This is a genomic window from Nocardia arthritidis (assembly GCF_011801145.1).
Classification (GTDB): Bacteria; Actinomycetota; Actinomycetes; order Mycobacteriales; family Mycobacteriaceae; genus Nocardia; species Nocardia arthritidis_A.
On the sequence record NZ_CP046172.1, the window covers coordinates 1492655 to 1607997 of the forward strand.

Here is a 115343-nt window from a genome sequence, read left to right on the forward strand (position 1 = left end):
CGGTGTTTGCGGTCCCGATATCCATAGCCCGCCGTGGAGTGATGTGCGGGTATCGAACTGACCGATGAGTAGCACGTCAGGCGAATGCGGGGCACATCACACAAGTACGGTTAGCACTGCACCGGAGATCCCGGTTCATCTGCTCGGAGCGGAGGTATCAATGACCCGCATTGCGATCATCGGTGGCGGACCGGCCGGTTACGAGGCGGCGCTGGTGGCATCCCAGCACGGCGCCTCGGTGACATTGATCGACTGCGACGGCATCGGCGGCGCGTGCGTGTTGTGGGACTGCGTCCCGTCCAAGACGTTCATCGCCTCGACCGGCGTGCGCACCGATCTGCGCCGCGCCCGCGGCCTGGGCATCAACCTCGATCCGAGCAATGCCGAGATCCAGCTGGGCGAGGTGAATGCCCGCGTCAAGGAGCTGGCGCTGGCGCAGTCCTCCGATATCCGCTCCAAACTGCAGGCGGCCGGGGTGCAGATCCTGCAGGGCCGCGGCGAATTGATCGATCCGGCCATGGGTTTGGCGGCGCATCGGGTGCTGGCCAAGCTGGCCACCGGCGTCGAGCAGACGCTGGAGGCCGAGGTGGTGCTGATCGCGACCGGTGCGAGCCCGCGGGTGCTGCCCGGCGCGGAACCGGATGGCGAGCGCATTCTGAACTGGCGCCAGCTCTACGACCTGAAGGAGCTGCCGGAGACGCTCGTGGTGGTCGGTTCCGGTGTCACCGGCGCCGAATTCGTCTCCGCGTACACCGAAATGGGTGTGCAGGTGAAGTTGGTGGCCAGCCGTGATCGCGTGCTGCCCGGCGAGGACGCCGACGCCGCCCTGGTGCTGGAGGACGCGCTCGCCGAACGCGGTGTCGAACTGGTGAAGCACGGTCGGGCCGACGCGGTGGAGCGCACCGCCGATGGCATCGTCGTGAAGCTGGCCGACGGCCGCACGGTGACCGGTTCGCACGCGCTGATGACGGTCGGTTCCACCCCGAATACCGAGAACCTCGGCCTGGAGCGCGTCGGCATCGAGCTCGACCGCGGGGGTTACCTGCGGGTGGACCGGGTTTCGCGCACCTCGGTGCCCGGCATCTACGCGGCGGGCGACTGTACCGGCCTGCTGCCGCTGGCGTCGGTCGGCGCGATGCAGGGCCGGATCGCGATGTATCACGCGCTGGGCGAGGGCGTGAGCCCGATCCGGTTGAAGACGGTGGCCTCCGCGGTGTTCACCCGTCCGGAGATCGCGACGGTCGGTGTCAGCCAGACCGCGATCGATAACGGCGAGGTGCCCGCGCGCACGGTGATGCTGCCGCTGAACACCAACCCGCGCGCCAAGATGTCGGGGCTGCGAAGGGGTTTCGTCAAGATCTTCTGCCGCCCGGCGACGGGTGTGGTGATCGGCGGTGTCGTGGTGGCCCCGATCGCCTCGGAATTGATCTTGCCGATCGCGATGGCGGTACAGAACAACCTGACCGTGAACGATCTCGCGCAGACCTTCTCGGTGTACCCGTCGCTGACCGGTTCGGTGACCGAAGCCGCACGTCAGCTCATGCGTCACGACGACCTCGACTGAGATCGCGTGGACCGCTGTGTTCGATTTGCCGCTTCGCGGCTGTTCGCGGCCCCGGGGAGTCTCGCGTCTCAGCGGTCGAGACTCGCGCCTGCGGCGCATGCGCTTCGACCGCTGAGACACGAGACGGGCCGCGAACGTCGCTCGTAAGACTCGCTCCCGGCGACTTGGCCAATCATCGGACTGTGGCCTTGTTTTCGAGGGCTTGCGATCGAGTCCGATTGTAATTGAGTACGTTTCGTTCACATTGCCTATAAGACGTACTTGTGGTTCACTTCCCGCAGAGATGCGATCGGCGGGCGGTCGCGTAGTTGTCGTTTTGGGGGAGTCGTTCTTTTCCAACAACGGGAGCGCGGCGGCCCATGGGTCGCCCTGCGACCGTGCGTCTCGACAGGGACGACTGAGCGCGGCCGGTTCGGTCGCCGCTCGGGAAAGGGATAGCGAAAAGTGAAACATCGTAAGCCAACTCGGGTGGAGCGAGCGATGGCGAGCACATCGTTGCCACTGGCCACCGCGGCCGCCGTGGCCACCCTGTTCGCGGCACCGGCGGGGGCGGCGCCGCAGGATACGCCGACCGTACCCCCGACCGTTCCGCCGACGCCCGCACCGCAGCAGCCGGGTAGCGATGTGCCGACCTCGGAGACGCCGGCGCCCAAGGCGGACAACACGCCGACGCCCGCACCGAGCCAGACGCCGAATCCGAGCCCGAGCCAGCCGGGCGTCACCACGCCGGATCCGAATCAGGCTCCGCCGAAGCCGCAGTCGCCGACTCAGCCGGGTGTGACAACGCCGCGCATCGCGCCGCTGCCGGTGCCGGGTCAGCAGGGCGGCGATATGCCCGCGGTGATGCCGGATCAGCCGGGCGTCCAGCAGCCGAAGCAGCCGGGCACCCAGCCGCAGCAGCCGGGCGGCACCCAGCCGCAGCAGCCGGGTCAAGCCAAGCCGCAGCAGCCGTCGGGCGACGCCAACAACGCCCAGCCCAAGCCGCCGGCCGATACCTTGGTGCAGCCTCCGCAGCAGCCGCGCTGGCAGTCGCCGCACCTGGAGGCCGCCCCGCAGGCCCCGGTCGTGGAGATGACCGGCCCGCACCTCGAGATCGGCGCGAACGTCGACGGCGGCGCGGTGCTGCCCGGTTTCGTGGCGAACACCCACCACTTCAGCAACAAGGACGGTTACGTCGGCACCGTCGGCTACCACACCCCGACCGGTCAGGGTGAGGCCGGCATCTCGGTGGAGTTCGTCGACATCAACACCGTCAAGGTCACCAGCTACACCGGTGGCGAGGGCCTGGCCGACAGCAAGAACACCACGGTCATCGACACCACGCAGGCGAATATCGCCAAGGCGGCGGTCGAGCACTGGATCGAATCCCAGCCGGGCGGCGCGGCGGCGTTGGAGGCGGCGCGGCATGCGGTCCCGCCGGTGCTGCCGCCGGGCGACATCGCACCGCAGACGGCCGATGTGGGTGGCGTCACCACCCAGTGGGGTGGTTCACTCCAGTACTGACACGTGCTGGTTCCATGGGTGGGGCGGTCGTTCGCGACCGCCCCACCCGTGTGTCCCGGGGAGAAAGGATGTGGGCTTGGCCACCGAGGGTGACGCGAAGGGTGACGAGCCGGATCGGCCCGCGTCGGCATTCGGTCCGCCCGTCTCCGACTCCACCGGTTCGGCTCCCGAATCGACCGGTCCGGAGGGCGAATTCGGTCCGCCCGTAGGCGAATTCGGTCCGCCGGTTGGTGAATTCGGTCCGCCGATGGGTGAATTCGGTCCACCGGTTGGCGAGTTCGGTCCGCCAGTTGGCGAGTACGGTCCGCCGATGGGTGAATTCGGTCGGCCCATGGCTGAATCCGGCCCCTCCGCAGCCGAATTCGGTCCGCCGGTCGGTGAGTTCGGCCCGCCCGCAACCGAATCCGGCCCTTCCGCAGCCGAATTGCGGCACTCGACAACGGAACCCGGCCAGCCCGGAGCCGAGTTCGGGCCGCCCACAGCGGAATTCGGCGCCCCGGTGTCCGAATCCGGTGCCGCCGAACATCCCGAGCTCATCTGGCGGCCCGCCGACGATACGCCCGCGCCGCCGCCGCAGTATCGCGCGCCGGATTCGTCCGGGTATCCGACGCCGTCGCAGGACCAACCCGACGAGACCGAGCGGGAGCGGTGGTGGCAGCAATCGACCGATTCGGGTGGTGTGCCGGTGCCGCCGCCTCCCGCTTCGCCGCAGTCGAGGCTGTCCTGGTCCGAGGATCCGATCGCGCAGCGGCTCGCGCCCGGTTTCCAGAAGCCGCCCCCGGGTCAGCCGGGGTCGAAGAAGCGCACCTGGTTGATCGTGCTCGGCACCGCCGCCGCGCTGGCGGTGATCGTCGGCCTCGCCTTCACCATCGTCGCGGTGACCCGCAGCGGCGGCGGCACCGAGACGACCGCCGCCCTCGTGCCGACCAGCACCAAGGCCGAGCTGAGCTGTCCGCCGATCAAGGACGGCAAGGTGACGCAGAGCAACGGTCCCGGCGACACCGCCTCCGGCCCCGGCGCCATCCTCGGCTTCCAGTACGCGTTCTACGTGCAGCGCAGCGGGGAGCAGGCCAGGAAGTTCGTCGCATCGGACACTGTGAACGTTTCGACGGCCGACATCATCCAGAAGGCCATCGACGAGCAGATCCCGGTCGGCACCACGCACTGCCTGCGGATCGTGGAGACCGCGCCGGAGACATACGACGTCGACCTCACCGAGCATCGGCCGGACGGTGCGACCCGGGTATATCTGCAGACGGTGAATACGGCGAACCGGGACGGCAAGGAGCTGGTCTACTCGATCAAGAACCGGGGCGAGTGACCGTTCCCAATATTTGGGAAATTAATTTCATATCCTGGTAGCGGTGTGCCAAAGTGGAGTATTCGCGTCTCCCTCGGAGGTACCCATGTCGCCGACCATCCCATCGCTCGCGGGCAAGCTCGGCGGACTACAGAGCTCGGCGATTCGTGACCTGCTGAAGCTCACCGTCCGCCCCGACATCATCGGGCTGGCCGGTGGCCTGCCGGATGCGGAACTGATGCCGAGGGAACGGATCGCCGTCGCGGCGGATGCGGCGCTGCGCGACAGCGCCTGCCTGCAGTACACCGAATCGCCGGGGTGGGCGCCGCTGCGCGCGGTGCTCGCGGAGCGGGAGTCGGCGCGGCTCGGGCGCACCGTCGGGCTGTCCGAGGTGTTCGTGACACACGGTTCACAACAGGCGCTTTCGCTGCTCGCCGAGGTGCTGCTCGATCCGGGGGCGCTGGTGATCGTCGAGGATCCGGCGTATGTCGGTGCGCTGCAAGTGTTCCGGGCCGCCGGGGCGCGGATCGTCGCGGTGCCGCTGGACCGTGAAGGCATGCGGATCGACGCGCTCACCGAGCTGCTCGAGCGCGGGGAACGCCCGGCGTTGGTGCATACGGTCAGCAATTTCCACAACCCCGGTGGGGTGACGATGGCCGAGCACCGCAGGCGTGAACTCGCCGAACTCGCACAGCGGTACGGCTTTTGGGTGATCGAGGACGATCCGTACGGCGAGCTGTGGTTCGACCGGCCCGCGCCGGCGCCGATCGCGTCCTACTCGCACAACGTGATTCGACTATCCAGCGCGTCCAAGATCCTCTCGCCCGCGCTGCGCGTCGGCTGGCTGGTCGCGCCGGACGCGGTGTGCCGCGGCGTCGAGTTGCTGAAACAGGGCGCCGATCTTTGTGGTTCGGCGCTCACCCACCAGATCACCGCCGATCTGCTTGCCGACGAGAGCTGGCTGGCCGGACACGTCGACTCGGTGCGCACCGCCTACGGCGCCCGCGCCAAGGCGCTGGTGCACGCGTTCCGCGCGACCTTCGGCGATCGCGCGAGCTGTACCGACGCCGCGGGCGGGATGTTCGTCTGGGCCGATTTCACCGACGGCACCGATACGGCCGACCTACTGCCGCGCGCCCTGGAGCACGGCGTCGCATATGTGCCCGGTTCGGCCTTCGCCGTCGATGGGGGCTACCGGAATTCGCTGCGCATGTGCTTCACCACCTCCGATGAGGCGACGCTCACCGAGGCGATCGACCGGATGGCTCGCGCCGTCGGCTGAGATGAGTGCCGCGCGCGGGAACTCGGCTCGGCGCGGGCGGAGGTCGGCTGCACCCAAGCGCGGCCATGGTGAGTGCCGGGCGACCGAGCTCGACCTGGCGCAAGTCGCGGGCGGCAGCGCCTAGGTGTGGAAGTCTTTGTCGTGCAACAGGTTTGCTCAGTCGACCCAGTTGTAGGTGCGTTCGACGGCCTTGTTCCATGCGACCAGGTAGTTGTACCGGTCGGCCTCGGACATGGTCGGCTCCCATGTTTTGTCGGCGGTCCAGTTGGCGCGGATGTCGTCGGTGCCGGACCAGTAGCCCACCGCGAGCCCGGCGGCGTAGGCGGCGCCGAGCGCGGTGGTCTCGTTGACCACCGGGCGCACCACCGGCACGTCGAGGATGTCGGACTGGAACTGCATGAGCAGTTCGTTGCCGACCATGCCGCCGTCCACCTTCAGCGTGGTCAATTCCAGTCCGAGGTGCTGGGATTCGGCGTCGGCGCGCATCGCGTCGACCACCTCGCGGGTCTGGAACGCGGTGGATTCCAGCACCGCCCGCGCCAGGTGCGCCTTGTTCACGAACCGGGTGAGCCCGGCGATCACGCCGCGCGCGTCCGGCCGCCAGCGCGGCGCGAACAGGCCGGAGAACGCGGGCACGATGTATGCGCCGCCATTGTCGGCGACACTGCTTGCCAGCGGCTCGATTTCGTCCGCGGACCCGATGATGCCGAGGTTGTCCCGGAACCACTGCACCAGCGATCCGGTGACCGCGATGGAACCCTCCAGCGCGTAGACGGCCGGTTCCTGGCCGAGCCGGTAGCACACGGTGGTGAGCAGTCCGTGATTGCTGGGCACGGGCGTGGTGCCCGTGTTCAACAGCATGAAATTGCCTGTGCCGTAAGTATTCTTGGCCTCGCCGGGGGTGAGGCAGGCCTGGCCGAAGGTGGCCGCCTGCTGGTCGCCGAGTATGCCCGCGACCGGAATACCGGCCAGCGGCCCCGAGTTGATCTCCGCGTACACCTCGGACGAACTGCGAATCTGCGGAAGTATCGAGGACGGCACCCCGAATTCCGCGCACAGCTCCGAATCCCATTGCAGCGTGCGCAGATTCATCAACATGGTGCGTGAGGCATTGGTGACGTCGGTGATGTGCTGCCCGGTGAGATTCCACAGCACCCAGCTGTCCATGGTGCCGAAGCACAGCTCGCCCGCCTCGGCGCGCTCCTTGGCGCCGTCGACGTGGTCCAGGATCCAGCGCAGCTTCGGCCCGGCGAAGTAGGTGGACAGCGGCAGCCCGGTGCGCTCCTGGTAGCGGTTCGGGCCGTATTCGCCGCCGAGTTCGATGGCCAGCCGGTCGGTGCGGGTGTCCTGCCAGACGATGGCGTTGTGAATCGGCTTGCCGGACTTGCGATCCCACACCACGGTGGTCTCGCGCTGATTGGTCACGCCGACCGCGGCGATCTCGTCGGCCCGCACGCCCGCGCGCTCCAGGACCTCGCCGAGCACCGATTCGGTGTTGCGCCAGATGCTTTCGGGATCGTGCTCGACCCAACCCGGGCGCGGGAAGATCTGCTCGTGCTCCCGCTGGGCGACGCCGACGACGTGTCCACGCCGGTCGAAGACGATGCACCGGCTCGAAGTCGTGCCCTGATCGATGGCGGCCACATAGCGACGCATTCGTGCAGGTTACTAAACCGGACGCGCCGAAGACGGCATATCGGGCCGCCCCGCGCCGGGCGACACGGCCCGGGCGCGGTCGGGGCGAAACGCGGCGTTTCGCATAACCTGTACCAGAAAGCTCGATCGCACACCCGGCTGGAGGAGTCGAGCATGACCAAGAAACCGGAATCGCAGGCGCTCGGTCCGGAGCAGCGGCGGGCGGCGTGGGAACGGTTCGGTAAGGATCACTTCGATGTGGTCGTCATCGGGGGCGGCGTGGTCGGCGCTGGTATCGCCCTGGACGCGGCCACCCGCGGCTTGCAGGTGGCCCTGGTCGAGGCCCGCGATCTGGCCTCCGGGACATCCAGCCGGTCGTCGAAGATGTTCCACGGCGGCCTGCGGTATCTGGAACAGCTGGAGTTCGGGCTGGTGCGCGAGGCGCTGCGGGAGCGCGAACTCGCGCTGTCGATGCTTGCCCCGCATCTGGTGAAGCCGCTGCGTTTCCTCTACCCGCTCACCCACCGGGTGTGGGAGCGGCCGTACGTCGCCTCCGGGCTGGTGCTCTACGACACCATGGGCGGCGCGAAATCCGTTCCCGGACAACATCATCTGAGTAGGCACGGGGCGCTCCGGCTGGCCCCCGGGCTCAAGCGGAGCGCGCTGATCGGCGGCGTCACCTACTACGACACCGTCGTCGACGATGCCAGGCACACCATGACCGTCGCCCGCACCGCGGCACACTACGGCGCGGTGATCCGCACCTCCACCCAGGTGGTCGGCTTCCTGCGCGAGGCGGACCGGGTGGTCGGGGTGAAGATCCGCGACAGCGAGGACGGCCGCACCGGCGAGGTGCGCGCGCACGTGGTGATCAACGCGACCGGCGTGTGGACCGACGAGGTGCAGGCGCTGTCGAACAACCGGGGCCGGTTCCACGTGCGCGCCTCCAAGGGCGTGCACATCGTGGTGCCGCGCGACCGCATCGTCAGCGATGCCGCGATCATCCTGCGCACCCCCACCTCGGTGCTGTTCGTCATCCCGTGGGGCGCGCACTGGATCATCGGCACCACCGACACCGACTGGAATCTGGACCTCGCGCATCCGGCGGCGACCAAGGCCGATATCGACTACCTGCTGGACCGGGTGAACCAGGTGCTGGTCACCCCGCTCACCCACGACGATATCGACGGCGTCTACGCGGGCCTGCGCCCACTGTTGGCCGGTGAGAGCGACGAGACCTCGAAACTGTCCCGCGAGCACGCGGTGGCCAGGGTCGCGCCCGGACTGGTCGGCATCGCGGGCGGTAAGTACACCACCTATCGGGTGATGGCCTACGATGCGATGGACGAAGCGGCACAGGACATTCCGGCCCGAGTCTCGCCATCGATCACCGAGAAGGTGCCGCTGCTCGGCGCCGACGGCTATTTCGCGCTGGTCAACCAGACCGTGCAGCTGGCCGAGGCGTACGGCGTGCATCCCTACCGGATCAAGCATCTGCTCGACCGCTACGGCTCGCTGATCGACGAGGTGATGGCCATGGCGGCGGGCAAACCCGAACTGCTGCAACCGATTACCGACGCCCCGTCGTACCTTCAGGTGGAGGTGGTGTACGCGGCGGCGGCCGAGGGCGCGCTGCACCTGGACGACATCCTGGCCCGCCGCACCCGCATCTCGATCGAATACTCGCACCGCGGCTCGCACTGCGCCGAACAGGTCGCGCAGTTGGTCGCGCCGGTGCTCGGCTGGGACGAGGATGAAATCGACCGCGAGGTAAGGACTTATCAGGCGCGGGTGGACGCCGAGGTGCGCTCGCAGACCCAACCCGACGACGCCTCGGCCGACGCGCTGCGCATCGCCGCGCCGGAACCGCGCCCGGAGATCCTGGAGCCGGTGCGGGCCGAGGGCTGAAATTCAGCCGCCGAGCCCGGGCGGCGGAAGGGTGATGGTCGCGATGGTGCCGCCGCCCGGCGCCGGCTCCATTGTCGCTGTGCCGCCGTGCAATTCGGCGATCCAGGCGACCAACGACAGCCCGATGCCGCTGCCGCGTCCGCTGGTGACGCCGCGCTGGAACGGATTGCTGGACAGCTGCGGGTTCAGCCCGGCGCCGTGGTCGCGCACGCTGACCCGGCCCTCGGCCACGTAAACCTCCACCGGCGCATGCGGATTCACCGCGCCGTGGGTGATGGCGTTCTCGATCAGATTGCGAATGGCCAGGCTCAACAGCGCCGGATCGCCGACGATCACCGATGGATTGGCTTGCACCACAACGTTTTTGCCGGTGAATTCGTCGGCGACCGATTCGGTGAGCTGGTCGAGCAGCAGCTGCACCCGCTCCATGGTGGTGACGCCCGCCTGCATCCTGGCCCTGGCCAGCAGCCCGGCCACGATCCGCTCCATCCGGTCACCGAGTGCGCGGGCATCGGCCAGCGCCCGCTCCAATTCGTGCGGGTTGCGCCGCCGCGGCTCGCTGACCAGCCGCAGCGTCGCCAGCGGCGTGCGCAGCTCGTGCGCGGCGTCGCCGAGGAAGCGTTCCTGCTCGTCCACCATTACGACGGCCTGTCGGATGCTGCGCCCGGAAAGCAGGTGCGCGGCGATCGCGGCCAGCGTGACCAGTACCAGCCCGCCGACGATCAGACCCCACAGCAGCAGCGCCCGATCACGGTCGTGCGCACCGGGATTGGTGCCGACGATGATCGCCGCCTGCACCTGCGAATCGGGCCAGCTGACCGGTGAGACCGCCAGCCGCACCGGTCTGCCGACGCTGTCGGTGCTGCTCTTGAAATGGGTGCCCGCGGTGCCGGGTACGGAGATATCGTCGGCGAGCGCCTTGATGCCGTCCTTCTTCGGCAGCCAGGAGTTCAGGTGCTCGTACACCGTTTTCCATTTGCCGTCGCTGGTGTCGGTGAGCACCATGACGGCCATCTCGCCGTTGGCCAGGTCGTCGCCCTGCAGCGCGCTGGCATCGATGGTGTCGTCCTGCAGCACCAGGGCGCGCTGCACCCCGGCCACCACCCGGTCCAGCGCGTCGTCCACGGCTTGGTCGCGGGAGCGCGCGTCGATGGTCGCCGCGACGGCGCCGAGGATGATCAGGCTCAGCGCGGCGATCGTTGTGATGAGCGCGGTCAGTTGCCAGCGGGTGCGCCGGAGCCGGGCCACCGCGGGACGCGCGTCGGATGAGGACAGTGTGGTGGAAATCTTCAGGTTCCGATCATGAATCCGGTGCCGCGAATGGTTTCGATCACCGGGGGAGCTCCGAGCTTGCGGCGCAGCTGCGCGATCACGGCGTCGACAACGTTGGATGCCGGTTCGGCCATTTCGTCCCAGCAGCATTCGATGAGTTCGGTGCGGGAGACGACGCTGCCCGCGCGGGCGGCGAGCAGTTCGAGCACGGCGAATTCCTTCGGGGTCAGCGACCGCAGGATTCCGGCGCGCATGACGCGGCGGCGGGGTAGATCGATATCGATATCGCCGAGTACGAGCCGCGACGGCGCGGGCTGTTCCCGGCGGCGGCACAGCGCGCGCACCCTGGCCGCGAGTTCGGCCAGGGCGAACGGTTTGACCAGGTAGTCGTCGGCGCCGTGCTCGAAGCCGGCGATCCGGTCGGCCAGGCCGTCGCGGGCGGTGAGCATTAGCACCGGAACACGCTGTCCGGCCTGACGTTTGGCCGCGACCAGCTGCAGGCCGTCGCCGTCGGGCAGGCCGCGGTCGACGACGAGGCAGTCGTAGGTGTTGACGGAGATCTTCAGATCGGCATCGGCGAGATGATGGGCGAGGTCCACCGCGAACCCGGCCGAACGCAATCCCGCCGCTACCTCATTGCCAAGGCCTTCGTCGTCCTCAACTACCAGAACTCGCACGAGGTCAGAGAATAGGGTATTTCACTGTTGGTGCGCAGTTCGGCAACCGGTGAGTGGCCCCGACAGGCGCGGCCACTCGATGCGCGGACTCGAATCAGTAGGTGTACAGGTCGAAGCTCACGCCGTCCTGGGCGTACCGGCACTCCCACTGGGTGCCGCCGGTCTTCGGCGAGTTGCCGTCGGCCTGGCAAGCCTCGAGCGTCGCGTAGTTGCCGATGTAATCGGCGTGCGCGATCCCGGTGCCCGCGGCGAGGGCGGCGACGGCGAGCGCGGAGGCGGCGATGGCGGACTTGAGCTGCATGGTGTTCTCTCCCTTTCGTTGGGCGCCTCGAGCGGCGCGGGACAAGAAAACCAATGCCTCCGTGAGAATTTCGTGATGCACTCCGAAAGTGCTGGTCAGCGCGGCCTGCGGGCCTCGGCGCCCGCCGCCCAGCCCACCAGCTCGCGGATGTAGTGCAGCACCACCTCGTCGGGATAGCGTTGCGGGTTGTCCAGGTGCAGCCGGGCCAGTTCCTCCAGGGCCGCCAGCAGGATTCGCTCGGTGGGTCCGTTCGGATCCACTTCGACACCGGCGAACCGGGACAGGTGCCTGGCCCCGACCGCGCGCGCATAGGAGCGCCCGAGTTCCAGCCGGGCACGCAGATTCGGCGGTCCACCGTCCGGCGGGCTGAGCATGATCTGCCAGCTGGTCGGCGCGGCGTGCAGATAGGCGAGGATGCCCTCGGCCACCTGATCGATGGTGTCGGCGGCCCAGTCGACGCTGCTGACACCGGATAGCGCGATACTCGTTTCGCGGTCGAGCAGCGCGGTCATCAGCCCGTTCAGATCGGTGAACTGCTGATACACCAGTGCCCGCGCCACGTCGGCCTCGCGGGCGACGCGCTCGATGGTCACCGCGCCGAAACCATCGGCGCCGACGATATCCCTTGCCACGTCCAGTAATTGGGCCCGTCGATCGGTCGCCGACATGCGGCGCTTCGGTGCTGTCGACTCCGGGCCGGTCCGCCCCGCAGTGTTCACGAATGAGACGGTAGCGCAAGCAGTAGCTCCACCGCCCTGGCGGCGCTCTGCACCGCGCTCTCCATGGTGGCCGACCAGTCGGTCGCGGTCCAGTCGCCCGCCAGCACCAGCGTCGGCACCGAGGTGCGCTGGTCCGGGCGCAGCCCGTGCGTGCCGACCACTTGGGAGAAGGTGGCGCGCGGCATTTTGACCACCTGTGCCGCAACGACTTTCGCGTCGTGGGCGGCCGGGTAGTAGCGGCGCAGCAGCTCGACCTGTTCGGTGACGATCTCCTCGTTGGACTTGTGGATCTGCTCGTACGCACCGCTGGTGGTCAGGCAGTAGAGCCAGGCCCGCTCGGTATCGCGGCCGGTCATCCGCTGCCGGTCGAAGACCTCGTCGATCACGCCCGTGCCGCCGATCAGCGCCTCGAATTCGGATTTGGTGCCCAGCGGCCGGTCCAGATACAGGTTGGTGCTCACGATCGGGGTGTAGCCGAGTTTGTCGGCGGCCGCGTACAACTCGGCGTGTTCGGGCAGGTCGTCGAGCAGCCCGCCGACGGCCGAATTGGGCACCGCGCAGACCACCGCGTCGGCGGGCAGCACCGAGCCGTCGGCGAGCACGACGCCGGTGACCCGCCCGTCGGCGATCTGAATGCGCCGGGCCACCGCGCGATAGCGCACCTCGACGCCGTGCTTTTCGAAGTAGCGCAGTGCGCCGGTGATGTAGAGGGTGTCCAGATCGGTGGTCGGATAGCCGATGGTCGCGGGTCGGCGGTGTTTGACGCCGAGCCGGATGCCGGTGGCCATCACATCGGCGAGCACCTTCGCCGACTCCTGCCGCACCGGCTCCGCCGCGACCCCGAGCGCGAGCCAATCCCAAAGTGCTTCACGGGCTTTCGCTGGCATGCCGATCCGCTGGAACCACTGCTCGGTGGTCAGGTCGGCGAGGTCGGCCGGTTGACGCAGGCACTGCCAGCCCAGGCGCAGCGTGGCCAGCAGCGCGCGGGCCCGCTCGACCGGGCTCGCGTCCGGATGCGCGCCGGATAGTGTGCGCAGCGCGCCGAGGCCCTTTGTATGCATGATGACGGCGCGGCCGCCGGGCCAGCGCAGCGTGCCCTGGTGCGGGAACTTGACGTACTGCCTGGTGCCGATGGTGCTCAGATAGCGGAACAGGTGGTCGTAGCCGCTGGCGATCACGTGCTGGCCGTTGTCGGGCGGATCGTCGACGGCGTCGACCGTCATGGCGTGGGTGCGTCCGCCGAGCCTGCCGCGGCGCTCCAACAGCGTCACCCGCTTACCCGCCTCGGCCAGCCAGACCGCGGCCGCGAGACCGGCCAGACCGCCGCCGATGACGACGTATTGTCGGGAATCGTTCATCGCCGCACTCCCTTTGGTGCTCGCGCGCGGTCGCCTTCGGACTGGTGGCTGGTCACCGAGCTACGGTGCGCGGCTATTCCGGTGTGGATGGGGACAGCGCTTAACTTACAATTCGTAAGTTAAGCGCGATTCCGGCGGCGGGTCAAGGGTGAACCGACAGCGACGGCGGCGTGGTATTCCGGTGCTCCGGCGAATCCTGATGCAGCAGAAGATAACCGAAGACCGCCGTGATGGCGGCGGCGAACGCGGCGGCGAGCAGCCGCGCCGCGATCGCGAGCAGCATGCGCCTGCCCTTCCGCGATGTAGCCACCATTTCTCACTCCCGCATCGTGTGCCCGTTGTGTGCCGCAAGGGGTGTCGGCCGCGGGCCGCCCAGTGTTAGCAACTGTGCGGCAACTTGCATTGTGTGCGATGTTCGACGTGAGATGTCGCAGGCGCGGCGGTAGCCCTTGTTTGCTATGCTCTGTTCGACGGATTGTCGGTACGCTGCCGCCATGCGCACCCTGATCAGCACCGCCTTCATCTCCCTCGACGGCGTCATGGAGGCTCCGGGTGGCGAACCCGGCTACCGCAATTCCGGATGGACCTTCAAGAACATCGAATTCGTGCCCGAGGCATACGAGATCAAGCAGCGCGAGCAGGACGAATCCACCGCGATCCTGCTGGGCCGGGTCAGCTACCAGGCCTTCAGTCCGGTGTGGCCGAAGATGGCGGAGTTCAGCGGCTACAAGGCCATGCCGAAATACGTCGTCTCGACCACCCTGACCGACCAGGACCTGGTCGCCGACTGGGGGCAGACCACGATCCTGCGCACACTCGACGAGGTCGCCGCGCTCAAACAGACCGAAGGCGGCCCGATCATCGTCCACGGCAGCGCCGCCCTGAACCACGGCCTCGCCGACGCGGGCCTCATCGACCGCTACCACCTGCTCGTCTTCCCGCTGCTGCTTGGTGCGGGCAAGCGACTGTTCCCCGCGACGGACAAAGACGCCCAGAAGCTGAAGCTGGTCGAATCCGAGGTCTACTCGAATGGGTTGCAGAAGAACGTCTTCGACGTCGTTCACTGAACGCGACCCTTGGAATCCGCGTAGCGATCGGCGTCGCGCGTATGGGAAGCCGGAATCTATGCGGTAGCAGCGTCATTCGGCATGCGCGCCCGGGCCGAGTGTGAGTTCCCGCATGGTGGTTGGTTTCTCGGGTATGCGATAGCTGGCGCGGGAAGCTGATGGTTATGCGGGAACGAATTACCTACGGACGCAATGCGGGTGGGTCAGGCGGGGGCGGGTTGGCAGCGCGGGCAGAAGTAGATGCCGCGCTCGCGTTGGATGATTCGGTCGTTGTCGGGGAAGGTTTCGCCTAGCAGCCGAACCACTAGCGCGGTGCCGCAACGTTGGCATGGTCGGCGCTGGCGGCCGTAGGCGATTGGGCGCCAGGGTGGTTCGTGTGCGGCCTTGGTCAGTATCCGGTGTGCCTCGTGCACCAGTGCGGGCAGATCGGGCACGGCCGCCACCGGCGTCGCCGGATGGATCCGGCGCAGATAGCAGACCTCGCTCCGGTAGATATTGCCGATACCCGCCAGATTCCGCTGATCCAGCAGCGCCAGCCCGATCGGCTGATCCGGATGCTCCGTCAGCCGCCGAACCGCCTCGGCCGCATCCCAGTTCGGCCCGAGCAGATCCGGGCCCAGATGGTCGGTGGCGGTATGTTCCTCATCCACCCGCAGCACCTCGACGAGGCCGAGCGAAAACCCGACCGCCTCTATCTCGTCCGTGCCGAGCACCACCCGCGCCTGCACGCGCGGCCTGGTCCACCGCTGCCCGCAGTGGAACACCCGCCACTCACCCTCCATCTTCAGATGGGTATGCACACTCACCGTCGGCGTCCGGATGAACAGGTGTTTCCCATAACTGCCAACGCTTTCCACCGCCTGCCCGACCAGATCCACGGTCGCATACCGAGGCACCCGAAAATCACTGCGCGCCAACACTTTCCCCGCTAGCTCCGCGCGCAGCCGAGCAGCAGTGCGAAACACCGTGTCACCCTCAGGCATCACACCCCAAATCTCGCCACCCAACCGCCGGACTGGACCGGTTGATTGCGCGGCCGGGACCTATTGGGCCGGGCTGGCTGGTGGTGCTGCCTGAGCCTGGTGGGTTGGATTGGCTGGTGGTGCTGGCCGAGCCTGCCAGGCTGGACTGGCTGATGGTACTGCCTGGGCCTGCCGGGTTGGACTGGCTGATGGTGCTGCCTGAGTCTGCTGGGCCGGATTGGCTGATGGTGCTGTCCGGGCGCGCTGGGCCGGATCTGCTGGGGGCTTTGATTCCGCTGTGCGCGTTCATATTTGACGCCTGAGGCGGAGGCCGCGGGGGGTGGTGGCGAATCCGGCCTCGGTGAGGAAGGCGGCGAAGGTGTTGCCGTGTACGGAATCTCCGTCGACCTTGTCGATGACGATGGAGTCGACCCGGCGGCTGTGCACGAGATCGGCGAGTGCGGTGGCGGCGGCGTTGCGGATATCCGGGTCCTCGGTGAAGGTGAGCAGGGTTTTGCCGCCGCGTTCCAGGTAGAGGACGAGTTCGCCGCCGACCAACACCACCAGTGCCCCCGCCTTGCGGCCGGGGCGGTGGCCGCTGTCCGCGTCGCCCTTCGGCCACGGCAGCGCAGCGCCGTATGGATTGGCCGGATCGCAGGCGGCAAGGGCCATCGCCTTGGTTGCGGCATCCTTCTGCTCGGTGCCGGGGCGGGCGCGTTCGGTGTCGAAGGAACGCAGGCGATCCACCACATCGGTGGTGGAGAACTGGGCACCGCCGAGGGAATCGACGAAATAGCCGCGGCGGCAGCGGCCCCGGTCCTCGAATTCGGTGAGCACCCGGTACATCAGGGCGAATCCGCCGGGCACGCCCTCGTTCTGCACCGAGCCCCTGGTCAGCACGCCGTACCGCTCCAGCAGCATGTCGGCCGTCGCATGTGCGCGAACAGTGTTGTCCGCCACCCGATCCGGCAGCAGCGACCAGCGCCCCGCCACCGCGGGCGGCCCGGTCCGGCTCGGCATATTCGGTCTGGGCAGGTAGGCCCGGCCGCGTGGTGTTCGGCGCGGCGTGCGATGCGCCGTCGTGGTCCTCGACGTGCCGGACAGCAGCGCCCGCACCGGCGCGAAGGTGTCGCCGGCCACCAACCCGGCCCACACCAGATCCCACAGCGCCGCAGCCACTTTCGCGTCATCGAGCAAACCGCTGGCGTCGGATAGCTGGCGGAAGAAGTAAGCCCCGCCGCCGTGCAATATAGGCGGTGGCAGCGGCGTCGACGCGCGTGTGATCGACTTCCCCTCTGCCGCAACACTGCTCGGCTGCTTATCCCGCGCGGTAGTGCCGCCCGAGCGCACACCATCGCTCGAATCGACCTCCGGTGCGTCCACGGTCCGCGACGCACGACCGGACTGTGTTTCCCGATCCGTCTGATCGGTCCAATCCGGCTGATTCGGGTCTGCCGCAGGACTGTCCTGCGCGGCCGAGGCGGCCCCTCGCTGCCCCCGGCGTCGAGCAGCGCTGCGCGAGCGCGCCTCGCCGCTGGATTCGATGTCCGATGCATCCGGCGGATCGATCGAATCCGGCTGATTCGGTAGGGCGTCTGCCGCAGGACTGCCCGGAGCGCCTCGCTGTCCGCGGCGTCGAGCAGCGCTGTGCGCGCCGCTGGATTCGATGTCCGATATATCCAGCGCATCGTCGGTCCATGGCGCGCCGCCGCGTTGTCCGGACCGGCGGCCTAACGTCGAATCCGGCTGCGCCTCAACGTCACCCGGCAGATCGTCGAGTGAAACCGGCGGTCGGATCGCGGGCAGACCGTCGGATTCCGGCACCGGGGTCCATGCGGCGATCGACGCGCCGAGCGCGGTGAGCAGGCGCAGGTGCAGCTCGGTCAGCTCGATCTCGTCCGGCGGCGGCAAGGTGAAGGGGGCCTGGTCGGCCAGGTGCAGTGCGATCCAGCCGTCCTTGGCGGTGATCGAGCCGTGCCCGGACCAGATGACCTCGCCGGTGGCCATGAGCTCGTCCAGCATGGCGGGGGAGTAGTCGCGGACCCGGGCGGGCAGGATCAGCGATTCCCAGGCGGAGGCCGGAATCGGCACGCCGGCAAGCTGTTCCACCACCGCGGCGACACCGTCGACGCCGCGCAGCTCACCGGTGCCGACATGCTGCCAGGCCGGAAGGAAGCGACCGAAAGCGGCGGTGGCCACCGGTTCCACCTCGTGCCGGGCCGCGGCCAGCGAGCGGCGGCGCAGCCTGCGCAGCACCTGTGCGTCGCACCATTCGCTGCCACCGGCCGACGGCGTGAATTCGCCCTCCACCACCCGTTTCTCGGCCACCAGCTGATGCAGTGCCGCGGCGGCGACGGCGGTGCCGAGCCCGAACCGTTCGGCCACCGCCTCGGTGGCGAACGGGCCGTGCGTGCGGGCGTAGCGGCCGACGAGGTCGCCGAGCGGATCGGCGACCGGCTCGATGAACGCGGCCGGTGTGCCGATCGGCAGCGGCACCCCCAGCGCATCACGCAGCCGGGCGGCGTCCTCCACCGCGGCCCACCAGCTCCGTCCGGCGAACGAAACCTCCAGTGCCCGACGCGATTTCAGCAGCTCGGCGAACCAGGGCGCCGGATCGTCCACGCAGCGGTCGCGCGCTTCGGCGGCGGTGAGCGGGCCGAGCAACCGCAGCAGATCCGCCAGCCCCTCCAGATCGCGCGCCTGCCGATCGGGTGTCAGCCGCTGCAGTTCCCGCTCGGTGAGTTCCAGCACCGACGCGTCGAGCAGTTCGCGCAATTCGACCCGGCCGAGCAGTTCGGCGAGCAGCCCGGAATCCAAGGACAAGGCCGCGGCGCGGCGTTCGGCGAGCGGGCTGTCCCCGTCGTACATGAACTGGCCGATGTAGGAGAACAGCAGTGAGTTCGCGAACGGTGACGGTGTCGCGGTCTCCACCTCGACCAGACGCAGCTGCCTGCGCGCCACCCGGCCGAGCAGATCCCGCAGCGCGGGCAGATCGTAGACGTCGCGCAGACATTCCCGCACCGTCTCCAACAGAATCGGGAATTCGGGGAATTTGCGCGCGACATCGAGCAGCTGGGCCGAGCGCTGCCGCTGCTGCCACAGCGGTGCGCGCTTACCCGGATCCCGGCGCGGCAGCAGCAACGCCCGCGCCGCGCATTCGCGGAACCGGGACGCGAAAAGCGCTGAGCCGCCGACCTGTTCGGTGACGATATCGTCGATTTCGTCCGGCTCGAAGACGAAGAGCTCCGCGCCGGGCGGATCGTCGGTGGTGTCGGGCAGCCGCACCACGATGCCGTCGTCGGAGGCGTTGGGCGCGGCGTCGACCCCGAACCGCTCACGCAGCCGCGCGCCGACGGCCAGCGCCCACGCCGCGTGCACCGGTAACCCGTACGGCGAGTGCAGCACCAGCCGCCAGTCGCCGAGTTCGTCGCGGAACCGCTCGACCACCAGGGTCCGGTCGGTGGGGAGGTGTCCGGTGGCGGTGCGCTGCTCGTCCAGCAGCGCGATCAGATTCGATCGGGCGAAATCGTCCAATCCGGCCGCGGCGGTGAGCTTTTCCAGAGTTTCCTGGCTGCCGCCCGCCTTGCGCACGAATTCGCCCAGCGCGGCGCCGAGTTCGGCGGGACGGCCGAGCCCGTCGCCATGCCAGAACGGCAACCGGCCGGGCTGGCCGAACGCGGGTGTCACCAGCACCCGGTCGAAGGTGATCTCCTCGATCCGCCAGCTGGTGGCGCCGAGCGCGAACACATCGCCGACCCGCGACTCGTAGACCATCTCCTCGTCGAGTTCGCCCACCCGCGAAGCCTTTTCGCCGACCATGAACACCGCGAACATGCCGCGGTCCGGGATCGCGCCGCCCGAGGTGACCGCCAGTCGCTGCGCGCCGGGTCGTCCGGTGAGTGTGCCGGCGTCCCGGTCCCACACCAGTCGCGGTCGTAGCTCGGCGAATTCGTCGGAGGGGTAGCGCCCTGCGAGCAGATCGAGCACCGACTCGTAGGCGGAACGCGGCAGCGCCGCGTAACTGCCGGTGCCCCTTACCGTTTCGAACCAGGCGTCGACGTCGATCGGCTCCAGCGCGCAGGCCGCGACGGTCTGCTGGGCCAGGATGTCCAGCGGATGCGCGGGCAGCCGCAACTCCTCGATCCGGCCCTCGGTCATCCGCTGGGCGGTGACAGCGCAATGAATCACATCGGTGCGGTGTTTGGGGAACAGCACGCCGCGTGAGATCTCGCCGACCTGATGTCCGGCGCGGCCGATGCGTTGCAGCCCGCTCGCCACCGACGGCGGCGCCTCGACCTGGACCACGAGATCGACCGCACCCATATCGATGCCGAGTTCGAGGCTGCTGGTGGCGACGACGCAGCGCAACCGCCCGCTCTTCAGATCGTCCTCGATCAGCGCCCGCTGCTCCTTGCTCACCGACCCGTGGTGCGCGCGGGCCAACAGCTCACCCGCGCCGTGGATCACCTCGGTGGACGGGCCGAGTTGCGCGGGCGGCGGATGTGCGGTGTCCACCGGATCGCCGATGCGCGCCGCGTATGCCTCGTTGAGCCGCGCGGTGAGTCGTTCGGCCAGCCTGCGCGAGTTGGCGAATACGATCGATGACCGGTGTCGCAGAACGAGATCCACGATGGCCTCGTCGACGTGCGGCCAGATCGAGCCCGGCTGGTCGGATTCCTCACCCGGTTCGGTCATATCCGGGATCGGCACCCGGACCGACAGGTCGAAGGTTTTGGGCGCGGGCGGCGCGACGACGGTGATCGGCGCATTGCCGACCAGGAACCGGCCCACCTCCTCAGGCGGCCGCACGGTCGCCGACAGGCCGATACGCTGAGCCGGGCGTACCTGCTCACCCTCCGACGCCGTTACCAACTGATCCAGCCGGGCCAGCGAAAGCGCAAGGTGTGCACCGCGTTTGGAGCCCGCGATGGCGTGCACCTCATCGACGATCACGGTTCGCACCGTGCGCAAGGTCTCCCTGGCGGCCGAGGTCAGCATCAGGAACAGCGACTCGGGCGTGGTGATGAGGATGTCGGGCGGGGTGCGCTGCATGGCCCGGCGCTCGGCCGCGCCGGTATCGCCGGAGCGGACCCCGACGGTGATGTCGGGTGGTTCGAGTCCGAGCCGTTTCGCGGTCTGGGTGATGCCGACCAACGGTGCGCGCAGGTTGCGTTCCACGTCCACGGCCAGCGCCTTCAGCGGCGAAACGTACAGCACGGTCGTCCCGACAGGGGACTTGACAGTCGGTTTGTCCCGTATGGCCAATTGATCTATCGCCCACAGGAATGCCGACAGCGTTTTGCCCGATCCGGTCGGCGCGATGACCAGCGTGTGCTCACCCGCCGCGATCGCGCGCCACGCGCCCAACTGAGCGGCCGTCGGCGCCGGAAAAGCGCCGTCGAACCACTCTCGGGTCGCGGTGGAGAACGGGGTCATGGCATCAGTGTGCCTCGCGGCACCGACAAGATCGCCCGCCGTCCGCGCGCAGCGAAGCGGGAGCAATCGGATTACGGCTGGCATTCGCGCGCCGTAGGCTTCCATCCGTGCACAAGGTGCTGAGACTCGACCTGGTCAGCCATGGCATGACCGAGGCGATGCGAAAGGCACGTTTTCCAGTAGATGAATCGCTGACCGAGGCCGGTCGCCGTTCGATCGCCGCCGCGGGTCCGCTCACCGCGGCACGGGTGCTCACCGGGCCCGAGCGCCGGACCGTCGAAACCGCCGCGCTGATGGGCTTACCCGGTGAAGAGGACACCCGGCTACGCGATCTGGACGCGGGTGCGTGGCGCGGCGGTGAGCTGATGTCCGTCCCGCAGGACGAGCTCTACGCGTGGCTCACCGATCCGAAGTTCCGCGGGCACGGCGGCGAATCCGTCATGGACGTGATCGAGCGGACCCGCTACTGGATGGCCGAGATCGCCTCCGACGGCATGTCGACGGTGGCGGTGACCCATCCGGCGGTGATCAGGTCGGCGTTGCTGGTGACGCTGGACGCACCGCCGAAATCGTTCTGGCGGATAGATATTCCGCCGGGCAGCGTCACCCGGCTGCACTATCGCGGCGAGTGGTCGCTGCACTTCACCTCATGATGCGCCCTCGGTCGACAGCGCGGCGGCATACGCGCGCAACGGTCCGTCACCCGTCGTCAACAGCAGTCGCAGCGCATCGGTGACCAGTCGGGCGGGCAGCGCCGGGTCGATGGCGCGCTGCATGCCGAGCCCTATGCCCATGCTGAGGACCGCGGTCGCGGCGTCTTCCACGGATACCGGCAGGTCGACGCCCCGGTCGTCGGCGAGGCGCTGTACCTGGGCGGCGACGGCGCCGCGCACCATCGCGAGGCTGGACCGCAGCGCGGCCTGCAACTCCGGATCGTCGCGGGCGACCGTGGCGAATTCGAATTCCAGCAGGGTCCATCCGACATCGCCGATCGTGTGTTCGGCCCATGCCTGGAAGCGCTCGAGTTGATCGTCGAGCGTGCCACCGTCCTCGATCAGGGCGGTGATCTCCTCGAATTTGGTCGTGTGAATCAGCTGCAGCACCTCGAGGCCGAGCTCTTTCTTGGTGCGGAAATTCGAGTAGACGGCGCCCTTGGAGTATCCGGTCTCCTCGGCCACCCGCTCCAGGCTGGTCTTCGCGTAGCCCTCGGCAAGGAATAGATCGCGGGCGGTGGCGATCAGCTCGGCCCTGGTGCGGGCCTGACTCTCGGACCGGGTCAGTCGTGCCATCTCACGATTCTACGAACCGGAAGATTTCGGATACCGTTGGTATCTGAAGGCTGTTACTGTGTGAAACCATGGGTAACAACAACGGGTCTCGACGGCGCGGCCTGGCCATCGGATGCGGTGGCACGTTGGGCGCCGCCTGGACCGTCGCGGCGCTCGCCGCGGTCCGCGACGTGTTGAACTGGGATCCGCGCGAGGCCGACGTGCTGATCGGCACCTCGGCGGGCGCTGAGCTGGTGACCATGCTCGGCAGCGGCGTCGCGGTCGATGAACTGGTCGCGATGCAGCGCGGCGAATCGACCAATCCTGTTCTGGCCGAGCACATTCGCATCGATCCGGGACGTTTCCCGCCGCTGCCGAGGCCGCGGCTCGGCGCACCCCGGCTGACCGTGCGCGGCCTCGGCTCGGGGCAGGCCGCGCTCACCGCGGGCGCGGGCCTGCTGCCGCGTGGCGGTGGCGACGCGTCCTGGCTGCAGCGGCTGGCCGACAGATTGAATCCCGGACGCACCTGGGTGCCGCACCCGGCCACCTGGTTGGTCTCCGTCGACACCACCACCGGACAGCGGATCCCGTTCGGCGCGCCGGACGCGCCGAGCGCACCGCTAGGTGCGGCGCTGCGGGCATCGTGGGCGGTGCCCGGCTGGTTCCCGCCGGTCGAGATCGGCACGCGGACATACGTGGACGGCGGTGCGGCGTCCACGGCATCGGTGGATTTGCTTGCGGCGCAACGGCTCGACGAACTCGTCGTACTCGCGCCGATGGCCTCCGCCGAACGGATCCCGGCGCGCTCGGTCGGCCACCTCCTCGAACGGCAGCTGCGAAATCGCATGAGCGCCAGGCTTTCCACCGAAATCGGTCAGTTGCGCGCTGCGGGCACCCGGGTGCTCTTCCTCGGCGCGACCGCGGCCGATCTCGCGGTGACGGGGCCCAACTTCATGGACGGCCGCCGCCGTCGCGACACCTTCGAACACAGCCTGCGCAGCACCCGCTCGGTGCTCGAACAAGGAGCCTTCGCATGAGAATTCTCGGTCACGGTTATCCGGAAATCGACCTGACGGGCGCGCGGGTGCTGATCACCGGCGCCGGGCGCGGTATCGGCGCCGCGACCGCGGAGTTGTTCGCGGCCAAGGGATCCGAGGTGGTCATCGCCGACGTCGATGGTGCGGCGGCCGAGGCGTGCGCCGCCGCACTCGGTGCGAAAGCCGTTGAGCTGGACGTGCGTTCGCGCGGGCAGTGGGACGATGCGGTCGCCGGAATCGGTTCGGTCGACATTCTGGTCAACAATGCGGGCGTCATGCCCGCCGGCGCCTTCCTCGACGAGCCGGATGTGGTGGGGCAGGCCACGATCGATATCAATGTCTGGGGCCTCATCCACGGTATGCGCGCCGTCGCGCCCGGCATGATCGAGCGCGGGCGCGGCCACATCGTCAATGTCGCCTCGCTGGCGGGCAAGATTCCGATCCCGGGGCTCGCGGTATACAACGCGAGCAAGTTCGCGGCCGTAGGACTCAGCGCCGCAACGCGTTTGGAGTTCGCGGGGCGCGGCGTCAGCGTCAGCTGCGTCATGCCGTCGGCGGTGCGCACCCGCCTCTCCGCCGGATTGACCCTCGGTCACGGCATGCCGACCGTCGATCCGGAGGATGTGGCCGCCGCCATCGTCCGCACCTGCGCCACCCGCAAGGCGGAGGTCGCCGTGCCCAACTACCTCGGCGTCATCGACGTAGCCATCGCCGCGACCCCCGAACGCGCGATTCGCCTGTTCCGCAAGCTCATCGACGGCGACCGCGCCCTCCACCCCGCCGACGCCACCGTCCGCGCGAAGTACGAGAAGCAGGTCCGCGAGATCAGCTGAACGCATCAGGGGGGCGAAAACCGGCTTCGGAGAAGGTCTTCCGGAGCCGGTTTTATTGTTCAGGCGTCCCACCAGGCGTCATTGCCGCAAAGAACCTCGTACACCCCCGCCAGCCGTCCGTCACGCCTCGTTCCAGCAGCGCCTTGATCGCCGCGAAATCCGATTCGCCGTAGATCGAGCGCGGCGAATGGAGGTTCGCGATGCCTCAGGTCGATCGACGGCTCGCACCGCGATTGGAGCGCGGTCACGGTGGTCGAACTTGCCGGGAAGTTGCCGGTAATTCCCATGCGGATGACGTGGCCGATGTGATCGGCGTCGCGTGGCCGGGGTCACATTCGGGCTAGCATCTTGCGAAGCGGGTGCCCATTACAGACCGGCTGGATTGAGCAGATTGCGCAAGTTTGTGAACCACGGTTGTTCACTTCGCGCAGAGAATGCAGGATGGCGGCACCAAGTGCTCAACGATGCGAGGCGCCGGACCGGCGCCGAGCGGACGGGTGGATCTGTATGACCGAGCTCGCTGACCGCGAACTGGCCCCAGCGCCCTATGACCTCGCCGATCGCTACCGGGTCGGCGCCGGAACCGTTGTGCTCACCGGCGTGCAGGCGATCGCCCGGCAGCTGGTCGAGCAGCATGTCCGCGATCTGCGGGCCGGCCGCCGGGTCGGTACGTTCGTGTCCGGATATCAGGGCAGTCCACTCGGCGGCGTCGACAGAATGCTCGCCGGTATGCCGAATGTGCTTGCCGAGCACGATATTTCGTTCGTCCCCGGGCTGAACGAGGAACTCGCCGCCACCTCGGTGTGGGGCAGCCAGGGCGAATTGCCCGCCGGCACCGCGACACACGACGGTGTCGTCGGCGTTTGGTACGGCAAGGGCCCCGGCCTCGACCGCGCCACCGACGCCCTGCGCCACGCGAACATGTACGGCGCGAACCCGAACGGCGGGGTGCTGCTGCTGGTCGGCGACGATCCGGCCTCGAAATCCTCCACCGTCCCCGCGGTGAGCGAACGGTCGCTGGCGGCGATGGGCATTCCGGTGTTGTTCCCGCGCAACGCCCGCGAGATCATCACGATGGGCCTGCACGGGGTCGCGCTCTCCCGGGCCTCCGGTTGCCTCGTCGCGCTGAAGATCGTCGCCGACGTGGCCGACGGTGCGTGGACGGTCGACGGCAATGTCGGCGACATCGATATCACCGTCCCCGAAATCGAGTGGGAGGGTAGGCCGTTCACCTATCTGCAGCGGCCGATGGCGGCTCCGGCGGACAGCGTGATCGCCGAGGCCGATCTCTACGGCCCGCGCTGGGAGACGGTCAAGGCGTACAGCACGCTCAACGAGCTGGATGTCATCGAGGTGAATCCGGTCCAGGCCACCGTCGGAATCGCGGCCACCGGAACCACATTCGACGCGGTGCGGCAGGCGCTGATCGATCTCGGCGCCGACGATGCGGCGCTCGCGCGCGCCGGTATCCGGCTGCTGCGCATCGGCATGCCATATCCGATAGCGCCGCAACGCATCCGGCAATTCGCCGACGGCCTGGCCGAGCTGATCGTGGTGGAGGACAAGACCGCCTTCATCGAGACCCAGATCCGCGAAATCCTGTACGGCGCCCCGGGTGCGCCGCGCATCATCGGCAAGCGCGACGCCGCCGACCGTCCGCTGTTCGCCCAGGACGGCGAGCTCACCACCGGACGCATCATCGGGCCGCTGCGCCGGGCCCTGGACGGCCGTCTGGAGCTGAAACGCCCACTGCCGCAGCCGCTCTCACTTTCCGTGCTGCCCGCCAAGCGGGCCGCCTACTTCTGCAGCGGCTGTCCGCACAACCGCTCGACCGCCGTGCCCGACGGTTCGCTGGCCGGCGGCGGTATCGGCTGCCACACCATGGTCACCTTGTCCGGCCGCGAAGACAGCAAGGTGCTGGGGCTGACCCAGATGGGCGGTGAGGGCGCGCAGTGGATCGGTATGGCCCCGTTCACCCAGGTGCCGCACCTTTTCCAGAACATCGGCGACGGAACATATTTCCACTCAGGGCAATTGGCGGTGCAGGCCTGTGTCGCGGCCGGGGTGAACATCACCTTCAAACTGCTCTACAACGACGTCGTCGCGATGACCGGCGCACAGGATGCCGAAGGCGCCCTCGCGGTTCCGATGCTGACGCGCAAGCTCGCCGTCGAGGGCGTGCGGCAGATCATCATCTGCGCCGACGACATGAAGAAGTACCGCAGGCGCGATCTGGCCGCCGGAACCCTGCTGTGGCACCGGGACCGGCTCGACGAGGCGCAACGCACCCTGCGCGAAATCCCCGGCGTCACAGTGCTGATCTACGACCAGCACTGCGCCGCCGACGCGCGCCGTCAGCGCAAGCGCGGCACGCTGCCCGCGCGGCGCACCCGCGTCGTCATCAACGAGGCGGTGTGCGAGGGCTGCGGTGACTGCGGCGTGAAGAGCAACTGCCTCTCGGTGCAGCCGGTGGACACCGAATTCGGTCGTAAGACCCGCATCGACCAGACTTCGTGCAATACCGATTACAGCTGCATGGACGGCGATTGCCCGTCGTTCGTCACGGTCGAGCTGCCGGATCCGGCGAAGGCGAAGAAGCGCAAGGCGACTCGGCGTCCGGAACCGCCTCGGCTGCCCGAATTGCCTTATGTGCCGGTGACTTCCACGCAGAACATCTTCCTGGCCGGTATCGGCGGCACCGGCATCGTCACCGTCAACCAGGTGCTCGCGACCGCCGCGCTGCGGGCCGGATACGAGGTGGCGAGCCTGGACCAGATCGGTCTCAGCCAGAAGGCGGGCCCGGTGGTTTCCCACTTGCGCTTCGCCGCAGGCGAATTGGAGCCGGCGAACCGGCTGACGCCCGGATCGGCCGACTGCATCGTCGCCTTCGATCTGCTCGCCGCCGCCGACAACAAGAATCTGGCGTACGGCTCCAAGGAGACCACCATCGCGGTGGCCTCGACCAGCAAGACCCCGACCGGCGACATGGTCTACGACAAGTCGGTGTCGTACCCGGAGACCGAGCTGCTGCTGTCCCGGCTGGATCGGGTATCGCGGTCGATCCACTCGTTCGACGCGCTCGCCGCCGCGGAGCTGCTGTTCGGCAACACCGCAGCCGCGAACTTCCTGCTGGTGGGCGCCGCGTACCAGTTGGGTGGGCTGCGGTTGCCCGCCGCGTCGATCGAGGAGGCCATCGAGATCAACGGTGTCGCCGTCGCGGCGAATATCGCGGCCTTCCGCTGGGGCCGGGTCGCGATCGCCCGGCCGGACGACTTCGCCGCCGTCACCACCCGAGAGCAGGCCAAGGCGGCCGAAATCGCCGTTCCGGCAGACCTTTTCGCGGGTTTGACGGCCACCGGCGAGACCCGTCGTCTGGTCGAGCTGCGGGCCAAGGAGCTGATCGGCTTCCAGGACGTGCGGACCGCTCGCGAGTATGTGCGCACCATGCAGGACATCTGGGACGCCCAGTGCCGGGTGACCGGCCGCACCGAGTTCAGCGAGCAGGTCGCCCGCGGCCTGTACAAGTTCACCGCGTACAAGGACGAATACGAGGTGGCTCGTCAGCTGACGAATCCCGCCTTCCTCGACGAGGTTTCGGCGCAGCTGCCGGACGGCGCGAACCTCACCTACAAGCTGCATCCGCCGGTACTGCGCGCGATGGGCCGCAAGAAGAAGATCGGCTTCGGGCCGCGCACCCACCTCGTGCTGAAGGTGCTGGCCAAGGGTAAGCGATTGCGCGGCACCAAACTCGATCCCTTCGGCTACGCGCATGTGCGCCGCGTCGAGCGAGAGCTGTTGGCGCACTACACCGACATGGTGACCACGCTGGCGAACCATCTCGACCCGGAGAACTACGACCGCGCCGTCGAGGCCGCCGCACTGGCCGATATGGTTCGCGGCTACGAGGGCGTCAAACTCGCCAACGTCGAGGAATACCGGAACCGCCTGCGCGAGTTGGGCATCGAACCGCCGCGCGGCTGAGAAGCGTGGCTCGGGCCGTGACGCTCCCGAGCCACACCGAAAAATGGCCCGGAGCCGTGTGATCCGGGCCATTTTCGGATAAATCCCGTGAAATCCGGGTTTCCCGCCGTGCATAGCATGATCGAGGTGGACATCGTTCGGCTTTCCGCGGATGCTCGGCAACGGCGTCGAGACGAGATCCGGCAGTTCCTGCGCTCCAGACGGTCTCGCCTGACGCCCGCCGATGTCGGTATGGCACCCGGCTCCGGGCGGCGGACGGCCGGGCTGCGCCGCGAGGAGGTCGCGGTGCTCGCCGGTGTCGGCGCGTCCTGGTACACCTGGCTCGAGCAAGGGCGCGAGATCAACGTCTCCGCCGAGGTGCTGGATGCGATCGCCAGGGTGCTGCGGCTCGATGCCGCGGAACGCGAACACCTCTATCTGCTTTCCGGTCTCAATCCACCGCAGACGCCACCCGCCGAGCGCGAGGTCCCGGAATCGCTGCGGCGGGTGATCGATGGCTGGCTGCCGGGTCCGGCCTACATCATCGACCGGCACTGGAATTTCGCGGCGGTGAACCGGGCGGCGCGGGCGGTGTTCGGTTATACGGCCGGTGATCACAACTGCCTGGTAAGTTTCTTCACCAATGCCCGGCTGGCCTCGGCGTTGCGGAACCGCGAAGACGCCGCCCGCGCCATCGTCGGACAGTTCCGCGCCGACGCCGCGCGGTATCCGGACGATTCGTGGTTTGCCGAGTTGGCCGCCGATATGTGCGCGGCCAGTTCGGAATTCGCGCGGCTGTGGGCCGAACACCGCGTCGGCAGCGCGGCACAGGGCATCAAGGCGTTGGCCCATCCCGAGACCGGTGAGCTGGTGTTCGAATACACCACGTTGCCGCTCCCCGATCTCCCCGGACACCGCTTGCTGCTCTACACGCCGCAACCGGGCACCGAGGCCGGATTGGCGGCGCTGCTGGAGGTGCGCAAGGCCGCCGGCTGAGGGTGGTGGTGGCAGACCCAGGCTTATCCGACACTCCTACCGTGGCCGCGGCGGCGACACGATCGTCGCATGTCGCGATATTCCGAAAGCACGGCCACCCGCCCGGTCCTCGGCGCGGCCGCGATTCTGCTGACTCTGGTGATTCTGCCGACATCGGTGACCGGATCGGGCGTCGCGCTGCCGCGGATCGGGCGGGACACCGGCGCGGCGCTGGATCTGCTCCAGTGGGTGGTGCACGCCTACAACCTGACCTTCGCCTGCTTCATGCTGGCCTGCGGGGCGATGGCGGATCTGCTCGGCAGGCGGCGGGTGTTCGCGGCGGGTGCGGCATTGTTCGTCGCGGCATCGCTGGTGAGCGCGATCGCGCCGGGCGTGCTGCTGCTCGATGCGGCCCGTGCGCTGGCCGGTATCGGCGCCGCGGCCCTGCTGACCAGTGGAAGTTCCATTCTGGCAACGACTTTCGACGGTCCGGCCCGGGTCCGGGTCTTTGCCGCCGTCGGCATTGCCACCGGCAGTGGGCTCGCGCTCGGTGCCATGGCGGCGGGCACCGTCGTCGATCTGTTGGGCTGGCGCTGGTTCTTCGGCGCGCATGCGGTGCTGATGGCGATTGTGCTTGTCGCGGTTCCGTTCCTCGGCGAGTCGCGGCGAGCGGATGGCGCCGCTGTCGATCTGCCGGGGACGCTGACCTTCGTCGGTGCGCTACTGCTGCTGATGCTCGGCCTGGTCGAAGGGCCGCAGTGGGGTTGGGCCAGCGGTTCGGTACTCGGGATGTTCGCCGGATCCGGCGTGCTGGCAATCTGTTTCGCGGTAATCGAACGACGCCGGGCACAGCCGATGCTGGACCTCGCACTGCTGCGGAATCGGCGATTCGTCGCCCTTTCGCTGATCCCGGTCGTTGTCTCGTTCGCATACGTGATCCTGTTGCCGCTATTGCCGAATTACCTGATGGTGGCGAAGGATTTGACAAGCCGGGCGGCAGGCGGCGTGCTATTGCTGATGAGCGCGCCCATTCTGGTCGCGCCCGCACTGGCCGGAGCATTGTTGCGCCGCGGCATGACCAATCGGGCGGTGTTCACCATCAGCCTGGTCTGTCTCACTGTCGGAATCGGTTGGCTCGCAATAGTTCTGCGGCCGGGCGGCGGTATCGGGTCGTTGATCGCTCCGCTGGTCGTCCTCGGCGTCGGGCTCGGACTCAACTTCGGATCGGTGGACGCCGCGGTGCTGACCGTCGTCGGCTCCGATGAAACCGGCACGGCCGCAGGCTTTCTCAACACCCTGCGGCTGGGCAGCGAGGCGGTGGTGATCGCCGCCGCGGGCTCGGCGCTGGTCAACCTGACCCAGCACGGATACCAGCGTGGCCTGCACGCGTTCCCGGCTTACCAGCCGGGTGCCGGGCCGCTGGCGAATCAGGTGAACGCGGGTGATCTCGACAGTCCGCTGGCTGCGGTCGGACCCGAGATTCGGCCGGATTTCGGTGTTTTCATCGTCGACGGATTCACCCAGGCCTGGCAAATCGTGCTCGGCGCATGCGCGGTGATCTGCGCGCTGCTTTCGGTTGTCATCTATGTGCTGCTGGCCGAGCGCGGTGCGCCGGTTCCGGTCGTGGCCGAGGTGGCCGAGTCGCGTGTCTGATGGGCACTGCCGGAATACTCGGTTGGCTGCAAAACGGCCCGGAACCAATGGGTTCCGGGCCGTGCCCGAGCGCGCGTGGCGCCGCGCGGCTCAGTTCGCGGGCAGCTGCGTCGTCGTCGGCTTGCCCTTGTCCGTGACGGTCAGGGCGATCGACTTGCCGCCGCCGTCCCAGCCGTCGAAATCGAATGCGGCGGCGCCGGATGCGGCGACCGCGACACCGTCCTTCTTGAAGGTGCGCTTGCCGTGGTCGTCGATCCGCTGCATGGTGACGCCGTAGGAGCCCGGCGCCGCGGATTTGGCCGCATCGATGGTGAAGACGTTGCGGTCCAACGGAAGCGAGACGCTCACCGTGCCATTGGGCCCGACCGCCGCCTTGCTGACCGCGAAGGCGTAATCGGAATGTTCGTAGCTTTCGCCGATTTCGATATCCGGTGCCTGGGCGTCGGTGGAGCCGTAGGTGACCCGGTCGCCATCGGCGCTCATGTCGATGGTCGATTTCGCGTTGGGCGCCAAGTTGATTCCACTCACCGAAACGTCGAAGGCGTCGCCGAGGATCACCACGTCGGTCTTGTCCGGCTTGGTGAGTCCGGTGCCGTCGACGGTGATGGTGAAGTGGGTGTCGGCGGGAATCTGGTATTCGGGTTCGTACCGGTGGGTGGAGTTGTTCGACTTGATGTCGACGAACCGCGCACCGGGAATCTCGTTGACCCGCTTGCCGTTCAGATAGCCGATGCGCTTGCCCTTGTCATCGGTGATGAGCAGATGCCCGTGCTGGACCGGATCGCCGTCCAGGTAGATCGTCAGGGCCGGACCGCCCTTCGGGCCACCGGTTTTGCTGCCCTTGGTGTCGTGTGCGGTGTAAGGGAACTGCTGTTGCTGTTGCGCGGGCATCGTCGGATCCAGTTGCAGCGTCGCGGTTGTCGCGTCGCCCTCGTACGGTTCGCTCGGGTTCGCCGGGTTGGCCGCGGTCTCGTAGCGCCAGGTGTCGGTATTGCGGTCGACGTCGATGTGCCTGGTTACGCCGGGATAGTTGTTGTCGTAGATGAGGATCGCGACCTTGCCGTCGCCCTTGTCCTCCACCGCGTACGGCGTCACCTCGTGGCCGCCGGTCCGGTCCCGTTTGTAGAAGCCGACCGAATAGGTCTCGGGCGCACCGGGTTTGAGCACCTGAACGAGTTTGTCGACGATCTGCTTCGGGGTCCCGTTGATTTGCCCGGCCAGCACGCCCGGAAAAGTCTGCCCGATGAACTGCCGCGCGATCATCGATTGCAATTCGACATTGCCCGCCAGGTCGAGCTTGTCGGCGCCCGCGGCGCCGTACTTGGCCGGATCCAGTTTGTGCGCGGCCAGCAGCAGGCTGGTCACCGACATGCCGTAGCAGTGCCCGCCCGCCATGGCCTTGTTGGCCTCTTCCAGGTAGGCCTGGGCCTGCGGAATGAGTTCACAGCCGCCGACGGTGCTCGCGCACACCGAATCGCCGAACAGGGCGTGCATGGTGTCCGGCGTCAGATTCGTCGGGTTGTCGTCGTTACCGTAGTTCTGGAAGCGGAAACCGTTGGCCGCGGGCCGGAATCCGGAGTCGGCCAGCAGTTTGCCGGTCGGTGTGTAATCCGGCTCGCTGCCGCCTTCCGTCGACCCTTTCGTCGCGTTTTTGTTCGCCGCTGGCGGATTCGAGCCGCAGCCTGCCAAGGCCGCCACGACCAGCAGGATCGCGGCGCAGGCACGGAGTCCGGATTTGTCACGCATCTGCCGAGCATCGCAGAGTGACGATCACCGACCGATCATCGAAATATCAGCACTACCAGCACGTTCGATAACTACCGAACGGAAATGTGAACTGGGCGACACGGTAGGTCATACATTGATCCGGTCAGCGGAAACCCACCCGTGCCAGATGTAGCACGAAATGCGCTTCGGTGGTGCGTATTTCACGCCTGCCACCGGCGATTCCGCCGTCGTTATCCATGCTTGCCCGATGATTGCGACTGCCCGCCGGTAACGCCATCCGCGAATTCCGGCAAGTGATGAGTGTGACCGATTTGATGAGGGATCGCGGCTCCCCGCCCGACACCGACTACCGCCCCGATGGACCGGTTGCGGAGTTCGAACAGCTGTACCGCGCCAATTTCGGCCTGGTGCTGGCCTACTTCGCTCGCAGGACAACCGATCCGCAAATCGCCGCGGATCTGACCGCCGACACCTTCGTCGCGGCGATCACCTCGTTCGGGACGTTCGACCCGCGCCGGGGCAGCCCGCGCGGCTGGTTGCTCGGCATCGCCAAGAACGTGTACGCGCGGCACTGCGAGAACACCAGCCGGGCCCGGGATGCCATGGCCAGATTGGGCGGCAGGCGGGCGCTGGATATCGACGAGGCGTCGGAACTGCTCGTCCGCATCGATGACGAACGCTCGGGACGCGAACTGCTCGCCTCGCTGGCCGAGCTGGCGCCGGTGGACCGCGGCGCGGTCGAACTCGTCGATGTCGCGGGCCTGACGCCGAAGGAAGCGGCTGCGGCGCTGGGTATTTCGGCGGGCGCCCTGCGGGTTCGGCTGTTCCGTGCCCGCGCGAAGTTACGAAATCTGTTCGATCACAATCGGAAAGGAGCGAAGTGATGAACAAATTCGAGAATCGGCTGCTCGGTGAGCTGATGATCGAGCACGGCGCGGCACTGGCCACGGCCGACCGTACCGAACACCGGCGGCGTTCCCCGGTCCGGATGGCTGGAATCGCGGTGGGGGCTTTGGCTTTGGCCGGTGTGGCGACGGTCGTCGTCACCACCGTCGGCAACGATCCCCAGGCCTTCGCGGTGGTGCGCAACCCGGACGGCTCGGTCACCGTATCGGTGTCCGATCTGCGCGCCATCGACGACACGAATGCGAAACTGGCCGAAATGGGCGTGCCCGCAAGGGTTCTGCCCATGCGCAAGGACTGCCCCGATCTGGACGAGAGCACGGTCGTGCCGCTGGGGCAGCATTACACCCTGCCCCAGCAGAATGCGGACGGCTCGGTAACGCTGCGTCCGGAGGCCGCACCGCCGGGCTACGTCATGCTGCTGGGGCTGGCCGGTATGCCGGGAGGTCACCGCGTGGGCCTGTCGTTCACTGCCCCGGTGCGGCAGCCGGGACCCGCCTGCCTGTTCCTACCTGGCACCCTCGAACAGCCGCGCTGATCGAGCCGGTGCCCGACGCGCCGAAAACCGTCCGGGAGCGCTTCTCCGCCTGACCCCTCGAAAACGATCCGCAAACTTTATGGAACCGATCGCGCTGTTGTCCCGTCCAAACATTCAGCAGGACAACAGAAGACACGGACCGCTGGACAGTGGTGGTCCGTGTGGACGATCGGGGGTAGTAGGTGGTCACGACGCATGCGAGCCGGCCGACGCGGGTTCGGGGTAGTCGCAACCAGGCCGGATCGGCTCCGGACCTCGACGGGCCCCTGGTATTGGCGCATCCCAGCCTGCGTGAGTATCTCTGCTCGCGGAATCCGTTGTGGGGCAACCCTCTCGCCACCGGCATCAAGGTCGAGTTCGTCGATTACGAGGGCCTGAACACCCGCGACGATCTGGACGGCGCATCAATCATGCTGCCGGTCAATACCGAATATCAGGCCCAGAACCTGCAGACCGTGCGAGCCCGGCACGCGATGGAGCTGATCGTCGCGGTCACCAACGACGTCACCGGCCACTCGACATACTTCGCCATCCGCGCAGGCGCCAACTTCGTCATCAATATCGCGATCTCCGGCGAGCAGCAGGCCGAGATCTTCCGGGCGCGGCTGCGCGAGCACGCCCGTTCGGCCCGGCCCGCCTCGGTGGACGCGGTACCGCGCGGTGGCGGGTTCGAGGTCCGGCACGCGAGCGTCCGGCGCGGTGCCGGGGAGCATCCAGCACCGCTGGACGAATCCGACCAGCGCCTGCTGCATATGCTGCGTTCATCGATGACCGTCGCCGAAATCGCCCGCCAGAACTACATGTCCGAGCGATCCATGTACCGGCGTATTCGCAATCTCTATGACGCGCTCGGTGTGGTCGGCCGCGCCGAGTTGGTCGAATGTACCGGTCAGGGCGCGGGCCGGTCGCCCGTCGCGCTGTACGCCTGATCGAAATCATGAATGACGCAAAAGGATTCGAAATGCAAGCCGACTTCATCGACTACCTGACCTGGGATGTGCGCAACGACGTCGCCTACCTCGCGCTGCGGCAGAATCGCCCCGGTGACCGGCACTCCGCACGCACCATGCAGGTCACCGACGACACCGGCGCGGTGGTCGCGGTGCTCGACTTCGGTCCGGACGGTGAGCTCATCGGCATCGAATTCTTGGCTGCGCAAGTGCAATTGGGCAACGCGTTGAAGGCAGCCGCGCGAGTGGCGAACGACTGACCGCGCACCGCTGCACCGACCTATTCGAGGAGAACCATGGCCACCGACGTACACCGGGGCGACGTCCGCACCCGCCGCGCTCAGCCGACGCCGTTGGACGGGCCAGGATGCGGCGGCGCTGAATGATGCCCGTGGCTACTCCTAACAGCTTGTGGCGCTTGGCCATTCGCGATATTCAGAGGTAAGTTCGCCCGCCCGAGTGCCGAGGCTCGTCGGCTTCGGTATTCGATGCGCCCGACCGCATCGAGCGGGAATCTCCATGGCAGAGGGGACGAAATGCAGGTAGATCCGGTGGAATTGCGCGCGCTGGCAACATCGATGGACAGTATCGGCGCGGAGATCAAAGCGCTGAAGGTGCAGTCGGTGGCCGAGGACGCCTCCAGCGCGCTGCCTGGTTCGGCGCTGGCGCAGATGTGTGCGTCCGCCGGTGCGCTGGTGGAGGACGCCTGGGCGCGAATGGCCGCGCGGTGCGCGCAGGTCTCGGTCATCGCCAAGGGTGGCGCCGAAAATTACGTCGTCACCGATGACGAGTTCCGCGACAAGATCAACGCGTTGGGCATCAGGCAATGAAAAGCAATTCTGGAGACCAACCGACGCTGAGCCAGGTCCGCTCCTGGCAACCCTGGAAGCTGCGCGAGGTCGGCGAGGAGATGAACAAGCGCAGCGCTGATTTCAGCAGCCTGCTCGAAAGTATGGTCACGCAGATCAGGGATGCCGGTAAGCACTGGCAGGGCGATGCCTACTACTCCGCATACGATCGGATCGCGGGTGACCGCGACACCGGCTCCAAAATCGCCCAGGAAACCGGCGAACTCGCGCAAACCCTGATCGACGGCGGCAACAGCCTCACCGGATACCGGCAGGCGTTGCTGGACAAGGTCGACGAGGCCGAGCGCGCCGGATTCCAGATATCCGAAGACTGGCAGGTGACGGCCGGAACCGCCACCGACACCTCCGATCTGCACACCTATCAGAGCGCCATCACCACGTCACTGAACGAAATGATCGGCGTCCAAACCGATTTCACCACCAAAGCGGAGGCGGCCGACACCGGTCTGCGCACCCAGACCGATCAGCTGGGTTTGACCGACCAACCCTCCGACAAGTCGACCCCCCAATCCGATGACAAGTCGACGCTGACCGGCTCGCCCAAGGCCGACCCGAGCGCCGCCGCCCCCACGGACGATTCGACCAAGACCGCGCCGACCACGACGAGCCCGCAGAACGTCGATACCACCAAGCAGACGCCGGTCGAAACGCAGCCGCAAACGCAGAACCCGTCGAACGGGAATCCATCGCAGACACAGGATCCCTCGCTGACGCAGAATCCGTCGCCGACGCAGAGCCCGACCAAGAAAGACCAGGGCAATCCCTCGAATGGCAATCCCTCCAACGGGAATCCGTCCGATGGGAATCCGTCGAACGGTAATCCCTCGAACGGGAACCCCTCCAATGGGAATCCGTCCAGCGGCAATCCTTCGAACGGGAATCCGTCGAATGGCAACCCGTCGAACGCGAACCCCTCGAACGGCAATCCCTCGAACGGCAATCCCTCGAACGGGAATCCGTCGAACGCCAATCCTTCCAACGGAAACCCGTCGAACGCGAACCCCTCGAACGCCAATCCTTCCAACGGAAATCCGTCGAATGCGAATCCGTCCGATGGGAATCCGTCGAACGGTAATCCCTCGAACGGGAATCCATCCAACGGCAACCCATCCGACGAAAACCCCTCGAACGGCAACCCGTCCGACCCCAACACCCCGGCGACGACAACCGACAAGGGCAAGGCGGGCGAGTGGCGCCCAGGCGACATCTCCGAACTCGTCAGCTCGGTCAGCAAGATTACCGGCAGCGTCCCGGACCTCATCAAGGCCGGCGGCGAATTCCTCAAGGACGCAGGCGAATTCGGCAGTGAAATCATCAAGGACGGCGCCAGCGCGATCTCGACGGTCACCGATTCGGTGACGAAGGTGGTTTCGGCGATCGATACCGCGATAAACCACACCGGAACCCCGGACGGCACACCGATCAGCGATCCGAACACCCCCGCCCCGACCAACGACGGCTCAGGCGTCCCAACCGATCCCAGCAGAACCGGCGCCCCAACCGACACCGGCTCCGGTTCCCCCGCCCCCAAGTCCGACACCGGCGCCCCAACCGATCACAGGAACGGCTCCGACACCCCACCGGACAAGTCCGGCGCACCAAACGACCACAACTCCGGCACCCAACACGACAAGGGCACCCCACCTCCACCGCAGGCCCAGGCCCCAACCAAACCCACAACCCTGACCGCCCCGACTCCACCGCAACACCCACCCAACCCACCTCCACCCAATCCGCGACCCAGCCCACCTTCATGAGCGGTCTGATGGGCGCCGCCTCCCGCGGCGACACCGACCACGAACACACCCCGCGCCGTTTCGACCCCGAACCGGCCCCGACCCCCGAAGAGGACGACTTCGACGAGGAATACAAACCCTCCTGAAATCCCCGCTCACCCGCGCCCGATTCGGTCGGCGCGGGGCGGTCGCCCGCGCAAGACGGCAGAAGGTTCCGATCCGATCATCGTGACCGGTGAGGTAAGGCGCGACAGCGATTCGACCCCCCTGTCGAGAGTGCACGCTTACCAGCGACACCGCTGCGAAACCACCAGCCTATGTAGCCGGTGTGGATATGGCCGGGGCGATACCGCCGCGGGTGCGGCGGCGATAGTAGGAGATGGTTACTGCGGCCAGCAGCGGTCCCCACGCGGCCAGGGGTACGTAGCAGAGTGTGAAGATCACCCGCTGGGCTGGGCCGCCCATCTCGTTGGAGGATGGGTCAGCGAGCATCGCGTAGCAGTCGTAGGCGAAGGTGAGACCACCGGCGGTGGCCAGCACCGCGCCGACCAGAGCCGGTATGACGACGGCCAGTGGGCGGACCTGTCGGCCACCCAGCGCCGGAACCCAGTGCGGCACAACCTCACCCCATGGACTCACCAGGCCGATGGTCAGGAACGCCAATGCCTCGAGCACGATCATGATCGCGATCACGTATCCCCGTGCCCACCAGGGCAGATTCGTCGTGTCGCCAAGGGGAAGCCCCAATACCGCGCCGAACCGCCACAATGTGGACGGCAACGCGGCCACCGGCACGAGACGGGCAGCGATGACTGCCCAGCGCGGCGTGCCTGGGGACACACGGAACAACGGGTGGTCTGCCGATTTGTAAAGCACCAGCCGAATGCTGCCCACTGACGCAGAAAACCACATCCGCATCAAGGCCTACTTTTCGTACACCTCGAGGCGGAAGCGGATCCTCCGGCGAGAGTCCATGAAGATCACCGGATACACGCTGTCGAGGGGACGGTTCTGCCACTCGGCCATCCCGTCGATCACCTTGTCGGTGATCGTGGAGATCGTCTGCTTGGACACCTCGGCGCCATAGACCTCCCGCAGGTGCGCGGAGATCTCCCCGTGCGTGAGCCCTTTGGCCGACAGCGACAGCACCATGGTCTCCACACCGTTCAACCGGCGCTGCCGCTTACGCACGATCTGCGGCTCGAAGCTCGAGTCCCGGTCCTGCGGAACATCGATCTCGACCGGACCGACGTCGGTGACCACGGTCTTCGAGCGGGTTCCGTTGCGGGAGTTGGGAGTTCCCCGCCCAGCCGGATCACCGTGGTCATAGCCGAGATGGTCGGTGATCTCACCGTCGAGAGCGGATTCGACCACCATCTTGGTCAGCTGCGCCAGCAACCCACCCTCACCGGTCAACTGCAATCCGTTGGCCCGGGCCGAAGCCACCAGCTGACCCACCAGCTCAGCATCCACCGCCGAGGCCTTCGACTCCCTACGCTTCGCCACCGGGCCAGTATCGGCCACATCCGCCGTCATCACATCAGACATCAAGTGCCACTCCTAGATTGGGAGTTACACCGTTGTATTTACAGTCCCGTCGCGCGCGGGCCGGTCGTCCGCGCGCAAGACGGCAGAAGGGTCCGAGCCGATCATCGCGGTCCCGGGCGATGGCTCCTCTGTTTCAGGGATGAGTGAGCCAGTGCTGTAGCGCCCACCAGTGGTGGGTGGTTTCGGCGACAGTGGTGTGGTCTGGGTCGGTCAGGCTGTGGCCGGTGAGTTCACTGAAACGCCGCAGGCGGTATTTGACGGTGTTGGTGTGGATGTGCAGCGTGGTGGCGGTGGGTTCGATCCGGCCGCGGTGATCGAGGTAGGCCAGGGCGGTCCGGGCGAGGTCGCGATGGAACGGGTCGGTGGGGTCGAGGTCGGTGAGTAGTTGTGCGGCAAGGATTTTGCCCAGTTCCGGCTGAGTGTGGGTGGCGATGAGCAGTGCCAGGTCGGTGAGCCTGCGCAGCCCGGCCAGGCCTGCCGTCCGGCCTGCCCGCAGCGCCCGGCGGGCGAGATCGTAGAGCGGGGCCACCTGTGTGGGCCGGGCCGCGGGCGTGGTAACCAGCAACGGACAGTCGTCGTCGAATCGGGGTAGCCGGGCCACCAATGCCACAAGCCGCCCGTCGACCAGCCCGCTCAGTCCCGGCCCGCCGGCCGTCAGCGCGGTCGCCAAACGCGCGGCGAGGGTCGGATCGCTGATGTCGCTGACCACACAGTGGTAGGCGGCCGATGCCGACAATGGTGCACACGAGGCGGTCTGCTCACCGTGCAAAAGCTGTCGCAGCGTTTGGGTTTCGCGCTCGGTTCGGGTGCGTGCCAGGTTCAGTTCGGTCTCACGGTGAGTGTGCACGACGCGGTGCACCACCTCGGTGGCGATCTGATCGAGGTGGACCACGGCGTCCAGCAATGCCCGCGGCGGGACCGACAGCGTGTCCCCCTGCTCGATGAGCATCCGCTTCACGCAGGACAGGCTGGCTTGGACCCCGTCCAGTAGCGCCTCTATCGATACGCCCTGCTGGGCTCGCTGCGCGCCCAGGCGTTCGGCCGCGGCCAGGACTTCCTCGCCCGGTGTGCTGTCGCTGGTCACGATGCCGTGCAACAGGATCCGGGCGTGGCGGCGGATCTCCTCCTCCGGCAGGGCCGCGATCGGGGGTGACGCTTCGCGCGAGGCCCGCACCATGGCGGCGACCATGGTGCGGGCCACGGCCCGATCGCGGGCGTGTTCGATGAGCCGAGCCCGGGCTCGGTCGATGGTCACCTGTTTCACGATCACTCCGTCTCAACTGTCGGTTTCGGACAACCGGCAGGGCAAGCGCTGTATTGAACAGCCTAGAAGGGGGTGGAAGACACGTGTTGTAGTTGGTCATCGATAAGCAGCACAGTCGCTCGACAAGGAGGTTTCCCGTGTCGGACACCGAGAAGATTTTGGAGAAGGCACTTTCGGGCGTGCCGATGCCACCGTCGTTCGACAATGTGGAGGACGAGCGTCAGCACCGCAAGCAGCGGCTGGCCGCCGCGTTCCGGTTGTTCGGCAAGTTCGGGTTCGAAGAGGGTGTGGCCGGGCACATCACGGTACGTGACCCGGAATTGACCGACCACTTCTGGGTCAACCCATTCGGCATGTCCTTCAAGCACATTCGGGTGCGCGATCTGATCCTGGTCAACCATCGGGGCGAGGTGGTCGAAGGCGGTCTGCCGGTCAACGACGCCGCCTTCGCCATCCACTCCCAGGTGCACCAGGCTCGCCCGGACGTAATCGCCGCATGCCACAGCCACTCCACCTACGGGCGCGCGCTGTCGACGCTCGGCGACATGCTGGAGCCGATCAGCCAGGACGCGTGTGCGTTCTACCGGGACCACGGTCTGTTCGACGACTACACCGGAGTGGTCACCGATCTCGAGGAGGGCAAGCGCATCGCCGCGGCCCTCGGCGGTCACAAGGCCGTGATCCTGCGCAACCACGGCCTGCTGACCGTCGGCGACACCGTGGATGCCGCCGCCTGGTGGTTCATCACCATGGAACGCTCCTGCCAGGTTCAACTGCTGGCCAAAGCCGCCGGCCAACCTGTGCCGATCGACCCCGACAGTGCGGCTCTCACGTACCGGCAGGTCGGCAGCGGCCTGGCGGGGTGGATCCAATTCCAACCGCTGTATCGGCAGATCACCCGCGAGCAACCCGACCTGTTCGACTGACGGCACCGAAAACGTATGACGGACAACGAGATCGTGGCCGCCGGGGTATCCCGGCAGTACACCGCGCTGACATCCGGCGAGCTGACCGCGATGGAACTGACCGAAGCCACCCTGGACGCCATCGACCGGGCCTCCGCGTTGAACGCGTTCACCACGGTGCTGCGGGACGCTGCCCGGCGCGACGCTGCCGAACGAGATCGCGCCCGGGCGGCGGGCGAGCCGCTCGGACCGCTGCACGGCATCCCGGTCGCGATCAAGGACGAGATCGACGTCGCCGGTGTGACAACAACATTCGGTACCCGCGCCAATCGCACGCCGGCGCGTGCCGACGCTGAGGTGGTGCGGCGGCTGCGCGCCGCCGGGGCGGTGATCGTGGGCAAGACCGCAATGAGCGAGTTCGGGCAGTGGCCGTTCACCGAGTCGAGCACCTATGGAATCACGCGGAATCCGTGGGATCCCACACGAACTCCCGGAGGTTCGAGTGGCGGCTCGGCGGCCGCGGTGGCCGCCGGGTTGGTGCCGGTGGCACTGGGCGGAGACGGCGGCGGATCGATCCGTATCCCCGCCGCGTGCTGTGGGCTTTTCGGGTTGAAGCCGCAGCGGGGCCGGGTGACTTCCGCACCGATGACGGCGCTGTGGGGGGCGTTGGGGACATGCGGACCGCTCACCCGCACCGTGCTCGACAGCGCCATCGTCTACGACGTCATCCGTGGCAACCTGCCCGGCGACCGGTTCCGTGCTCGGGAGCCCGAGACGTCGTTCACCGACGCCGCACGAAAGCCGCCGCGCCCGTTGCGCGTCGGATTCTCTGCGAAGACCACGACTGCGCTGGTGAAACCACATCCGGAGCAGGTGCGCGCGCTGGAGGCGACCGCCGGGCTGCTGGCCGGCCTCGGACATCGGGTGGACGAGATCGACCCGCACTATCCCGACACCACACCGGCACTGCTGACCCAGTTCTACGGGGGAGTGCGCGCCGAGGCGCAGATCGTGGAGTATCCGGAACTGCTGGAACGACGCACCCGGCACACACTTCGATTGGGTGTATGGGCACGCCGGCCGGTGCTGGAGTGGGCGATCCGCGCCGGAGAGTCGTTGGGCCGCAAGCTCAATCGAATTTTCGACGCATACGATCTGCTCCTGACGCCGACCACCGCGATCCGGCCACCACGAGTCGGTGTGCTGGATGGCAAGGGCAGCCTCGCCGCGACGGTCGCCTGCTTCCCGATGGTCACCTACACCGCGATCTGGAACGTCGCGGGCAATCCGGCCGCTTCGCTGCCGGTGGGCGTCGGTGAGGACGGCCTGCCGCTGGCCGTGCAGCTGGTCGGGCCACCTGGCGGAGAGACCACGATCCTGCCGGTCGCCACGCAACTCGAACAGGCCCGCCCACAACCACGCCCGCATCCCGACCGAGGGCCCGCCGAATCCGCATGACAACGGTTCGCGGCCTGCTCCGCCTCGGTGCCGACGAACGGTTCCGGCGCACGCGGGGTCGACGACCGAGCCCGCAGCGCTGGTGATCTCGCTCAGAGCCTCGTCGAGGGCGGGGTCTTCGGCGGTCCGCCGGCCGCCGCGCCTCAGGCATACCTGGCCACCTCGCCACTGACCTACGTCCGGCCGGGTTTGCCCCCGACCCTGCAACTGCAGGGCACCAGCGATCATGTTGTGCCCCATGCCCAGGCCACCATGCTCGACGAAAAGCTCACCGCCGCAGGCGTACCGCACCACACGGTCCTGCTGCCCTTCGCGGACCACGGTTACAACCTGATCTGGGGCAGCTGGCCCAGCCAGATCAGCTACGGCGTCCTCGACCAGTTCCTCACCACCCACACCCGCTGAAACCACCATGCCGACGGTCGACACTTCGGGTGAGCCGTACCGCGCCCCGCTGTGCGTGTCGCCGAGGGAATCGACGTCCGATCATTACCATCTTCCTGGTGCGCGGGCTTTCGACCCGGGCCTCCGGCCCGGAGCGGCTGTGGGCATTCTCCGATGGCGTGTACGCCATCGCGATCACGCTGCTGGTGCTGAACATCGATATGCATCCGGATTTGAACGACGCGGAATTCCTCGACGCGCTGCGCCGGACGGTGCCGCAGATTTTGGCGTACGCGCTCAGTTTCGTGGTCATCGCAGCCTTCTGGCGCGATCAGCGCCGGATCCTCGCGGGCGTCCGGCATGCCGACGACATCATGACCCGGACGACCCTGCTGGGACTGGGCCTGGTGGCACTCATGCCATTTCCCACCGCGCTGCTGTCCGAATACGGCCACCGTCCCCAAGCAGTGGCCATCTACTCCGGCACCATCGCCGCCGTGGCAGCGGTCCACTCGGCGCTCGTGCTGTATCAGCGGAGGCATCCGGCGTTGCTTGCCGAACCGATGACAACGGACGACTACCGTTTCTCGTTGCTCGATCTGGGCACGACGGTGCTGGTCATGCTGGTATCGGTGGGCATCGCCCTCGTCCTCGGCTCGGCAACCGTCGCCAAATGGATCTGGGTCGTACTCCTGCCCGCCAAACAGATCCTCACCCTGATGCAGAAGCGGCAACTGGCGCGACATGAGCAGACGCCGAATTCATCGACGGAGCAAGCGGCAACCGAGGAGTAGCGGCGTACTCGATGTGCAACGCGAAAACGGCCCGGAACCAGTAGGTTCCGGGCCGTCTCTTTTGTAGCGGGGACAGGATTTGAACCTGCGACCTCTGGGTTATGAGCCCAGCGAGCTACCGAGCTGCTCCACCCCGCGTCGGTATTTACAACACTACACGTGCGGGGTGGAGGTACCAAAACGCCCGGTCAGGGGTGGTTCAGCCGAACTGAATACCTTGGGCGAGGGGGAGTTCGGCGGAGTAGTTGACGGTGTTGGTGGCGCGGCGCATATAGGCCTTCCACGAGTCGGAACCGGATTCGCGGCCGCCGCCGGTCTGCTTCTCGCCGCCGAACGCGCCGCCGATCTCGGCGCCGGAGGTGCCGATGTTGACGTTGGCGATACCGCAGTCGGAGCCGTCGGCGGCCAGGAAGCGTTCGGCCTCACGCTGGTCGCCGGTGAAGATGGCGGACGAAAGTCCTTGCGGCACAGCGTTGTGCAGTTCGATGGCGGCGTCGAGATCGTGGTAGTCGAGCACGTAGAGGATGGGTGCGAAGGTTTCCTCGCGCACCACGGCGGTCTGCGCGGGCATCCGCACGATGGCCGGGCGCACATAGAAGGCGTCGGCGCCGAATCCGTCGACTCGCTCACCGCCGCATACCAATTCGCCGCCGTCGGCGATGGCCCGCTGCAGTGCGTCACGCATCGCCGTGTAGCCGCGCTCGTTGATCAGCGGGCCGACCAGCACTCCGTCGTCGAGCGGATTGCCAACGCGCAGTTGGCTGTACGCCTTCTCCACCTGTTCGATCAGCGGGCCGACCACGTCGGCGTGCACGATCAGCCGCCGCAGTGTGGTGCAGCGCTGTCCGGCGGTGCCCGCCGCGGCGAAGACGATGCCCCGCGCCGCCAGCGCCAAATCCGCTGTGGGCGTGACGATCGCGGCATTGTTGCCGCCGAGTTCGAGCAGGCAGCGGCCGAAGCGCGCGGCCACCCGCGGCGCGACCTGCTGTCCCATCCGCACCGAACCGGTGGCGCTCACCAGCGCGACGCGCGCATCGTCGACCAGCTTTTCACCGACCGTCGAATCGCCCTGAATCAGTTGGTGCACTTCGGGATCCGCGCCGACATCGGTCGCGGCCCTGCGCAGCAGCGAGTGGCAGGCGAGCGCGGTCAGCGGCGTCGTCTCCGACGGTTTCCACACCACGGTGTCCCCGCAAACCAGTGCGACGGCGGTATTCCACGCCCACACCGCGACCGGGAAGTTGAATGCCGAGATGACGCCGACCACGCCCAGCGGATGCCAGGTCTCCATCAATCGGTGCCCCGGCCGCTCCGAAGGCATCGTCCGCCCGTACAGCTGCCGGGAAAGACCGATGGCGAATTCGCAGATATCGATCATCTCCTGCACTTCACCGAGCGCCTCCGGGCCGATCTTGCCCGCCTCCAGCGTCACCAGCTCCGCCAGTTCCGCCTTGTGCGTGACGAGCAGTTCGGCCAGCCTGCGCACGAGGGCCGCCCGCACCGGCGCGGGCACCGTGCGCCAGGACCGGAAAGCCGTTGCCGCGCGGCCGATCGCCGCGTCGACCTCGTCGAGTGAACTGGGCGCCATGCTCATGAGCCGCTCGCCGGTGATGGGCGTGCGGGCGAGCAGCGCCCCCGGTTCCGGCTGCCGGGCGCCGAGCGCGCGCAGCAATCGCGCCGCACGCCGGGCCAGTTCGGTGGTCTGATCGCCGAGTACATCCGTCATGTGTTGGTCCGCCATACCTTTCGACCGATGGGTGGTGTATCGAGGTTTCCGCACCGAGGTGGGCTTGCTGAGTTATCTTTCGCTGATGGCGGATACACCGGCACGACCTGTGCTCGACGACATTGATCGGCTACTGATTCGGGAACTGATGGCCGATGGTCGCGCCACCCTGTCCAACTTGGCCGAGAAGGCGAGTCTGTCGGTATCCGCGGTGCAGTCGCGGGTGCGCAGGTTAGAGGCGCGCGGGGTGATCCGGGGCTATACGGCGCATGTCGACCCCGAGGCGCTCGGGCAGTTGCTGTCGGCATTCGTCGCGATCACTCCTCTCGACCCCTCGCAGCCCGACGACGCGCCCGCACTCCTGCAGCACATCCCGGGCATCGAGGCATGCCATTCGGTGGCGGGCGACGAAAGTTACATGCTTTTGGTCCGGGTGGCCTCACCGCGGCATCTCGAGCAGCTGCTGCAGGAGATCAGGGCGACGGCCAACGTCCGGACGCGGAGCACGATCATTCTGCAGACATTCTATGACAGGTAGTCGTTACGTGGAGTAATTACCGCGGATCTGTAGAGATTTCGTAAATCTTTCCGTACCCTCGCTGGTGTGACCCTCGAACTGGAGCGCACCCGCGCGGGTGGTGACATCACCTCGGTCACCCCCGCCGACCGGGTGCATGAGATCTTGTCCGCGAACATCCTCGCCGACGGGTTCGACCTTGTGCTGGATCTACGGCAATCCCGTGGCTGCCGGCTGGTCGATGAACGCGACGGCACGTCCTATCTGGACATGTTCGGCTTCTTCGCGTCCAACGCGCTGGGTATGAACCACCCGGCGCTGGCCGACGACGAGGAGTTCCGCGCCGAACTGGCCACCGCCGCACTCAACAAACCGAGTAACTCCGATATCTACACCGTCGAGATGGCGAGGTTCGTGGAAACCTTCGCCCGGGTACTCGGCGATCCGCGCCTGCCGCACCTGTTCTTCATCGACGGCGGCGCGCTCGCCGTGGAGAACGCGCTCAAGGTCGCCTTCGACTGGAAGAGCAGGCATAACGAAATCCACGGCCGCCCAGCCGAACTCGGCACCAAGGTGCTGCACCTCACCGGCGCGTTCCACGGCCGCACCGGTTACACCCTCTCGCTCACCAACACCGATCCGACGAAGACGGCGCGCTTCCCCAAATTCGACTGGCCGCGCATCGACGCGCCGGTACTCGGCGACGGCGTCGACATCGAGGCGGCCGAGGCGAAAGCGCTCGACCAGGCGCGTCGCGCCTTCGCCGAAAACCCGCACGACATAGCGTGTTTCATCGCCGAACCGATTCAGGGCGAGGGCGGCGACCGGCATATGCGGCCGGAATTCTTACGGTCCATCCAACGGCTGTGCCATGAGAACGACGCGCTGTTCATCCTCGACGAGGTGCAGACCGGCGTCGGCATGACCGGAACCACCTGGGCCTACCAGCAACTGGGCCTCGAGCCCGACGTGGTGGCCTTCGGGAAGAAGACCCAGGTGTGCGGCATCATGGCCGGCGGGCGCGTCGACGAGGTGCCGGACAACGTGTTCCGGGTCAGCTCGCGGATCAACTCCACCTGGGGCGGCAACCTCACCGATATGGTGCGTACCCGGCGCATCCTCGAGGTTTTGGAGGCCGACGGGTTGGTCGAGCGGTCCCGTGCGCTCGGCGCGCACCTGCTGGACCGGTTGGGTGTGCTCGCCGACGAGCATTCGAGCGTCAGCGAGCCGCGCGGGCGCGGGCTGATGTGCGCGATCACGCTGGCCACGCCGGAACTGCGCGACCGGGTGCTCACCGCGCTGCGCGAACAGGAGCATGTGCTGATCCTCGGCACCGGTGAGCGCGGTATCCGGTTCCGGCCGCCGCTCACCGTCACCGCGGCCGAAATCGACGCCGCGGTGGACGCCTTGGCGCGCGTGCTCGAGACGCTCGGTTAGGCCCGGCCGAGGCCAACCGCCGAACGCCGCGCAATTGTCAAATTGCGCGGCGTTTGCCATATTTCTGGACTATGCCAACAGATCCGAGATGACCTGGTAATTCGGATGATTCGGGCGGGTGGCGCGGATTAACCAATAATCAGCTGACCACCGCATAGGCTTCGCAGCCATGTCCTCTCGTCCTCACCACTTCCCGGCACGGTGCAGCGCGTGAACCGACGTCTGGCACCAATTGTCGTGACGATCGTCCTGGCGGCCGCGGGCTGCGCCTCGACCAGCGAGGCGGGTTCGGTGGTCGGCCGATCGACGACCTCGGCGGCGCCCGCACCGCCGCCACATCTGACGAACCTGCTACCCGGCATGCCGCCGCCGCTATCGCCCACCGATGTCTACGCGGCGGATCGGGAGCTCAGCCCGGCCGTCGCCGAGCATCGGCCGCTGGTCTACGTGCCCAACAGCGAATCGCATTCGGTATCGGTGATCGACCCGAACACCTTCGAGGTGGTCGACACCTTCCCGGCGGGTGGGCGGGAACCGCAGCATGTGGTCCCCGCCTACGACCTGCAGACCCTCTACGTCACCAACGATCTGCCGATCGGCAGCGGCAGCCTGCTCCCGATCGACCCACGCACCGGCAAACCCGGCGACCCGCTGCCGGTCCGCGACCCGTACAACATGTACTTCACCCCGGACGGCAAATTCGCGTTGGTCGTCGCCGAGGCGGACAAATCGCTCGACTTCTACGATCCGCACACCTGGCAGCGGGTCGACGCCATGGCGGTGCCCGACTGCGCGGGCATCGACCACATGGACTTCACCGCCGACGGCCGATTCGCCGTCGCCAGCTGTGAATTCTCCGGGCGCATGCTGGTTTTCGACGTCGCCGAGCACAAACAGGTCAAGCTGATCGACCTTCCGAGCGGCAGCGCCGGCATGCCGCAGGACGTGAAGCTCGCACCCGACGGACGCACCTTCTACGTCGCCGACATGATGGCCGACGGCGTCTACGCCATCGACGCGCTGACCTTCGAGAACACCGGATTCATCGCGACAGGCAAAGGGGCGCACGGACTTTACGTCACCCGCGATTCGAAGCAGATGATCATCACCAACCGCGGTGAGGGCACCATCTCGGTCTGGGATTTCGCGACCAACCAACTGGTGCGCAAATGGGAAATCCCCGGCGGCGGCAGCCCCGACATGGGAAACATCTCCGCCGACGGCCGCACCTTCTGGGTATCCGGACGCCACCACGGCGAGGTCTACGCGATCGACATCGTCAACTGGAACCTGTTGGCCCGCATACCCGTCGGCCGCGGAGCACACGGTCTGACGGTCTGGCCCCAGCCGGGCCGCTACTCGACCGGACATACCGGCGTCATGCGCTGACCCAACCGGCCGCGCCCGAATCCCATTGTGCGGGATAGTAACTGGGCGCGGCCGGTCAGTGGTCGAGGTAGGCGGTGGGCATGGCCTCAGGTTATTCGAAGTGCCAGTGCGCCTTCGACGAAACGGCGGACCGCGGCTTCCCCGCTCTTCAGGGCGGGTTCGTGGCCGGGGCGTGCCCAGCCGGTGAGTTGGGCTGTTTCGCCGGTAGGTGTCACGACGATCTCGGCGACCAGTTCTGCGGTGGTGGGTTCGCAGACGGCCCAGGAGAAGTGGGTTTCGTCGGTCCATTGGGCGGTGCGGGTGGCGACGTAGTCCGGGTCGGTGATGCCGCCCGCGGCGAGGGTCGGGCGGTCGTCGATGCGGTCGTCGGCGCGTAGGGCGCGTAGGTACCAGGTGCCCGCGTTGATCTCCACCGGCTCCATCAGGCGCGGTCCTCGTCGTCGCGGCGGCCCTCGAGGCGGTCCCGGCGGCCTTCGAGGCGGTCGCGGCGGCGGTCGAGCAGGTCTTGATGGCGGTCGAGATGTTCGCGGCGGCGCTCGTCCCGGCGGGGGTTGTGGCGTCCGCCGTAGAGCAGGGCGCCGGCCAGCGGGATCGCCAGGAAAAACCACCAGTGGCCGGTGGCGAGGAACAGGATGAGCGCCAGGATCGGGATGACCGCCATGATCCGGTCCGGCCAGTCGGACAGGAATTTGTGCTCCGATTTCGCGGGCGCGGGTTTCTCGGCCACCGGCTGCGGCAGATCGGTGAACACCTGTTCCAGATCGCCGCGGGTCAGCGCCGCCGCCACGATCGCACTGCGCTCGTCGAACTCCGCGACGCTAAGCCTGCCTGCCGCGAAATGATCGGAAAGCCGCTGCAGCGCCTCTTCTCGTTCGGCGGTGCCGATGCGGATTTCCGGGACCTCACTCATAGGAGAAAGGGTAATAGGCGCGGGTCGCGCGGGGTCCGCGAGATGGCGGCTGTCGCTGGTCGGAGAGGTCACACTGTCGCCCGGTCTGCTCCGGGACTACCCTTCAAGGTAAGCTCGGCGCTTGACATCTGGACCGTGAGCTGCGCTTTCGGTATTCGCGGCGAGATGTCAACGGCGACACGGAGGTTTGCGGATGGGGGAGGAGCGGTTCGGGAGATATCGGCTGGAGCGGTTGCTCGGCAAGGGTGGGATGGGCCAGGTCTGGCTGGCCTACGACACCGTCGTCGAGCGCAGGGTCGCGCTCAAGCTGTTGCCCGCCGAACTCGCCACCGACGCGAAGTATCGCAAGCGCTTCGAGCGCGAGGCCGAAGTCATTGCGGCGCTGCGCGATCCGCATGTGGTGCCGATCCACACGCACGGTGAGATCGATGGACGGCTGTTCATCGACATGGAATTCATCGAGGGCATCGATCTGGGCGTGCGGTTGCAGACCGATGGGCCGATCCCGCCCGCGGTCTCCGTCTCTGTAATCGAGCAGGTCGCGTCCGCGCTGGACGCCGCGCACCGGGTCGGCCTGGTGCACCGCGATGTGAAGCCGTCCAATATCGTGCTGCGCGCCGACGGGGCGGCCTATCTGATCGACTTCGGGCTGGCCCACAGTCGCGGCCAGACCGCGCTCACCGCAACCGGTTTCGCCATGGGCACCTGGGCCTATATGGCACCGGAACGCTACACCGGCAACACCGATGGCCGGTCCGACGTGTACTCGCTGGCCTGTGTGCTCTATGAATGTCTCACCGCGCGACGCCCTTACGGCGACACCGACCCGCCCCAGCAGATGCACGCCCACCTGATGTCCGCACCGCCTCGCGCCAGCTCGCTGAACCCGGTCATTCCGCCGACATTGGACGGCGTCATCGCGCGGGGCCTGGCGAAGGATCCGGTGCAGCGCTATCAGTCGGCGGGTGAGTTCGCGCGCAATGCCCGCGCGGCGCTGGAGGCCGGTAAACCGCCGACGAAACTGCTTGCACACCAGGATATTCCGCAGACCAGGATCGAAACCCGCATCGCGCCGATGTATCCGCATCCCGGATTCGCGCAGCCGGTTCCGGCGGGAGCGCCGATCCCGCAGCCGAATCCGCAGCGCGGACGGCAGCGCACCCATCCGGTGACACCGCACCTCCCGCACAACCAGACGGTCATGCCGCGCGCGGGAGCCGTTGCGCCCCAAGTCAATGCGCCCCAAGTCAATGCGCCGCAGCCGCCTGGGCATCAGTCGACTGGGCACCAGCCGCCTGCGCCTCAGCCGACTGTGCTCCCGCCGACGGCGCATCAGACGCATGTGCTCCAGCCCAATGCGCTCCAGCCGAACGCATACCAGTCCAATCAGTACCCCGCCGCGCCATCGCGCCGCCAATGGTACCTGCGTCGCCAGCCCGCCCGCCCCACCGCCACACCGTGGCCCGTCCGGCCACCCGCGCCCGCGCCGCGTAGACGGAAGAGCCGCACCAGACGCTTCCTCATCGCGATCATCCTGATCCTGCTCTCCCCGTTCCTGCTTCTCGCGGGTTGCGCGGTACTCGTGCTACTGGCCGACGGTGACGGTGGCGGCAGCCCGGCGCCCTCCCCGGCCAGCGTCAACGAAACCGATACGGTGACACCGGAAATCCGGCCGACCAAACCCCCGCCGCTACAGATCCCCGGCGGCGATCCGAAAACCGATCCGGGCCCGGTGTTGCGGATACCGGGACTGGAGGACGACCCCGCGCCATCGACGCCGCCGACGAAGGTTCCGCCAGGACGAGGTTGATCGATGTCGCGGACCGCGTCATTGGTCGATGAGGCGGCCGCACCCCGTCTCCATGGTGCGCACCCCCTACACCGTGTGCACGGTTCGAAGCCGAGGTGCAGGCACCCTCATTTACCTTTGAGCGCGTAGGTAACCGGTTCGCGCGCCGCGCAAGAAGCTGAACCTACGGGGGCACAGCGGCATTCAGAGTGTGGAACCGGAACACCATATGCCGACGCACCAGGCACCCATCTCGGGCGATTCCGTACGTCGTAACGACATGACCCGGCACCCAACGCGCCGATCCCACCGAAACGAGGAACCTAGGCCGCACGCACCGCGCTTGCCAGCGCGGAATGCACTGCCTGACGCCCGATTTCGAGCGCCTCGGACAGCAGCGCGGTATTCCGGCTCGCGCTGTCCACACTGGGTGAGCCGGCAGGCGGGTGGATCTGGAATGCCGCGTCACCGAGCCCGGCGAGGAAATTGTCCTCGACGGACTGCTGTTGCGGGCGTTCCAGCCAGGCGCGGTAGGCGCCGGGGGCGATCATCCGCATGTAGCCGCCGCCGACTACGCGGTGCAGACGCGGTGCGGGCGGGCGCTTTTCGTCGGTGCGACGGGTCCGCAGCACCAGTGCGTGTGTCGCGCCCGCGCGGACGGCGGTGCGGATGGGCACCGTTTCGGAGAGGCCGCCGTCGAAGTATTGGGAGTCGCCGAGCGTGACGGGCGGCCCGGCGAGAATGGGCAGGCCCGCGGAGGCGCGCAGCGCGATCATCAGCGTCCGCTTGTCGACGATGTAGCGGTGCAGATCCACCGCGAGCCCGGTGCGCACATCGGTGGCGATGGGGTGAAAGGTGGTCGGGTTGGCCAGGATCGCGGGGAAGTCCATCGGCTCGATCCCGTCGTACACCTGATGCACCAGGTAGCGCAGGTCGAAGGCGGGTTTGCCGCGCAGCAGGCGGATCGGGTCGATGGCGCGGCGCATGATCTCCGGATCAGTCCACGAGCGCATGCCGGGCGTCGCGCGCCCGCACAGCAGCCAGGCCCCGTTGATGGCGCCCGCCGACGTCCCGTAGACGGCGTCGAAAACGCCTGCCAAACCCAGTTCCTCGATGGCCTGCACCATGCCGCTGGAGTACACGCCGCGACTGCCGCCGCCCTCGATGACGAGCACCAGCCGCTGTCCGTCGGCGCGGCTCCCACTGGCGTGACGAGCGCGGATCAGTTCGGTGACCGTGCGCCGATCGGCGGCATCCCCGCTATCTTCCGCCCGATCCTCATACCGCAAACTGGTCACCGGACCACGATACGGCAGCCCTATCGGGCCCGCCCGCGGCGCGGAAAGCTTGTTCGCCAGCTGTTTACCCCGGATACGACGGTGGCCCACCCGCACGAGCGGATGGGCCACCGTCGCGAAAATCGCCTACTTGATTTCGGCGAGCCCTACTTGATTTCGGCGAGCACAGTGCCCTGGGTGATGGCCGCACCGGCCTCGACCGAAAGCCCGGTCACCACACCGGCTTTGTGCGCGTTGACCGGATTCTCCATCTTCATGGCCTCGAGCACGACGATCAGATCGCCCGCCTCCACGGCCTGGCCCTCCTCGACGGCGACCTTGACCACGGTGCCCTGCATCGGCGCGGTGACCGCGTCACCGGATGCGGCACCGCCGCCTGCGCCACCGCGCTTGCGCGGCTTCGGCTTCTTGCGGACAACGCCGTTACCCGCGGCGGCGCCGGGCGCGCCGACGCTGAAGTTGCCCGGCAGCGACACCTCGACGCGCCGCCCGCCGACCTCGACGACGACCTTCTGCCGCGGCTGGTCCTCGTCCTCCTCGGCCTGGACACCGGAGCCGGTGTACGGCTCGACGGTGTTGACCCACTCGTTCTCGATCCACTTGGTGTAGACGTCGAACTTGGTGCCGTCGCCGATGAAGGCCGGATCGCTGACGATCGCCCGGTGGAACGGGATGACCGTGGCCAGACCCTCCACCTCGTATTCGGCGAGCGCGCGACGTGCCCGCTCCAGCGCCTGGGTGCGGGTTTCGCCGGTGACGATCAGCTTGGCCAGCATCGAGTCGAACTGTCCGCCGATCACCGAACCCTGCACCACGCCGGAATCGACGCGCACACCCGGGCCCGTCGGCTCCCGGTAGACGGAGACCGGGCCGGGGGCGGGCAGGAAGTTGCGGCCCGCGTCCTCACCGTTGATCCGGAATTCGATGGCGTGCCCGCGCGGCTTCGGATCCTCCTTGATCGTCAGCTCGTGGCCCTCGGCGATCCGGAATTGCTGGCGCACCAGGTCGATTCCGGCGGTCTCCTCGGTGACCGGGTGCTCGACCTGCAGGCGGGTGTTGACCTCGAGGAACGAAACGGTCTCGCCCTGCACCAGATATTCGACGGTGCCCGCGCCGTAGTAGCCGGCCTCCCGGCAGATGCGTTTGGCGGATTCGTGGATCTTGGTGCGCACCTCGTCGGACAGGAACGGCGCCGGCGCCTCCTCGACCAACTTCTGGAACCGGCGCTGCAGCGAGCAGTCACGGGTGCCCGCGACGACCACGTTGCCGTGCTGGTCGGCGATCACCTGCGCCTCGACGTGGCGGGCCTTGTCCAGGTACTGCTCGACGAAGCATTCGCCGCGGCCGAACGCCGCGGTGGCCTCGCGGGTCGCGGAGTCGAACAGTTCCGGGATCTCCTCGATGGAGTGGGCGACCTTCATGCCGCGACCGCCGCCGCCGAACGCGGCCTTGATCGCGACGGGAACGCCGTACTGCTTGGCGAATTCGACGACCTCGTCGGCGTTCTTGACCGGATCCTTGGTGCCCGCTGCCATCGGGGCCTTCGCGCGTTCGGCGATATGCCGGGCGGTGACCTTGTCGCCGAGATCGCGGATCGACTGGGGCGACGGGCCGATCCAGATCAGGCCCGCGTCGATGACCGCCTGGGCGAAGTCGGCGTTCTCGGAAAGGAATCCGTATCCGGGGTGGATGGCGTCGGCGCCGGATTTTGCCGCCGCGTCCAGGATCTTGTCGAACACCAGGTACGACTCGGCCGAGGTCTGTCCGCCGAGGGCGAAGGCCTCGTCGGCGAGCTTGACGAATGGGGCGTCCGCATCGGGTTCGGCGTAGACGGCGACGCTGCCGATCCCGGCGTCCTTGGCGGCCCTGATCACGCGCACGGCGATCTCGCCGCGGTTAGCTACGAGTACCTTCGTGATCCGCGCGCTGGCATGGCTGGGCACTGAGCCTCCTGTGTGCAATCTTCTGGTCGCCCCGTGGTCGACATAATTTACGTCTCGGGCGAGTGTAGGCAGTCTGCCAACAGACGCCGAACTCGCATAGTCCTACCAGACAGTAGGTCGCGGATCGCGTCGTAGACGTTTCTTCGATGCTACGAAGGACCTTACTTACCCCGCCCGCGCCGGGTGGAAGTGGTTGGGGCTTCGCCTGGTTCGTCACCCTTGGCGATCGGCATGCGGACCGAGTTGCCCCATTCGGTCCACGAACCGTCGTAGTTGCGTACCCGCTGATGGCCGAGCAGATAGGTGAGTACGAACCAGGTGTGGCTGGACCGTTCGCCAACCCGGCTATACACCACGACATCGTCACGTGCGGGCAGCGCGGCGTACACCTCGTCCAGTTCGGTGCGGCTGCGGAAGCGGCCGTCGGCGGTGCTCGCCGCGGTCCACGGAATGTTGAGCGCGGTGGGGATGTGCCCGCCGCGCAGGGCCGCGTCCTCCGGGTTGAGCGGTTCGGGGACCAGCTCGCCCGAATATTCCTTCGGCGAGCGCACGTCGAGGATCGGTTTGCCCAGGTGGGCGAGCACATCCTCGCGGAAGGCGCGGGCGGTAGCGTCGTCGCGGCGCACGGTCGGATAGTCGCTGACTCCGACATAGGGTGTATCGAAAGTGGTCTCGCGCGCCTCGGAGATCCAGGCGTCCCGGCCGCCGTCGAGCAACCTTACGTCCTCGTGCCCGAAGAGGGTGAACAGCCAGAGCGTGTGCGCCGCCTGAGCATTTCCCCGATCGCCGTAGATGACCACCGTGTCGTCGCGCTCGATTCCTTTCGAGCGCATAAGTTCGGTGAATCGGGTTCCGTCGATATAGTCGCGCGTGACCTGATCGTTGAGGTCGCCCCGCCAGTTGATCTTGATTGCCCCCGGAACGTGCCCGATGTCATACAGCAATATGTCCTCGTTGGACTCCACGATCTTCAGTCCCGGCGCGCCTATGTTTGCCGACAGCCACTCTGTGGTTACTAGTCGGTGAGGATGTGCGTAGGGGCCGAAAGCGGCATGTGGATCCGGGGCAACGGGCACTGGCGTGGTCCTTCGCGCGAGGTAGACGGCGGTTACGGCGGTTCTGGTCTCACTGCGATGGTATGCGTGAGGCGGTTGTGCAACTCGTTTCAGATCACAAATCGGCTGAATGAGCGAATAAATCGCACCTACATCCGATAAAGTCTCCCGGGAGGAGGGGTGAGCTATGTCCGATTCTTGGCCGCGACGGCGACTGCTCGCGATCCTACGTGGCGCAAGCGAGCCCCTCGATGCCCAGGAACTGGCCAGAATCACCGGGCAGCACGTAACCACGGTCCGATTTCATTTGGACGTCCTCACCAAAGAATCACTGGTGCGGCAATTCCAGCAACCACCGCGCGGCCGCGGCCGTCCACGCATCGGTTATGCGGCGGTGCAGCGATCGATCGGTTATCAGGAGCTGGCCCAGGTGCTCGCCGACCAACTGGGCCCGGATCCCCGGCGCAGGCAGGAGGCCGCCATCGCGGCCGGTCGCGCCTGGGGCGCGCGGCTCGACGTCGCGGCGCGGCGGGTCGAATCGCTGGATGACGCCAAGGATGTCGTGATGGCGCTGTCCTCCGAACTGGGTTTCGCGCCGGAGCGCGACCCGGCATCGGAGACCCCCGAACAGGCGATGGTCCGGCTCACCGCCTGCCCGCTGCGCGAATTGGCGCGCACCCACTCCGAGGTGGTTTGCGGTGTGCACCTGGGGCAGATCAAGGAGGCGCTGGAACGCAACGGCGCCCGCGACGATGTGAACGTGCGGCTGCACCCATTCGTCGAACCCGAATTGTGCGTGGTCCGTTTGGAATTGCTGGCCCGGCGGGAGCAGCAGGCGCCGGTCGCCCCCGTGGTGGTCGCCGCGGACAACGGCGCCGAACCGCAGCTCGTGCCGCCCTCAGGTCTGCGAGTGGCGCCACAGCTGCGCAATGGTGACCCCAACATCGCCAAGCAGCCGTCGCAGCAGTGGTAATCCGATCCCGATGACGCTCGATGGATCGCCATCGATCCGGTCGACGAACCAGCCGCCCAATCCGTCCAGCGTGAACGCGCCCGCCACCTGGAGCGGTTCGCCCGTGGCGATGTAGGCGTCCAGCTCGGCAGGGTCGGGCTTCGCGAAATGCACTGTGGTGGAACTACAGTCGACCGATTCGGCGGTCACGACCCCGCCGGTGAGCCGCAGCACGCAGTGTCCGGTGATGAGATCGGCGCTGCGCCCGGCGATTTCGGCCCAGCGCTGCCGGGCGACCTCGGGTGTGTGCGGCTTGCCCTGCAGTGTGCCGTCCACCAGCAACATCGAATCACAGCCCACCACAACGCATTCGGCGGGAAGGTCGGCGGTCGCCGCGACATGGCGGGCCTTTGCCCGGGCCAGCTCGATCACCACCGTTTGCGGTGGCGTGTCCGCGGGGAGCGCGGCGGCGACGGCGTCCTCGTCCACCTCGGATACGTGGACGAGCGGATCGATACCCGCGGAGCGGAGCACCGCTCGGCGGGCCGGTGACGCGGAGGCGAGTACCAGGCGCGGTTCCGGCACGGGTCAGTCGCGCAGGTGCGACAGCTGCGGGAAGGCGTAGGGCGAGAAGGGTGTGGTGCCCCGGTGCATCATGGTCGGACGGCCCCACATATCGATCGGGCCGGACGCGCCGGCCTGCTCGCCGCCGGCGGCGGCCGCGGTGAGCACACAAACCAGTGCGGCGATCTCCAGATCGCTCGGGTTGCCCTTCACGATCTTGATGAACGGCTGCCCGTCGACGGTCGGCACGACCGCCTCCAGATCGGCAACGGTCGGCACGATCTCGTCGGTGATCGGGTCGACTGTGAGATCCAGTTCGGCGGCGGTCAACACATCTTCTTCTGCCACGGCTGTCACAGTGCCAGATCCTCTCTATAGCCTTACTCGATGGCGGTGCTCGCCGGGCCCGTCACCTCGGGGCCCTCGGCTCACACCGCGATCGGGCGTGTTCTCGGACTGATGTCGAAAACCTGATGAGATCACCCTCTGACCCACTCATGGTCTCTGTCAACCATTGCCGGGTGTGGGATATCCGGGTTATCGCCTCATCACAGCGGGATGTTGCCATGCTTCTTGGCCGGCAGGGTCACCATCTTGCGTTCCAGCAGCCGCAGCGCGGAAACGATCTGACCGCGGGTGTGCGACGGCGGGATCACCGCGTCGACATAGCCACGCTCGGCCGCGACGTACGGATTGACGAGGGTGTCCTCGTACTCATTCTGCAGCTCGAGGCGCAGCGCGTCGACATCCGCGCCGTCCTTGGCGGCCTGCTGCAACTGCTTGCGATAGACGAAACCGACCGCCCCGGACGCACCCATGACCGCGATCTGCGCGGTCGGCCAGGCCAGGTTCACATCGGCGCCCATGTGCTTGGACCCCATGACGTCGTATGCGCCGCCGTAGGCCTTGCGGGTGATGACGGTGATCTTTCCCACAGTGGCCTCGCCGTAGGCGTACAGCAGCTTCGCGCCGCGGCGAATGATGCCGTTGTACTCCTGACCGGTGCCCGGGAGGAAGCCGGGCACGTCGACCAGGGTGAGGATCGGGATGTTGAACGCGTCGCAGGTGCGCACGAACCGCGCGGCCTTCTCCGAGGCGTCGATATCCAGACAGCCGGCGAACTGGGTCGGCTGGTTTGCCACGATGCCGACGCTGCGGCCATCGATGCGCCCGAAGCCGACGATGATGTTCATCGCGCGCTCGGCCTGCACCTCGAGGAATTCGTCGTCGTCGAGCAGGCGATGGATCACCTCGTGCATGTCGTACGGCTGGTTCGGCGAATCCGGGATGATCGTGTCCAGCTCGCGGTCCTCATCGGTGAGCGAATCCTCGATCGCGCCGTCGATCGGATCGGTCGCCGGGTAGCGCGGCGGCTCGGCGCGGTTGTTGCTGGGCAGGTAGGACAGCAGATCCTTGACGTAGTCCAGCGCGTCCTGCTCGCCCGAGGCGACATAGTGCGCCACACCGGATTTCACCATGTGCGTGTGCGCGCCGCCCAGGTCCTCCATAGTGACCTCTTCACCGGTCACCGTCTTGATGACGTCCGGTCCGGTGACGAACATCTGGCTGGTCTGGTCGACCATGACGACGAAGTCCGTGAGCGCGGGCGAGTACACGTGGCCACCCGCGGCCGGGCCCATGATCAGCGAGATCTGGGGAATTACGCCAGACGCCTGCACATTTCGATGGAAGATTTCACCGTAGAGGCCCAGCGAGACGACGCCCTCCTGGATGCGCGCGCCCGCGCCCTCGTTGATGCCGATCAGCGGCCTGCCGGTCTTGAGTGCCAGATCCATGACCTTGACGATCTTTTCGCCGTACACCTCGCCGAGGCTGCCGCCGAATACGGTGACGTCCTGGGAGAAGATGCACACGTCGCGGCCGTCGATGGTGCCGTAACCGGTGACGACGCCGTCGCCGAGCGGGCGGTTGTGCTCCAGGCCGAAGTTGACGCTGCGATGTTTGGCCAGCGCGTCCAATTCGACGAACGAGCCCTCGTCCAGCAGGGCCAGGATGCGCTCGCGGGCGGTCAGCTTGCCCTTGGCGTGCACCTTGTCCGTCGCGGCCTCACCCATCGGGTGCTTGGCCTCTTCCAGCCGATTCCGCAGATCAGCCAGTTTCCCGGCGGTGGTGTGGATATCGGGGGAGCCCGCCGGACCTGACGCGGGCTGCTGCTGGACACTCGTCATGGCTCCGGAGTGTAACCAGTGCCGCCGGATCGCTCGAACCGAGCATCCGCTACCGATGGGTAGAAAAGCCCAGCTAGATCATATTGCGCCAGGTGCGTTCAAACCGAAATCCGCTGGTGGGCAATAACTCGTGCGATGGGTGGGTCGCGCGGAAAATCGGTATCGCCCGATATCCCGGTGCCGGTAGGGTTGTGGGCGTCCCGAGTTCGTGCTTCAGGGGAGTGGCCGACGTTCTGGGAAGGGGAGTGATTCGGTTATGTGGGAATGGAGCAGATCAGTCGCCGAACGTGCCGCTGCCGCGTCGTTCGTGAGCGGTCGAGCCGAGGTCGCCGAGCCGCGATTCCGCGATCCGGTGCCATGGCTGGAACGCGATCGCGAGGTGGCGGATCCGGGCGAGGAATACATGCTGGCCGGATAGAAATGCCGGGGAAATTCGGGTCGCGCGGTGCGGCGTGGCCCGGATATCCTGGGAGAGTCCCGTTTTCGTGCTTCAGGGGGGAGCTTCTATGTTCGATCGTTCCGACCAAGTCGGATAACGCGCCCGCGGCCCGGTAGCCTCTGCCCTCGTGCAAAGGCCACCGTTGGATGCAGAGCAGCTGCGGCGCAGCGTCGTCGAAACGCCCGAGTTGTCGTTCTTCTCCCACATCGACGTGGTGGAGTCGACCGGGTCCACCAACGCGGACCTGATCGCGCGAGCCGGTGAACCGGATATCGATCGCGTGGTACTCCTTGCAGAGGCGCAGGAGCAGGGGCGCGGACGACACGCACGCACCTGGATCAGCCCGCCGCGGGCCCAGATCTCGATGTCGATGCTGGTGCGATTGGGTGGGATCGCCCCGGAGTCGCTCGGCTGGCTGCCGCTGCTCACCGGCATCGCCGTGGTCGACGCGCTGCGTGCGACGGCCGGTGTCGCCGCGAACCTCAAATGGCCCAACGATGTGCTCATTGATGGCCGCAAAGTGGCGGGCATCCTCGCCGAGGTCGCGGCCGCCGGCCCCGCGCCCGTCGTCGTCATCGGCATCGGGATCAACGTGAGCCTCACCGAGGCGGAATTGCCGGTGCCGCATGCCATTTCGCTGACGCTGGCGCAGGCGAAGGTGACCGATCGCACCGAGCTGGTGCGATCGCTGCTCGCCGAATTCGCCAGGCGCTTCACCGCTTGGCGTGATTGTGGTTGGGACACAACCGATTTGGCCGCCGCATACCGGGAACGCTGCTCGACCATCGGTGCGCGGGTTCGCGCCGAACTGCCGGGCGGACAGACGCTCACCGGCGTCGCGACGGATGTCGACGCATCGGGACGGTTGCTGATCGGCGATCGGCCGGTCTCCGCGGGCGATGTCACGCATCTGCGCGCGGAGTACTGACACCGGCGTGTAGGACTTCGACTCCCGCAAAGCGTTCGGCTTCCCGCGCCGGTCAATTGCGGGCGCGGGAGCCAAACGCTATGCGGAACGGTGTTGTCCGGGTTCTGACCGCTGGATGCCTTGGGCCCCAATGCGACTTGTCGGATCGGCTCAGGCGGGCTGTAATCCGGCGCGGGCGGCCTCGCGTGCCAGCAGCCGGTCGCGCTGCTCCTCGAACTTGATCACGTCCTGGGCCAGCTTCTCCAGGAACAGCCCGAGCTCCTCCCGCGCCCGCTCACCGCGAGGCCCGAAATCGCTGCGGTCGAACACATTCCACTGCTTCAGCACCGGCTGCAGCACCTCCTCCAGATGCTGGCGCATGTCGTAGATGCCGTGCTTGGCCATGAGCACACCGTTGCGGCGGAAGTTCGGCATACCGGTGCCCGGCATGACGAAATGCGTGACGATCCGGGTGATGGCCTCCATCGCCTGGTCGGGCACCAGGTCCAGGGCCGCGCCGCACATGGTGCGGTAGAAGATCATGTGCAGGTTCTCGTCCGCGGCGATGCGCTGCAGCATTCGGTCGGCGACGGGGTCGTCGCAGACCTTGCCGGTGTTGCGATGCGCGACGCGGGTCGCCAACTCCTGGAAGGTCACATAGGCGACGTTCAGGAGGAATCCGTGCCAATTGTCGGGCGAGTGCGCGCCGTTCGTCATGTGGATCATCCGGGCCTGCTCCAGGGCGACCGGATCGACGCCGCGGGTGACCACCAGATAGTCGCGGATCACGATGCCGTGCCGGTTCTCCTCGGCGGTCCACCGGCCGACCCAGGTGCCCCATGCGCCGTCGCGGGAGAAGTTCTCCGCGATCTCACGGTGGTAGGAGGGTAGGTTGTCCTCGGTGAGCAGGTTGGTGATCATCGCCGCCTTGGCGACCTCGCTCAGCTTGGATTGTGCTGGGTCCCAATCGATTCCACCCATCGCCGCGAAATTGCGGCCGAGGTCCCACGGCACGTAGTCGTGCGGGTACCAATCCTTGGCCATGGACAGGTGGCGGTTCAGGTTCTGTTCGGCGATCGGCTCCAGCTCGGTCAGGATTTCCAGCTGAGTCAGGTCCTTGTTCACACGGCCTCCAGGTATGCGGGCGTAATTGCGGGCAGGGCGTCGGTCATGCGAGCGGAGATGGGGCACGGCAGGATTCGTCGGCCTGCGGCACCCCTCGCAAAAGGATGATTGTGCAACACGATCCGGCTCGTGTCATCTGACACACCTCTCACACACGGTAGGGTGCGCTCATGGGTTATCCGGAGGATGTGCTCGCGCCGGACGAGCATCTGATACTCCATCGTCATCCGCACTGGAAGATGCTGTTCTGGCCGGTCGTCACGCTCGTCGTCGTGACGGCGCTGGCCGGTTTCGGTGAGGGGCTCGCATCCCGCAAGATCGAGGGCGGCGCCCGCATGCCGGTGTTGATCGCGATACTCGCGGTGTGGTTGATCATCGTCGTATGGCGTTGTGCCGCAAGGATTATCAGCTGGAAGTCGACGCACTTCATCATCACCGACCGGCGGGTGCTCATCCGGCAGGGCGTGCTCACGCACACCGGAATCGATATCCCGATCAGCCGCATATCGAGTGTTCAGTTCCGGCACGGGCTGTTCGACCGGATGCTCGGCACCGGCACCCTGATCATCGAATCCGCCTCGGTCGAGCCGCTGGAGTACGACGACATCCCGAATGTGGAGAAGGTGCACGCGCTGCTCTACCACCAGGTCTTCGACACCGATCGGGCATACGACAACGGCGGCCGCCGGACGCGCGACGACAACGGTGGATATCGGTGACCGCTACGGCAAATCCGGCACTCTTCACTAATCTGGGCATATGACCGCAGTGCTCCTGGCCGAAGACGACGAGGCAATCGCCGCGCCGCTGTCGCGTGCGCTGGGCCGCGAGGGCTACTCGGTCACCGTCGAACGCTTCGGCCCCGCCGTGCTGGAGCGTGCGCTGGAGGGCGACCACGACCTGCTCATCCTGGACCTGGGCCTGCCCGGGATGGACGGACTGGAGGTGTGCCGCCAGGTGCGCGCCCGCGGGGCCGATCTGGCCGTGCTGATGCTCACCGCGCGCACCGACGAGGTGGATTTCGTGGTCGGGCTGGACGCGGGCGCCGACGACTACGTCGGCAAACCGTTCCGCCTGGCCGAACTGCTGGCCCGGGTGCGAGCGCTGTTGCGGCGCAGCGGAATCGGCGACGACACCGTCGAGGTCGGCGGGATCCGGTTGGAACCGGCGGCGCGCCGGGTGCTGGTCAACGGCGTCGAGGTCGGATTGGCCAACAAGGAGTACGAGCTGCTCAAGGTGCTCATCGATCGGGCGGGCCAGGTGGTGCCGCGCGAGACGATCCTGCGCGAGGTGTGGGGCGACGCGGAACTGCGCGGCTCCAAAACACTGGACATGCACATGTCCTGGCTGCGCCGCAAGATCGGCGACGAGGGCCCGATGGCCGAGCGGCGCATCGTCACCGTGCGCGGTGTCGGCTTCCGGTTGAACACCGACTGACGTGCGGCGCAGAATTCTGCGATCCATCCTCACCGTGCTCACCCTGACCACGGTGGTGCTCGGCCTTCCGCTGACGTACACGGCCTGGCTGTGGGTGGAGGACATCACCCGCACCGATCTGCGCAACCGATTGGACTCCATCTCGCGGGTGATCATCGATCAGGAGCACGGTGACGGGACGGTGCCCGGCGTGCTCGATCTGCGTTCGATCAAGCCGCTGGTGCCGAGGGACGGCAAGCTGACCATCGTCTACCCGGCCTCGCAGGGCACGCCGTCGGAGATGTTCGTCGGCAGCGCGAATGTCACCGATCCGCTCGTCGAATCGCTGTCGCTGGGCACCTCGGTATCGCTGCGGCTGGAGATACCGTCCGCGCCGATGCACGCCATGCAGCGGCAGGCCGTCGCGGTGGTCGGGCTGGCGGTGCTGGCCTCGCTCGGCGCCGCGGTGTCGGTGGCGATGGTCACCGCGCGGCGGGTCGCCGATCCGCTGCGCGATGTCGCGGCCAGGGCGGCGCGGCTGGCGATGGGTGATTTCCGTCCCGATCCGCGCAGGCACGGCATCTCCGAGCTGGACCGGGTTTCCGATGTGCTGGATTCGGCGACGGTCGAGATCGCCGGGCGGCTGCAGCGCGAACACGCGCTGGTCGCCGACGTCTCGCATCAGCTGCGCAGCAGGCTGACCGCCGTGCGGCTGCGGCTGGACGAACTGTCCGCGCACGATGATCCGGATGTGGTGCACGAGGCCGAGGAGGCGATGGCGCAGGTCGACCGGCTCACCGACGCGATCGACGAGCTGGTTCGCGCCTCCCGCGACGAGGACGCCGCCGACCGCGACCCGGTGCCGGTGATGGCGGAGCTGCGCGGCGTCGTCGCCGAGTGGATGCATCCGTTCAACGAGGCGGGCCGGGCGCTGACGCTGATCGGTGACGAATCGCTCACCGCGCCGATCACCGGATCCCGGTTGCGCGAGGCGGTGGCCGTACTCGTCGACAACGCGCTGATGCACGGCGGCGGGACGTGCACGGTGTCGGTGCGGACCGTGGTGCCGGGCGGTGGCCGGGAACCGCTGGTGTGCGTCGAGGTGGCCGACGAGGGCGACGGCGTGCGCGACGAACTGGCGCCGCACATTTTCGATAGGGGTTTCTCGGCCGGTGGATCCACCGGTGTCGGGCTGGCGCTGGCCCGCGCGCTGGTCGAGGCCGATGGCGGGCGTCTCGAACTGCAGCGACGCCGCCCCGCGTCCTTCGCCGTCTTCCTGGGGTCCTCAGCGTCCCGGTCGACGAACTCCTGGGTCGCCGAGCCGAGGTGACTCAGCTGTGGCCGAGCTCTTCCTCGATGAGGTCCTTCAGCTCGGCCTCGATCTCGTTCATCTCGTCGGGGAAGACCCAGCGGCGCATCGCCCAGAAACGGAACGCCATTTGCAGCAGGTTGCCGATGATGTAGGCGCTGACGAAGTCGGCGATGTTCTCGACGGTGAAGCTGACGTTGGGCTGACGCAGGTCGAAGACGTAGCTCGACACCCACAGCGGCAGGAAGCTCAGCACCACGCCGCCGCCGCTGACCACGAAGAACAGCAGCGCCTCGTGATGCTTCTCCCGGCCACCGCGGTGCTTGAAGGACCACTCGCGGTTCAGGATGTAGGACGCGATGACCGCGACGATGCCGGAGATGATCTTGGCGGTGACCGGCTTCTGCTGGAGCACGGTCCACTTGAGTATGTAGAAGATCCCGCTGTCGATCACGAAGGTCGTTGCGCCGACGATGGCGAACTTGATCAGCTCGTGATGGCGGTACGCGATCTCCCGGAGGGGTTTGGGGAGGACGTTGACCACGTCGTCGACGAATGACACAGGGTCCGAGTGTACCGGTACCGGTGATTGCCGCCCGACATGACAAGATTCCTTCACATGAGGGAGCGCAGCGAGCGAACAATAGACACAGCACCCTTGGGGTGTTCGGCCGAGCCGAGCGCCAGCGAGGCTCGGCCGTGACACCCCGCTCGTTCGATCCTTCAGCCATGCCCACCGTGACGATGGTCGGTGGCGGTCAGTTGGCGCGTATGACGCATCAGGCGGCGATAGCGCTGGGGCAGCGGCTGCGCGTGCTCGCCGAGAATCCGGACGATCCGGCCGCGCAGGTGAGCCCTGATGTGGTGCTCGGCAGTCACACGGATCTGACCGCGCTGCGCAAGGCCGCGGTCGGCTCGCACGCGCTGACCTTCGATCACGAGCATGTGCCCGCCGAACATCTAGCGGCGCTGGTCGCGGAGGGCGTCAATGTGCAGCCGCCGCCCGAGGCGCTGATCTACGCGCAGGACAAACTCGTGATGCGCACCAAGCTGGCCGAGCTCGGGCTGCCGGTGCCCGCGTTCGCCGCAGTGGCCGAGCCTGGCGACGCGGTGCGCTTCGGTGACGCGAACGGCTGGCCGATGGTGTTGAAGGCGGTGCGCGGCGGTTACGACGGACGCGGCGTCTGGATGCCCGAATCCGCCGCTGCCGCAACGGAAATCGTCACCGATCAGCTGGCGCGCGGGGTTCAGCTGCTCGCGGAGGCGAAAGTGCCGCTGCGGCGCGAACTTTCGGCGATGGTCGCGCGTTCGCCGTACGGGCAGGCGGCGGCCTGGCCGGTGGTGGAGACGGTGCAGCGCAACGGCCAGTGCGCGGTGGTGATCGCGCCCGCGCCCGATCTGTCGGACGAACTCGCAACCGGCGCAGAGGCTTTGGCGTTGAACCTGGCCGAGGGGCTCGGCGTCGTCGGCGCGATGGCGGTGGAGCTGTTCGAGACCACCGATGGGCGGCTGCTGGTGAACGAGCTGGCCATGCGCCCGCACAACTCTGGGCACTGGGGGATGGACGGCGCCCGCACCGGGCAGTTCGAACAGCACCTGCGCGCGGTGCTCGACTATCCGCTCGGCGATACCACGCCGCTGGCCCCGGTCACCGTGATGGCGAATATCCTTGGCGCGCAACAGGCTCCGGCGATGTCGATAGACGAGCGGCTGCATCACCTGTTCGCCAGGATGCCGGAGGCGAAGGTGCACCTGTACGGCAAGGGCGAGCGCCCGGACCGCAAGATCGGGCATATCAACGTGCTCGGCGACGATGTCGCGGTGGTGCGGGAGAAGGCGGAGCGGGCGGCGCACTGGATGTCGCACGCGGTATGGACCGATGGATGGGATCCACATGACTGAACCGCAGGTCGGCCTGATCATGGGCAGCGACTCCGACTGGCCGACCATGGAGGCGGCGGCGGATGCGTTGGCGGAGTTCGGAATTCGCTTCGAGGTGGGGGTGGTTTCGGCGCACCGCACACCGCAGCGGATGCTCGACTACGCGCGGGCCGCCGCCGGCCGTGGCATCAAGGTGATCATCGCGGGCGCGGGCGGTGCCGCCCATCTGCCCGGCATGGTCGCCTCGGCGACCCCGCTGCCGGTGATCGGTGTCCCGGTGCCGCTGAAGTATCTCGACGGCATGGATTCGCTGCTGTCGATCGTGCAGATGCCCGCGGGCGTCCCGGTGGCGACGGTCTCGATCGGCGGCGCCCGCAACGCGGGCCTGCTCGCCGTCCGCATCCTGGCCGCCGCCGACGCGGACCTGCGCGCCCGGATGGAAGAGTTCCAGGCGGGTCTGGAACAACTGGTCCTGGAGAAGGACGACGCCCTCCGCCGCAAACTGCTGGGCTCGTAACCGTTGCCGCGCGGCAAGATTCCCGCCTCGGGCTACGGTGCACGGATGACTCCCGAGGCCAGCGCTGACGCGGCCAGGTTCCGGTTGACCGTTGTCGATCAGGCGTTGCGGTTGTTCGCCGAGAAGGGGTATGAGGCGACGACCGTTGACGAGATCGCGGAGGCGGCCGGGATTTCGCGGCGCACCTTCTTCCGGCAGTTCCGGTCGAAGGAGGATGTGATCTTCGCCGACCACGAGTCGCAGCTGTCGCAGGCGGCGGCGTATCTGGCCGCGGCGCACGAGGATCCGTGGGAGGCGGTGTGCGCCGCGGTGGTTCAGGTCTTCGAGCGATTCACGCAGTGGCGCGAGATCGCGGCGCGGCGGTATCAGGTGGTGCGCCGGGTGCCCGCGCTGCGCGAGCGCGAGATCGTGACGGTGTTCCGGTACGAGCGGTTGTTCACCGACTATCTGCGCAGGCGGCTGCCCGATGTGCCGGATCTGGCGCGGGTGCAGTTCACGGCCGCGGTCACCGCGACGCACAACTATTTGCTGCGGCGGATGGTGCGCGGGGAATCGGATGCGGGTGCGATGGATCTGCGGGCGGAACTGGCCGCGATTCCGCGCGGGCCGGCGGCGCACTCGTCCGATGAGGTGGTCGTCGCGGTCTTTCCCAGGGATATGCCGCCGCGGCAGCTCGCCGAGCTGCTGAGCAGCAGGCTGGGTAATCTGTGAGCTGAATCATCACCGCCCTGACACTCGGTGCCAATAAATAGGGCCAAGTAGGGACGTATACTCGGTCAGGATGTGGCACTGAGTGCCGATTAGCTGGACGGCAGCGATCACCACCGACGAACCCAGGAGCGTGCCCTATGGCGGGAAATCCGGATTTCGACCTGTTCAAACTCGAGGACTTCCACGAGGAACTGCGCGCGGCCATCCGCGGCCTGGCGGAGAAGGAAATCGCACCGCACGCCAAGGACGTCGACGGCAACTCCCGCTTCCCGGAGGAGGCGCTCACCGCGCTCAACGCCGCGGGCTTCAACGCGGTGCACGTGCCCGAGGCATACGGCGGCCAGGGCGCCGACTCGGTCGCCACCTGCATCGTGATCGAGGAGGTCGCCCGGGTCTGCGGTTCGTCCTCGCTGATCCCGGCGGTCAACAAGCTCGGCACCATGGGCCTGATCCTCAACGGCTCCGAGGAGCTCAAGCAGAAGGTGCTGCCGGATATCGTCGAGGGGCAGATGGCCTCCTACGCGCTGTCCGAGCGCGAGGCCGGCTCCGATGCGGCCAGCATGCGCACCCGGGCCAAGCAGGAGGGTGACGACTGGATCATCAACGGCTCCAAGTGCTGGATCACCAACGGCGGCAAGTCTTCCTGGTACACCGTCATGGCCGTGACCGATGCGGACAAGGGCGCCAACGGTATTTCGGCGTTCCTGGTCCACAAGGACGACGAGGGCTTCGTGGTCGGCCCGCTGGAACACAAGCTCGGCATCAAGGGATCGCCAACGGCCGAACTGTATTTCGAGAACTGCCGGGTGCCGGGTGACCGGATCATCGGCGAGCCGGGCACCGGTTTCAAGACCGCGCTGCAGACCCTGGACCACACCCGCCCGACCATCGGCGCGCAGGCGGTCGGCCTGGCGCAGGGCGCGCTGGACGCGGCCATCGCATATACCAAGGACCGCAAGCAGTTCGGCAAGTCCATCGCCGACTTCCAGAACACCCAGTTCATGCTCGCCGATATGGCGATGAAGGTCGAGGCCGCCCGCCTGATGGTGTACACCTCGGCCGCGCGCGCCGAGCGTGGTGAAAAGAACCTCGGCTTCATCTCCGCTGCCGCAAAGTGTTTCGCCTCCGACGTGGCCATGGAGGTCACCACCAACGCGGTGCAGCTGTTCGGCGGCGCGGGCTACACCACCGACTTCCCGGTGGAGCGGATGATGCGCGACGCCAAGATCACCCAGATCTACGAGGGCACCAACCAGATCCAGCGCGTGGTGATGTCGCGGGCGCTGCTGCGCTGAGGTCAAGCGCTGTTTTTCTCGATCGGAGGATGTTCGGGCACCGCTTGTTGGCTCTCGTCAGGCCGTCTCCAGGCCGTCAGGGACTCAGGCCGTCGCTCGAACATCCTCTGAATCGCCGCACGGGCACGTTGGTAGCTGGACGGGACCAGGTGCGTATAAGTGCGCAGCGTGAACCCCGGATCCCAGTGACCGAGATATTCGGCGAGTTCCTTGATCGAGCAGCCGTCCGCGAGCAGACGCGACGCGAACAGGTGCCGCAGTGCGTGCATGCCGTCGGCGCGCTTACGGTACTCCAACCCTGCGGTACGAAATGCTTTCTGCCACACGACTTTTGTGAACAGATCCCCGGTATAGACACGGCCATTCTCACCGGTTATCAACAGCAGAACCGTCACCGATTCACCGTCAGGCTTCCCCCATGGCAGCGTCACCGGGACCGCCGGATACGCGTTCCCGTGGCCATCGATCGAATCCAAGAGATCATCGGCTACGGGCACCTCGCGAGTCTTGCCGCCCTTCGGAAGCGCGAACATCATGATGCCCTTTACGGTCTTGATCTGCCGTTCAACCCTGATCACTTTCCTCTCGCGGTCAACATCATCGGGGGAGAAACCCAAAATCTCGCCCTGGCGAAGTCCAGCGCCACTACCGAGTTCGGCGGCAATCTGAAACCGATGACCGAGCCCAGTCATCACCATGTGTAGCCGATCCTCGTGCCACACAACGATTTTCGGGCTGTTCGATGTCGGCCGCCGAATAGTCTTTGCCTTGCAAGGGTTCTGGCGAATTACTCGATCCTCGACCGCAGCCTCACACACCGACGACACGATCGTGAACAACGCGGTCTTGTAGTTATCCGACAGACCCTGTTCGTCCAGCCAGCCAAGCCAATCACGAATGGTCGACGGCTTCTCAATCTTCTTGAACGTCAGATCACCCAGCTTCGGATAAATCTGACGTTCGAGACGACTACGGAGGATCTCCCGAGTGGCTGGGTCCGGCGACTGACCCTTGTACCAGTTCTCGGCCTGTTGCCGAAACTTCTTGGTCGCCGCGCGCGGATCGACGTACTTGCCTTCGCGCTTGTCGGATTCGACCTCAATGAGGAAGTTGTCAGCCTTCTTCTTCTCGCGGTCCCCGAACGACTTCGAACGCTCAACGCCATCCGGATCGATATAGCGAACCCGGTAGCGCAAACCACGGCCGTACAGCTCGGTCTTCTCCATCACCGGTTTACCGCGACCGTTGACGATAACCTTGCCATCCTCATCACGCTTCGGACGCCACCACCGGTCATCGATGTGCGCCATCAGGCAGCCTCATCGGCTTGATCAGCCCACGCGCGCACCTTGACCGGGTTGTACCGCAGGTGACGCCCCATCTTCCGAACCGGTGGTCCCTCACCCAACCACTTCCACTGGTAGAGCGTTTTCACCGGCACGCCGAGGAAGTACGAGACTTCCTCCACAGTCCACAGTCGATCATCCGGTAGTTCCATTGCCTCCCCTATGCCGCTTTCTCTATTGCCGAATGTTCTTGTGTCCCTGGTGGACTGGCCGCGAGTAGCGCGTTGAGGTATTCGGCGCGGTCGCGTGTTCGTTGAGCGATGGCGGCCGTGATCAGGTGTTCGCGAGGCGGGCAATGCTGGTCTCCGGGTTCGACCGGCGTGATCCGCAGGTGTGTGGTGTCGGGTTTGCTGATGCCGACCGCTGCGAGGAGTTGCCGAACGAATTCGGTGCGGTCGGCGCGATGGTCGGGCAGGGTCTTGCCGGTCCAGCGGCGCGAGACCAGCACGCGACGACCGGGCAGGCCGAGGGTGTCTCGGCGGTGTGCCTTACCGCGGCAGCGACCCGGGATCGTTTTCGCGGTCGCGCCTTTGGGGACGATGCCGTAGCGCAGCCACACCCCGCAGCGGGGCGAACACGGCGTGTGGCACAGTTCGGCGTGTAGCCGGTCGTAGTGTTCGGCGGCGCGAACCGATTGCGGTTCAACGATTTCCGCGATCGACTTGGTCAGGTATTTGGTGACGTAGCGGATGGCCTTGTCGGCCTGCTCGCCAGCGATGACGCCCCGGATGTGGCGGGGATCGATCTGGACGCCGAAGCGGACCTCATGTGCGGGTTCCAGGACGTCGACCGCGTCCATGGCATCGAGGGCGGCGTCCCAGCCGGTCAACGGGCGGTGCGTGCGGGGATCGACGAACGTGCCCACTTTCTCGTCCCAGACCGGCATGTTGGCGCTGGTGTAGACCTCGTGGTCGAAGTGTGGCCACCACACTTGGTGGTAGGTGGCTTCGGTGACCTTGACGACCAGTTCCCGGGGCAGATCGGTGCGGATCAGCACATGCAGGTGCGGGGCGCCGCGACGCTGCGGTTCGACCACCGCGAAGTACTGGAGATCACGGCCGACCGCGCGGCGCATGTTCTGAATCCACCGGTCGAACAATCGGCCGACGTGAACGATGTCGCGGGCGGCACGGGTGTAGTCGTAGTCCTGCGGTCGGCACGGTGAACCGTCCGAACACACCTTGCCGTCAGCGTCGCGGGCGCCATCGCGGTTGATCCGCCCGTAGGACGGCATGGTCAAGGTGATCAACATGCCGGGACGGTGGCCGCCCGCATAGGCGTCGCGGATCGTGTTGCGTGACACCGTCTTTCGTGGCAGGTCCGGAACATCCTGGCGACGGCGCGTCGAACGGGTCCGGCGCTTGCGCGGTCGAGGTTCCAGCGGCGGCAACGGACCGCGCACCCCGGTCTCGCGCAATTCAGCGTCGATGTCCTGAATCACCTCGACGAAACCGGCGGCGAGTTCTTCGTCCCCGGCTGCCGTGGCCTTGTGGTAGCCGTCGACGAGATCGGCTCGGGCGGTGAGCAATTCACGTTGCCACTCAGACGGTTCCCGCTTCTCCTGCACCGGTTCGTGATCGAGATGCCAGCCCTCGCGGCATTGGGTCATCCGCACGTAGCGGGCTTGCGCGGCGCACGCCGGGCACACCGAGGCGATCGTGGACTTGCACGGCGTCGCGATGTAGGACACGGTCCAGGTTTTCGGGTCTTCCACCCGCATCGGGACCGGCCGCTTGCACACCCCGAACTTCTCGGCCGTAGTTTGGGCGATCTCCAGGAACGACGGCTTGGCGCGACGGTCGGCCGCCGTCTCCCGAACAGGCTTGCCGCTCTGCGGGTCGGTCACGCGGTACCTCCCTCGGTGAACGGATCTGGTTGGTAGAACAGCAGTTCCACCGTTGCCGGGCCGACGAGCGTTGCGTGGCAGCGGGTTGCGCCGAACGCTGCCGCGAGTCGGGTGGTGCGGTTTTCCCAGTCGGCGGGGCACTGGCCCGGCAGCATGCCGACGAGCACGCGGTCGATGCCGTCGCCGATCTCAATGCGCAGCCGGGGTGGGATCATGCGGGTCTCGGCCGGGCCGATGGTGAGGTGGCAGGTGGTGAGCTGGCGGGTCCAGCGGCGGCCGTAGCGCCACCACCCGATCAGCCGGGTACGCGGCCAGCGGGTCAGCCACTGGTCGGCGGTGGTGGTGGTCGAGGTGTTCACGCGGCCCTCTCCATGGTGGTGTCGAAGAGGGTGAGTTGTTCACCGGTCGGGTCGGTGAGGTGTGTAAGTAGTTGCTGGCCAATGTGTTCGGTGTAGGCGGGTGGGATCGCTTGGCACAGTTCGTCACCGGTCATCCAGTCGATGCCCATCGCGGCCGGACCGACGTAGCGGCCCACGTCCCCGGTGACCGAGATGTTCCAGCCCTGCGCCCAGCGTTCCCGACGCCGTCGTGTCGCGGTCGGCACATCATGCCGTGGATGCGTCGGCGCCCGTAACGGAACACGGGACTCGAAACGGCGATGCCGATAGGTGCGTAGCCCGAACATGGCGCCGCACAAGGTGATCGACCGCGTCCGTGCCAGCGGGGCGGACATGACGTTCTCGATGACGTAGGGGCGTCCGGAGATGTCGAGCGAGACCCGGACCGCGGCGATCAGGTCCGGGTATGTCCGGTCCGGGGAAAGCGCGCGCAGCGGGCTGTACGCCTGACAGGGTGGGGAGGCGTGTACCGCGTCGAACTCGTGACCGTGTTCGGTGAGGAATTCGATCGCGTCGGCGCGGTGGAACTCGAAGGGGTAGTTCGGTTGTGGCTCGATATCGACGCCAACGACATCGAATCCCGCGGCGTGGTAGCCCATCGCGGCGCCACCAGCCTTGCAGCATAAGTCGAGCAGTCGCGGCCTGCGGCTCATCACTTCCTCCGAACCGGTGTCTCGAACAACGCCAACTGGTTGTCATCGGCGCGTTTACGGCGCGGGCGGGGCTTGGTCGCCGCGGCGGCCACGATCGGGTTGATCCGCCGCGCCGGGGCGGCCGGGCGGGCGACCTTGAGGCGGGCGTCGGTGTCGACGAGGCGGGAGAATCGGGAGTTGGGTGGTTGCGGCACCAGCTCCCAGCCCTCCGGGGTGTGCCGGGCCGAATCGGCCGGCGTGTGCCGAGCCTGCGCCAGCTGGAAGGCGCCACCGCGGATCGGCCGGTCGTTGATCTCATACAGCAGGTCACCGGGGCGGACCTGGTTCGGTGCGATCAGATAGAAGTGCAGCGTCTCCACCGGCTGCGCGGGATCGGTGGTCATGGTTGGGTTTCCACCTCGTAGATCCCGCAGTGTTCGCAGTGGCGCCGCGACAGGGAATGGCGGACGCCGTCGCGGAACCAATGCGTCCACGACCAGCCCGACCATTCGTGACCGTTCGCGGCGCAGTGCGCGGCGGCGAGGCAGCCGTCGCAGGTGAGCGTCGCGCCGTCGAATTCCCAACCCGTGGACAGGGTTTCGTCAGCGAAGTAGGCGGCGGCTTCCTCGGCGGTGCGGAACAGCGCGGGACCGATCTCACCATCGGCGGGATACGGGTCGCCGCAGCCGTGGCAGTAGGCCACGATGAATGTCTCGGCCACGAATCCGGTCTTCATGCCACTCGCCCCCGCTCCGGGAAATCGGCGAGGTTGATCGGACGCGGACGCGGCCGGAACCGTTCGGCGATCCGTGCCATATCCTCGGGTGTCACCTGGTAGACGCGGGCGCGGCGGAAACCGGCGGTGCCGTCCTCCTGCACGTAGCAGACTCCTGGTGTGGTGTGCGGGATCTCGTCGCAGCGTGAACCGCGGTCGCGGGCGCCGTGGCCGTGGATCATGGCGACCTGGGTTGGTTCGGCCATCCGCAGCCCGATCCGGTAGGGCAGCAATTGGCGTTGGGGCACATTGTCTTTCGACGGATCGATCACCGTTTCGATGACCGAGAACAGCGGCGCCCGCCCCTGGGACAGCAACAGGCCATGCGCGCGTGCGTAGCGGGCCATCAGCTGTGGGTCGGTGAACGCCGCAAGCGTGGCCGCCTCATCGATGATCGTGACGACCAGCGGGTTGTCCGGTGTCGGGATCGGTTTGTCGGTCCCCGCGGCGCGGTAGCCGAGGGCGGCTTCCTGCATGTCGGTGACCGTCTCCTCCAACAACCCGATCATCAATTCCGGTGTGGTGCATTCGAATCGGGTGCACAGCTGCTCCAGCCAACCCAAGCCCATGCCGCCCTTCGGGTCGATCACGCGCAGTTCCACCCGTCCGGACGCGATCGCTGGACCCATGCCGTTGACCAGGGCGCCGAGGAAACCGGTTTTGCCTGAACCCATTTCGCCGCCGACCAGGACATGGCGCCCTTGCACGGGGACGGTCCAGTCGGTGCCGTCTTCGAAGATTCCGGTGGGTACGGCTGTGAGGTCCACGTCATCGGGGACCACCGTCGGCAACGCTGCCGAGGTAGCGAGGGTGTCGAATACCCGCACCTCCAACCGCATCCACCCCGGCGACGGCACGACCGCCGTCACCTTCGGCACACCGAGGATGTTCGCGATCGCATCCAAGGTGTCCTCGCTGGCCCAGTCCTTACGCCGCTGACCTGCCAGCATCAGGAAATCCACGTCCAGTCCGTGCGGGGTGTAGGCGTAGGCATCCAGGACCGGGAAACCCTTCTCCACCGACCCGAGCCCGACCGCGGACAGCATCAGGTCCGTTTGCACCGGGTCGGCCAGCACGAACACCGCCGTCCACAGCTCCACCGGAGCCGCGGCCACGATGGACTCGACAGCGACCAGGTCAGGTTCACGAAACTTCAGGCAGGACAACGCGATCGGTGTGATGAGCCCGGTCACGGCGCCAGCCGCCAGCATGGTGGGCAGGATCGACATCACACCACCTCCATCAGTGGAGCCAGGGCCAGGGCGATGCTGTGTTCGGCCAGCACGTTCGGCAGCACTTCGGCGAGCGTGCGGGCATCCGTGAGGGATAGCCGGATCTCGTTGTCGCCCACCAGGAACGACACCAGTGCGGAGGTTTCGACCGGCCGGAATCGGGACGCGGCAACGTATTTCACGTTCCGCAGCCCACCGCCGAGGACAGGGTTCGTGGGCATCAGTGATCACCCTTCCAACCTGGTTCGACGCAGAACATCAGGCACTGACCGAGCTTTGGCGGTGCGGGAGTAGGTGTCGGCATGACCGGCGGGCAATTGGCTACGCAGTCCACCCCGGCATAGGACGGGACAGGCCCCGGCGCCGGATCGCAGAACATCACGCAGCCGCCAGCGTGGACGCTCGTGAGATGAGCGACCGGGCGCGGCGTGCGATCGGTCGTCAGCATCAGCACGCCGGTCGTGACGGCGAATATCGGGACCGCGACCAAGGCGGCGATAGCGGGTTTGCGGGACGGGACAGGAGTCATTGGGATAGGCATCAGGCACCCCGAGGGCGGGCATTGCGAGCGGCAGCATGGCCTGCACGGGCCGCTCAGGACGAACAGGATGAACCGGGGCAGCAGTGGGCGCGGTGACGCGGGGTTGCGCGGTCCGCTCCACCACCGGTTTGGGCGCGTACTTCGCGGCCGTGGTGGCCGAGATATTCAGCGCCGCAGCGATTTCGGTGTAGGTGGCACCTTCGGCGCGCATCGCGACCGCACGCGCTATCAGGCTCGGGTCACGCCGAGGCGTCCGCCGCTTCACCGGCACGGGCACCGGAACCGCGGCCGGTTCGGGCACCGGACCAGTGTCCGGAACCGGTTCGGGTGCAACGGTTTCCGGTACGTCGTCGTCTCGGCTGATCATGTGGGCCAGGGTCGCGCCCATTCCCAAAACGGTCGGTGGGATGCAGGCGACCAGCACGACGACCGGCCACGGCGCGGTAGACCAATGTGCGGCCTGCATCAGGTGATAGGCCACCTGCCCGACACCACCGAGGGCCAGCGCGCCCAGCGCGGACCATTTGGCGTAGCCACGGGTTCCGGCCGAGCGAATGCGGCCGTTGAGCCACACGTGCAGGGCGTAGGAGGCGTAGGTTTCCATCCCGATCGGCAGCGTCACCGCCGTATTGATCGAGAACTGATCCCAGATCCCCGGCAGTGGTTGCACCGGCCCGAACCCGGTCATCTTGCCCAGGCCGACCCAGCCGGACCAGATCGCGACGAACGCCGGAAGCGCCAGCAACAGCACAGGCCACGAGCGAATACGCTTGTCCGCCTTACCATTCTGGCCCAGCTTGGATCGGCCGAACATCACGCCACCGACCTCGATTCGTCGGACAGGAACTCGGCGTAGTCGTGCTGGGCCAGCACATTCGGCAACGCTTCCGAAAGATCGTGTGCGTCACCGATATCCAGCACGATCCGAGTCGCACCGAGAAAGAACGAAACCTGCGGCGGAAGCGCAGAACCCAAGCGGCCCTTGCGGTTCGGCTCATACTTCAAACCGTGCAGCTCTCCACCCACGGTCGGGATGTTCACGAACGACGACATCACGCAGCCGCCTTCCCATTACGCGGCGCCGCAGCCGAATGATCCCCAGGCGCAACCGATCCCGACTTGTCGCCCTTGAACCCGGTCGCGCGGACCGTCCAACCGATCGACTTGAACTCCCCCGAACCGATCAGCCTCGGCTTGACCATCAACCCCTCCAGCTCAACCGGCGTCACGCCCGGAGCGATCTCCACCGCCGGAGGAACCGGGCACGTATCCGCCACGAAAATCACGTCGTAGCTGGTGTGCTTGGCATTGGTCTCAGCTCCCGAGGGATCAGTGATGGTGGCCTTCCACAGGCGCTTTCCGGTGCCCTTCCCCTCGTAGTCGAGGTCAACCTTCTGAATCGCCGGGGTGTTCCGATCACGCTGGAACTCCGTCACCGGCTGAACACTCCCGAACAGGTACGTGCCCTTCGGGAAAAACTCACTCGCCTCAGCCCGCAACCACACATTGCTCGAAGGCATCCTGAACTCCTTGTCTTCATTGAGGTTTCGATTCATTCGGCACGTTTGCGCCGACTTGTGCCCGAAGTCCATTCGGAGATTTAGCCCCCCTAAACTCCGTTGGGTCATCGAACCAAGAAATGTTTAGAGGGTATAAACTCAAGGGTACGCCCGCCGCGTGCCGAGAGTCAAGACCCTCTAAACTCGAATCTGTGGCTGACGTTGATGACTTTGAGCAGGTCCGGAACGACCCGGACCCAATCCGACGTGGCCAGCGAGCAACCGACTTGATGACCGTCTATCAGCAGCGCGCCACGGAACTCGCTCGCCTGCGCAAAGCGGCGATCGAAGAGGCTCATCGTGTACGAGGTATGAGCTATACAGAGATCGCTGAGCAGTTGGGGCTTACGAAGGGGCGGATCAGTCAGATTCGAACTACAGCGCCACGGCCGGAGCGCGCCTTCTTCGGCGTCGGACCGGTGGCTATAGGGATTCCGCGGCGCTTCGGCTTCGAGGAAGGCCGGGAACGTCCGTTCTTCGATGCCAATGATCAGGCCACCCAGGAATCGATCGAAGCCATACTCACCCGATTGTCATTGACCACCAACCGTTTTGCGATCGACCCTGATCGTGAGGACATGCCGTCCGGAGATGCGGTCATCATCTGCGGCCCCAAGTCTGCCCCGATCGCGCGTCGGCTATTGGAACGAGATCCGATCTTGAATTTCGAACGGACCGACGAAGGATGGTGGATTACCGACGCCAGTACCGGCCAACGGCATCAATCGCCCTATCGCCGGGACGACGTGACGCGCACCGACATCGGCTACTTCTCCCGACGCGTTGAAGACAATCGCGTTCTTGTGCATATAGCTGGCATTATGAGCGTTGGCTCTCATGGCGTGGCACAGTGGCTCGACCGCCATCTACCCGAGGTCTATGACGAGTCAGCGACCTTTGTGAGTGGAATCATCGAGTGCGACTTCACCGCGGACTTCGCTGTGACGGACAGTCGCCTGTTGGTCGGCCCTTACGCCACCGCCCTGGTATGAAAATCGCTGTTGCCCGTCTCCCGATGCGATCAGGCGACGACCGCGTATTCACCACTGATAGGGGAGCGATAATCCTTGATGGTGCAACGTCATTCGATCCCGACGTTCCATCCGCCAGTGAATATGTTGACGTTCTCGGAGCAGAACTACTTCGGCGGCTCGATGGGGCTGACGACTTAGAGACCATACTCGCCGACGCCATCTCGACGACGGCACGTCGACTCAAGCTCGACTGCGGTTCAGCGCCATCGAGTACGGTCGCGCTAGTGCGCATCGGCAATGACGCAATAGACGTTCTAGTACTTGGTGATTCATCCGTCGTAGTAGGTCGAAATGATCAGTCGTATCGGGTCGTCACGGATGAACGCCTTGCCGGGTTGAACCTGCCGGAAACGGATCAGTACCGAGCACGTCTGAAGTCCGGCGGCGGCTATGACGAAACCCATCGAGCTTTACTACGCGCCCTTCAGAATCGCCAACGCGGTCGACGCAATCATGACGGCGGCTATTGGATCGCGGAGGCCGATCCTGGAGCAGCGAAACATGCATTCCGTCAACGCTTTTCGGTCGACGAGACCAGCTGGATCGTGATGGCTACCGATGGTGTGTCTAATCTACTTGCCCCGCTAAAGGTTTCATGGCCCGAGGTTGCGCAACTTGACGACGATAACCTTGCGCGCCTTCTCGCATGGTGTCACGAATGGGAAGCAGTCACAGACCCCAACGGGCAGCAACAACCGCGCGCGAAACGACATGACGACAAGGCGCTTGCTGTCATCCGGCTCTAGGTCAGCACCCCGATTTCTGTAGCGCCCTATCACCATCCGCGACTCGTTGCCGAATTTGGCCATACAGGATCAAGAGCGGCGGCCCTGGCGGGCCGCCGCCGCGCGTGCGCCGCGCGGCGCAGTTTCCTACGCACGCTCCGGACTGCGGCGCGTCGGCGCGTCGGCGGCCCGCCAGGACATGCCGACTTCCGGTCGAGGCGATTGACGGCACTGATCATCTGGCGGTGGTGGCGGTCGCAGCCCCGAAGTCGCCCCGCCCGGTGACGTGGCTGGTGTCGTCGTCGTAGCCGCAGCGGTAGTGGGACAGGTCGCCGCCGGTCCCGGTCGGCCCCTCCGGTCCGCGTGTTCAGGTGGCCCCAGGCGTAGACGCCCTGGCAGTGCCCGCAGGCCAGGAAGCCCGGAATCGGCCCCTTGGTTGCGTTCTGCCGCAGGTGGGGTTGCTGCCCCGAATTCCGTTGCCGGTCACCAAGGTTCCTCTCCCTGTCGCGGTGATCTGCCGAAGGCGTACCACACCACCGGGGTACTCCAAAGGGCGCTTCGCGTCACTTCGTGATGGGCATTCGCCCACCCTTTTCCGCACCCCGGCGGCGTGGTCCGGGCTGAGCCCAGATCACCGCGACAGGGAGAGGAACCCCGAAATGACCAGCACCTACGGCATCCGATGCAGCAACCCCACCTGCGACAGCATCGATACCACCGACATCGAGGGCGCTGACTTCCCGCTCTGCGAGAACTGCCAGGGCGTCTACGCCTGGGGCCACCTGAACACGCTCGTCTCCCTCGGCCGCTTCGAAACCGCCTGCGACCTGTCCCACTACCGCTGCGGCTACGACGACGACACCAGCCACGCCACCTACTACCCGCAGTGGCAGCTCCAGCTCTGCGACCGCCACCACCGCCAGATGATCAGCACCGTCAACCTCCTCGACCTCGACATCCAGGCCTTCGAACAGGGCCAGCTGAACTTGTCCGACCTCTAGGCCGGAGGCACCGGGCAACGAGGCCCGGCAGCGAGCCGACAACGCCGTCGGCTCCCAGCCTCCTACTGGACGTGCCCGCACAGCCACATTCCTCTCCCGGCTGTGCGGGCACTCCGGTTGCTACGCAACACCTTTCAGCGGACGACTGCCGAATCCCTCTATATAGGTATTGAATACAGCTTCTCCCTGCTTCCTCATTGCCCGATTGTCTCGCTCCACTCGGACGAGTCAAGGGCGCTCCTTCGTCGCGTCGCTACGCGATGCCTACGGCACCCTTGACACGCCCTCCCTCCGCTGAGGGCGGCAAGTATGAGGAAGCAGGGATGGAAGTAGGTGGCGGATAGGCGATCTATCCGCGCGAGCCAGGCCGTCTACAGGCCGTCGCATGCCCGAAACGGCTCAGAACGGCCGAGAAGTAGCGAGTCGAATACGGGCAGGTGGCACCAGCTTTCGGCGGCATCCGGCCAGCTCGACCGAAAACCTTGAGAGATCACCCAGATCTACGAGGGCACCAACCAGATCCAGCGCGTGGTGATGTCGCGGGCGCTGCTGCGCTGAGCGAGCGCCGTTGCGGCAATGACCGCGCGGCGAAATTGGACAGGGCGGTTCGGGGTTTCGACCCCGAACCGCCCTGTTTTTTACTCACCGGCCGATCGATCCGAAATGGAATCGAGGCCGACGGGTTGTGTTCCACTGTTGATATTGACGGATTCGTTATCGGCTCGGACGCTTATTGTCACGATTGCGGTTTCGGGGGAAGATGGCCGGATCGCCGGGTTCTAATCACTGATCTGCGCAGATCAGAGCCGGTGTAGCGGTGAATGGGCATTATCGATAAAACTGACCCGTGTGTTAACGAATTTCACCATTGGATTGCCATGTGGTAGTCCCCGGAAATTGGGTACTAATTACTCGTGAAATTTTGTTGACTTTTGGTGGATACTCGGACACGTAACGTGACGAGGTGAGCTCATGACCAAGATCGTTATCGGACCGCGGTCGGGGATGAATTGGATCCCGCTGTCCAGTATCGAGAAACCGTGCCCATTCGCCGGATCCGCCGTTGGGGTGGTACGGGCGTGGGTCGAAGATCATTTGACGAGCAGTGCGCCGGAGCTCGGGCGCGATGGGCCCATCTGTCCGTACGTCGGGCCGTCGATTCGCCGAGATCTCATGTGGGTCGGCCGGATTCCGGGTATCCGGCCGCTGCCGGACTTCGTGCGCCTGGTGCTTGCCGATGCGCTGGAGGTCTTTCCGAGGCTGCCGCCCGTCGACGGCGGGGCGGCGGTGCTGCGCACGCTGATCACCGCACTGCCGGATCTGTGCGACCACTCGCTGATCGACGAGCTGCATGCCGAACTCAAGACCGAATTCGTCGCGCGCGCAACGATGCTCGGCCAGTTCTACCCCGGCTGCGCGCAACCGGGCCTGTGGAACAAGGATTTTCACCCGCTGGACGCGCCGATCCCGATGCTGGTGGTGCGCAGCATGATGGCCACCGATTTTCCCTTCCTGCTGGAGCGGCCGGAGTGGATGTCGGCCTATGTCAAGAAGTTCGCACCCGCGCTGCCCGCACACGTGCGACATGCGGTGGTGCGCCGGTTGACGGCGAATCCGGACACGAAGGTGGCGGCCTACCGCGCCGCGCCGGACGACGAGCCGATGCCCGCCGGGCGCCGCGCCGACTGATGCAAGGAAAATCGTTATGACGCACGGTGTTTCGACATCGGAATTTCCGCTGTCACCGGCCCAGCTCGGCATGTGGTATGCCCAGCAACTCGATCCCGGCGTGCCGCTGTACGAGGCGCAATATATCGAGATGGACGGACCGCTCGATATCTCCGTGCTGCGGGAGGTTTCGGTGCGGGCGGCGCGGGAGTTCGGCTCCGGGCTGCTGCGGCTGACCGAAAGAGACGGTCGGCCATGGCAGGTCGTGGCCGAGGATGTCGAGCAGCGGATGGCCTATCTGGATCTCAGCGATGCCGCCGATCCCGACGCCGAGGCGCTGCGCTGGATGCGCGCGGATGTGGCCGCTCCGATCGATCTGCTGCGTGACCCGCTCGGCATGTCCGCGCTGATCCGGGTCGGTCCGCAACGGGTGCTGTGGTATTCGCGGTGCCATCACATCCTGCTCGACGGGTTCGGGTCGGCGAGCCTGCTGTACCGGGTCGCCGACCTGTACAACGCCGCGGTATCCGAAACCGAGACGAAAACCGCTGCGGCCATGAGCCTCTCGGAGATCCACGAAGCGGAGATGAGCTACCGCGGCTCGCCCCGATTCGCGAGCGACGCCGCGTACTGGGCCGAACGCACGGCGGGCATGCCGCGCCGGTGCAGCCTGGTCGATGCGTACGCACCGGCGCATGCGCTGGGACGTACGCATCGAATTACATTGTCCGACACCGTTGTCGACCGACTGAACGCGGCGGAAACCCGATTCGGGACCGGTGCGCCCGCGCTGGTGCTGGCCGCGCTCGCGCTCTATTACGCCAGGCTGACCGGGCGGCGGGAGGTGGTGCTCAGCCTCCCGGTATCCGGGCGCACCACCGCGATGTTGCGGCGCTCGGGCGGCATGCTGGCGAATGTGGTGCCGCTGCGGATTTCGGTGACCGACGACAGCACCGTCGCCGATATCGTCGCCGCGATCCGGGTCGAGGTGTCAGGGGCGCTGCGGCACCAGCGATTCCGGCACGAGGAAATGCGCCAGGACGAGTCGGTCGGGCGCGGGTTCGTCGGGCCGGTGGTGAACATCATGCTGTTCCCTGCCGAGGTGAACTTCACCGGCGTGCGGACGAATCTGCACGTGCTCACCTCGGGTCCGATCGAGGATCTGTTCGTCAACCTGTACCAGCACGGAGCCGGCGCGCCGATCCATGTCGACTTCACCGCGAATCCGGATCTCTACGACGCGGATTCCCTTGCCCGCCATCACAACCGGTTCATGCTGCTGTTCGAGTCGCTGCTCGGCGCCGAGGCAGGTACTCCGGTGGCCGCACTCGACTACTTCCTCGACGAGGACCGGCGGCTGCTGGCCGGGGTGCCGGGTCCGGTGGTGCCGTCGCCGCGGCTGCTGCCGGAGATCCTGGACGCGGGTCTGCGCGCGGCCGGGCCCTCGGCTGTCGCCGTGCTGTCGGGTGGGCGCACGCTGACCTACGGAGAACTGGATCGGCTGTCGGATCGACTGGCGCGGGCACTGCTCGCCCGCGGCGCCGGGCCGGAGACGAGTGTGCTTGTCGCGCTGCCCCGTTCGGTGGAGTCCGTGGTGGCGCTGTGGGGTATCGCGCGATCAGGGGCGACGTATGTGCCCGTCGGCGCCGGAGTTCCGGTCGAGCGGGTGGCGAGGATGGCCGCGGAATGCGGTGCTCGGCTGGGGATTACGTCCGCCGACGCGGTGGCCGAACTGCCGGGCGCGGTGTCGTGGATCGTCCCTTCGGAGTTGCTGCCGAGCAAAGGCGATGTGCGGCGGGCGATTCGGCCCGAGCATCCCGCCTATGCGGTATTCACCTCCGGATCGACCGGTGTGCCGAAGGGGGTTGTCGTCACCCATGCCGGACTGGCCGGGTTGGTAGCCGCGGTGCGCGACGCATATGGGGCAGGGCCGGGGTCGCGGGTATTGCACTGTCTCAACCCGGGATTCGATGCGTCGATCCTGGAGCTCTTGCTGGCCTTCAGTTCCGGCGCGACGTTGGTGATCGCGGCGGGCGACGCGGTGGCCGATAGCGGGCTCGCGAGCGCGATAGCGGAGTTCGGCATCACCCAATTGTGTTCCACACCAGCCGTTCTGGCCACGCTGCCGAGCGGAGCGCTCGATGGTGTTCGCGCCGTGTCCACCGGAGGAGAAGCCTGCCCGCCGGAGCTTGTCGCGCGTTTCGGGGCGGGGCGCAAACTGGTGAATTCGTATGGGCCGTCGGAGGCGACGATCGCCGCGACCTTCACCGAGGGACTGACGCCCGGCCTGGTCGCCGGCATCGGCAGGCCGGTGCCGGGGATGCGGCTGTTGGTGCTGGACCGGTTGCTGCGGCCGGTGCCGGTCGGCATGCCGGGCGAGCTCTATCTGGCCGGCCCCGGCTTGGCCCGCGGCTACGCCGGGCGGCGGGGGCCGACCGCCGAGCGATTCGTCGCGAATCCGTTCGGGCCGAGGGGAACTCGGATGTACCGGACCGGCGATCTGGTTCGGTGGTACGCGGCGCCGGACGGTCCGGTGCTCGAATACCTCGGCCGCACCGACTTCCAGGTGAAACTGCGCGGAATGCGGGTCGAGCCGGGCGAAGTGGATATCGTGCTCGCCGCGCATCCCGCCATCGAGATCGCGGTGACCGTGCCGCGCCGGACCGCGGCGGGCGGTTCCGCGCTTGCCTCGTATGTGGTTCCGGTGGATCGTGACGGGCCGGGGCCGGACCTGGCCGAGCTGACCGAATTCTGCGCCGAGCGGCTGCCCGGCCACATGGTGCCCGCCACCATCACCGTGCTCGCCGCGCTGCCCCTCACCGGCAACGGAAAGATCGACCGGCGGGCCCTACCCGAACCGGAACCGGTTGCCCACGAGGCGATCCGGGCCGCCGGAACAGAGACCGAACGCGCGCTGTGCGCACTCTTCGGCGAACTGCTCGGCAGCGGACCGGTCGGCGCCGAATCGTCGTTCTTCACCCTCGGCGGCGATTCGATCATGGCGATCCAACTGGTCTCCCGCGCCCGCGCGGCGGGCTTGGTCTTCTCGGCCCGCGACGTCTTCGAACATCCAACCCCCGCGGCCCTGGCCAGAGTCGTCACCGCACCGCCGACCGAACGCCCTGTGCTGCAAGAGATTCCCGGCGGCGCGACCGGCCGGATGCCGCACACCCCGATAGTCGCCTGGCTACTCGAAAACCCAACGGGCTGGGAACATTTCAGCCAATCGATGGTCCTGGGGCTCCCCATCGGCATCGATCGGCCACGTCTTGCCCAGGTGCTGCAAGCCGTCATCGATCGCCACGACATGCTCCGTGCCCGCCTCATCGATGGAGAACTCGAGGTCCTACCGGTAGGCGCGGTGGACGCCGACAAGCTGATCCATCGAATCGACGCCGCAGTGCATGAGTCCGCGTCGTGGCGATACGACCATGCCGCCGCGACCGAAGATGCCGCGCCGAGATCAGTGCCCGAGCCGGCCAGAGATTCAACTGCGGTCGAGAATGCCGCACGGCCGCCCAGGTCCGAACTCTGCGAGGGTTCGGCGATAGACGCCGTAACGCAGTTCACGCCCGAACGGTATGAAGATTCGGCGACGGTCGCGGATGCTGCGCGGCGGCTTGGACCTGATCAAGGGGTGAATTCGGTCGAGGTCGCGGATGTCTCGCCGGGGCGCGCATCTGAGCGGGCGGCTGGTCGGTCCCGGGGACTGGGCGGCGCGCAGGAGTCCGCCTCTGATCCGGATGAGTGTTCGGTCATCGCTGTGGATGCGGCGGTGCGGCTCGCGCCTGAACCGGGTGCGGCTTCGGTGACGGACATGGATGCCGCGCCGGGCTCAGCGCCCGAACTGGGCAGAGATTCAACCGCGGTCGAGGATGCCGCACGGCCGCCCAGGTCCGAACTCTGCGACGGTTCGGCGATGGACGCCGCGCCGCCCGCATCCGAGCGAACCGACGATGAGGCTGCGGTCGCGGATGCCGTGCGACGGCTCGGGTCCGAGTGTGGCGAGGATTCGGCGGAGGTCGCGGATGTCCCGCCGGGATGTGCACCTGAGCGGCGGGCTGGTTCGGCCGAAGCCATGGACGGCGGTCCGGCCGTCGTCGTGGCCGCAGCGGGGCCGTCCGGGTTCGAACTTGGCGACGATTCGGCGATGGTCGCGGATGCCGCGCGGCGGCTCGCGCCTGCTAGCGGCGTGATGTTCGCGGTTACTTGGGTGGATGCCGGGGCGGAGGCGCCGGGGCGGTTGGTGTTGGTGGCGCATCATCTGGTGTTCGATGCGGTGTCGTGGCGGATCGTGATCGGCGATCTGATTGCGGCGTGGGGGCAGGTTGCGGCTGGGGTGGAGCCGCTTCTGCCAGCGGTCGGGACTTCGATGCGGACTTGGGCGCATGCGCTTTCCGGTGCGGCACTTGATGATTCGCGGGGCACGGAGGTCGGGTACTGGGCCGATGTGTTGGCCGGTCCCGCAGCGGTACTGGGGCGGCGGGCGCTGGATCCGGCGCGAGATCTGCGGCGTGACACCGGGCGAATCGAGGTGCGGCTGCCGGTGGAGACGATGCGGCCGCTGCTGGAGCGGATGCCGGTGGCGTTCCGGGCCGGGGTCGAGGACGCGCTGCTCGCGGCGCTCGCGGTTGCCGTCGCGCGGTGGCGGCCGGGTATGGATTCCGCGCTGGTGATGGTGGAGCGGCACGGTCGTGATGAGGCAGCGGTGCCCGGGGCCGATCTTTCGCGCACAGTTGGCTGGTTCACCAATCAGTTCCCGCTGCGGCTCGACCTGCCACGCATGACGCCGGGCGTGAACTATCGCTCGCGTCCCGACACGTCGCGTGCGGTGCCGGATGCGGATAGCGGTGTGCTCCAGGGCTCGTTGCCGCAACTCGATGGAGCGTCGAATTGTGCTGTGCCGCAATATGAGCGCGCTTTCATGACTGCTGCTCTGAAAGCGGTCAAGGAGCGGATTCGTGAGGTGCCGAGGGGCGGTATCGGGTTCGGGGTTCTGCGTTATCTCAACAAGGATGCCGGTGCGCGATTGCGTCGGGTTCCGGAGTTCGGGTTCAACTATCTCGGGCAGGTGCCGGGCGGTGGATCCGGGCCGTGGTTGCCGGTCGCGGTCGGCGCGGAATTGGGTGGTCTCGGTGATGCCGATCTGCCTGCCGCCGCGGTGGTTTCGCTCGATGCGGTGACGGTGGAGACCGCGGCGGGGCCGCGGCTGCACGCGCTTTGGCGGTTCGCGTCCGGGGTGATCGATCGCGAGGATGTCGAAGAGCTGGTGCGGCAGTGGGTTTCGGCTCTGGACGCGATCGCGCGCCTGCTCGCCGAGCCGCACGCGGGTGGGCTGACACCCTCGGATCTGCCGCTGGTGGCGGCGACACAGGCGCGGATCGACGAGTGGGAGTCCCGCTATCGCGGTGTCACCGATGTGTGGCCGCTGGCGCCGCTGCAGCGCGGACTGCTGTTCCATGCGCAGTTGGCGGAGCACCGATCCGACGGATATTCGGTGCAGGCGGTGATCGATCTGGAAGGGGAGGTGGATCTCGACCGGATGGCGTCGGCCGCACGAATCCTGTTGCGGCGCCACGATGCCCTGCGTACCGCGTTCCACATCGGTGATGCGCCGGTGCAGGTGGTGCTCGAGGAGGTGGAGCTGCCGTGGCGGTGCGTGACGGCTGATCCGCACGACGGTGCGGCCTTGGCGGATGCGGAACTGGCCGAACCGTTCCGGCTGGATCGGCCGCCGCTCATTCGATTCCTGTGCCTGCGTCGCGGGGCACACGAGGTCCAGTTGGTGATCACCAATCACCATGTGGTGCTGGACGGCTGGTCGATGCCGCTGCTGTTCGCCGAACTGCTCGCGATCTACGAAACCGGCGACGATTCCGCGCTCGATACCCCGGTCTCCTTCCGGCGGTACCTGGAATGGCTTGCAGTACAGGATCATTCCGCAATGCGCGCGGCCTGGTTCGCCGCCATGGCCGGGCTGGCCGGGCCGACGCTGGTGGCCGCGGCTCGCCCGCCCGCCGCGCGGGTGCCCGGCCCGGATGCCCCGGCGCTGAGTTCGGATGTGCCCCTGCCGGGGCCGACCGCATCGGCCTTGGCGCGCACCGCGGCCGAGCGCGGCGTCACGCTGAACACCGTGGTGCAGGTGGCCTGGGCGCTGCTGCTGGCCGAACTCACCGGCGGCAACGATATCGTCTTCGGTGCGACGGTTTCCGTGCGTCCACCGGAAATACCGCATGTGCGCCGCATGGTGGGGATGCTGGTGAACACCATTCCGGTGCGCATCCGGCTCGAACCCGCGGAGGAAATCGGCGAGCTGCTGGCGAGGGTGAGCCGTGAGCAGGGTGCGCTCATCGCACATCATGCGCTGGGGCTCAACGATATTCAGGCCGTGGCGGGCGTCGGCGCGCTGTTCGATACCGCCACCGTCTTCGAGTCGTATCCGGTGGACACCGCGGCACTTTCGGCGGCGACCGGCCGGGCCGGGTTGCGGGTCAAGGAATTCCGCGGTCGCGACGGCACGCACTATCCGCTCTCGTTGGCGGCCTATGCCAGGGATGGCTTGCGGCTGGTGCTCAACTATTCGCCGTGGCTGTTCGAGGACGACGAGGCGGTCGGCCTGGCCGAACGATTGGCCAGGATCCTGGCGCGGCTCGCGGCGGATCCGCGCCAGCGCACCAGGCAGGTGCGCGGCGGTGCGGCGGGTGACTATCCGGGTGTGCTGCGTGCGCGTCCGGAACCGCTGCGACTACTGCCGGACCTGCTCGTCAACGGAGCAGACGCGAGCGGTATCGCGGTGCGTGCAGTGCTGCCGGGCGGCGCGACGGTCGAAATCGGTTATGCCGACCTGGATCGCCGCTCGAATCAACTGGCCCGCCTGCTCATCGCCGCGGGCGCCGGACCGGAATCGGCTGTGTTGCTGGCGCTTCCGCGTTCGGCGGAGTGGTTCGTCGCGGTGTCGGCGATCGCCAGGTCCGGCGCGGCGTTCGTCCCGGTGGATATCGCCGATCCGGCCGGGCGGATCGCGGATATCGCGGCCGGATGCGGTGCCCTGCTCGGGATTTCGAACACGGCGTGGCAAGACAAACTGCCCGATACCGTCGCTTGGCGGCTGCTCGACGATCCGGCGGTTCGCGAATGCTGGGAAGGCTTTGCGCCCGAGGCGATCACGGCCGCCGAGCGACCGCCGCTGCGCGCGGGGCATCCGGCCTACATCGTCCACACTTCGGGTTCGACCGGCGCGCCCAAAGGGGTCGTTGTTACCCATGCCGGTTTGTCCGGCCTGGTCGCCGGGCTCTGCGCGCGCACCGGAGTCGGCCCGGGTGATCGCGTATTACATTGTCTGAACCCGAATTTCGACGCATCGACGCTGGTCTGGCTGACCACCTTCGCGACCGGTGCGACCCTGGTGGTCGCCGGGCCGGACCACACAGTGGGCGAGGCGGTGCTCGAAACCGCCGCCACCCAACTGGTCGCGACGCCGGGGATGCTGGCCACCGTGCCACGGGCGGATCTGTCCGGCGTCCGGGTGATCCTCACCGGCGGCGAGGCATTCCCACCGGAGCTGTCCGCTCGGCTGGGCGCCGGTCGGGCGCTGCTGAATTCATACGGTCCGGCCGAGGCCACCGTCGCCGCGACCTGCTCGGCGCCGCTGGCCCCCGGCGACCCGATCGGAATCGGCGCACCGCTGCCCGGTGCCGGGCTCGCCGTGCTCGATCCGTGGTTGCGGCCGGTTCCGCTCGGCGCGCTCGGCGAACTCTATTTGATGGGCCCGGGTTTGGCCCGCGGCTATGCCGGACAGTCCGGACCTACCGCGGAACGGTTCGTGGCGAACCCGTTCGGGACCGCGGGCAGCCGCATGTACCGCACCGGAGATGTGGTGCGCCGCGTCTCACATACGCGACTGGATTTCCTGGGCCGCAACGACGCTCAGGCCAAGGTGCGCGGAATCCGGGTCGAGCCGGGCGAGGTCGATGCGGTGCTGCGCGCCGGACCGGGAATCGCCATGTCGGCGACCGTGATTCGGGACGGCGCGGCGGGCGGCAAGGTGCTGGCCAGCTATGTGGTCCCGGCGGCCGGAGCCGCGCCGACACCGGCGCGCGTCCTCGAATATCTCGGTGCACGACTGCCGCGACATCTCGTCCCCGCGACGGTAACGGTGCTCGCGGCGCTGCCGCTGAACGCGAACGGAAAGGTGGACAGGCGCGCGCTGCCGGAACCTGAACGGACGCTGGCGGATTACCTGGAGCCGGTCGGTGCGCAACGGGCGGTCGCGGCCGCATTCGGCGCGGTGCTCGGACACGAGCGGGTCGGCGCGGCCGACGATTTCTTCGCACTGGGCGGCGATTCGCTGTCCGCGACCCGGGTCGCCGCGCGGATCGGCGACGCGCTCGGCGCGCGGGTGCCGGTGCGGCTGATCTTCGATGCGCCGACGGTGCGTGAGCTGGCCGCGCGGATCGGCGCGGATGCGCAGGCGGACGGCCCACGGCGGATGCCGCGACCCGCACTGGTACCGCTTTCGCCCGCGCAGCAACGGATGTGGTTGATCAACCGCTACGATCCGGCCTCCGGCGCCTACAACATCCCGGTCGCGCTGCGTTTGACCGGATCGCTCGATATCGCGGCCATGCGCGCCGCGCTGGGCGATGTGCTGGACCGGCACGAAGCGCTGCGCACCGTGTACCCGGATCGGGACGGCGTCGGGCATCAGGTGATCCTGCCGGCGAACTCCGTTGTGCCGCCGCTTGATCCGGAGTCGATCAATGATGGCGATCTGCCTACCGCAGTACTCGACTGTGTCACTGCGGGATTCACGGTGACTGCCGAGATTCCGGTGCGGGCGCGGCTTTTCCGGCTCGGTCCGGACGAGTATGTGCTGGTGCTGGTCGTACATCACATCGCCGCCGACGGATTCTCGATGGGTCCGCTGGCCGCCGATCTGATGACGGCATACGGGATGCGCAAGCAGGGCCGCGCACCCGAATGGCGGCCGCTGCCGGTGCAGTATGCGGATTACACCCTGTGGCAGCACGAACGGCTCGGTACGACGGACGACCCGGACTCACTGCTCAGCGCGCAGATACGGTACTGGCGCACGACATTGGCCGGTCTACCGGACCAACTGGCGCTGCCCACCGACCGGCCGCGTCCGGCCACGGCGTCGCTGCGGGCGGGCACGGTCGCGGTCGAGCTGGATCCCGGTCTCACCGCGGCGGCGGCCGCGCTGGCGCGGACCGGGCAGAGCACGCTGTTCATGGTGTTGCACGGTGCGCTCGCCGCGGTGCTCGCCCGGCTCGCCGTGAGCACCGATATCGCGCTCGGCACGCCGGTCGCGGGGCGTGGAGCGGCCGAACTCGACGGTGTGGTCGGCATGTTCGTCAACACGGTGGTGCTGCGCACCGAGGTGCGCCCTGCCGAATCGTTCACCGCCCTACTGGAGCGGGTGCGCCGCGCCGACCTGGATGCGTTCGCGCACAGCGATGTTCCGTTCGAGCGGCTGGTCGACGTGCTCGACCCGGTGCGGTCGGCGGCGCGCCACCCATTGGTCCAGGTGATGTTGGTCTTCCAGAATCTGCCGCCGGTCTCCTTCGAGTTGCCCGAATTACGAGTGGCGGCAATGGAACTCGACCAGCGGGCGATCCGCTTCGACTTGAGCGTGACCGTGTCCGAGACCGATGCCGGACTCTCGGCGCGATTCACCTATGCCACCGACCTTTTCGATGCGGAAACGATCGAACTGCTGGCCCGGCGCTGGATCCGGCTGCTGCGCGCGGTGGTTCGCGATCCGGGATGCCCGGTGGGCGATATCGAACTACTCGAATCCGCCGAACGATCGGCGCTGCTGGCGCCGGGCGCACCGCCGATCGCCGAGCCTCGGGCACTGCCGAACCTGCTCGCCGCCGCGGTGGCCGCGAACCCGGACGGTATCGCGATCACCGACGGAACCACCGCCCTGACCTACCGCGAACTCGACCGACGCTCGAACCGGTTGGCCAGAACGCTGATTCGCGCCGGAGCGGGACCGGAGCGTACGGTCGCGCTAGCGTTGCCCCGGTCCATCGAGTCGGTACTCGCGGTATGGGCGGTCGCCAAATCCGGAGCCGCGTTCGTCCCTATCGATCCCACCTACCCGGCCGAGCGGATCACTCAAATACTCACCGATTCCGGTGCCACACTGGGGATCACCAATGGCCCAGCCGCCGCGAGGTTGTTCGGCGAGGCACGCTCGTCAGTCCTCGACAACCCGGGAATGGCCGGAATGCCCTCGGGTGCTGCGGCGGCCACTGGTGCGCCGCTCGACCAGGTGCGCAGGCCAGTACTCGACCACCCGGACGCAGCCGAGGGACCTTCAGCCGCTGGGACGGCTGCCGGGAGGCTGTGCAGCGAGACATGCGAACCGATCATCGGTGACCCGCGCTCGGCCAAGGTACTTTTGGCCACCGACGACAGGACGCTATCTGTCTCGATGCGCTGGCTGGTGCTCGACGACCTCGATATGGTCGCGGCCGACGGGGGCCTGTCCGGCGAGATGCGTTGGCCGGTGCCGAATAGCCGGGACCCGGTTGAGATGCCTGTGGCCACTGGACTGGAAACCCGCTCGGTGTGTTGGCTTTCGACCGACGACGCCGACACGGCCGCGGTGCGTTCGGTCACCGACTCCGCGATAGGCGACGATGAGCGGCCGCCGCTGCGGCCCGATAATCCGGCCTACCTCATCTTCACCTCCGGATCGACGGGTCGGCCGAAGGGCGTGGTGGTGACCCATGCGGGCCTGGCGAATGTGGCTGCGCTGCAACGGGAACGCCTCGGCACCGATAAGTCGTCCCGAATAGCCCACCTGGCCTCGCCGAGTTTCGACGCCTCGGTGCTCGAGCTGCTCATGGCGATCGGACCCGCCGGGACCATGGTGATCGCCGGACCGACCGCATACGGCGGCGCGGAACTAGCGGAACTTCTGGTCCGGCAACGGGTTACGCACCTAGCGCTGACACCGTCGGCCCTCGCGTCGGTCGAGCCGTCGGCCGTCGCCGGGGGCGAGCTCGCGGCGATAATCACCGGTGGCGAGGAATGCCCGCCGGACCTGGTCGCCCGGTGGGCGGCGCCGGGGCGTCGGCATTTCAACGATTACGGCCCCACCGAGGCGACGATTTGGGCCACCGGAAAGGCGATGCGGCCGGGTGCCGAGATCACCATCGGCATGCCGGTGCCGGGCGTCACCGCACTGGTGCTCGATGAGCGGCTGCACCCGGTGCCGGAGGGCGTGATCGGCGAGCTCTACCTCGCCGGAATCGCTTTGGCCCGTGGCTATCACGGCCAAGGTGGGCTCACCGCGACGCGGTTCGTCGCCCATCCGTGCGGCGCGCCGGGGGAGCGGATGTACCGCACCGGTGACCTGGTGCGCCGCAAGCGCGGTGAGTTGCACTATTTCGGCCGTGCCGATTCGCAGGTCAAGTTGCGCGGGCTGCGCATCGAACTCGGCGAGGTCGCCTCCGCACTGCTGGCCGATCCGTCGGTGGAGCAGGCGGTGGCCGATATCTACACCGATCCGGCGGTCGGCGAACTGTTGGTCGGCTATGTGGTTCCGGCCGAACCGGACGATTTCGCGCCGGAACGCTTGAAAGACCGCATATCCCAGCGGCTTCCGTCATATCTGGTGCCCGCCGCGATCGTGTCGCTCGCCGCCGTGCCGCGCACCGCCAACGGCAAACTCGATCGTAAGGCGCTGCCCGCGCCCGATATCCGGTCCGGCCGGTATCGCGCTCCGCGGACGCCGTCACAGCGCGCCGTCGCCGCGATCTTCGCCGATTTGCTCGGCATCGAGCGAATCGGCCTGGACGACAATTTCTTCGCGCTCGGCGGCAATTCGCTGATCGCGACCAGGGTCGCCGCTCGGGTGGGCGCGGCGCTCGACATCAGGGTCCCGGTGCGCACCGTCTTCGACGCACCCACCGTCGCGGCCCTGGTCGAGGCGGTGCGCGACGCGACATCGCCGCCCGGACCCCGGCCAGGCCCTCGGCAACGGCCGCAACGGATTCCGCTGTCGGCGGCCCAGCACCGGATGTGGTTCCTCAACCGCTACGACCCGGACTCACCCGCGCACAATGTTCCCGGCGTCTTCGAGGTCATCGGCGATCTGGACGAGGAGGTGCTGCGTGCGGCCATCGCCGATGTGCTGGCACGGCACGAGTCGCTGCGGACCGTCTACCCCGTCGACGATGGGGGAGAGCCGTATCAGCACATCGTTCCGATATCAGAAGTGATTGTGCCGCTACAGGTTTCGACACACTCCATGGGCAACGCCCTGGAGCGAGCGATGCGGTCGGCGGCCGCCGGCTTCGACCTCACCCGCGAGCTGCCGATACGGATCCGGTTGCTGCGACCGGATTCCGGGCCCGCCCTGCTGGTGGTCGTCACCCATCACATCGCCGCCGACGGCTGGTCGCTCGCGCCGCTGACCCGGGATGTCATGGTGGCCTGGGCCGCTCGGCGATCCGGAGCCGCGCCGCGATGGACGCCGCTGCCGTTGCAGTACGCGGATTACACGCTGTGGCAGCGGGAATCGCTCGGCGCCGAAGACGATGCCGGCAGCGTCGCGCATCGGCAGTTGACGTACTGGCGCGCCGCGCTGGCCGGTCTGCCGGACGCGCCGACGCTGCCGACCGACCATCCGCGGCCCGCGGTGCGGTCCGAGCGCGCCGGATCCGTCGACTTCCGGATCAGTGCCGCGGGGCAGCAACGGATCCAGGAGCTCGCGCGCGGATACGGCGTCAGCGTCTTCATGGTCGCGCACGCCGCGCTGGCGATCCTGCTGTCCCGGCTGTCGGGACGCGACGATATTGCCATCGGCACGGTGACGGCCGGGCGCGGTGACGGCGAACTCGACGACCTCGTCGGCATGTTCGTCGGCACGCTGGTGTTGCGCACCCGCGTCGATCAAAGGGCCACCTTCGAAAACCTCTTGGCGGCAACGAAAGACAGCGATCTGGACGCCTTCGGTAATGCCGACCTGCCGTTCGAGCGATTGGTCGAGCTGCTCGCGCCCGCCCGCTCGACGGCCTATCACCCGCTGTTCCAGGTGCTGCTGGTGCTACAGAACTTCGAGCGGCAGCCGATAAATTTCGCGGGGCTGGAGCTGCGGCCGGTCGAAACACCCACCGTCGGCGCGAAATTCGAGCTGGAGTGGATGCTGATGGAGGAGTTCGACGCCGACGGTGCGCCCGCCGGTGTGCGCGGCACCCTCATCTTCGCCCGCGACCTGTTCGAACCCTCGACCGCGGAGGCCATGGCGCGGCGCTATGTCGAGGTGGTCGAGGCGGTGACGGCGCATCCGGGCGTGGCGGTCGGTGCGCTGGAAGTGACCGCTCCGCCAGGGGCTTTCACCTATGAACCGCCGGAAGTAACGGTGCCCCAGGCGAACCTGCCCTACCGGCCACCGGTGACAACGGCCGAGCACGCCGTCGTCGCCGCATTCGAGGAAGTACTCGGTGCGGAGCGAATCGGCTTGGACGACAACTTCTTCGAGCTCGGCGGCAACTCGATGGTGGCGATCCGGCTGGTCGCCGCCGTCCGGGCGCGAACCGGATGCCACCTGCCGGTGCAGTGGATATTCGGTGATCCGACGCCGGGCGCGCTGGCCCGACGTATCGCCGAGGGCGGCGGTGCCGACCCCGCGCTGCGGCCGGTGCTGCCGCTGCGCCGGACGGGTGCTGGTCCCGCGCTGTTCTGTATTCATCCGGCCATCGGATTGGCGTGGGGCTACGCGGGTTTGGTGCGGTACCTCGACCCGGACCATCCGGTGTACGGCCTGCAATCGCCCGGCGTGACGACCGAGGTGGCACCGCGCCGCCTCGTCGAACGCGCCGCCGACTATGCCGACGAGATCGAACGAACTCAACCGCTGGGCCCCTATTGCCTGCTCGGCTACTCGGCGGGCGGTCCGATCGCACACGCGGTCGCCGTCGAACTGCAACGCCGCGGCGCGCAGGTATCCGCGCTGATCATCATCGACGGACGCGCCGACATCGCACCCGAAAGCGCAACGGAGGCACCGTCGCCCGAGTACCTGCTGGCCGAATTCGGCGGCATCGACCCGGCGGCGCTCGTCGATGACCAACCGGCGGACACCACGCTCGCCGAACGCGCCGCGGCCCTGCTGCGCACCACCGATGGTCCCTCCCTCACCGCCGACACCTTGAACCGGCTATACGCCGACTATCTCGAGCTCGTTCGCGAGGCCGCCGACCATCGACCCGCCCGCTTCACCGGTGACCTGCTGTTCTTCAGCAGCACCGACTCCACGGCGGCGGGCACGCCCAATGCCGACACCTGGCTCCCGTACATCGATGGAGAACTCGTCGACCACGAAATTCCGTACGAACACAACAAACTCACCGCGCCGGAGTCCTTCGCGCTGATCGGTCCGATCGTCGCCGCATATCTGCGCTAGCCTTCCGCGCATTGCCGATCGCCCGGAAACTTTACGGGTCAATGGCAAATCACTGTGACGCTAACCGGAGCAGAAAGCCCGGAATCGCAAACGCCTGTACGGGATCCGCGGCGCATGGCCGAAAAGCCGTCGGCCGATGAAAGTTCCGGGGCAGAATTGGCGCGCATCCGAGAGGAGTATTGCGATGCGTGGACGAATTATCGTGTCCCTGGCCATAATTGCCGCCGCGGGTGTGTTCGCCGGTCCGGCGGAGGCGGATACCGGGGGCCCGGTCGTCACCCACCCAGGATCCACACCGTTCGATTATCCGGCGGGTGAGGTGTGCGCGTTTCCCGCGCACGTGGAGTTCCCGGTGAGCGATTTGACCGAACAGGTCTGGTACGACGGCGCGGGTCGACCCGTATTCGGCACGGAGACAGGCGCTTTGGTGATTCGGATAACGAATACCGACACTGGACGGACAGTGGACCGGAACATATCCGGCGACGGCACGCTGGTCTATCCCACACTCGACCCGGACGACTTCGTACTGAGCGGCGGTGATTGGTCGGCCGGACTCCACGGCTCCGACTTGCCCGCCTCCGCCCGGCACCACTGGTACATCTCCCACGGCCTCATGTCGGTGCGGGTGACGAGGCAGGGCGGTCAGGTCACGCGGCAACTGCTGGCTCTGGTGGGCCCCTACGAGGACATGTGCGAGGTCCTCGCGGGTTAGGCGTACCTCCGCATTCGCTCCGGCCGTGCGCGGTCTGCGGACGACTTCGTCGACAGCGCCCATTGGGCGGTGACGGCCGGATGATCTATCGATGATGCCGAGATATTCCATTTGTCGAGCTCATCGGTAGATTTGCGCGCGGGTCGGGCCTTCGATTGGAGTTGATTCAGTTATGCGCATGCGTCGCCAGGTGGCAGTCGGCCTTGGTATCGCTGCTCTGTTCGGAAGTGCGGTGGGCGTGCTGGCGCCACAGGCCGCCGCGCAGGAATTGGCGCCCGGTGTTTCGTGCGACGGATTCACCTGCCGCAACGACACCGACGATACCTATCGGGTAGAGGGCGTCGGGCAGTGCACGGACTTCGGCCAGAACCGCATCACCGGGCAGGTGGTGGTGCGGCAGCGTGTCCGCCCGCACTCGACCGAAAACATCAGCGTCAGCTGCACCCGTCCGGGCGAGCTGTGGCGCGATCCGATCTGGATCGATTACCGCAGCGCGGTAGTCGACAACTCCAGGCCGCCAACGGGTTCCGCCGGATAGTAGCGATCGGACGCAAGGCCACGACGCGGGAGCCCCGGGCGTCGTGGCCGCCACCCACTCGGCACCGTCACGGGTCTGCGGTCAAAATCGGTTGTGCGGGTGACGGTCCCACCGCACACTGGATCCTGCTGCGCTGAACATCCTTGGTAGATAAGGTTTCCGATTCGCGGAGGTAGCGATCGTGGGGGAAAGCGTGCCGGTACTCGTCGTCGGCGCCGGGCTGGCCGGACTGTCCAGCGCGATGTTCCTGGCCCGGCGCGGAGTCGGCGTGCTGCTGGTCGAGCGGCACACCGGAACATCGCTGTTCCCGAGGGCGGTCGGGCAGAACCAGCGCACGATGGAACTGCTCGGATATGGCGGTATCGCGGCCGACATCCCGACGATCACCCCGAAAACCCCTGGGCTCCGGGTGCGGATGGCGGCCACTCTGGCGGGACCAGCCTTCCATGAGGAGCCGCCCGAGACCGTCGCCGAAAACCTGAGCACCCTTTCCCCGGCCGGGGTCGGCACGCTCGGCCAGGACAAGCTGGAGCCGCTATTGCGAACGCGCGCTGCCGAATTCGGCGCGGAACTGCGTTTCGGCACCGAGCTGGTGTCCTTCACCCAGGATGACGACGGGGTGACGGCCCTACTCCGCGGACCCGAGCGGACCAGCCGGGTGCGCGCGGATTACCTCGTCGCCGCCGACGGCAACCGCAGCGGCGTGCGCGCGCAGCTCGGCATTGACCGGCACGGCAGCGAAAGCCTGGGCCACAGCGTGAGCATCATCTTCGATGCCGATCTCGGCGATCTGCTGGACCGGGAGCGGCGGGCCCTGCATGTGCTGCACAACGAACGGATACACGGCTACGGCATATTCGTCACCGTCGACCACGCCATCGATCGGCATGTGTTCAGCATCGGCTACGACCCGGCCGCCGGACAGTCGCCTGCGGACTTCACCACCGAGCGGTGCACTGAACTGATCCGGCTGATCACCGAATCGCCGGAGCTCGAACCGGAGATCCTGGCCGTGCGGCCGTGGGAAATGGCGGCGACGGTGGCGGACCGGTTCCGGGTGGGGCGGGTGTTGCTCGCGGGTGATGCCGCGAAGGTGACGCCGCCCAGCGGCGGATTCGGCGGCAACACCGCGATCGGCGATGCGTACGACCTGGCATGGAAGCTCGCCGCGGTACTCGACTCGTCGGCGGGGCCCGAACTGCTCGACACCTATGACGACGAGCGCCGCCCGATCGCCGAGCGGGTCGTCGCCGAGGCGCTGCGATTGGTGGCCGGTCGCGGGCCGGGGGCGCAGCCCGACGCCGATGGGATCCCCGATCGTCAGCGCGCCGCCGAGCTGACGCTCGGTTTCCGCTACCGCTCGTCCGCGGTGCTCATCGATGACGACGATCGCGCCGACGCCGAGGACCCGTACCGGCCGAGTGGGCGCCCCGGATTCCGCGCACCGCACGTTCGGCTGCATCGCAATGGCGAAAAGCTTTCCACCATCGACCTTTTCGGCCGCGACTTCGTATTGCTGTCCGGTGCGGACGGCGGATTCTGGTCCGGTATCGCCGAGCGTCGCGGCCTGCGCACTCACACGATCGGCAGGGAATTGACCGACACGGATGGTGAATTCCGCGCCCGCTACGGGATCGGCCCGTCGGGTGCGAGCCTGGTGCGGCCGGACGGCATCGTCGCCTGGCGCACCGTCGACGCCCCGAGCGACCCGGAGCGAGCCCTGCACGACGCACTCGGGCTGATCCTGGCCAGATGATTACCCGACCAGGTCGCCGTACTCGCTGTGTTCGGCGATGAACTTGTCCACATACCAGCAGGTGGGGATGACCGAAAACCCTTGGGCGCGCGAATCCGCCAGCGCGAACTCGACCACCTTGGCGGCGATGCCCTGGCCGCGGAACTCCGGAAAGGTCATGGTGTGGTGGAAATCCCGGACCTTGGGCTCCGTGCGCTCGGCGTAGTCGGCGTAACCGGCCAGAACGTCGTCGACATAGATTTCGAAACGGGTGTCGGCGGCATTGTGCTCGAGCCTGGTCGTCATATCGGATGCAACTCCTGAGCGGGATCGATTGTTCCGTTAGAGGATCGAGCCGGGGTTGAGAATCCCGTGCGGATCGAGTGCGTCCTTGATCCGCCGGGTGAGCGCCATAACGTCGGGGCCGAGCTGATCGGGCAGCCACGCTTTCTTCAACCGTCCGACACCGTGCTCGCCGGTGATGGTACCGCCCAGCGCGATGGCCAGATCCATGATCTCGCCGAAGGCGCGATGCGCGCGCTCGGTGTTGTCCGGGTCGGTCGGGTCGTGCACGATCAGCGGGTGGGTGTTGCCGTCGCCCGCGTGCGCGATCACCGAGACGGTCACCTCGTTGCGCCGGCCGATCTCGGCGATGCCGGTGACCAGATCGCCGAGCCGGGGCAGCGGCACCCCGACATCCTCCAGTAGCAGCGGACCGATCTTCTCCACCGCCGGAATGGCGAAACGCCTTGCAGCGGTGAACGCCTCGCCCTCCTCCAGATCTTCGGTGTGGAAAACCTCTGTCGCACCGGCCTTTTCGCATGCGGCCAGCATGATCCCGGCCTCGTGCGCGGCGAATTCGCCTGGCGCGTCGGAGCGGGCGACCAGCAGCGCCGCCGCGTCGCGATCCAAACCCATCCGCATCGAATCCTCGACCGCGTTGATGGCGATCGAATCCATGAATTCCAGCATGGACGGCCGCAATTGGCCGGTGATGGACAGGATCGCCTCGGTGGCCGCCGTCAAGGTCGCGAAGCTGGCCACCACTGTGCTCTGCGGCGGCTGTGCGGGCAGCAGGCGCAGCGTGAGCTCGGTGATGACGCCCAAAGTGCCTTCGCTGCCGACGAACAGCTTGGTGAGCGAGAGCCCGGCCGAATCCTTCAACCGCGGCCCGCCGAGCCGCACCACCGCGCCGTCGGCCAGCACCACCTCCATGCCGAGCACGTAATCCGTTGTCACGCCGTACTTCACGCAGCACAGCCCGCCCGCGTTGGTGGCCGCGTTACCGCCGATCGAGCACATCTCGAACGACGACGGATCCGGCGGATACCACAGACCGTGTTCCGCGACAGCGCGTTTCACCTCGGCGTTGAGCAGACCCGGTTGTACTACGGCGGTTCGCGTCACCGGATCGACGGTGATGGCACGCATGCGCTCGGTGCTGAGCACGATGCCGCCGTCGACCGCGGTCGCCCCGCCGGACAGCCCGGAACCGGCCCCGCGCGGCACCACCGGCACCCGGTGCTCATGCGCCCAGCGCAGCGTCGCGGCGACGTCCTCGGTGCCGGTCGCGCGGACCACCGCGAGCGGTGTGCCCGCGCCGGGGTCGCGCGCCCAGTCCTGGCGGTAATTCGCGAGAAGGTCCGGATCGGTGAGCACCGCGCCGTCGGGTAGTCGGGTGATCAGGTCATGCAGGTCCACGACATTCACGCTAGCGCTCTGCGGCCCGATCCGTCCTGAGGTGCGGGTTTGCCGGTTGATCATCTGGTGGACACCTGCCGCTGGCAGGCTGGCCGGGTGTCTGATCATCCCCGGATCGAAACCGTCGCGGATCGCTTCTCCCGCTGGTGCGCGGCCGTGGTGGCGCGGCTGCCGCTGGGGCTGAATCGTCTTGTCGCACCGACCTTCCTGGGTTTCGCGTTGATCAACGGATTCACCTTCGGGGTGGATCTGACGCTGCTCACGGTGCTGCACGGCGGGCTCGGCGTTCCGGTCTGGCTGGCGGTGACCGTGGCCTATATCTGCGCGTTCGGGCTGAGCTTCCTGCTCAACCGCACCTTCAACTTCCATTCGCACGCGCCGGTGGGCAGGCAGACGGCCGTCTACGTGATCGTTGTGGCGATCAACTATCTCGCGTTCATCATGGGCGTCGGCAGCGGGCTGGCGATGCTCGGCGTCGAATACCACCTGTCCCGGCTGCTGGCGGGTGGTTGCGAGGCGATCTACATGTACAGCGCGATGCGCTGGGTGGTGTTCCGCCGCCGGGACACCCCGGCCGAACCGGAACTAGCGACGGACGCGTACTAGTCGCCCGGTACACTCCGCCGGTGTCCGAAGCTCAACTCGAAATTCAGATGCTGCACGACCGGGTCATGATCCGGGTGACGCCCGAGGCGGGCGAACGCCGTAGCAGCGGAGGAATTCTGATTCCGGCGACGGCGCAGGTTGCCAAGCGATTGACCTGGGGCCAGGTGTCCGGCGTAGGCGCGCACGTGCGCTCGGTCCGGGTCGGCGACCGGGTGCTGTTCAGCGCCGACGACCAGTACGAGGTCGAGATCAAGGGCCAGGCCTACCTGGTCCTGCGCGAACGCGACCTGCACGCGGTGGCCAGCGAACAACCCGAACACGGCACCGGCCTCTACCTCTGAACCCTTGCACCTCACGCGGCGTGAGGACCTACCGTCGGATTCGTGGCGAAGACGAGCGAGTACGTCAAGGTCGGCGAGCTGGCCGCGGCCAGTGGGCTGACCGTCCGCACCCTGCACTACTACGACGAGATCGGGCTGCTCTCGCCCTCGGGCCGCAGCGGCGCCGGGCATCGGCTGTATTCGGGCGACGATGTGCAGCGGCTGTACCGCATCGGCCTGCTGCGCGGGCTCGGGCTGCGGCTGGACGAGGTGGCCGCCGCGCTCGACGATCCGGCGTGGGATCTGCGCGGAGTGCTGCACCGGCACATGGCCCAGCTCGACCATCGGCTGGCCGTCGGGCATCGGCTGCGCCACCGGCTGACCGCGATGGTCGCCGCGATCACCGATCACCGCAGTCTCGAAACACCCGAGCTGCTGGGCACTTTGGAGGATATGGCCATGCTGGACACCAAGATTCGACGCCGCATACCGACGCTGGTCTACCGCGACATCGCCGCCGCGCACGAATTCCTCACCACCGTCTTCGGTTTGGAGCCGGGTGAGCTGAGCCGCGGTGCGGATGGCACCGTGCACCACGGTGAGGTCACCGCGGGCGACGGGGTGATCTGGTTGCACGCGGTCTCCGAACAGTTCGGCCTGCAGTCGCCTGCGACGGTCGGCGCGTGCACCGAGGGCATGTCGATCGTGGTCGATGATGTCGACGCGCACTTCCGGCACGCGAAAGCCGGTGGCGCGGAAATACTTTACGAGCCGACGGATCAGTTCTACGGCTACCGCGACTACAGCGCCCGCGACCCGGAGGGCCGCCTGTGGACCTTCATGTCGCCGTTGGCTTGATCAGTTCCTCGACTCGGGCGCCGTCTACCACGATGACATCGTCGTCGGTGAGCGCCCAGTGCGGGATGCCTTGGGCGCGAAGGCCTTCGGCGAATCGCTTGCACTCACCGTCGAAATCGGTCGGTGAGTCGATATGGGGGACGATCGGGCGGTCGACCAATCCGAGGCCGTCCCAGCGGATTTCGCCGCCGCCGGCGGTCGCGACCTCGGCCGGATCGTCCACCGTCTCCAGGCCGTGCAGGTCGGGTGTCATGACGGCGGCGCCCGCGCTGTATCCGGCGTAGACCAGTGCGTCGTCGGCCAGCAGCCGGGTGAGCGCGAGATCGGCTCCGCTGCGGGCGAACTGGGCGCGCAGCACGAAGGTGTTGCCGCCGCGCACCAGCACCAGTGGATAATCCGCGAGCTTGCGCGTCAGTTCCGCACCGCGCCCGAGGTATTCGCGCAGATCGAGCACCTCGGGCGTGTAGCCGAGCCGCCGCAGCGGCACCAGATCGCTGGTCACCGCCGACGCCCAGGCCGCGGGCCAGGCGTCACAGGCGTTGGGAACAAGCGCGACCCGGCCCGGCGCGCCGGCCAACTCGACGAGCCGGTCGTGGTGCGCGCCGAACCGGTAGCTGGACAGGAATAGTCGCATCTACAGCGTGAAGGCCAGGTTGTCGACGAGCCTGCGGCCCAGCTCCGCGTCACCGGTGATGGCGATCTCACCGAGGTGGTCGGCCGCCGCGGTGCGCCCGCCGCCGAGTCGCACGAAAAGCCCCGAATCCAAGCGTATTCCGACGGTTTCCGGCCCGTCGAAGGATTCGACATAAGCGGCCCGCCCGTCCACTTGAATGCGCAGCTCGCGCGCCAACGGACCGGTGAGCGTGACGGCGATCCGCGAACCCTGCGGCGCACCACCGCGTTTCACCACCACCCTGGGGATCGAACCGGCGAATTCGGCGAAGGCGAGTTCGGCCCGCGCACCGCCCTCGTCCACCGTGACACCCAGTGCGTCGGCGATATCGAGTTCGTGCATCCAGCAGTCGAACAGCCGCACCCGCATGAACCGGCCGTAGCTCACCTGCCCGATCGGTGACGGCGTCTCGGCCTGCCACTGCGCATCGTCCATGGCCGCCAAGGCCTTCCGGCGTCGATCGATCACCTCCCGGTACAGCTCGAGCAGCTGTGCGCCCGAGCGGGGCCGCAGCCGCTGCACCCAGATCTCGTTCAACGCGGCGGTGTCGTTGCGCACGTGCGGCAGCGTGCGCACATCGATCTTCTCGACCCCGTCCGGCAGCGCGGGCGGTTTCTCGCCGAGCAACCAGGATTCGGTGCCGACAACGTGGGCCACCACGTCGAAAACCGTCCACCCCGGCAGCGGAGACGCTGTGCGCCAGCCGGTTTCGTCCAGGCCGGCGACCAGCGCGGCGATCGCGTCCCACTGCTCGGCGAGCCCGGCGATCAGCGGCGGACGCTCCAGGGTGCGGTCGGTCATGCGAATTCCTCTCTCGTCCAGCGGTATTCGGTCGAACTCAGTCGGCGTCCAGCGCCGCGATGCCCGCGCGAATGGCGGCCGCGGTGGATTCGGGATCGTGCGGGCGGCGCAGCACCAGGCCCGTCGCGAAGCTCAATCTGTCGCCTTTGCGCCGCGGGATGACGTGCAGGTGCACGTGCGGAACCGTCTGGAAGGCCGCGGTGCCGTCGTTGAGCACCAGGTTCGCGCCGTTCGCGGCCAGGCTGCTGCGCCGGATGGCCAGCGCCAGCCGGTGCCCGGCGCGGAATATGTGCGCGCCCAGTTCGGCGTCCAGATCCTCCAGCTCGGTGGCGTGCCGCTTGGGAATCACCAGCGTGTGGCCGCGCACGATCGGCCGGATATCGAGGAACGCGCACAGCGTCTCGTCCTCGTAGACCTTGGTGGCGGGCGCCGCACCCGCCACGATGCGGCAGAACACGCAGTCCTTCACAGGGCAGACCTTACGGCCTGGTCATGATCCGCGTCACTGTCCGGTTTTACACAGTACGGCCGACCTCGTCTCGAACCTTTGAGTAAGTAAGCGACCCGTACGTTCGGTCTTGTTCGGCTCGCCCGAGCCGATCACCATCGAAATCGGCGATCGACCGATTCGCCAGGTACGGGTAGGAGGTGACCGATGACGGCACTGCCGGGAGATTCGGGCATAACGCCGGAATCCGGCTCCCGTATGTGACGGGCATCTCAGATACGCTCACCGCGGGCCGGGTACAGTTTGCGAGATCCAGGCAACCTTACTCACAAGTAATAACGCTCAGGCCGACGACACAGCGCAGTCGGCGAACAGTAGATCGCCCCGGCCGTCTATCGGTGGCTCGAAACTCAGCACGAGAAGGAAGTCAGACAAGTGGAGGCAACGCAGAGCGTAGGCGATTCGTCGCCGCGTGGCGCGCGTGTCGGAGTTGTTCGCGAGTCGAACGCGGGCGAACGACGTGTCGCATTGGTACCGAAGATCATTCCGAGTCTGGTCAAGCACGGTGTGGATGTGGTGATCGAGCCCGGCGCCGGCCTCGGCGCGCTCATCCCCGACGACGCCTACGTCGCGGCGGGCGCGACCATCGGCGATCCATGGTCGGCCGACGTCGTCGTCAAGGTCGCGCCGCCCAACGACGCGGAGGTGGCCAAGCTGGCGGCCGGACAGACCCTCATCGGCTTCCTGGCCCCGCGCAATGCCGACAACCAGATCGCGAAACTGAAATCCGCTGGGGTGCAAGCCTTCGCGGTGGAGGCGATCCCGCGCATCTCGCGCGCCCAGGTGATGGACGCGCTCTCCTCACAGGCCAATGTCGCGGGCTATAAGGCCGTGCTGCTCGCCGCATCCGAATCGACCCGCTTCTTCCCGATGCTCACCACCGCCGCGGGCACCGTCAAACCCGCGACCGTGCTCGTGCTCGGCGTCGGCGTGGCCGGACTGCAGGCGCTGGCCACCGCGAAGCGGCTCGGCGGGCGCACCACCGGCTACGACGTGCGCCCCGAGGTCGCCGATCAGGTGCGCTCGGTCGGCGCGCAGTGGCTCGACCTCGGCATCGACGCCGCCGGTGAGGGCGGCTACGCCCGCGAGCTCACCGACGACGAAAAGGCAAGGCAGCAGCAGGCTTTGGAGGACGCGATCAAGGGCTTCGACGTGGTGATCACCACCGCGCTGGTGCCGGGTCGCCCCGCGCCGCGCCTGGTCACCGCCGCGGCCGTCGAGGGGATGAAGCCCGGCAGCGTGATCGTCGACCTGGCCGGCGAGACCGGCGGCAACTGCGAACTCACCGAACCCGGCAAAACCGTTGTCAAGCACGAGGTCACCATCGCCTCACCGCTGAACCTGCCGGCCACCATGCCCGAACACGCCAGCGAGCTGTACTCGAAAAACATTGCGGCACTGCTGGAACTGATGCTGGTGGACGGAAAACTGGCCCCGGACTTCAGCGATCAGGTGCTGGCGGATTCGTGCGTCACCCGTGAGGTGGAAAAGTAATGTACACAGAACTTCTCGCGAATATCGCGATCCTGGTGCTGTCCGGGTTCGTCGGATTCGCCGTGATCTCCAAGGTGCCCAACACCTTGCACACCCCGCTGATGTCGGGCACCAACGCCATTCACGGCATCGTCGTGCTCGGCGCGCTGGTCACGCTCGGCAATGTCAAGGATCCGTCGATCCTCACCCAGATCATCCTGTTCATCGCCGTCGTGTTCGGAACCCTCAACGTGATCGGCGGTTTCGTGGTCACCGACCGCATGCTCGGCATGTTCAAGAGCAAGAAGGCGGCCAAGTGATGCACACCTTCGACAATGTGACCTACCTGGTCAACGGGCTATATATCGTCGCGTTCGCGCTGTTCATCTACGGCCTGATGGGCCTGACCGGTCCGAAGACCGCGGTGCGCGGCAACCTGATCGCCGCGGCGGGCATGGTGATCGCCGTTGTGGCGACGCTGATTTCGGTGCGGCACACCTCGAACTGGATCCTGATCATCGCGGGCGTCGTCGTCGGCGTACTGCTCGGCGTTCCGCCCGCCAAGTTCACCAAGATGACCGCGATGCCGCAGCTGGTGGCCGCGTTCAACGGTGTCGGCGGCGGCACCGTCGCGCTCATCGCCTGGTCGGAATTCATCAATTCCCAAGGCTTTTCGCACTTCGACGAGCAGCCGACGGTGCATATCGTCATCGGGTCGCTGTTCGCGGCGATCATCGGTTCGGTGTCGTTCTGGGGTTCGCTGATCGCCTTCGGCAAACTGCAGGAGATCCTGCCCGGCCGCCCGATCGGCATCGGGAAACTGCAGCAGCCGCTGAACCTGCTGCTGTTCGCGGGCGCCGTCGCGGCCGCGGTGGTGATCGGGGTCGGCGCCACCAAAGATGGTGTGTCCCAATTGTGGATGATCGCGGTGCTGGTGCTGGCCGGTGTGCTCGGGCTGATGGTGGTGCTGCCGATCGGCGGCGCCGATATGCCCGTGGTGATCTCGCTGCTCAACGCGTTGACCGGATTGTCGGCCGCCGCGGCGGGTCTGGCGCTGAACAACACCGCGATGATCGTCGCGGGCATGATCGTCGGCGCGTCCGGTTCGATCCTGACCAACCTGATGGCCAAGGCGATGAACCGGTCCATCCCGGCCATCGTCGCGGGCGGCTTCGGCGGTGGCGGTGTCGCCGTCGGCGGCGCGGGCGGTGAGCAGAAGCAGGCCAAGGCCACCTCCGCGGCCGACGCCGCGATCCAGATGGCCTACGCGAACCAGGTGATCGTCGTCCCCGGCTACGGCATGGCGGTGGCGCAGGCCCAGCACGCGGTGAAGGAGATGGCCGCGCTGCTCGAGGCCAAGGGCGTCGAGGTCAAATACGCCATCCACCCGGTCGCGGGCCGCATGCCCGGCCATATGAACGTGCTGCTGGCCGAGGCCGAGGTGTCCTATGACGCGCTCAAGGAAATGGACGACATCAACGGCGAATTCGCCCGCACCGATGTGGCCCTGGTGATCGGCGCGAACGATGTCACCAATCCGGCGGCCCGCGAGGACAGCTCCAGCCCGATCTACGGCATGCCGGTGCTGAACGTGGACCAGGCCAAGAGCGTCATCGTGCTCAAGCGATCCATGAACAGCGGCTTCGCCGGAATCGACAACCCGCTGTTCTACGCCGACCACACCTCGATGCTGTTCGGCGACGCCAAGAAATCGGTGGGTGCGGTCACCGAGGAACTGAAGGCGCTGTAAAACCGGCGACGGCCCGCCATTTCGCTTCGATGCGGAACGGCGGGCCGTCTCACTGAGTGGGCAGTACGGGGCCGCCGGACAACTCGGGGATTGCATTCGGCTAGATTCTGCGTGGAGGTCGCCGGTCGAGAGGTACGACCGGATTTTCTCGGACCCGGGGAGGGATCAGATGACCACACCACCGAACTATCCGAATTCCGGTCAGCCGCAGCCAGGTTGGGGCCAGCAGCCGGGATATCCGCCCGCCACACCGGGATACGGCCCGCCGCAACCCGAATCAGGCGCGCAGCTTGGTAATCCGGGGGGATATCCGCCCGCGCCGGGACAGCAGGCTCCCGCGGGAGGCTATCCACAGGGCGGATATCCGCCGCCCCCGTCGGGCGGCTACCAGCAGGGTGGCTTCCCGCCGCCGAATCAGCCTGGGCAGCAGGGGTTCCCGGGCCAGCAGCCGGGCGTTCCCGGCGTGCCGCCCGTCCCGTATTCGCCCACGCCGCCGCAGTCCGGCGGCAAATCGGCGCTCAAGATCGTGATCGCGCTCGTGGTGCTGGTGGTGGTCGGTGGCGGGCTGTTCGGCGCCAGTCGGCTGCTGCGCTCGGATCCACAGAAGATCAATGTCGGCCAGTGCGCGAAACTATCCGGAACCACCTACAAACCGGAGTTCGCGACCAAGGACTGCGGTGACGCCGAGGCGAATTACGTGGTGGCACAGCGGATCGACAAATCCGACGCCGATTGCGCGACCAAGGACTACGCCAGCTACTACGAAACCGGCAAGGGCAACCATTACACGCTGTGCCTGCGCCTGAACGTCAAACAGGGCGACTGCGTCAAGACGTCGACACTCGGTGCGAGCACCAAGGTGGCCTGCACCTCCTCGGCCGACTTCAAGATCGGCCGGATAGTCACCGGTCAGGCGACGCCGAGCGCCTGCGGCAGTGATTACACCGAACGGGAGACGATCGTCTATCCGAAACCCGATCCGATGACGCTGTGCCTGGTCGAGCCGAAGTGACGCCGTAAATTCGGTGGACAGCGGGCGGGCCCCGGGATGATCATGGTCGGGGTGTCTGCACGAAATGAGCCGCTGCGGCTGATCGGTTCCGAAACACCCGCCCAGGGATCGTCGCCGGAGCCCGCCGCCGCGACCCGGCTTCCGTGGTCCGCCGCCATCGATTCCTCCTACACCACGCGGGATGCGCTGGACGCGCTCGCGCTGGCACCGTTCCTGCGTGGCGATCAGCCCTACGCGCGGACGATGCATTTGGAACGGGTCCGCTCGGACGCCACACTGCGTCCGGGCGGCGCCCGTGTGGTGCGGGCCGCCGAGGAGGACAACACCGGCGCCGTGCTCTCGGCCGGACCCGGCTGGACCCTGCGCTCGGTGCGCTGGTCCGGCGGTTCGGCCATGCTCGAAATCACGGCGGAGAGCGACGATCTCGCGCGTTCGGTGCTCGCCGAGGCGATCCGGGACGCCACCGAGACAACCGCGGCCACCGAAACCGTCGACATGGGTTTCTGGCATATGGACGTGCGCGGTTCGCGCCGCCGCGGCAGGGTGGTCTCCACTCCCGAATGGCCGGAGATCCGGGGCAATTACTCGGGCGCCGTCGCGGCGGCGATGGATCGGCTGATGGCGTTGACGGCGGCCGAGGTCACCGGCAGGCTCATCCTGCTGCACGGCCCGCCGGGCACCGGCAAGACCACCGCGCTGCGCGCACTCGCCCGCGCGTGGGCGTCCTGGTGTCAATTCGACTGCGTGCTCGACCCGGAGGTGCTGTTCACCAACCCCGGCTATCTCATGGAGGTGGCGGCGGGCGTCGACGCGGACGGCGAACACGGCCAGCGCTGGCGGCTGCTGGTGCTGGAGGACTGCGACGAGCTGATCCGCGGTGAAGCGAAAGAGACTGCGGGGCAGGGCCTTTCGCGTCTGCTCAACCTCACCGACGGCATACTCGGCCAGGGCCGCGACGTGCTGGTCGCGATCACCACCAACGAGGATCTGTCCCGGCTGCATCCGGCCGTCATCCGCCCCGGGCGCTGCCTCGCGCAGATCGAGGTCGGCCGCCTGTCGCCCGCGGAGGCCGCCGCCTGGCTGGACCGGGCGGGTGCGCCGCGCCTCGACACCGTCGAATACGGTGCGACCCTTGCCGAATTGGTCGCGCACCGCGACGGTGAGGCGCGGATTCGTTCCGTCGCAAGCGATCCCGCGAGCCCAGGTATGTATCTGTAGCCGATTACCGCTGTGGCGCAACGGCATCGGCGAGGAGGAAGCACAGCAGAACCGCGACCAGCGGCACCGTCATCGCGATGGTCAGCGGTACGAGAAGGGTGAACCAGCCGATCAGCGCCGGTCCCGCCAGCAGGCCGAAATAGCCGAGGCCGAAGACCCGCGACATATCGGTGGCCGCCGTCCGCGAGCCCAGATTGCCCGCGGCGGTGAAGATCTGCGGGACGACACCGGACAGGCCGAACCCGGCCATGGTCCAGCCGAGCAGCGTCAGCGGGATCCACAGCGATCCGATGATCAACGCGAAACCCGCTGCCGCCATGGCCGTTCCGTAGCGGACCACCGCGACCCGGCCGAATGCGCCGCTGATCCGGTCGGTGGCGAACCGGCCGATGGTCATGGTGACCGAGAACGCGCCGAAAGCCAGTGCGGCGGTGGCATCGTCGGCGTTCAGGTGGTCGCGCATGTGCAGGGTGCTCCAGTCGTTGGCGACGCCCTCGGCGAGCAGCACCCCGAACGCGATCCCGGCCAGCGCGAGCACCTTTCGGATGCGTGCGGCTCCTGGCATCGGCGTGGAATCGCGGTGCGGCGCATCGCGATCGGCCGGTCCCGAATCCGCTCGGAAACCGGTATGCGAATCGGCCGGATCCGCGTCGGTCGGCTGAGTATCGCGGAGCAATCGGGGAACAAGGGCCGTCGTCAGCAGGATTCCCGCACCGGCCGCGATGGACAGGGTCAGGCGGGCGTCCCAGCCCGCGCGCAGCGTCGCCGCACCCAACAGCGAACCGAGCAGGCCGCCGCCGGAGAACAGCGCGTGGAACGCCGCCATGATCGGGCGTCCGTACGCGCGTTCCACGTGCACCGCTTGGGTATTCATCGACACGTCCAGCGCGCCGTTGCCGAATCCGAAGCAGGACAGGGCGATCGCGAGGGTCAACGGGCTGTCGGCGAGTCCGGGGCCGAGCACGGCGACCGACGTGACGGTCGCGGCGGCGGCGACCAGCGTCCGGCTGCCGAACCGGTCGGCCAGCGGCCCCGCGACCCGCATCCCGACGATGGCCGCACCCGCCATCAACAGGATGAAGCTGCCGAGGGTGGCGGGATCGACGCCGGTGCGGTCGGTGATCACCGGAATGTGCACGACCCACATCGCCATCAGAAAGCCGTTGAGCGTGAAGACCGTGAACACCGCACCGCGCGCGACGCGGGTGGGCCGATCCAGCGTTGTGGCAGACACCAATCGACGGTACATATGATCGCCTGCCGCCGCATCGAGCGACCGCGGGACCGGTGCCGAGGCGTCGTCGACCCGGCAGTGACCCGGTTGAATGGACCCCCTCGTCGCGGTCCAATCCCGCGGCACCTTCTTTCCAACTCCCTACTGCTCCTGAATATTCCATACTCCGGTCGCCGCGACGCCCTTCACGTAGTCGGCGAAATCTCTTGGCGCCCTTCCCAACGCACGCTGGACGCCATCGGCGGGCGCGGAATTCCTGCCGTCGAGCACGGTGGCGAACAGGTAGTCCAGCAGGCTCACCACGTCGGCGGGCACCTGGTATTCGGTCAGCGCCGCAACGAAATCCGTGCGCGAGATCGGGATGAAGGCGATCTCCCGGCCCGTGGCGGCCGCGATCTCGGCCACCGCCTCGGCGAAGGTCAGCGCGCGCGGCCCGGTGAGCTCGTAAACCTGTCCGGTGTGGCCGTTCTCGGTGAGCGCGGCGACCGCGACATCGGCGATATCGTCGGCGTCGACGAACGGTTCCGGCACATCGCCGTTCGGCACCGCGAATTCGCCTGCCAGCACGTAGTCGACGAAGGCGCCCTCGCTGAAATTCTGCGCGAACCAGGCGCAGCGCACGATGGTCCATTCGAGACCCGAATCCCGCACGATCCCCTCGCAGACGGCGGCTTCCGGCTCGCCGCGACCGGACAGCAGCACCACCCGGCGCACCCCGGCCACTTTGGCCGCGGCGGTGAACGCGCGAATGGTGTCCGGCGCGGTCGGCACCGCGATATCGGGTTGGTACGCGAGGTAGACGGCGGTGACTCCGGTGAGCGCCCGGGTCCAGGTGGTGCGGTCCTCCCAGTCGAACGGGATATCGGCCTTACGCGACCCGATCCGGACGGCGCGGCCCATGTCGGTGAGCCGGGCGGCGACGCGGCTGCCGGTCTTGCCGGTGCCGCCGGTGACGAGGACGAGGGGCTGGTTTGCGGTGTTTTTTGTCATGCCTCGAGTACACCGGTGCGCGCGTCGACAAAACATCGTCGAACGACTCGCGATCATTCGTAATCGTCTACCGTGGATCGGGTGGATGCGCTCGCCAGTCTCCTCGAAGGTCCACGTGCCCGCGGTGCGTTCGTGATGTGTTCGCTGCTGGATCCGCCGTGGTCGCTGCGGGTGCGCGACGAGGCGCCGCTGACCATCGTCGCGGTGGTGCGCGGCGGCGGGTGGATCGTCACCGACGACGGTGCGCCCCGGCAGGTCGGCGCCGGCGATGTCGCGATATTCCGCGGTCCGGACCACTACACGATGGCCGACGACCCGGCGACCGAGCCGCAGATCTTCGTCGAGCCGGGCAATGTCACCAAAACTCCGGACGGCGAAATCGTCTGCGAGACACTGAGTCTCGGCCTGCGCCAATGGGGGACCAACCCGGACGGCAAGACCGTGCTGGTCACCGGGACCTACGAGTCGGCGGGTGCGGCGAGCCAGCGCCTGTTGCGCGCGCTGCCGCCGCTTATCGTGTTGCAGCGCAGCGATTTCGACGCCAGGCTGCTGGAATTGCTTGTCGACGAGGCGGTTCGGGACGAGCCCGCGCAGAGTGTCGTGCTCGACCGCCTGCTCGATCTGGTGCTCATCGCCGCGCTGCGCGCCTGGTTCGCCCGCAACGACGCGCCCGCCTGGTACCACGCCTACGGTGATCCGTTGGTCGGCCGGGCGCTGCGGCTGCTGCAGCACAATCCGGCGCACGGCTGGACGGTCGGGGGCCTCGCCTCGGCCGTCGGGGTGTCCAGGGCCGCGCTGGCCAAACGATTCACCGATCTGGTCGGCGAACCGCCGATGTCCTTCCTCACCGAATGGCGGCTCGCGCTGGCGGCCGACCTGCTGCAGGAAAGCGATTCGACGGTTGAGTCGATCGCCAGGCAGGTCGGCTACGGCAGCGCGTTCGCGTTGAGCACCGCGTTCAAACGGCACTTCGGGGTGAGCCCGCGCGATCACCGGCACGGGGTGACTGGGCTATCGTCGGCCGGGTGACGCAGCAGCAATATCCGGTGCTCTGGCCGATGCCGACCCGTTGGTCGGACAACGACCACTACGGTCACGTGAACAACGTGACGTATTACTCGTATTTCGATACCGCGGTCAATGGTTGGCTGATGCAGGCCACCGGCCGCGATATCCGCGAACTGCCCGCGCTCGGCGTCGTCGCCCAGACCTCCTGCCAGTTCCTCGGCTCGCTGAGCTTCCCGGACCAGCTGCGGGTCGGCCTGCGTATCTCCCGGCTCGGCCGCTCCAGCATCACCTATGATCTGGCGATCTTCCGCGACACCAACGGTTCGCTGGAGCTGGCCGCCACCGGCACCTTCGTCCACGTCTACGTGGATGCCGAAACCCGCAAACCCGTGGAGATTCCGGAGATCATCCGCACCGCCGCGGCCGCACTGGTCACCGACTAGATCAGCTGCCCAGCTGGGCGATCACATCGATCTCGATCTGCCAATCGGGCTGCGCCAGGCCCGCGACCTGCAGCAGGGTATCGGCGGGGTAGGGCTCGCTGAAGAATTCGCGCCGCAGCTTGATGATCGTTTCCAGGTTGCTCATATCGGTGACCATGATGGTCGCCTTCACCACATCGGCCAGCGTGGCGCCCGCCTGGGCCAGCACGGCCTCGATATTCGCGAACGCCTGCCGCGCCTGCGCCTCGAATCCGCCCGGTACCGTGGCGCCGCTCGCTTCGATCCCCGCCTGTCCGGACAGGAACAGCAGGTTGCCGCTGCGGATGCCCTGCGAGATCGCGTAGGGCTCGTAGTAGTCCTGCTCGATGGTGATGCGTTGGGCCGTATCGAGACTCATGACAGCTCCCGTATTCGCTCGAAGATTGCTTGACGAACGTAGCTGTGCCCGAGCGAAAGTCGCGTCCACCTTTGGTAGGACCGGTCCGCGCGGACACATCACCGGCCAACATCCCCGCGCCGCCGATCCATTCCCGGTCGGTTCAGACGCGGCTGAGCAGAGTCAGCGGATCCTCCAGCAAACCCGCCGTCGTCGCGAGGAAGCGGGCGGCCAATTCGCCGTCGATGAGGCGGTGGTCGAAGCTCAGGGTCAGCGTCGTCACCCAGCGGATGGCCAGCTCATCGCGATAGACCCAGGGCTGCTTGCGAATCGCGCCCAGGCAGAGAATGGCCGCCTCGCCCGGATTCACCAGCGGGATGCCGGTGTCGACGCCGAATACCCCGACATTGCTGATGGTGAACGTGCCGCCGCGCAGGTCGGTCGGGGTCGCGGCGCCGGAGCGCGCGGTGTCGACCAACCAGCCGATCTCCCGGCACAGGTCGCGCAGGTTGAGTGCCTGTGCCTCTTTGATATTCGGCACCAGCAGGCCGCGATCGGCCGCGACGGCGATGCCGAGGTTCACGTAGTGCTTGGTGACGATCTGCTGATTCTGTTCGTCCCAGTACGCGTTGATGCCGGGAAACTCGGCGATGGCCGCGAGCACCGATTTGGCAACCAGCGCAAGGGGTGTCAGCGTCAGCTCGGCGAAAGCCTTTGTGCTGCGCAGGTGATCGATCAATTCCATCGAGCCGGTGACGTCGACGGTGACCGCGGTGGCCGCCTGCGGGATGGTGCGGGCGCTGGCGATCATGGCGGCGGCGGTGCGCTTGCGGACGCCGGCGATCGGTGTGCGTTCCTCGCGAGCCGCCGGACGGACGACGCCGGAACCGGATTGGGTCCGCTGCGGCGGCGGCGCGGTGGGCGCGGCCTGCGGGGCCGGGACGCGCGGCTGCGAAACCGGTACGGCCCCACGGACATCCTCGACGGTGACCGCGCCGTCCGGACCCGAGCCCGCCACATACCAGAGG

99 protein-coding genes, 1 tRNA gene and 3 pseudogenes (1 of these 103 cut by a window edge) are annotated in these 115343 nt (G+C 67.2%); 56 read left to right on the plus strand and 47 right to left on the minus strand.

The features are described from left to right. Positions 1 to 160: 160 nt before the first annotated feature. From F5544_RS06590 to F5544_RS06605, 4 genes are all read left to right on the plus strand, one after another. Positions 161 to 1564 (plus strand): NAD(P)H-quinone dehydrogenase, encoded by a 1404-nt coding sequence (locus tag F5544_RS06590; protein WP_167472357.1) that lies wholly within the window; start codon positions 161 to 163, stop codon positions 1562 to 1564. A 480-nt stretch (positions 1565 to 2044) separates the two neighbouring features. Beyond that, positions 2045 to 3067, plus strand: a complete 1023-nt coding sequence (locus F5544_RS06595; RefSeq protein WP_238847118.1) for a hypothetical protein — start codon at positions 2045 to 2047, stop codon at positions 3065 to 3067. Between the two features lie 76 nt (positions 3068 to 3143). Beyond that, entirely contained in the window at positions 3144 to 4388 is a 1245-nt protein-coding gene (locus F5544_RS06600; protein ID WP_428847120.1) for a hypothetical protein, read from the plus strand. A gap of 85 nt (positions 4389 to 4473) precedes the next feature. Next, a complete protein-coding gene (locus F5544_RS06605; protein ID WP_167472359.1) occupies positions 4474 to 5649 on the plus strand; it encodes a PLP-dependent aminotransferase family protein in 1176 nt (391 codons plus the stop codon). Between the two features lie 156 nt (positions 5650 to 5805). Here the strand turns inward: F5544_RS06605 and glpK are convergent, their stop codons facing one another. Then, positions 5806 to 7305: a glycerol kinase GlpK gene (gene glpK / locus F5544_RS06610; protein ID WP_167472360.1), complete on the minus strand. Its 1500-nt coding sequence runs from the start codon at positions 7303 to 7305 to the stop codon at positions 5806 to 5808. A gap of 153 nt (positions 7306 to 7458) precedes the next feature. On the opposite strand from glpK, the gene glpD reads away from it, so the two are divergent. Beyond that, positions 7459 to 9192, plus strand: coding sequence for a glycerol-3-phosphate dehydrogenase (glpD, locus tag F5544_RS06615; protein WP_167472361.1), 1734 nt, complete (start codon positions 7459 to 7461; stop codon positions 9190 to 9192). Positions 9193 to 9195: 3 nt separating this feature from the next. Here glpD and F5544_RS06620 read toward each other — a convergent pair whose 3' ends face one another. The 6 genes from F5544_RS06620 to F5544_RS06645 form a co-directional block, all read right to left on the minus strand. Next, complete coding sequence (locus tag F5544_RS06620; protein WP_167472362.1) at positions 9196 to 10440, minus strand: sensor histidine kinase; 1245 nt, start codon at positions 10438 to 10440, stop codon at positions 9196 to 9198. A gap of 41 nt (positions 10441 to 10481) precedes the next feature. Further along, positions 10482 to 11141, minus strand: a complete 660-nt coding sequence (locus tag F5544_RS06625; RefSeq protein ID WP_167472363.1) for a winged helix-turn-helix domain-containing protein — start codon at positions 11139 to 11141, stop codon at positions 10482 to 10484. Positions 11142 to 11235: 94 nt separating this feature from the next. Further along, positions 11236 to 11442 (minus strand): hypothetical protein, encoded by a 207-nt coding sequence (locus F5544_RS06630; RefSeq protein ID WP_167472364.1) that lies wholly within the window; start codon positions 11440 to 11442, stop codon positions 11236 to 11238. 95 nt (positions 11443 to 11537) lie between these two features. Further along, positions 11538 to 12161 carry a TetR/AcrR family transcriptional regulator gene (locus F5544_RS06635; protein WP_342760414.1) on the minus strand — a complete coding sequence of 208 codons (624 nt, stop codon included), beginning with the start codon at positions 12159 to 12161 and terminating at the stop codon, positions 11538 to 11540. Continuing rightward, the gene (gene hpnE, locus F5544_RS06640; protein ID WP_167472365.1) at positions 12158 to 13519 is read right to left on the minus strand and encodes a hydroxysqualene dehydroxylase HpnE; all 1362 of its coding nucleotides are present in this window, start codon (positions 13517 to 13519) and stop codon (positions 12158 to 12160) included. The genes F5544_RS06635 and hpnE overlap by 4 nt, the downstream gene beginning before the upstream one ends. Before the next feature lie 142 nt (positions 13520 to 13661). Then, positions 13662 to 13802 (minus strand): hypothetical protein, encoded by a 141-nt coding sequence (locus F5544_RS06645; RefSeq protein WP_167472366.1) that lies wholly within the window; start codon positions 13800 to 13802, stop codon positions 13662 to 13664. 211 nt (positions 13803 to 14013) lie between these two features. On the opposite strand from F5544_RS06645, the gene F5544_RS06650 reads away from it, so the two are divergent. Continuing rightward, positions 14014 to 14586 carry a dihydrofolate reductase family protein gene (locus F5544_RS06650; protein WP_167472367.1) on the plus strand — a complete coding sequence of 191 codons (573 nt, stop codon included), beginning with the start codon at positions 14014 to 14016 and terminating at the stop codon, positions 14584 to 14586. A gap of 203 nt (positions 14587 to 14789) precedes the next feature. Here F5544_RS06650 and F5544_RS06655 read toward each other — a convergent pair whose 3' ends face one another. Next, complete coding sequence (locus F5544_RS06655; protein ID WP_167472368.1) at positions 14790 to 15569, minus strand: DNA-formamidopyrimidine glycosylase family protein; 780 nt, start codon at positions 15567 to 15569, stop codon at positions 14790 to 14792. Between the two features lie 83 nt (positions 15570 to 15652). On the opposite strand from F5544_RS06655, the gene F5544_RS06660 reads away from it, so the two are divergent. Further along, a complete protein-coding gene (locus F5544_RS06660) occupies positions 15653 to 15871 on the plus strand; it encodes a hypothetical protein (RefSeq protein ID WP_167472369.1) in 219 nt (72 codons plus the stop codon). Here the strand turns inward: F5544_RS06660 and F5544_RS06670 are convergent. Beyond that, positions 15855 to 20984, minus strand: coding sequence for an ATP-dependent helicase (locus tag F5544_RS06670; protein WP_238847120.1), 5130 nt, complete (start codon positions 20982 to 20984; stop codon positions 15855 to 15857). The genes F5544_RS06660 and F5544_RS06670 overlap by 17 nt on opposite strands. Positions 20985 to 21091: 107 nt before the next feature. Between F5544_RS06670 and F5544_RS06675 the strand changes: the two genes are divergently transcribed. Beyond that, the gene (locus tag F5544_RS06675) at positions 21092 to 21637 is read left to right on the plus strand and encodes a histidine phosphatase family protein (RefSeq protein ID WP_167472370.1); all 546 of its coding nucleotides are present in this window, start codon (positions 21092 to 21094) and stop codon (positions 21635 to 21637) included. Here F5544_RS06675 and F5544_RS06680 read toward each other — a convergent pair. After that, on the minus strand, positions 21632 to 22273 hold the full coding sequence (locus F5544_RS06680; protein WP_167472371.1) for a TetR/AcrR family transcriptional regulator: 642 nt from the start codon (positions 22271 to 22273) through the stop codon (positions 21632 to 21634). The genes F5544_RS06675 and F5544_RS06680 overlap by 6 nt on opposite strands. Before the next feature lie 68 nt (positions 22274 to 22341). Here F5544_RS06680 and F5544_RS06685 point away from each other — a divergent pair, with 68 nt between their 5' ends. The 5 genes from F5544_RS06685 (at position 22342) to F5544_RS06705 (ending at position 30710) form a co-directional block, all read left to right on the plus strand. Further along, positions 22342 to 23289: a patatin-like phospholipase family protein gene (locus tag F5544_RS06685; RefSeq protein ID WP_167472372.1), complete on the plus strand. Its 948-nt coding sequence runs from the start codon at positions 22342 to 22344 to the stop codon at positions 23287 to 23289. Next, entirely contained in the window at positions 23286 to 24122 is an 837-nt protein-coding gene (locus F5544_RS06690) for an SDR family oxidoreductase (RefSeq protein ID WP_167472373.1), read from the plus strand. The genes F5544_RS06685 and F5544_RS06690 overlap by 4 nt, the downstream gene beginning before the upstream one ends. A 507-nt stretch (positions 24123 to 24629) precedes the next feature. Then, complete coding sequence (locus F5544_RS06695; RefSeq protein WP_167472374.1) at positions 24630 to 28103, plus strand: indolepyruvate ferredoxin oxidoreductase family protein; 3474 nt, start codon at positions 24630 to 24632, stop codon at positions 28101 to 28103. 126 nt (positions 28104 to 28229) lie between these two features. Next, positions 28230 to 29078, plus strand: a complete 849-nt coding sequence (locus F5544_RS06700; protein WP_238847121.1) for a helix-turn-helix transcriptional regulator — start codon at positions 28230 to 28232, stop codon at positions 29076 to 29078. Between the two features lie 69 nt (positions 29079 to 29147). After that, positions 29148 to 30710 carry an MFS transporter gene (locus tag F5544_RS06705; protein WP_167472376.1) on the plus strand — a complete coding sequence of 521 codons (1563 nt, stop codon included), beginning with the start codon at positions 29148 to 29150 and terminating at the stop codon, positions 30708 to 30710. A gap of 90 nt (positions 30711 to 30800) precedes the next feature. On the opposite strand, the gene F5544_RS06710 is transcribed toward F5544_RS06705, so the two are convergent. Beyond that, complete coding sequence (locus F5544_RS06710; protein WP_167472377.1) at positions 30801 to 32456, minus strand: hypothetical protein; 1656 nt, start codon at positions 32454 to 32456, stop codon at positions 30801 to 30803. A gap of 284 nt (positions 32457 to 32740) precedes the next feature. Here F5544_RS06710 and F5544_RS06715 point away from each other — a divergent pair, with 284 nt between their 5' ends. The 7 genes from F5544_RS06715 to F5544_RS47015 all read left to right on the plus strand — a co-directional run bounded on the left by F5544_RS06715 (position 32741) and on the right by F5544_RS47015 (position 37580). After that, the gene (locus F5544_RS06715) at positions 32741 to 33322 is read left to right on the plus strand and encodes an RNA polymerase sigma factor (RefSeq protein WP_167472378.1); all 582 of its coding nucleotides are present in this window, start codon (positions 32741 to 32743) and stop codon (positions 33320 to 33322) included. Further along, complete coding sequence (locus tag F5544_RS06720; RefSeq protein WP_167472379.1) at positions 33322 to 33879, plus strand: hypothetical protein; 558 nt, start codon at positions 33322 to 33324, stop codon at positions 33877 to 33879. The genes F5544_RS06715 and F5544_RS06720 overlap by 1 nt, the downstream gene beginning before the upstream one ends. Before the next feature lie 317 nt (positions 33880 to 34196). Next, a complete protein-coding gene (locus F5544_RS06725) occupies positions 34197 to 34808 on the plus strand; it encodes a helix-turn-helix transcriptional regulator (protein WP_167472380.1) in 612 nt (203 codons plus the stop codon). Positions 34809 to 34840: 32 nt separating this feature from the next. Beyond that, a complete protein-coding gene (locus F5544_RS06730; RefSeq protein WP_167472381.1) occupies positions 34841 to 35089 on the plus strand; it encodes a DUF2283 domain-containing protein in 249 nt (82 codons plus the stop codon). Positions 35090 to 35365: 276 nt separating this feature from the next. Continuing rightward, positions 35366 to 35659, plus strand: coding sequence for a type VII secretion target (locus tag F5544_RS06735; RefSeq protein WP_167472382.1), 294 nt, complete (start codon positions 35366 to 35368; stop codon positions 35657 to 35659). Further along, positions 35656 to 37455: a WXG100 family type VII secretion target gene (locus F5544_RS45755; RefSeq protein ID WP_174867287.1), complete on the plus strand. Its 1800-nt coding sequence runs from the start codon at positions 35656 to 35658 to the stop codon at positions 37453 to 37455. Before F5544_RS06735 ends, F5544_RS45755 begins: the two co-directional genes overlap by 4 nt. After that, entirely contained in the window at positions 37452 to 37580 is a 129-nt protein-coding gene (locus F5544_RS47015) for a hypothetical protein (protein ID WP_275107016.1), read from the plus strand. The genes F5544_RS45755 and F5544_RS47015 overlap by 4 nt, the downstream gene beginning before the upstream one ends. Before the next feature lie 169 nt (positions 37581 to 37749). Here F5544_RS47015 and F5544_RS06745 read toward each other — a convergent pair whose 3' ends face one another. The 3 genes and pseudogenes from F5544_RS06745 to F5544_RS06755 form a co-directional block, all read right to left on the minus strand. Then, positions 37750 to 38310: a hypothetical protein gene (locus F5544_RS06745; protein WP_203217496.1), complete on the minus strand. Its 561-nt coding sequence runs from the start codon at positions 38308 to 38310 to the stop codon at positions 37750 to 37752. Between the two features lie 90 nt (positions 38311 to 38400). Next, a pseudogene (locus tag F5544_RS06750) lies at positions 38401 to 38982 on the minus strand (transposase); the annotation flags it as partial. 133 nt (positions 38983 to 39115) lie between these two features. Beyond that, positions 39116 to 40246, minus strand: a complete 1131-nt coding sequence (locus tag F5544_RS06755) for a PucR family transcriptional regulator (RefSeq protein ID WP_203217497.1) — start codon at positions 40244 to 40246, stop codon at positions 39116 to 39118. Positions 40247 to 40383: 137 nt separating this feature from the next. Between F5544_RS06755 and F5544_RS06760 the strand changes: the two genes are divergently transcribed. The 4 genes from F5544_RS06760 to F5544_RS06775 all read left to right on the plus strand — a co-directional run bounded on the left by F5544_RS06760 (position 40384) and on the right by F5544_RS06775 (position 43787). After that, on the plus strand, positions 40384 to 41172 hold the full coding sequence (locus F5544_RS06760; RefSeq protein ID WP_167472383.1) for a class II aldolase/adducin family protein: 789 nt from the start codon (positions 40384 to 40386) through the stop codon (positions 41170 to 41172). Positions 41173 to 41187: 15 nt separating this feature from the next. Further along, complete coding sequence (locus F5544_RS06765) at positions 41188 to 42609, plus strand: amidase (protein WP_167472384.1); 1422 nt, start codon at positions 41188 to 41190, stop codon at positions 42607 to 42609. Between the two features lie 27 nt (positions 42610 to 42636). Further along, positions 42637 to 43014: a hypothetical protein gene (locus tag F5544_RS06770; protein ID WP_167472385.1), complete on the plus strand. Its 378-nt coding sequence runs from the start codon at positions 42637 to 42639 to the stop codon at positions 43012 to 43014. A 98-nt stretch (positions 43015 to 43112) separates the two neighbouring features. Further along, positions 43113 to 43787 carry a TMEM175 family protein gene (locus F5544_RS06775; RefSeq protein ID WP_167472386.1) on the plus strand — a complete coding sequence of 225 codons (675 nt, stop codon included), beginning with the start codon at positions 43113 to 43115 and terminating at the stop codon, positions 43785 to 43787. 64 nt (positions 43788 to 43851) lie between these two features. Here F5544_RS06775 and F5544_RS06780 read toward each other — a convergent pair. Beyond that, positions 43852 to 43925 (minus strand) — tRNA-Met (locus F5544_RS06780). 61 nt (positions 43926 to 43986) lie between these two features. Next, positions 43987 to 45513: an L-piperidine-6-carboxylate dehydrogenase gene (gene amaB, locus F5544_RS06785; protein ID WP_167472387.1), complete on the minus strand. Its 1527-nt coding sequence runs from the start codon at positions 45511 to 45513 to the stop codon at positions 43987 to 43989. Positions 45514 to 45598: 85 nt separating this feature from the next. Between amaB and F5544_RS06790 the strand changes: the two genes are divergently transcribed. The 3 genes from F5544_RS06790 (at position 45599) to F5544_RS06800 (ending at position 48856) form a co-directional block, all read left to right on the plus strand. Then, positions 45599 to 46051 (plus strand): Lrp/AsnC family transcriptional regulator, encoded by a 453-nt coding sequence (locus tag F5544_RS06790; protein WP_167472388.1) that lies wholly within the window; start codon positions 45599 to 45601, stop codon positions 46049 to 46051. 66 nt (positions 46052 to 46117) lie between these two features. Then, a complete protein-coding gene (gene lat / locus F5544_RS06795; RefSeq protein WP_167472389.1) occupies positions 46118 to 47467 on the plus strand; it encodes an L-lysine 6-transaminase in 1350 nt (449 codons plus the stop codon). 210 nt (positions 47468 to 47677) lie between these two features. Continuing rightward, a complete protein-coding gene (locus tag F5544_RS06800; protein WP_238847122.1) occupies positions 47678 to 48856 on the plus strand; it encodes a beta-propeller fold lactonase family protein in 1179 nt (392 codons plus the stop codon). 86 nt (positions 48857 to 48942) lie between these two features. Here F5544_RS06800 and F5544_RS06805 read toward each other — a convergent pair whose 3' ends face one another. Then, positions 48943 to 49278 (minus strand): hypothetical protein, encoded by a 336-nt coding sequence (locus F5544_RS06805; RefSeq protein ID WP_167472390.1) that lies wholly within the window; start codon positions 49276 to 49278, stop codon positions 48943 to 48945. A gap of 101 nt (positions 49279 to 49379) precedes the next feature. Beyond that, positions 49380 to 49766 (minus strand): annotated as a pseudogene (locus F5544_RS06810) (DUF1707 SHOCT-like domain-containing protein); the annotation flags it as partial. Between the two features lie 193 nt (positions 49767 to 49959). Here F5544_RS06810 and F5544_RS06815 point away from each other — a divergent pair. Continuing rightward, entirely contained in the window at positions 49960 to 51576 is a 1617-nt protein-coding gene (locus tag F5544_RS06815; RefSeq protein ID WP_167472392.1) for a serine/threonine-protein kinase, read from the plus strand. 302 nt (positions 51577 to 51878) lie between these two features. Here F5544_RS06815 and F5544_RS06820 read toward each other — a convergent pair whose 3' ends face one another. The 3 genes from F5544_RS06820 to F5544_RS06830 form a co-directional block, all read right to left on the minus strand. Then, on the minus strand, positions 51879 to 52844 hold the full coding sequence (locus F5544_RS06820) for a patatin-like phospholipase family protein (protein WP_167479026.1): 966 nt from the start codon (positions 52842 to 52844) through the stop codon (positions 51879 to 51881). Between the two features lie 155 nt (positions 52845 to 52999). Further along, the gene (locus F5544_RS06825; protein ID WP_167472393.1) at positions 53000 to 54796 is read right to left on the minus strand and encodes an acetyl/propionyl/methylcrotonyl-CoA carboxylase subunit alpha; all 1797 of its coding nucleotides are present in this window, start codon (positions 54794 to 54796) and stop codon (positions 53000 to 53002) included. Positions 54797 to 54957: 161 nt separating this feature from the next. Then, on the minus strand, positions 54958 to 55872 hold the full coding sequence (locus F5544_RS06830; protein WP_167472394.1) for a sulfurtransferase: 915 nt from the start codon (positions 55870 to 55872) through the stop codon (positions 54958 to 54960). A gap of 166 nt (positions 55873 to 56038) precedes the next feature. Between F5544_RS06830 and F5544_RS06835 the strand changes: the two genes are divergently transcribed. Beyond that, positions 56039 to 56824, plus strand: coding sequence for a helix-turn-helix transcriptional regulator (locus tag F5544_RS06835; RefSeq protein WP_167472395.1), 786 nt, complete (start codon positions 56039 to 56041; stop codon positions 56822 to 56824). On the opposite strand, the gene F5544_RS06840 is transcribed toward F5544_RS06835, so the two are convergent. The 3 genes from F5544_RS06840 to F5544_RS06850 form a co-directional block, all read right to left on the minus strand. Continuing rightward, the gene (locus F5544_RS06840) at positions 56750 to 57388 is read right to left on the minus strand and encodes a nucleoside triphosphate pyrophosphatase (RefSeq protein ID WP_238847123.1); all 639 of its coding nucleotides are present in this window, start codon (positions 57386 to 57388) and stop codon (positions 56750 to 56752) included. The genes F5544_RS06835 and F5544_RS06840 overlap by 75 nt on opposite strands. Before the next feature lie 3 nt (positions 57389 to 57391). Further along, on the minus strand, positions 57392 to 57715 hold the full coding sequence (locus tag F5544_RS06845; RefSeq protein WP_428847121.1) for an acyl-CoA carboxylase subunit epsilon: 324 nt from the start codon (positions 57713 to 57715) through the stop codon (positions 57392 to 57394). Positions 57716 to 57915: 200 nt separating this feature from the next. Beyond that, positions 57916 to 59556 (minus strand): acyl-CoA carboxylase subunit beta, encoded by a 1641-nt coding sequence (locus F5544_RS06850; protein ID WP_167472397.1) that lies wholly within the window; start codon positions 59554 to 59556, stop codon positions 57916 to 57918. Positions 59557 to 60122: 566 nt separating this feature from the next. Here F5544_RS06850 and F5544_RS06855 point away from each other — a divergent pair. Next, the gene (locus F5544_RS06855) at positions 60123 to 60923 is read left to right on the plus strand and encodes a biotin--[acetyl-CoA-carboxylase] ligase (protein WP_167472398.1); all 801 of its coding nucleotides are present in this window, start codon (positions 60123 to 60125) and stop codon (positions 60921 to 60923) included. 150 nt (positions 60924 to 61073) lie between these two features. On the opposite strand, the gene F5544_RS06860 is transcribed toward F5544_RS06855, so the two are convergent. Further along, positions 61074 to 62027 carry an acyl-ACP desaturase gene (locus tag F5544_RS06860; RefSeq protein ID WP_167472399.1) on the minus strand — a complete coding sequence of 318 codons (954 nt, stop codon included), beginning with the start codon at positions 62025 to 62027 and terminating at the stop codon, positions 61074 to 61076. Positions 62028 to 62197: 170 nt separating this feature from the next. On the opposite strand from F5544_RS06860, the gene F5544_RS06865 reads away from it, so the two are divergent. Genes F5544_RS06865 through F5544_RS06875 form a run of 3 tightly spaced genes read left to right on the plus strand, consistent with a single transcriptional unit; the run spans position 62198 to position 64773 of the window. Beyond that, on the plus strand, positions 62198 to 62746 hold the full coding sequence (locus tag F5544_RS06865) for a PH domain-containing protein (RefSeq protein WP_167472400.1): 549 nt from the start codon (positions 62198 to 62200) through the stop codon (positions 62744 to 62746). Positions 62747 to 62786: 40 nt separating this feature from the next. Beyond that, entirely contained in the window at positions 62787 to 63464 is a 678-nt protein-coding gene (locus F5544_RS06870) for a response regulator transcription factor (protein WP_167472401.1), read from the plus strand. A 1-nt stretch (position 63465) separates the two neighbouring features. Beyond that, the gene (locus tag F5544_RS06875; protein ID WP_167472402.1) at positions 63466 to 64773 is read left to right on the plus strand and encodes a sensor histidine kinase; all 1308 of its coding nucleotides are present in this window, start codon (positions 63466 to 63468) and stop codon (positions 64771 to 64773) included. A 1-nt stretch (position 64774) separates the two neighbouring features. Here the strand turns inward: F5544_RS06875 and F5544_RS06880 are convergent, their stop codons facing one another. Further along, entirely contained in the window at positions 64775 to 65314 is a 540-nt protein-coding gene (locus tag F5544_RS06880; RefSeq protein ID WP_167472403.1) for a GtrA family protein, read from the minus strand. A gap of 167 nt (positions 65315 to 65481) precedes the next feature. Here F5544_RS06880 and F5544_RS06885 point away from each other — a divergent pair, with 167 nt between their 5' ends. The 4 genes from F5544_RS06885 to F5544_RS06900 all read left to right on the plus strand — a co-directional run bounded on the left by F5544_RS06885 (position 65482) and on the right by F5544_RS06900 (position 69156). Next, positions 65482 to 66654: a 5-(carboxyamino)imidazole ribonucleotide synthase gene (locus F5544_RS06885; protein WP_167472404.1), complete on the plus strand. Its 1173-nt coding sequence runs from the start codon at positions 65482 to 65484 to the stop codon at positions 66652 to 66654. Beyond that, positions 66647 to 67150 (plus strand): 5-(carboxyamino)imidazole ribonucleotide mutase, encoded by a 504-nt coding sequence (gene purE / locus F5544_RS06890; RefSeq protein WP_167472405.1) that lies wholly within the window; start codon positions 66647 to 66649, stop codon positions 67148 to 67150. The genes F5544_RS06885 and purE overlap by 8 nt, the downstream gene beginning before the upstream one ends. Positions 67151 to 67195: 45 nt before the next feature. Next, on the plus strand, positions 67196 to 67861 hold the full coding sequence (locus F5544_RS06895) for a TetR family transcriptional regulator (RefSeq protein WP_167472406.1): 666 nt from the start codon (positions 67196 to 67198) through the stop codon (positions 67859 to 67861). 137 nt (positions 67862 to 67998) lie between these two features. Continuing rightward, on the plus strand, positions 67999 to 69156 hold the full coding sequence (locus tag F5544_RS06900) for an acyl-CoA dehydrogenase (RefSeq protein WP_167472407.1): 1158 nt from the start codon (positions 67999 to 68001) through the stop codon (positions 69154 to 69156). A 2-nt stretch (positions 69157 to 69158) separates the two neighbouring features. Here the strand turns inward: F5544_RS06900 and F5544_RS06905 are convergent, their stop codons facing one another. From F5544_RS06905 to F5544_RS06960, 12 genes are read right to left on the minus strand one after another with little or no spacing between them, the layout of a single operon-like run. Then, positions 69159 to 70466 (minus strand): tyrosine-type recombinase/integrase, encoded by a 1308-nt coding sequence (locus F5544_RS06905; protein ID WP_167472408.1) that lies wholly within the window; start codon positions 70464 to 70466, stop codon positions 69159 to 69161. After that, on the minus strand, positions 70466 to 70654 hold the full coding sequence (locus tag F5544_RS06910; RefSeq protein ID WP_167472409.1) for a helix-turn-helix transcriptional regulator: 189 nt from the start codon (positions 70652 to 70654) through the stop codon (positions 70466 to 70468). The genes F5544_RS06905 and F5544_RS06910 overlap by 1 nt, the downstream gene beginning before the upstream one ends. An 8-nt stretch (positions 70655 to 70662) precedes the next feature. Continuing rightward, a complete protein-coding gene (locus F5544_RS06915) occupies positions 70663 to 72348 on the minus strand; it encodes a replication initiator (protein ID WP_167472410.1) in 1686 nt (561 codons plus the stop codon). Next, positions 72345 to 72707 carry a hypothetical protein gene (locus tag F5544_RS06920; RefSeq protein ID WP_167472411.1) on the minus strand — a complete coding sequence of 121 codons (363 nt, stop codon included), beginning with the start codon at positions 72705 to 72707 and terminating at the stop codon, positions 72345 to 72347. Before F5544_RS06920 ends, F5544_RS06915 begins: the two co-directional genes overlap by 4 nt. Further along, entirely contained in the window at positions 72704 to 73399 is a 696-nt protein-coding gene (locus tag F5544_RS06925) for a DNA cytosine methyltransferase (protein ID WP_167472412.1), read from the minus strand. The genes F5544_RS06920 and F5544_RS06925 overlap by 4 nt, the downstream gene beginning before the upstream one ends. After that, positions 73399 to 73782 carry a hypothetical protein gene (locus tag F5544_RS06930; protein ID WP_167472413.1) on the minus strand — a complete coding sequence of 128 codons (384 nt, stop codon included), beginning with the start codon at positions 73780 to 73782 and terminating at the stop codon, positions 73399 to 73401. Before F5544_RS06930 ends, F5544_RS06925 begins: the two co-directional genes overlap by 1 nt. Beyond that, positions 73779 to 74114, minus strand: a complete 336-nt coding sequence (locus F5544_RS06935) for a hypothetical protein (RefSeq protein ID WP_167472414.1) — start codon at positions 74112 to 74114, stop codon at positions 73779 to 73781. Before F5544_RS06935 ends, F5544_RS06930 begins: the two co-directional genes overlap by 4 nt. Further along, positions 74111 to 75382 carry an FtsK/SpoIIIE domain-containing protein gene (locus F5544_RS06940; protein WP_167472415.1) on the minus strand — a complete coding sequence of 424 codons (1272 nt, stop codon included), beginning with the start codon at positions 75380 to 75382 and terminating at the stop codon, positions 74111 to 74113. The genes F5544_RS06935 and F5544_RS06940 overlap by 4 nt, the downstream gene beginning before the upstream one ends. After that, the gene (locus tag F5544_RS06945) at positions 75382 to 75606 is read right to left on the minus strand and encodes a hypothetical protein (protein ID WP_167472416.1); all 225 of its coding nucleotides are present in this window, start codon (positions 75604 to 75606) and stop codon (positions 75382 to 75384) included. Before F5544_RS06945 ends, F5544_RS06940 begins: the two co-directional genes overlap by 1 nt. Before the next feature lie 6 nt (positions 75607 to 75612). Further along, positions 75613 to 76740: a hypothetical protein gene (locus F5544_RS06950; RefSeq protein ID WP_167472417.1), complete on the minus strand. Its 1128-nt coding sequence runs from the start codon at positions 76738 to 76740 to the stop codon at positions 75613 to 75615. Continuing rightward, complete coding sequence (locus F5544_RS06955; protein ID WP_167472418.1) at positions 76740 to 76979, minus strand: hypothetical protein; 240 nt, start codon at positions 76977 to 76979, stop codon at positions 76740 to 76742. Before F5544_RS06955 ends, F5544_RS06950 begins: the two co-directional genes overlap by 1 nt. Continuing rightward, entirely contained in the window at positions 76979 to 77446 is a 468-nt protein-coding gene (locus tag F5544_RS06960) for a hypothetical protein (RefSeq protein ID WP_167472419.1), read from the minus strand. Before F5544_RS06960 ends, F5544_RS06955 begins: the two co-directional genes overlap by 1 nt. A 191-nt stretch (positions 77447 to 77637) precedes the next feature. Between F5544_RS06960 and F5544_RS06965 the strand changes: the two genes are divergently transcribed. The 9 genes and pseudogenes from F5544_RS06965 (at position 77638) to rdmE (ending at position 99365) form a co-directional block, all read left to right on the plus strand. After that, a complete protein-coding gene (locus tag F5544_RS06965) occupies positions 77638 to 78477 on the plus strand; it encodes a sigma factor-like helix-turn-helix DNA-binding protein (RefSeq protein WP_238847124.1) in 840 nt (279 codons plus the stop codon). Beyond that, positions 78474 to 79265: a PP2C family serine/threonine-protein phosphatase gene (locus F5544_RS06970; RefSeq protein ID WP_167472420.1), complete on the plus strand. Its 792-nt coding sequence runs from the start codon at positions 78474 to 78476 to the stop codon at positions 79263 to 79265. The genes F5544_RS06965 and F5544_RS06970 overlap by 4 nt, the downstream gene beginning before the upstream one ends. 638 nt (positions 79266 to 79903) lie before the next feature. Further along, positions 79904 to 80245 (plus strand): hypothetical protein, encoded by a 342-nt coding sequence (locus tag F5544_RS06975; protein WP_167472421.1) that lies wholly within the window; start codon positions 79904 to 79906, stop codon positions 80243 to 80245. Between the two features lie 486 nt (positions 80246 to 80731). Beyond that, positions 80732 to 80803 (plus strand): annotated as a pseudogene (locus F5544_RS46210) (hypothetical protein); the annotation flags it as partial. A 414-nt stretch (positions 80804 to 81217) separates the two neighbouring features. After that, entirely contained in the window at positions 81218 to 81934 is a 717-nt protein-coding gene (locus tag F5544_RS06980; protein WP_238847125.1) for a DUF6875 domain-containing protein, read from the plus strand. A gap of 16 nt (positions 81935 to 81950) precedes the next feature. Next, complete coding sequence (locus tag F5544_RS06985) at positions 81951 to 96356, plus strand: non-ribosomal peptide synthetase (protein ID WP_167472422.1); 14406 nt, start codon at positions 81951 to 81953, stop codon at positions 96354 to 96356. Positions 96357 to 96540: 184 nt separating this feature from the next. Next, positions 96541 to 97071 carry a hypothetical protein gene (locus F5544_RS06990; RefSeq protein ID WP_167472423.1) on the plus strand — a complete coding sequence of 177 codons (531 nt, stop codon included), beginning with the start codon at positions 96541 to 96543 and terminating at the stop codon, positions 97069 to 97071. Between the two features lie 178 nt (positions 97072 to 97249). Continuing rightward, positions 97250 to 97609, plus strand: a complete 360-nt coding sequence (locus F5544_RS06995) for a hypothetical protein (RefSeq protein ID WP_167472424.1) — start codon at positions 97250 to 97252, stop codon at positions 97607 to 97609. A 181-nt stretch (positions 97610 to 97790) separates the two neighbouring features. Further along, positions 97791 to 99365 (plus strand): aklavinone 12-hydroxylase RdmE, encoded by a 1575-nt coding sequence (gene rdmE / locus F5544_RS07000; RefSeq protein ID WP_167472425.1) that lies wholly within the window; start codon positions 97791 to 97793, stop codon positions 99363 to 99365. On the opposite strand, the gene F5544_RS07005 is transcribed toward rdmE, so the two are convergent. Then, positions 99366 to 99650, minus strand: coding sequence for a GNAT family N-acetyltransferase (locus F5544_RS07005; RefSeq protein WP_167472426.1), 285 nt, complete (start codon positions 99648 to 99650; stop codon positions 99366 to 99368). A 36-nt stretch (positions 99651 to 99686) separates the two neighbouring features. Beyond that, the gene (locus F5544_RS07010; protein WP_167472427.1) at positions 99687 to 101045 is read right to left on the minus strand and encodes an FAD-binding oxidoreductase; all 1359 of its coding nucleotides are present in this window, start codon (positions 101043 to 101045) and stop codon (positions 99687 to 99689) included. A 96-nt stretch (positions 101046 to 101141) separates the two neighbouring features. Between F5544_RS07010 and F5544_RS07015 the strand changes: the two genes are divergently transcribed. From F5544_RS07015 to F5544_RS07025, 3 genes are read left to right on the plus strand one after another with little or no spacing between them, the layout of a single operon-like run. After that, complete coding sequence (locus tag F5544_RS07015) at positions 101142 to 101651, plus strand: GtrA family protein (RefSeq protein WP_238847126.1); 510 nt, start codon at positions 101142 to 101144, stop codon at positions 101649 to 101651. 20 nt (positions 101652 to 101671) lie between these two features. Further along, complete coding sequence (locus F5544_RS07020; protein ID WP_174867291.1) at positions 101672 to 101992, plus strand: GroES family chaperonin; 321 nt, start codon at positions 101672 to 101674, stop codon at positions 101990 to 101992. Between the two features lie 42 nt (positions 101993 to 102034). After that, positions 102035 to 102829 (plus strand): MerR family transcriptional regulator, encoded by a 795-nt coding sequence (locus tag F5544_RS07025; RefSeq protein WP_167472429.1) that lies wholly within the window; start codon positions 102035 to 102037, stop codon positions 102827 to 102829. Here F5544_RS07025 and F5544_RS07030 read toward each other — a convergent pair. From F5544_RS07030 to F5544_RS07040, 3 genes are read right to left on the minus strand one after another with little or no spacing between them, the layout of a single operon-like run. Continuing rightward, positions 102810 to 103463 carry a Type 1 glutamine amidotransferase-like domain-containing protein gene (locus F5544_RS07030; protein ID WP_167472430.1) on the minus strand — a complete coding sequence of 218 codons (654 nt, stop codon included), beginning with the start codon at positions 103461 to 103463 and terminating at the stop codon, positions 102810 to 102812. The genes F5544_RS07025 and F5544_RS07030 overlap by 20 nt on opposite strands. Further along, positions 103464 to 104303, minus strand: a complete 840-nt coding sequence (locus F5544_RS07035; protein ID WP_167472431.1) for a maleylpyruvate isomerase family mycothiol-dependent enzyme — start codon at positions 104301 to 104303, stop codon at positions 103464 to 103466. It lies immediately after the preceding gene. A 37-nt stretch (positions 104304 to 104340) separates the two neighbouring features. Continuing rightward, complete coding sequence (locus F5544_RS07040; protein ID WP_167472432.1) at positions 104341 to 104772, minus strand: HIT family protein; 432 nt, start codon at positions 104770 to 104772, stop codon at positions 104341 to 104343. 414 nt (positions 104773 to 105186) lie between these two features. On the opposite strand from F5544_RS07040, the gene F5544_RS07045 reads away from it, so the two are divergent. The 5 genes from F5544_RS07045 (at position 105187) to F5544_RS07065 (ending at position 110264) form a co-directional block, all read left to right on the plus strand. After that, complete coding sequence (locus F5544_RS07045) at positions 105187 to 106305, plus strand: Re/Si-specific NAD(P)(+) transhydrogenase subunit alpha (RefSeq protein ID WP_167472433.1); 1119 nt, start codon at positions 105187 to 105189, stop codon at positions 106303 to 106305. After that, positions 106305 to 106604: an NAD(P) transhydrogenase subunit alpha gene (locus tag F5544_RS07050; RefSeq protein WP_167472434.1), complete on the plus strand. Its 300-nt coding sequence runs from the start codon at positions 106305 to 106307 to the stop codon at positions 106602 to 106604. Before F5544_RS07045 ends, F5544_RS07050 begins: the two co-directional genes overlap by 1 nt. Beyond that, a complete protein-coding gene (locus F5544_RS07055; RefSeq protein ID WP_174867571.1) occupies positions 106604 to 108034 on the plus strand; it encodes an NAD(P)(+) transhydrogenase (Re/Si-specific) subunit beta in 1431 nt (476 codons plus the stop codon). The genes F5544_RS07050 and F5544_RS07055 overlap by 1 nt, the downstream gene beginning before the upstream one ends. Positions 108035 to 108203: 169 nt before the next feature. Next, complete coding sequence (locus F5544_RS07060; RefSeq protein ID WP_167472435.1) at positions 108204 to 109046, plus strand: LppU/SCO3897 family protein; 843 nt, start codon at positions 108204 to 108206, stop codon at positions 109044 to 109046. Positions 109047 to 109088: 42 nt separating this feature from the next. Continuing rightward, on the plus strand, positions 109089 to 110264 hold the full coding sequence (locus F5544_RS07065; protein ID WP_167472436.1) for a DUF5925 domain-containing protein: 1176 nt from the start codon (positions 109089 to 109091) through the stop codon (positions 110262 to 110264). A 4-nt stretch (positions 110265 to 110268) separates the two neighbouring features. Here the strand turns inward: F5544_RS07065 and F5544_RS07070 are convergent, their stop codons facing one another. Together F5544_RS07070 and F5544_RS07075 are read right to left on the minus strand one after the other, a co-directional pair. Beyond that, positions 110269 to 111498, minus strand: coding sequence for an MFS transporter (locus F5544_RS07070; RefSeq protein WP_238847127.1), 1230 nt, complete (start codon positions 111496 to 111498; stop codon positions 110269 to 110271). A gap of 141 nt (positions 111499 to 111639) precedes the next feature. After that, positions 111640 to 112488 carry an NAD(P)H-binding protein gene (locus F5544_RS07075; RefSeq protein ID WP_167472438.1) on the minus strand — a complete coding sequence of 283 codons (849 nt, stop codon included), beginning with the start codon at positions 112486 to 112488 and terminating at the stop codon, positions 111640 to 111642. An 81-nt stretch (positions 112489 to 112569) separates the two neighbouring features. Between F5544_RS07075 and F5544_RS07080 the strand changes: the two genes are divergently transcribed. Then, complete coding sequence (locus F5544_RS07080) at positions 112570 to 113517, plus strand: AraC family transcriptional regulator (protein WP_167472439.1); 948 nt, start codon at positions 112570 to 112572, stop codon at positions 113515 to 113517. Positions 113518 to 113546: 29 nt separating this feature from the next. Next, the gene (locus F5544_RS07085) at positions 113547 to 113939 is read left to right on the plus strand and encodes an acyl-CoA thioesterase (RefSeq protein WP_167479032.1); all 393 of its coding nucleotides are present in this window, start codon (positions 113547 to 113549) and stop codon (positions 113937 to 113939) included. Between the two features lies 1 nt (position 113940). Here F5544_RS07085 and F5544_RS07090 read toward each other — a convergent pair whose 3' ends face one another. Together F5544_RS07090 and F5544_RS07095 are read right to left on the minus strand one after the other, a co-directional pair. Beyond that, on the minus strand, positions 113941 to 114336 hold the full coding sequence (locus F5544_RS07090; protein WP_167472440.1) for a RidA family protein: 396 nt from the start codon (positions 114334 to 114336) through the stop codon (positions 113941 to 113943). Between the two features lie 142 nt (positions 114337 to 114478). Beyond that, a protein-coding gene (locus tag F5544_RS07095; protein WP_167472441.1) for a dihydrolipoamide acetyltransferase family protein crosses the window boundary here: on the minus strand, positions 114479 to 115343 show its 3' portion. The gene runs 560 nt beyond the window's last position; only the last 865 of its 1425 coding nucleotides appear in the window; its start codon lies beyond the right edge, outside the window; it ends in the stop codon at positions 114479 to 114481.

What these genes read in the sequence shown, in the direction of transcription:
- F5544_RS06590 (WP_167472357.1), top strand. Translation starts at nt 161, where the DNA reads ATGACCCGCATTGCGATCATCGGTGGCGGACCGGCCGGTTACGAGGCG.
- F5544_RS06595 (WP_238847118.1), top strand. Translation starts at nt 2,045, where the DNA reads ATGGCGAGCACATCGTTGCCACTGGCCACCGCGGCCGCCGTGGCCACC.
- F5544_RS06605 (WP_167472359.1), top strand. Translation starts at nt 4,474, where the DNA reads ATGTCGCCGACCATCCCATCGCTCGCGGGCAAGCTCGGCGGACTACAG.
- glpK (WP_167472360.1), bottom strand. Translation starts at nt 7,305, where the DNA reads ATGCGTCGCTATGTGGCCGCCATCGATCAGGGCACGACTTCGAGCCGG.
- glpD (WP_167472361.1), top strand. Translation starts at nt 7,459, where the DNA reads ATGACCAAGAAACCGGAATCGCAGGCGCTCGGTCCGGAGCAGCGGCGG.
- F5544_RS06630 (WP_167472364.1), bottom strand. Translation starts at nt 11,442, where the DNA reads ATGCAGCTCAAGTCCGCCATCGCCGCCTCCGCGCTCGCCGTCGCCGCC.
- hpnE (WP_167472365.1), bottom strand. Translation starts at nt 13,519, where the DNA reads ATGAACGATTCCCGACAATACGTCGTCATCGGCGGCGGTCTGGCCGGT.
- F5544_RS06645 (WP_167472366.1), bottom strand. Translation starts at nt 13,802, where the DNA reads ATGCTGCTCGCGATCGCGGCGCGGCTGCTCGCCGCCGCGTTCGCCGCC.
- F5544_RS06650 (WP_167472367.1), top strand. Translation starts at nt 14,014, where the DNA reads ATGCGCACCCTGATCAGCACCGCCTTCATCTCCCTCGACGGCGTCATG.
- F5544_RS06655 (WP_167472368.1), bottom strand. Translation starts at nt 15,569, where the DNA reads ATGCCTGAGGGTGACACGGTGTTTCGCACTGCTGCTCGGCTGCGCGCG.
- F5544_RS06670 (WP_238847120.1), bottom strand. Translation starts at nt 20,984, where the DNA reads ATGACCCCGTTCTCCACCGCGACCCGAGAGTGGTTCGACGGCGCTTTT.
- F5544_RS06680 (WP_167472371.1), bottom strand. Translation starts at nt 22,273, where the DNA reads ATGGCACGACTGACCCGGTCCGAGAGTCAGGCCCGCACCAGGGCCGAG.
- F5544_RS06685 (WP_167472372.1), top strand. Translation starts at nt 22,342, where the DNA reads ATGGGTAACAACAACGGGTCTCGACGGCGCGGCCTGGCCATCGGATGC.
- F5544_RS06690 (WP_167472373.1), top strand. Translation starts at nt 23,286, where the DNA reads ATGAGAATTCTCGGTCACGGTTATCCGGAAATCGACCTGACGGGCGCG.
- F5544_RS06695 (WP_167472374.1), top strand. Translation starts at nt 24,630, where the DNA reads ATGACCGAGCTCGCTGACCGCGAACTGGCCCCAGCGCCCTATGACCTC.
- F5544_RS06705 (WP_167472376.1), top strand. Translation starts at nt 29,148, where the DNA reads ATGTCGCGATATTCCGAAAGCACGGCCACCCGCCCGGTCCTCGGCGCG.
- F5544_RS06710 (WP_167472377.1), bottom strand. Translation starts at nt 32,456, where the DNA reads ATGCGTGACAAATCCGGACTCCGTGCCTGCGCCGCGATCCTGCTGGTC.
- F5544_RS06720 (WP_167472379.1), top strand. Translation starts at nt 33,322, where the DNA reads ATGAACAAATTCGAGAATCGGCTGCTCGGTGAGCTGATGATCGAGCAC.
- F5544_RS06730 (WP_167472381.1), top strand. Translation starts at nt 34,841, where the DNA reads ATGCAAGCCGACTTCATCGACTACCTGACCTGGGATGTGCGCAACGAC.
- F5544_RS06735 (WP_167472382.1), top strand. Translation starts at nt 35,366, where the DNA reads ATGCAGGTAGATCCGGTGGAATTGCGCGCGCTGGCAACATCGATGGAC.
- F5544_RS45755 (WP_174867287.1), top strand. Translation starts at nt 35,656, where the DNA reads ATGAAAAGCAATTCTGGAGACCAACCGACGCTGAGCCAGGTCCGCTCC.
- F5544_RS47015 (WP_275107016.1), top strand. Translation starts at nt 37,452, where the DNA reads ATGAGCGGTCTGATGGGCGCCGCCTCCCGCGGCGACACCGACCACGAA.
- F5544_RS06765 (WP_167472384.1), top strand. Translation starts at nt 41,188, where the DNA reads ATGACGGACAACGAGATCGTGGCCGCCGGGGTATCCCGGCAGTACACC.
- amaB (WP_167472387.1), bottom strand. Translation starts at nt 45,513, where the DNA reads ATGACGGATGTACTCGGCGATCAGACCACCGAACTGGCCCGGCGTGCG.
- F5544_RS06790 (WP_167472388.1), top strand. Translation starts at nt 45,599, where the DNA reads ATGGCGGATACACCGGCACGACCTGTGCTCGACGACATTGATCGGCTA.
- F5544_RS06805 (WP_167472390.1), bottom strand. Translation starts at nt 49,278, where the DNA reads ATGGAGCCGGTGGAGATCAACGCGGGCACCTGGTACCTACGCGCCCTA.
- F5544_RS06815 (WP_167472392.1), top strand. Translation starts at nt 49,960, where the DNA reads ATGGGGGAGGAGCGGTTCGGGAGATATCGGCTGGAGCGGTTGCTCGGC.
- F5544_RS06835 (WP_167472395.1), top strand. Translation starts at nt 56,039, where the DNA reads ATGTCCGATTCTTGGCCGCGACGGCGACTGCTCGCGATCCTACGTGGC.
- F5544_RS06850 (WP_167472397.1), bottom strand. Translation starts at nt 59,556, where the DNA reads ATGACGAGTGTCCAGCAGCAGCCCGCGTCAGGTCCGGCGGGCTCCCCC.
- F5544_RS06865 (WP_167472400.1), top strand. Translation starts at nt 62,198, where the DNA reads ATGGGTTATCCGGAGGATGTGCTCGCGCCGGACGAGCATCTGATACTC.
- F5544_RS06870 (WP_167472401.1), top strand. Translation starts at nt 62,787, where the DNA reads ATGACCGCAGTGCTCCTGGCCGAAGACGACGAGGCAATCGCCGCGCCG.
- F5544_RS06885 (WP_167472404.1), top strand. Translation starts at nt 65,482, where the DNA reads ATGCCCACCGTGACGATGGTCGGTGGCGGTCAGTTGGCGCGTATGACG.
- purE (WP_167472405.1), top strand. Translation starts at nt 66,647, where the DNA reads ATGACTGAACCGCAGGTCGGCCTGATCATGGGCAGCGACTCCGACTGG.
- F5544_RS06895 (WP_167472406.1), top strand. Translation starts at nt 67,196, where the DNA reads ATGACTCCCGAGGCCAGCGCTGACGCGGCCAGGTTCCGGTTGACCGTT.
- F5544_RS06900 (WP_167472407.1), top strand. Translation starts at nt 67,999, where the DNA reads ATGGCGGGAAATCCGGATTTCGACCTGTTCAAACTCGAGGACTTCCAC.
- F5544_RS06905 (WP_167472408.1), bottom strand. Translation starts at nt 70,466, where the DNA reads ATGGCGCACATCGATGACCGGTGGTGGCGTCCGAAGCGTGATGAGGAT.
- F5544_RS06910 (WP_167472409.1), bottom strand. Translation starts at nt 70,654, where the DNA reads ATGGAACTACCGGATGATCGACTGTGGACTGTGGAGGAAGTCTCGTAC.
- F5544_RS06925 (WP_167472412.1), bottom strand. Translation starts at nt 73,399, where the DNA reads ATGAGCCGCAGGCCGCGACTGCTCGACTTATGCTGCAAGGCTGGTGGC.
- F5544_RS06930 (WP_167472413.1), bottom strand. Translation starts at nt 73,782, where the DNA reads ATGACCACCGATCCCGCGCAGCCGGTGGAGACGCTGCACTTCTATCTG.
- F5544_RS06935 (WP_167472414.1), bottom strand. Translation starts at nt 74,114, where the DNA reads ATGAAGACCGGATTCGTGGCCGAGACATTCATCGTGGCCTACTGCCAC.
- F5544_RS06940 (WP_167472415.1), bottom strand. Translation starts at nt 75,382, where the DNA reads ATGTCGATCCTGCCCACCATGCTGGCGGCTGGCGCCGTGACCGGGCTC.
- F5544_RS06945 (WP_167472416.1), bottom strand. Translation starts at nt 75,606, where the DNA reads ATGCCCACGAACCCTGTCCTCGGCGGTGGGCTGCGGAACGTGAAATAC.
- F5544_RS06950 (WP_167472417.1), bottom strand. Translation starts at nt 76,740, where the DNA reads ATGTTCGGCCGATCCAAGCTGGGCCAGAATGGTAAGGCGGACAAGCGT.
- F5544_RS06955 (WP_167472418.1), bottom strand. Translation starts at nt 76,979, where the DNA reads ATGTCGTCGTTCGTGAACATCCCGACCGTGGGTGGAGAGCTGCACGGT.
- F5544_RS06960 (WP_167472419.1), bottom strand. Translation starts at nt 77,446, where the DNA reads ATGCCTTCGAGCAATGTGTGGTTGCGGGCTGAGGCGAGTGAGTTTTTC.
- F5544_RS06970 (WP_167472420.1), top strand. Translation starts at nt 78,474, where the DNA reads ATGAAAATCGCTGTTGCCCGTCTCCCGATGCGATCAGGCGACGACCGC.
- F5544_RS06975 (WP_167472421.1), top strand. Translation starts at nt 79,904, where the DNA reads ATGACCAGCACCTACGGCATCCGATGCAGCAACCCCACCTGCGACAGC.
- F5544_RS06980 (WP_238847125.1), top strand. Translation starts at nt 81,218, where the DNA reads ATGACCAAGATCGTTATCGGACCGCGGTCGGGGATGAATTGGATCCCG.
- F5544_RS06985 (WP_167472422.1), top strand. Translation starts at nt 81,951, where the DNA reads ATGACGCACGGTGTTTCGACATCGGAATTTCCGCTGTCACCGGCCCAG.
- F5544_RS06990 (WP_167472423.1), top strand. Translation starts at nt 96,541, where the DNA reads ATGCGTGGACGAATTATCGTGTCCCTGGCCATAATTGCCGCCGCGGGT.
- F5544_RS06995 (WP_167472424.1), top strand. Translation starts at nt 97,250, where the DNA reads ATGCGTCGCCAGGTGGCAGTCGGCCTTGGTATCGCTGCTCTGTTCGGA.
- F5544_RS07005 (WP_167472426.1), bottom strand. Translation starts at nt 99,650, where the DNA reads ATGACGACCAGGCTCGAGCACAATGCCGCCGACACCCGTTTCGAAATC.
- F5544_RS07030 (WP_167472430.1), bottom strand. Translation starts at nt 103,463, where the DNA reads ATGCGACTATTCCTGTCCAGCTACCGGTTCGGCGCGCACCACGACCGG.
- F5544_RS07035 (WP_167472431.1), bottom strand. Translation starts at nt 104,303, where the DNA reads ATGACCGACCGCACCCTGGAGCGTCCGCCGCTGATCGCCGGGCTCGCC.
- F5544_RS07050 (WP_167472434.1), top strand. Translation starts at nt 106,305, where the DNA reads ATGTACACAGAACTTCTCGCGAATATCGCGATCCTGGTGCTGTCCGGG.
- F5544_RS07055 (WP_174867571.1), top strand. Translation starts at nt 106,604, where the DNA reads ATGCACACCTTCGACAATGTGACCTACCTGGTCAACGGGCTATATATC.
- F5544_RS07060 (WP_167472435.1), top strand. Translation starts at nt 108,204, where the DNA reads ATGACCACACCACCGAACTATCCGAATTCCGGTCAGCCGCAGCCAGGT.
- F5544_RS07065 (WP_167472436.1), top strand. Translation starts at nt 109,089, where the DNA reads ATGGTCGGGGTGTCTGCACGAAATGAGCCGCTGCGGCTGATCGGTTCC.
- F5544_RS07075 (WP_167472438.1), bottom strand. Translation starts at nt 112,488, where the DNA reads ATGACAAAAAACACCGCAAACCAGCCCCTCGTCCTCGTCACCGGCGGC.
- F5544_RS07085 (WP_167479032.1), top strand. Translation starts at nt 113,547, where the DNA reads ATGCCGACCCGTTGGTCGGACAACGACCACTACGGTCACGTGAACAAC.
- F5544_RS07090 (WP_167472440.1), bottom strand. Translation starts at nt 114,336, where the DNA reads ATGAGTCTCGATACGGCCCAACGCATCACCATCGAGCAGGACTACTAC.